This is a genomic window from Thiomonas bhubaneswarensis, from assembly GCF_001418255.1.
In the GTDB taxonomy this organism is placed as follows: domain Bacteria; phylum Pseudomonadota; class Gammaproteobacteria; order Burkholderiales; family Burkholderiaceae_C; genus Thiomonas; species Thiomonas bhubaneswarensis.
This window is the reverse complement of the sequence record NZ_LIPV01000004.1, coordinates 57,672-168,920: the sequence shown is the minus strand read 5'-3', so window position 1 is coordinate 168,920 and position 111,249 is coordinate 57,672. Positions and strand designations below refer to the sequence as shown.

Below are 111,249 nucleotides of genomic sequence, written 5' to 3'. Positions count from 1 at the left end.
CCGACTGTTCATCAGCTCGGTGTCGTCGTTGCTGACGTTGAACACCGCCGGCGCGTCGGTGTACTTCATCCCTTCGGGCATCTGCAGGTAGGTGTGACCGCCGCCGGCGAACACCCGCACCGGCATCAGGTCACTGCTCTCTTGGTCAGCATGCCCGTCACCGAGCTGGCAGGTGTAGTTGAAGTCCAGGGTCGAGGGATCAACCTGCCCGAGTGGGGCAACCAACGCGTCCTTCTTCGCCGCATCCGCGGCGCGTTGTCGCCTGGCTTGGTTCTGCATGTTGATGACGAGCTGCTGCGGGTCGTAGAACCCGATCTGCGGCACGTAGGTGTGCGCGTCGCTGACCAGGGTCATGTAGTAGATGCGCCCCGCGTCAGTGGTCACGGCCAGATTGGTGGTCAGCCCATCGGCCGTCGGCTTGATGACCACAACCGGTGTCTGTCCTGCGTCGGCGGTCTGCACCAGCCAGCGCACGCTGTCGCCAATGCTCAGATTGGTGACGTGCTCACCGGGCAACAGGTTGATGAGACAAATGTGCAGCGGGGCGCAGGTGATGGTCGGTTGGCTCTGACCGTAGGCGTACATCACCTCCCCATTCGTGCCCACCATGCTCGGCGCATTGCCGGTCTGCAGCCAGGTCTGCGCGGCAGCCGACGTCGCCCGCCAGGACAGAGGAATCGGCTCCTTCAGATCGTAGATCTGGCGACTCGTCTGCTGGGAGACAGGCGGCTGGGCTCCCGCCTCGGGTTGCGAGCCGCCGGTGGCCGGCGTGCCTGCGCAGGCGCTGCCCGCAGCCACGGAGATGGCCAGGGCGATGATGGTCTTGGCGAAGCGCATGTCATTGCTCCTCATGGGATCTGATGGAATGGACGAGATCCGGCTGTAGCGACCACGAGCGAACGCTCAGGCCCGCCATAAGCAGGGGTCGGTCGGCGCCATGGGCGCGCCGCCGCATCACGAGGCGCCGCCCACGATCGGCGTCCAGGTGACGTTCCTGATGAACAGTCCCAGAGGGTTGTCGAGCATGACCTGTGGACTCTCGGCGAGTTTTGGATCGACACCCGTGGTGATGTTGGCCCGCCAGTGCTCGACGGGCTTGGGCTGCCCACCCACAAAGCGCCGCTCGTCCCATCCGACCTGCCAGGTGTCCTGGCTGATTGGCAGCACGCTGGTGATCGTGACGTTGATCGTGAAGTCGCCGAACGGCGGGTGTGCGGCGTAGTAGCCGTTGAGGTAGCTTGCTGCGCCCACCGCCGCCATGGCGTAGACCTTGGCGATCAAGGCCTTCTGCGCCACTGCGTCCGGCACGACGGTCCGCGCCGTCCAGACCCAGTTCGCCACCTGCGCTTCGATGATCCGCTGACTGACCGCGCTGCCTCCCGCGGGCCGGGCCATGGCGACTGGATTCCCCATCTTGTCGAGGCCCACGACGAAGGGCTCGATCTTGCTCTGCCCGCCGACGTAGGCGATGCCGGCCACGGCAAGCGCCGCCACGCCGAGACTGCCGAACGCGGCCAGGCGCCAGTTCCTCGCCCGGGACAGCGCGTCGCCATAGCGCTCATCCCATTCGCGCCGGGCGTTCAGGTAGGGGTTGGCATCCGCCATTCGGGTCTCCAGGGGGAGGCGCCTCTGATCGGCGCCCTACCCTGTCTCTGCGGAGCGGGCCCATGCGGCGACGGCCCGGTCGCGACGCGGCTCAGCGCCGTCGCTCGATCGCGACGGCGCCCACGGCCGACAGCGCGAAGCACGCACCCCAGACCAAAGTTGCCTCCGCTGGAAAATCCTTCACCCACAGGGCGGCGAACCACACGGCGTAGACGACCTGCAGGGCCATGATCACCAGACCCCCGCGATCGTTGCGCGCGGCCCAACGCAGCTGCTTGGAGACGGCGTCGATCACTTCCTCGCGCAGGCGGTTGCGAGTCCCCACCTCAGTGACCCTCGTGGTGGCTCAGGCGGATCTGGATGCCGCCACCTCCGCCCTCATGGCGCGCGATGTCGTCCTTCTTGTCAATCAGGTTCTTGGTCTGATCCTTGAGGACGTCGAGAGGATTGCGACCCTTGTCCTGCTCAGACGATGCGCCTGCAGTACCCGGCGCTCCTCGCGCCAGCGCGGACGGGTCACCCAGTGCGTCGATCGGCCCCTTGGGTGCGACTGTTGGTCCCGCCGCTGAATCGGGCGCTGGCGAGGAAGACGCACCACCGCCCGAGCCCGAGGGCGCGCTGGACGCTTCGGCGGCACCCCCGCCTTGCGCCACGGCTTGCGCGGCCTGTTCCGCACGGGCGGTTGAGGGCGCTGACGGAACACCCGCGGACGGCCTCGTCACGGATCCCGCTGCACCGGGGATCACCCCACTGATGCCGCCCGCGACGCCGGGCCGGGATGCAGCGCCGGTCGTGGCCCCCAGCGCGGCGAGCCGCTCCACACCGGAGACCCCGCCGGCGGCAGCACCGCCCCCGGGCGCGCCGGCCGCGCCTGCGCCGACACGATCAGCGAGTCTTTGCAGGCCGCCAACACCGGCCGCGTAGCCCGCCAGGCCCGCGACCCCGGCCGCGGCAACGCCACCGGCGACGGCCGCAGCCCCGCCGGCGACGTTGCCCAGGCTCATGTTGGGAGAGCCGTTCATCAGGCTGCCTGCCAGCCCCGGCGCCTGCATCCCGATCACACCGTAGATCAGCATGCTGACACCGACCGTGAGCAGATCGGTCGGCGGGATCCCGCTGTTCGAGGCGATGTAGTTGTTGATGTAGGCCAGTTCGTTGTTGATTAGACTCTGCCCGAGTCCGATGATGGCGTAAATCATCAGCAGCTTGATCCCGACGTTCACCAGATAGCCGATGTACTTCTCCCCGAAACTACTGGTGAGCCCGGACCCGGTGAACCCAAGCATCACCAGCCCTGCCCCGCCCACGAGATAGGTCTCGACCAAGGTCATCAGCAGCTGCAGGGCGACCAGGCCGAAGCCGATCAGGGCCAGCAGCGACGTGATCGCAATGACGATGGCCAGAAAGAAGTTCGTGCCGATGTGGATCATTCCGCCCGGCGCGCTGTCATAGACCTGATAGAGCTGCTGCACCACCGAGAACGCCATCGCCATCACACCGGACGGGGTCGAGGAGGCGGCCGCGGAGCCCCCGATCGCCTGCCCCATGTCCATGAAACTCGATGTGATCATCGGCATCCAGGTCGGCGCGTACTTCACGATGGTGTAGAAAAACGCGATCGACGCGATCTTCAGGGTTGCCCCCGCGGTGAAGTCGGCGAGATCATTCTTTTTCAGGACCTGTTTGATCCCCCACCACGACAAATCCATGGCCGCGAGCGCCGTGAAAATCTTGAAGGCATAGCCCTGCGCCGTCGTCATCCATCCGGACGTCGCCGTCTGGAAGTTCGAGCTGATCGAATCGAGGTAGCCGTTTCCTCCTGGGCCACCCGTGGGGGCAGGAGACGCCGCATGGGCCACCGCGACCAGCCCCAGCAACATCGCCACCGCCAGGCCGCCCCACTTCATCGCGTTGCGCATGCTCGTTCCTTCAGAATGCGCCGGGACCGGTCGGCGCGGCCAGAATCGGGGTCACGCTGTTCGACTGGTCCACGCGCGTGTGCGCCTGCATCGCAACGTAGTTCAGCATGGCTTGATTGCCGACCTGGATGTCCGATTGCAGGTCCTGCATCTGGTTGACCATCAGACCTGCGATCTGGTTGCCGGCCTGCAGGACGGCCTTGCGTCCACTGGCGGACTGGCTCTGGGCCTGGATCGCCGCCAGCGCCGACTGCGTGCTCTGGAAGTTGCTGGCGTTAAGCCCGAACTGCTGGAGCACGCCCGCGATCTGGCCGTCCAGGTTCGAGGTCCAGGTTTGCAGGCTGGCGTTGTAGTTGCTCAGCACCCCGCTGGGTTGGCCGAACTGCGCCTGCACCGCCGAGACGGTGTTCGCTGAGGCATAGGACAGCCCCTTGGCATTGCCAACCAGGGTGACCAAGCCCTGCAGTTGGCTGCTGATGTTCGGCCAGAGCTGGACCGGGATGGTCTGCATGTTGACCACCTGGTTCGCAAGCTGCTGAATTTGTGTCTCCAGTTGCTGGGCCTGCGTTGCGTATTGCTCAACCAGGGTCACCTCCTGAACGATCTGTTCCGGGAAGGTCGCCCCGGCGATCACCCCGGTGGCGTGCGCCGGAGCGCTGACAATCAAAGCGGGCGCCGCGAAGAGCGCCACGAATTTCTGGATGCGCATGGTGTTCCTCTCCTGATGGATGACGGGCCCAAGAGCCCGTCGGGCCGCAGGGCAAACGTGCCGCCGCGGCCGCACGCGTTGCGAATCAGGCTTGACAGGCCTTCATTGGTACTTCTCCCACCTCGCCGCGGCCTCGCTCTGTCCGCGCTCGCGCAGCCACTGGGCCGGCCACCCGGCGCCGAGGCTAGCGCGCAGCATGCGGATGCGCGCGATGTCACCTTTGCCGCTGGCGCCGACGAAGGCGAGCTCTGCTTCGGACAGCCCAAGTTCAAACAGTCGGCGACCTTCCGGATGCATGACGTAGTACTGGCGCTTCGGGGTCGCCAAGGCCAGGATCTCGATCTGCCGGGCATTGAGGCCGACCGCCTCGTACAGCGGCCGGATGTTCTCGGTCTGCGCCTCGGGGTTCGGCAGGAAGATCTTGGTCGGGCAGGACTCGAAGATCACGTCGGCGATGCCGGATCGGCTCAGATCGGTCAGCGACTGGGTGGCGAACACCACCGCCACGTTGGCCTTGCGCAGCACCTTGAGCCACTCGCGAATCTTGGCCTTGAAGGCCGGGTGGCCGAGCATGATCCACGCTTCATCCAGGATCAGCAGCGTCGGCTCGCCTCTGAACCTCTGCTCGATACGATGGAACAGGTAGGCGAGGACTGGCAGCACCAGCTTGTCGCCCTTGTTCATCAGGTGTTCCATCTCGAACACCTGGAAGCAGTCTTCGCCCAGACTGTCGGTTTCGGCGTCGAGCAGGTGCCCGGCCATGCCGCGCAGGGTGTACGCCTGCAGCGCCTCGCGCAGGGCCTGATCCTGCAGCAGCACGAGGAAGTTGGTCATCGTGCGCTGCGACATGCAATCGGTCGACGCGCCAAGCTGGCTCACGGTGCGGAAAATCTCCTGCCGGTGCCGCGGCAGGATGCTCATGCCCTGCAGTTCACAGAGCTGCTCGAGCCATTCCGCCGCCCAGACGCGCTCGGCGGCTTCGCTCACGCGTCCCAAGGGGCAGAACGCCAGGTCCCCGGAATCCCCTGCGATGTCGTAGTGCTCGCCGCCAGCAGCCCACACCAAGGGCAACAACGAGTAGCCCTTGTCAAAGGCGAAGACCTGTGCGCCCGAATACCGGAACTGCTGCGCCGCCAGGGTGGCGAGCAAGGTCGACTTTCCGGCCCCTGTGGGCCCGAGAATCGCGGTGTGCCCCACGTCGCCAGCATGGAGCGACAGCTTGAACGGCGTTGCGCCGTCGGTCTTGGCGTGCAGCAGCGGCGGACTGTCCGACGGGTAGAAGGGACAGGGATTGCACTCCTGCCCGCCCCACACGGCCGTGAATGGCAGCAGGTGCGCCAAATTTAAGGTATGGACCAGCGGACGGCGGACGTTGGCAGCCGTGTTGCCGGGCAGCGACCCGAGGTAGGCCTCGACGGCGTTCACGTCCTCCACCCGGGCAACGAAGCCATGGCTCTCGATGAGCTTGACCATCTCCCGCGTGGTCTCGGCGAGGATTTCCGGATCCTCGTGCGAGAGCAGCAGCACACTGGTGTAGTAGCCATAGAGCACCATGCCGCTGGAGGCCTCGGCCAGCGCCTCGACGGCATCGTGCGCCATACGATCGGCGTCGGCGTTGATGTGCGTGGCCTGGCCGCCCGCATTCTCGCGCAGCAGGTTCATCATGCTCTTGCGCTTTTGCGCCCACTTGCTGCGGTACTTGTTCAGCGTCTTCTCGGCCTGCCCGGGATCCAGGTAGATGAAGCGCGAACTCCAGCGGTATGACACCGGCAGGCGCGAGAGCACGTCGAGGATTCCGGGAAAGCTGTCCGGCGGCAGGCCAGTCAGGCCGATGCAGGCGACGTTGCGCCGGCCGATGCGCGGCACGAAGCCGGTCGCGAAATCATGCTGACCAAGCACGCAGTCCAGGTACATCGGCACGTCGGCCATCCGAAAGGCGCGGCGCTGTGGCGTCAGGCTGACGCATTGCTCCAGGTGCGCCAGCAGCGGGCTGTCCACAATGCCGGCGCGCGCATCGACCACGTCGACCAGACGCCTGATCTGCATCAGGGTGGACAGGCGCGACTCCAGTGCGCGAATCTGCTGGCTGAAACGCTCCAGATTGCGGCTGGCCGTGGCCTTGACCCGCCCCTCGACGAACAGGTCGGCCGTCTTGCTGGCAATGTCAGGCATCGGAAACCAGGTCGCGGTGAGCACGAACCGGCTGCCGAACCCCAAGTCTCGCGATTCGTGGGCATGGCGCCGGACGTCATCGATCAGCCGCGTCGTGCGGTCGGGAAAGGCACCAGCCGGCGCATAACCAGGGGCCGGGGAGCGCACGGCGTCCACGTGCAGCGCCCAACCGTCGCCAAGCTTGAGCGCCGCGTTGAGCCGTGCCGCCATCGCGCCAAGCTCCTCGGGCGTCGACGAGTCAAGGTCGGGGCCGCGGTACTCCCAGCCGGCCATCAGCCCACCTGCCTTGGTCAGCACGATGCCATTCCCAACCAGGGCGGCCCACGGCAGCAGGTCGGGCAACCCGTAGGCCGCGTCGCGGAATTCCTTTAGCGCCCTCATGAACGCACCTCCCGCGACCTCGCGAAAGGAGTTGCCCGCGCGGGGTAATCGCGGCGGTACTTGAGCAGCCGTGTCCCAGTCTTGCTCAGCATTGGGTCGAAGGTCGCAGCGCGTGTCAGCGCCCAGTGCCCGAGCAACCAGAGGGCGACGCCGATCACCGCCGCCCAGATCTTGGCCAGCGAAAAAATGAAAATCCCGGCAACGATGATGAGCATTAGTACAAGCGGACGCTCGCCTCCCATCATCAGAATGGGCCTGTTCAACGCGTCGTGGATCGGGGTCTTGATGTCGTTCACTGGGGCACTCCACGGTTACAGCGGATCAACGCGCTCAGGTCGGCGGCGGATCGCATGACCACGGCGATGTCCGCCAGGGCACAGCCCTGCTTCATCAGGGCCCGGACGCCGGTCAGGATTTCCAGCAGCGCGGGATGCGGAGCATCGCCATGGCCCTGCCGCCGCTCCCCGAGCTGCCAGCGCATGGCTCAGGACACCAGGGTGCCAGTCAGTCCGAGCGCCGAGAGAAATTTGTTCCCCAGGACGATGAAGGCCACTCCCAGGACGACGTACAGCGCCTTCTTCGCGATGCCACCGAGTTCTTCGCCAAACACCAGCGCTGCACCCGCGGCCAGGAAGGCGATGACGCTGATGCCGGTGGCAACCGGGCCGGTCAGGTCGTTCTGCAGGGTGCTGATGGCGCTGTCCCAGGGCAGGCCGCCGGCGCCAGTGGCGAAAGCCTCGACCGTGGTGGCAGCAAACACGGCCCCGGCCAGCAACATGCGGCGGACCACCGCGGAGCGCGGCTGACGATGGATGCATGGCAGTTTGAAACGCTTCATTTCCGGCCTTTCGATGGGTTGGTTCGGAGGCCTGACATCGGCTCCCTACCCAGACTCCGCGCGTTGGGCCCCGACCGGTACCCTGCCGCAGGCTCGCGCCAGTGGCCGTACCCCTCAGCATTCGCAGACGGGGATTCGTCAAGCCAGGCCTGAACGTCGCGCGCAGCCACGGCGCGGCGTGCTGCAAGACGAGTCAAGGAGCGACGAGCGCCGACAACCCGGCCGCGATCGCACAGACGGCAAAGCCTTCCAACGCATCCCGCATGCCAAATGCCGCGCTGGCAAGCGGCCCCAGGAAGCTGGCCAATGCGAAGGCGCCGAACAACAGGCCGAACGCCGTCTCGGCATGACCATCTTTGACGATATGTGCCGCCAGCGCCGGCAATTTGCCGGCCATGCCGCCGAAGGCCAGGCCCATGAGCAGCGGATACAGGACGAACGCCTTCGCGTCTAGACCATGCAACGCGGCCAGCAGGATGGCTGCCGCCAGGGCGTTGACGGCCAGAACTGCGTTCCGGCTGAAGCGTCCGCCCCGAAAATCGGCGACCGCACCGAAACCCAGGCGGCCCAGACCGTTGCCGATTGCCATGGCAGAGACCGCAACGAGGGCGAATTCGGAGCCGAAGCCAAGTTCACGGGTGAGATTCCCGACCGTGGCGAACGAGGCCGACCCCAGCGGAGCGGCGATCAAAACCAGAGCGAGCGCCCAGCGCATGGAGCGATGGCCCAGCATGGTTCGCAGTCCGACACGGGTGGTGCCGTGCCCATCCTGGACCGGGAGGTCTGGCAGCCCGGCCCAGGCCAGCCAGCCCACTGTGGCATACAAGCCGAGCAGCAAAGCCAGCGCGCCGCAGCGAGCACGACCGCCATGCCGATCTCTGGCAGGCACTGACCATCACCTTTGGCGCACTGGCGGGTGGCCAGCCGGCCCTGGGCCTGCCCGCTCTTGGTGGCCTGTTCGAAGTCGACCAGTGCCCGCGCCTGGACGCAGCCCAGATCGACAACCGCCACCTGCTGGCCGCCGTGTTCCAGCTTGGCTGGTTCCGCGCTGAAGGCGGCCTCTCACGCGTCAACTACCGCGACATGGGCCCGGAGGAGCTGGGAAGCGTCTACGAGAGCCTGCTGGAGCTGGTGCCCGATCTGCAGGGGCTGGCAACACCCACGACCGCCCGCCTGGCCTTTGTCGGCGACGATGGGACGGATGCCAGCACCAAGGGCAACAACCGCAAGCTCACGGGCAGCTACTACACGCCCGACAGCCTGGTGCAGGAGCTCATCAAGAGCGCGCTGGAGCCCGTCATCGCGCAGACGGTGAAGGCCAACCCCGAACGCCCGGTGGAAGCGCTGCTTGCGCTCACCGTATGCGACCCCGCCTGCGGCAGCGGCCACTTCCTGCTCTCCGCCGGTCGGCGCCTGGCCGACGAGGTGGCGCTAAACCGCGCCGCGGCCGAACGTGAAGGCGGCGCCCCCACACCCGCAGACTACCGGCACGCGCTGCGCGACGTCGTGAGCCACTGCCTGTACGGCGTGGACAAGAACCCCATGGCCATCCAGCTGGCCAAGACGGCGCTGTGGCTAGAGGCCTACTCGCCTGACCGACCGCTGAGCTTTGTCGACCACCACCTCCGCGTGGGCGATGCGCTGCTGGGGGCAGGATCTCGCTGCCTACGACCCACGCCCTGCCGCCGAGCGGGGCCAGCCCTTCGCGTGGAACCCTGAGCGGCGCGCCCAGCTGCGCGCCGAACTCGACGCCTACTACGCCAGCCTCTACGGCCTCAGCCGCGACGAGTTGCGCTACATCCTCGACCCCAAGGACGTGATGGGTCCCGACTACCCCAGCGAGACCTTCCGGGTGCTGAAGGATGGCGAAATGCGGGCCTACGGGGAGTACCGGACTCGCCGTTTGGTCCTGGACGCGTGGGACCAACAAACCAACATATCGCCTGCGGCGCAACCAGCACCCACTTCGTATTCCGAGCACGGGATGATTCGCAATGCCGAGGAAGGCCGTCTGGCGGGCCTGGTAACGGCACTGGTCGCCGAGCGAACGGAGGGCAGCTCGCTGGTCGAGATTCAGTCAGCCGTGGCTGCCTTGGCGACAGCAGCGCATTATCTTGGCGCTGTCGACGGACAGCGCTTCGATGTCGTGCGGGGCTCGCTTGGGATACCAGACGTGACGCCTCTACTGAGCCGCATACTGCCCGTCGTGCAGCGCCTAGTTAGCGTTGACGTGCTTGTGCGTTCAACACGGGGTGGCGTGGCCTTCTACGCGCGCGGCGCCGATGCGCTGCCCGGTGATGTCATCCAGCTGCCCGAGTATCCCGAAACTGCTCGGCTTCTGTGGTTGGCCGAGAGCCGGCGCATGGCGTCTGAGGCCGAGAAGAACGCGGTAGCTCCCGCAACAGAGACCGAGCGGGTTGTCGTCCAACGGGTAGGCCAAGACCTATTCCGGGCTGCGCTGCTCGACTACTGGCAGGGTCGCTGTTGTGTGACTGGACTTAATATCACTGAGTTGCTTCGCGCCTCGCACATCAAACCCTGGGCTGCCTGTGAGAGCGATAACGAGCGACTGGACGTGTTCAATGGTTTGCTGTTGGCGCCGCACATTGATGCCTTGTTCGACGGCGGATGGATTTCGTTTTCTGACGATGGCCGCGTCCTGGCTTCAGAGGCGCTTCCATCCGACGCTGCGGCACGCTTGGGCGTCAGGACCGACTGGGGGGTTGAAGGGCTCCAGGCCGCCCACAGACGGTACCTTGCGTTCCATAGGCGGCACGAACTGCGAAGGGTGGCTTGAATCGTGATGCACATTATCGAACTGTCCCCAAGTAGCAGATCGAAGCCCTCGCGCGTCGCGTGTTTATGTCAGGACCAATGACGTCGATCAGCAAGCCTTGACCTACAGCCGCCACGTTCGCTACATTCGCACACATGAACTCCGCCCTGCGAGCTGCCCGAATCATCCGTACCACCATTGAGGTGGCGGGATAGTTCGCGCGCAACACAGGCCGACAAACCCGCCCTCGAGGCGGGTTTCTTTTTTCCCGCCAGGGGGCTTCCGATGAGCGAAGCCCCATGCGCATTGCCCTGTATCAGATCGACGCCTTCGCCGAGCGCCTGTTCGAGGGCAATCCGGCGGCCGTCTGCCCCATGGGCGCCTGGCTCGACGACACGGTAATGCAGGCCATCGCCGCCGAGAACAATCTCGCCGAGACGGCGTTCTTCGTCCAGACCGCGCCCGACTCAGCGGATCTGCGCTGGTTCACACCGCGCGCGGAGGTCGACCTCTGTGGCCATGCCACCCTCGCCAGCGCCCATGTCTGGTTCGAGCATCTCGGACACACGGGACCGGACGTGACCTTCCACACCCGCAGCGGCGCCCTGCGCGTCCAGCGCGCCGAGCACGGTCTGCGCATGGATTTTCCGGCGGTCGCTACGGTTCCCTGCGAGGCGCCAGCCGCACTGGCCGCTGGGCTTGGGGGCCATCCCGAGCAGGTGCTGCGGGGCATGGACCTGATCGCCGTCTTCGCCGATGCGCGACAAGTGCTCGCGCTGGACCCCGATTTCCGGGCCATCGCGGCCCTGGACACGCGCGGCGTCGTCGCCACCGCGCCGGGCGACGACTGCGACTTCGTCAGCCGCTGCTTTTACCCCGGGCTTGGCATCGACGAGGATCCCGTGACCGGCTCGGCGCACTGCGCCCTGGCGCCGTACTGGGCGCACCGGCTCGGCCGCGACCGGCTGCACGCGCGCCAGCTCTCGCGCCGCGGCGGCGCGCTGCACTGCGAGGTCCACACCGGGCGCGTGCTGCTCGAAGGCCGCGCGGTCGACTATCTGGTCGGCGAGATCGCCCTCTGACACGGAGAATTCCATGTACATCCCCGAAGCGTTCCGCGTCGACGACCCCGAGGTGCTGCACGCGCTGATCCGATCCCACCCCCTCGGCACGGTGATCACCAGCGGCAGCGGTGGCCTGCAGGCTTCGCCAGCACCCTTTCTGTTCGATGCCGCCGAAGGGCTGCACGGAACCCTGCGCGCCCATCTGGCGCGCGCCAACCCGCTGATCGACGCCCTGCGCGGCGGCGCCGAGTGTCTGGTGCTGTTCCATGGGCCGCAGGGCTATGTGAGCCCATCCTGGTATCCGGCGAAGCAGCAGCACCACAAGGTCGTTCCGACCTGGAACTATGCGATGGTCCAGGCGCGCGGCCGCGCCACGGTCATCGACGATGCGGCATGGCTGCGCGAGCAGATCGCCGCGCTGACGGCGGAACACGAAGCGCACCGCGATGCACCCTGGAGCCCCGACGACTCCCCCGCCGAATTCATCGCCGGCATGATCGCCGGAATCGCCGGGGTCGAGATCGCGATCGAGGCCCTGGACGGGAAATTCAATCTCAGCCAGAACCGAGGGCGCGCCGATCGCGACGGGGTGATCGATGCCCTGGGCTCGCCCGACGATCCGCACCGCCACCCCGAGCTCGCGGCCTTGATGCAGGGGTTGACCAGATGACGGCGCCCGATGTGCGCATTCGGCAAGCCACTGCGGTCGATGCCGTGGCGGTTGCTGGCCTGATCGGAGCGCTGCTCGCCGAGATCATCGAGGCGATCGGCGCGAAGGTCTTCGACTTCGATGTCGAGGCATCGGCGCTGTCGCTGAGCAAGCTCATCGGCTCCGGGCGCTACACGGCATTCGTGGCCGCGAATGTCGACGGCAAAGCAGTCGGGGTGATCACGCTGAGCGAGAGCTGCGCGCTGTACGCCGGCGGCTTGTTCGGCACCATCCCGGAGTTCTACGTCGAACCCGGGTGGCGCTCGCGCGGGGTCGGCGCGGCCTTGGCGGATGCAGCCCGCGCCCACGCGCGATCGCTTGGCTGGCCGCGGCTCGAGGTCACCACGCCGCCCTTGCCGGAATTCGACCGCACGCTGGCTTTCTACGAACGCTGCGGCTTTGCCGTGACCGGCGGGCGCAAGTTGAAAATCGACGTCCAGCCATGAGTGCGAGACCGACGCATCCGCATCGCGTGGTGTTTCTTCCCGGGGCCAGCGGCGACCCATCGTTCTGGCACGGGGTCGGGATGCTCCTGCCATGCACCTGGGAGCAACGCTTTCTGGCCTGGCCGGGATTGGGCAGACAGACCCCATGCCCGCATGTTCGCGGCTTTTCCGATCTCGTCGACCTGGCCTGCGCCGAGCTCACAGCGCCTTCGGTCCTCGTCGCGCAGTCGATGGGCGGTGTCGTGGCCATCGAACTGGCGCTTCGGATGCCAGCCCTGGTCACCCATCTGGTCTTGACCGCAACATCAGGGGGCGTCGACGTCGCCGCGTTCGGCGCCCAGGACTGGCGCGCCGAGTACCTGGAGGCCTTTCCGAACACGGCGCGCTGGATTCTGCAGGCGAAACCGGACCTTCAGGCACGGCTGCACGCGATCGACATCCCAACCCTTCTGCTCTGGGGTTCCGACGACCGGATCAGCCCGCCGGCCGTCGGCCAGCATCTCGAACGCGCGATCCGCGGCGCGCAGCTCGTGATCATCGCCGGCGGCGACCACGCCCTCGGCACCAACCAGCCGGACCTCGTCGCGGCACATGTTCGCCGCTTCCTCGCGCCGGACCGGGCGCCTGACGCGCCCCTTCCGACCTGATCTCCTCAATCAACGCTCCGACCCATGCCAACCCAGCCCATCGGCACCCCGCTCCCCCAGTGGATCGCGCCGCCGCATCCGCAAGCGCGCATCATCCACGGGCCACGCTGTCGGCTCGAGCCGCTCGCCGCCGAGTCGCACGCCGCCGCCCTCTACGAGGCCTACGCCGACGACCCAAGCGGACGAGGGTGGACCTATCTGCCCTATGGTCCCTTCGCCGATGCCGGGCAGTACGCGAAGTGGATCGATGACCTGGCGCAACGCAAGGATACGATGCTGTTCGCGATCGTCGATTCGGCCAGTGGTCTGCCGACCGGCGTCGCCGGCTATCTGCGCATCACGCCGGAGGCCGGCTCGATCGAGATCGGCCACCTGCACTTCTCGCCCCGTCTGCAGCGCACGCCGATGGCCACCGAAGCGCTGTTCCTGCTCATGCGCGAGGCTTTCGCGCTGGGCTACCGGAGGCTGGAGTGGAAATGCGACAGCCTGAACCAGCCATCGCGGCGCGCCGCGGTTCGTCTGGGCTTCAGCTACGAGGGCACGTTCCGCCAGGCCACCGTGGTCAAGGGCCGCAACCGCGACACCGCCTGGTTCAGCATCATCGACGGCGAATGGCCAGCCCTGCAAGGGGCCATCGAGGACTGGCTCGATCCCGGGAACTTCACCCCGGATGGGCGCCAGCGCAGCGCCCTCGCCGGGAGGATCGCGACGAACGCCTGCACGACGGAGGCCGTCGCCGGCAGCCCGGGCTGAGCCGTAACGCCGCCTGCTCCGCAGACGTCCGCTACGGCTGTTCGGCAAGAAACGCCAGTTCGGGGCTCGACGTCGTCGCGGCGACGTCGATCACCTCGTAGTCGGCCACGCCGGCCATCTTGAACGCATCGCCGGCCAGGATCGCGTCGAGCTTCGCGCGCGCCATCGCCGCGGCCAGGATGAGGCCGCCGACACGCGGGCGCTGCGCCCCCGAGAGCAGGAAGTGCCCGGCCGCATAGTGCTCGCGCAGCCAGGCACGGTGCGCGTCGACATGCCTGTCGACCTCGTGCAGCGGAACCTTGTAGCGAAGAATGATGGCGTACATGAATGCATCGTCCTGTTGAAAACAGGACAAGCTTATCCGGTGCCAGCCATGGCGGCACGGTTCTCGTGGATGAGGTCCGTCAGCAGATCCGCGACCACGCGCACCCGGGGTGAATCCCGCAGACCCTGCTGGATCACCAGCCAGATGTCCTGAGACACGCACTGCGATGGCGCCAGGCAGCGCTCCAGCAGCGGGCTGGTGTCCGCGATGTAGCAAGGCAGGACGGCCAGGCCCAGGCCCCGCTCCGCAGCGTGCAACTGGCTGAAGAGGCTGTTGGCGGTCAGCGCAATCGTGGCTTGCGGGAAGCGTTCGCGCTGCCAGCGGGCCTGCACGAGATGCTGCACCGAGAGGTCCCATCCGATCCACGGCAGCCTGGCAAGATCCTCCCGTCCTTGCTTGCCCGCGGCCGGCGCCAGGCCTTGGCGCGCGTAGACAGCGTAGGCCTGCGTGCCCAGGCGGCGCACGACGAGTCCACCCGACTCGGGACGAACCAGGCGCAGGGCAAGATCGGCATCGCGGCGGTAGAGGTCCTGCACCGCGGAGCCGGTGATCAGTTCCAGCACGAGATCGGGGTAGCGTGGCGCCATCTCGGCCCAGCGCGGCAGGATCAGCAGGTTCGCCAGCGCCTCGTTGGTGGCCAGCCGGACATGGCCGCGCGGCGTCGAGCCCAGGTCCGCGGCGTGCCCGCGCAGTTGCACGACCGCATCCTCGACGCGACGCGCCTCGTCCAGCAGACCGGAGCCGTCTTCGGTCAGCCGGTAGCCGCTGGCATGGCGCACGAACAGCGACACGCCGAGCGCATGTTCCAGCTGCGCCACGCGCCGGCCGACCGTAGACGGACTCACGCCCAGTTGCACGGCGGCGCCCGACAGGCTGTGGGTGCGTGCGACCAGCAGAAACAGGCGCAGGTCGTCCCAGCTCAGGTTTTCCATGGATGCAAAACCACCTTGCATGGATTTCTCTTCACGAGCATAGCAGCGCTGCGAATAATCATCGGTGTTGCGGCGGCGCCTTGCCGCCCTCCTCACGAGACCTTTCATGAATACACGACGCCTGGGCCGTGACGGCCCCGAAGTCTCTGCCCTTGGGCTTGGCTGCATGGGTATGAGCGACTTCTACGGAAGCCATGACGACGCGACATCCGAGGCGCTGATCGGCGCTGCGCTGGACCGAGGCGTGAACTTCCTCGACACCGCCGACGCGTATGGACCGTTCAGCAACGAGGAACTGGTCGGCCGAGCGATCCGTGGGCGCCGTGGCGAGGTCTTTCTGGCCACCAAGTTCGGCATCGAGCGCGACCCCGCCGACCCGAAGGGGCGGCGCATCAACGGCAGGCCCGACTACGTGCGCCGGGCCTGCGACGCCAGCCTGCGACGGCTTGGCGTCGATCACATCGATCTGTACTACCAGCACCGGGTCGATCGCAACGTGCCGATCGAAGAGACCGTGGGCACGATGGCCGACCTGGTGCGCGCCGGCAAGGTGCGCCACCTGGGCTTGTCCGAGGTCGCTCCGGGGACGTTGCGGCGAGCGCATGCGGTCCACCCGATCACAGCGGTGCAGAGCGAATACTCGCTGTGGACCCGCGATCCCGAAGATGACGTGCTCGACACCTGCGCCGAGCTGGGCGTGGGCTTCGTCGCCTACAGCCCCTTGGGGCGCGGATTCCTCACCGGCGCCATCCGCAGTCCCGCGGACTTCGAACCCGACGACTATCGCCGCAGCAGCCCGCGCTTCCAGGGCGAGCACTTCGAAAAAAACCTCGCGCTGGTCGCAACGGTGCGCGAGCTCGCGACGGCGAAGGGGTGCACGCCCGCGCAGCTGGCGCTGGCCTGGGTTCTCGGGCGCGACCCGCACATCGTGCCGATTCCGGGAACGCGCCGGCTGGCGCGACTGGAGGAAAACCTGGGCGCCCTGCAGGTGACTCTCGCCGTCGAGGAACGCAAACACATCGACGCGCTGTTCCCGCCGGACGCGGCCAGCGGCACGCGGTATGCCGAGAACATGATGGGCCTGGTGCGCGGCTGATCCGACGCGAACGATCGCCAGCTTCCTCCTGCCCCACAATCATGGAACACCGTGCCACACAGCGTGACGCCGACGCGCGCTTCACCGTGCTGATGGCGGCGGCCTGCGGCGTTTCGGTGGCGAATCTCTACTACGCGCAACCGCTGTTGCAGCAGTTTGCCGGAACCTTCCACGTCACGATCGCCAGGATCGGTATCGTGCCTTCGGCCGTGCAAATCGGCTACGCGGCCGGGCTGATCCTCATCGGTCCGCTGGGCGATCGCCACGCCCGCCATCGCATCATCCTCTGGCTGTCCGCGCTGCTTGTTCCGGTGACCCTGTCGGCAGCGCTGGCCCCTTCGGTGGCCTGGCTGGCCACGGCAGCATTCGCCATTGGGGTGTTGTCATCGATCGCGCAGCAGATCATTCCACTGGTCGCGCACCTTGCACGGCCGGAGGAACGCGGCCGATCGATCGGGACCGTGATGAGCGGACTGATGATCGGCATTCTCGGCGGACGCGTGCTCGCCGGCGCGGTGGCGCAGTGGAGCAGCTGGCGCGTGGTGTTCGACGTCGGCGCAGCACTCAACGCGGCCATGTTCGCGATGCTCTGGAGGGAACTGCCTCGGCAGCCAGCGCCGGCACACGCTGGGCAACGCTATCTCGCGCTCATCACGTCCACGTTCGCCCAGTTCGGAAAATTCCCCGAATTGCGCACGGCAGCATTGACCGGCGCGCTGTTCTTCGGCAGCTTCAGCGTGTTCTGGGTCGGCTTGACTCCACTGCTGCAGAGCACGGACTACGACTACGGTCCTGCAGTCGTGGGCTCCTTCGGGCTGCTGGGAATCGCCGGCGCGAGCGCAGCGGCGCTCTCCGGTCGCTGGTCGGACCGTGCCCGGGGCCCTGGGCGCATTCGCGGCGCGGCCCTGCTTGTCGTCCTGGCGTCGTGGGGCGCGGCAAGCTTCGGCGAGCACTCCCTCTGGGGGCTCGTGGTCGGTATCGTCGCCGTGGACGCTGGCTGTCAGGCGGCGCATATCGCCAACCAGGCGTCGATCCACGCGCTGCCGAGCGAGGTACGCAACCGCGTCAACGCCCTGTACATGACCTACTACTTCGGCGGCGGCGCGCTTGGGTCCCTGCTGGCGAGCCACGCCTGGAGCCTGGGCGGGTGGCCCGCCGTGGTCTCAGTGGGTGCCGGTTTCGCCGTGCTATCGCTGGTCGTGCACGCGCTGGGTTGAAGTCCTACAACTGTGGGGGTGCTGGCTAACGTGCGAGCGATGCCAGCACCGCGGGCGCGATTCGCCTGTGCAACGGTCTGACCGGGATCATGTACAGGTGCCCGAGCAGGTTGTGGACCCGGACCACCGTCGTGACGGTCACGAGAACACGGCCAGTGCCGCATGCCCGCCGATGCACGGAAAGGACGACGTCCAGGTGCTTGTCCCTGTCGCCCAGCAGGGTCTCGGCGAATGTGTTCTGAACCAAGGTGAAGATGCCAACGCGGTCGCCGGGCCGATAGGCTGATTCGGCTCCGGCCGGGTCGACGGCGCTCAAGGGGCCAAGATCCTTCAGCCCGACGAGAACCGCTGCGCGGTTGCGCAATGCCATGCATCGCTCGACCCATGCCGGCGTCGTGGCGAGCGACTGCATGAACAGGCGGAGCGCTGACCGTCCATCATCGACCAAGTCGATGCTCCATGCGTCGAAAAAGTTCGCGCCAGGCAGATGGTCTGCGATCAAGCTGCCTGACGGTACCTGGGTCGCCTTCGGTCTTTCCATGGCATGCGGGGCGAAGAAAGGTCTCGAGAACGCCCGCGGCGAAGGGCCGGACGTTCAGACGCCAAAGTAGAAGAATGCCGCGGCTAAGGTCGCCTCGGTCGCGATGGCCAGCCAGATCCAGGGACCAGCGCGTCTGCACTGAAACTCCAGGGCACCTAGTCCGGCCAGCGTTGCACAGGCCAAGCCGACGCCCTGGCCGACCATGGCTCGAACATCCGCATCGGGCGTGGACGATGCACGCCAGAGCAGCAGCGCAATGCCCAGGAACAGCGCCGCATTGCGCCGCGCGACTAGGCCAGCGACCGGTGCATACCCTGCGCCAAACAGAGCCAGCAGATGGCGATTGAAAAGCGGCCAGGCTGCGGCGAGGGCAGCGCAGAGCATGGCGCTGCCTGCGGCCAGCCGGGCGAATACTTCCGCTTCACTCATGCGCAGTCCCTTCCATTCGGGCAACGCCATGCAGGAACAGGTCAAGCATCTGCTCGAAATAGGGCGCGATGGAGACATCGCCGCTGCCGAGCCACCGCATCAACGTCCCGATCCGTAGGAAGACAAAGTGCTCCGTCAGGGCGGCGATCGATGGATAGGTGCGGATCTCCCCATCCATGCACCCCTGCTCCAGCAAGCCACGGACGATCTCCTCGAAGACCGTCCGCTCCACTGCTGCCTTGTTCGATCCCACCGTCGCCAGGCGATGCTGGAGATAGGGTCCGACGTAGACCCGCATGCACTCTGCATACTCGCCGTCGAGACGCAACAGCTCCCGCAAACGCGCGGCCGTGCTGCGGCGTCGCCGGCAGTGTGCAAGGCTGGACTCGCGCCGCTCGACGGCATCGCGGTAGAAGCGTTCCTGGATGAACGCCTCCTTGGTCGCGAAGTGCTTGTAAAGGGTTCCCCTGGCCACGTCCGCCGCCGATGCGATCGAGTCCATGGTGACGGCCTCGTAGCTGCCGGCATCGAACAGCGACCATGCCGCGGCGTAGATCTGCTCTCGAAGCGCGTGCTCCTTGCGAACTCGTCGCCCCTCACGCAATGGAGCGCGATGCGGGTCACCTGATGCATGCACAGTGTTCATTTTTAGACACTGTACATGAATCCGAGACCACCCCAAATATGGTCGGCGCTACAAGGTGAAACTCGCCAGGATTCCAACCGAGAACGCAAGAGAAATGATCTTCGCCAGCGTCATGATGCCTGCAGATCGCGCCACGCGCGGCCTTCGAGAAGGGTAGGAGCCCAGGACGCTGAGCAGCAAGAGGTTTTCGAGCTCATCGAATCCTGCCGCTGCGAAGCCCGTGACCTGGGCGATCACGGCCGCCTGTCTATGCATTGCGCCGTGCTCGGCTGCGAGCATCCAGATGGTCGCGGTGTAAAGCATCGGAAACACCAGATCCACTTGCAGCATGCGCCCGAACCAGCGTCGACCGCGGATTCCATACGCATCGAGCAAAGCATAGAGAGTTCGGCTCCCATAGGCGGGCCGCAGGTCAGCCTGCAAGGACCCGCCAGCGAGCCGACTCAGGTCCAACACGCCTCCTGGCAGCAGCCAGAACCCCGCCAATGCCAATCCGGTCAACGTGAGCAGCAGTGTGCCGATGGAGATCGCCATCAATGTTCCCCTGGCGCCGGGAAGATAGCGAGCGTGGCGCGTATCGCCTCGGCCAGTGGTGTCGACGGGACGATGCCGACGATCCGTTCCATCCCCGCGCCGTCGATGCGGTGTGGAATCTGCCACAGGTATCGCATGCGCCAGATCTCGCGCAGCATCGGGTTGACGAAACGTGCCACACCGATCGCGCCCCAGGGCAATGCGCGCACGCGGGTCGGCGCTGAGGAGTCGATGACGCCGACTGCCCGCGCCGCCTCGGTGATCGCAGCCGCCAGCTGTGCGCCGGTCAGCGTGTTCCCAGAAAACAGGACCGTCGCATGACCGGGCAACCGCTCTTGGCCTTGCGCCAGAAGCACGAAGGCGCGGGCGAGATCGGGGAGGTAGGCCCAGGCGTGGTCCCGGTCGAGCGGACCGGGATAAGTGATACGGCCACGGCGGATGTCCTTCGCAATGACCTGATCCATCCACGATCCGCTACCGGGGCCGCCGAAGAAGTCCCCGGCGCGCACGACGATGCTGCGTGCACAGCCGGCCCGCATGCGCGCCTCCATCCGGCAGCGGATCTCGCCCTTGCGCGTGCTGGGCCGCTCCGGCGTCGTGTCGGTGATGACGGGCGGCATCTCGCGGCCGTAGTTATAGACGTTGCCCGGCAGCATCAGCGTCGCGCCGAGGTCGCGCGCCACCGTCACCGCCGTCTCGTTCAGCGCCAGCGCCTCCTGCTCCCACCGCGTGTAGATCGGATTGAGCGCGTTGACCACGATCGCAGCACCGCGGGCCGCGTCGACGATCGCGGCCGGCTGTTTCGCGTCGAGTGCGACATGCCGGACGCGCGCATCACCCGGGTCGCGTAGCGGCCCGCGCGACTGGGCGATGACGCTCCAGCCTGCATGTGCGAAGGCTCGCCAGGCGACGCGGCCGAAGCGGCCGTTGGCGCCGAGGATCAGGACGGTCTTCGAGGTGGGCATCGTGATGGCTCCGTTGCGGAATCACTGCATTGTTGCCGTAGCAGCGATCATCCACAATTGCACAAAGATGTCTTGGAGATATACACGAATGAATGAATCCAACCCGCCGACTGCCTTCGACTGGACGCTGGTACGGTCCTTCCTCGCCGTGCTCGATGCCGGCAGCCTGAGCGGTGCGGCGCGCCAGCTCGGCGGCAGCCAGCCGACGATCGGACGGCACGTCGCCCAGCTCGAGCAACAGCTCGGCGCGACTCTGTTCGAGCGCGGTGGGCGCGGGTTGGTCCCGACGGCAGCGGCACTGTCGATCGCCGATCAGGCGCGGTCCATGGACGACAGCGCGCAGGCGATCGCGCGCAAGCTGACCGGGCTGGGCAGCGACATGCAGGGATCGGTGCGTGTCAGCGCCAGCCAGATCGTCGCGGTGCACCTGCTGCCGGGGTTGCTCGGCGCGCTGCGCCAGCAACTGCCCGGCGTGACGGTGGACATCGTCGCGTCCAACCGCATGAGCAACCTGCTGCGACGCGAGGCCGACATCGCGATCCGCATGGCGCGGCCGCAGCAAGCCTCGCTACTCGCCAGGCGCATCGGCCGTGTCGACATTGGCGTCTACGCCAGCGCTGAGTACCTGCGCCGCCACCCCGCGCCGCGGACGGCGCCGGATCTTCTGCGTCACGCGCTGATCGGCTTCGACCAGGACGAGCAGATCATCCGGGGCCTGCATGCCGTCGGCGTGCCGGCGACGCGGGAATCGTTCCAAGTGCGCAGCGACGACCATCTGGTGCACTGGCAATGCCTGGTCGCGGGACTGGGCGTCGGCTTCGCGGCGACTTGGCTGGCCGAGCGCGAGCCGGGGCTGCGCCGGCTGCTGCCCGACCTGCCGATCCCGCCGCTGCCGGTGTGGCTGGCCGTGCACCGGGAAATTCGCAGCAGCGCGCGCGTCAGGGCGGTGTTCGACTTTCTTGCCTCGGCAGTTGCCCAGGCGCTGTGATGCCCATATCGCACCACCGGGTTCCACCGCCACGGATGTGCCGATGTCCCGCCGGAACAATCAACCAAAGCCATTGGACGCGCGCCGTGCCCTGCTATCTGCCCGGCAAGTCCTTCACAACCCTAGATCGGACAACCCCGGGTGGTCGTCCGGGCGACGCCCGAGAGGCCAGAAATACTTGCGCTCAGCGTCCTTGATTGGTAGGTCGTTGATGCTCGCGAAGCGCGACGTCATCAAGCCTTGGGCGTTGAATTCCCAGTTCTCGTTGCCGTAGCTGCGATACCACTGGCGGGCGTCGTCATGCCATTCATAAGCAAACCGCACCGCGATCCGCTCGGCGCCGAAGAGCCAGAGTTCCTTGATGAGACGGTAGTCGAGCTCCCGAGCCCACTTGCGCACAAGAAAGGCCTGTGCCTGCTCGCGGCCCACTGGGAATTCGGCGCGGTTGCGCCACCTGGTGTCGGGGCTATAGGCGAGAACCACGCGCGAAGGGTCGCGCGAGTTCCATGCATCTTCCGCCAGACGGACTTTCTGGATCGCTGTTTCCAGCGTGAACGGTGGAAGCGGTGGACGACTTTCCATGATGGTTTCCCCAAAGGTCATCAGCGTAGACAGAGTTGTCTACATGCAGGCAGCCTAAACGAAGTAGACAGATCTGTCTACAATGTCGGCATGCAAACCTCCGCATCTCCATCGAAGGAATCTTCGGCACGGGACCGCATTCTTCTGACCGCGCATGCGCTGTTCTACCGCGATGGTGTGCGGGCAACCGGCATTGACCGCGTGATCGCTCAGGCCAAGGTCACCAAGGTCACCTTCTATCGGCATTACCCGAGCAAGGATGACCTCGTCCGTGCCTATCTGGCGTACCGGCACGACCAATGGATGGCCTGGCTGCGCACGACGCTGGCGCGGCAGGTCGCCTCGCAGCCAACGCCATTGGCGGCACTCCTGGCGACCTTCGAGGACTGGTGGAGCAGTCCCGACTATCGCGGTTGCGCGTTCATCAACGCGGCGACCGAATTGGGAAGCGCCTCTCCGGATATCCTCGAAGCCGTCAGAAGGCACAAGGTCGACATGACATCAGCCTTGGAATCCCTTCTGCCCAGCGGCCCTGGCCGTGCCGGCAGGGCCCGTGCTCTCGCTCTGGCCATCGATGGAGCCATCGTCCACGCACAACTCGGCATGTCCCTCGAGCCGCTGTTGCAGTCGCTCAAAATGATCCTGCAGCCTCTGTTTGCGCCTGACATGGTTTGATGGAACTGTGGTTTGCCGCAGATATTCACCCTCCAGCCAGATCGCGCAGGTGGGTCGAGGGCCCTCCCGAGTCGTACCGCCGGCCCCACCAACGTCGTTACCGCTGGCGCCCACGCACCTCCTGTTTCATCAAGGCGTCGTAGCTGCTGCCTAGCTAGCCGCCTGCGCGTGCACTGGCTGACCCTTGCGATGGTTTCGCCACCCCTGCGCCCATCCTCGACCGCGCCCATGTAGTCAGAGCCCATTCGCCATCTGGGAACGCGAGTTACGCTCCAATTGATCTGCCTTCGCCACAGGCAACCCAGAGGCCACATGGGGTTTCAAGGGCTTACCCGCCCCCCGCCCTGATTCGCCCACAGATTCTGTGGATAACCTCGTCTGATCTGCGCGCATACTCGCCTGTTCATCCGCCACGATGGCCGCCAGGTCAGCATCGACTACCCGGATGCCCAAGCGCACGGCCTGGCGGGTCGCCCTCTCCCGAAACGCGGCGCTTCCGGTGATTTCCACCCGGCCGCCGAACTTCTGGGCCGCGATGCGAAGCGCGGCCTCCACGCTGTCCGCACTCTTGTCGTGCAACTCGATGCGCCGGCCGGTGTCGGTGAACATCTCCCGACCGCCGGAGTCTCGGTAGCGCACCTGCTGCCGCCGCTGGTCGATCTGGGCATCCAGTCCTGCCAACACCAGCTTGCGCAGCGGCTCGACTTCATCGCCCTCAATGCCATCGCGTTGGTGCCTGGCTTCCCCACGTTCACGGTAGCGAATGCCGCGCAGCGCGGCCTGCGCCGCTTCGTCGCCCTGCTCGGCCTGACGCTCAAGCCACTTGCGCCAGACCTCGCTGCGCGGCTGGCTGACAGAAAGCGCCTTGCGCTCTTCGGCCTGGCGCTCTTGCAGTGCTTCGCGCTCCCGCGCCGACATCCAGGCCCAGAGGGACTGTGCGACGACAATCGGCTGGCCATCTCGGCGCGCGGCGGCGTAGGCCAGCGCCCTCGCCTCGCGCTGCTCGGCCTGCAGTGCGGCCCGCTCGCTCCGGTGTCGCTCGCGCATCTCGGCACGCTGCCGAGGTTTGTCTCGGCGCAGAACGTCCTGTTCGATCTTGAACCGATCGGCCAGCGCTGCGCGCGCTTCGGCGCGCTGTTGCCTGCGCAACGCGCGTTCATCGGGATCGCGACGGGTGCCTGAGAAGGAAGAAGCGTTCTCCCGGTCTCCCAGGCGTCCCCATGACGGCTGCGTAGGCTGAACCTGCCGGCGTGCAGCCTCGATGTGCAGGGCATAGACAGCGGGCAGATCGGGAGTGCATCCTATCGGGACGAACGCGCCCAGCCGCTTCTCCAGCTCGGCCTTGCTTGCCCAGCGGCCGAGCTGCGAAGCCTTCCCGGCGAGGACCCGGCCATCGGGAAGGCGTGTGGTCACGACCAGCCCGGAGCCCTTGGCCTGCATGGTGACGCCATGTCTGGCCAACGCCTTGTGAACGTCGGCCCAGGTAGGTGCCGGGGAGCCAAGAGCCTGGCGCAGGTCCCGGGCAGGAGCACCGGCGACCCAGGCTTGAAAGGACGCGTATCCAAGTCGATGTTCTGCTGCAGCCGCGCCACGCGTGAGCCGGGGCTTTCCATGTTCCTTCAGCAACCCGCGTTCGCGTCGCTCCGCACGGCTCATGCGCACGATCTGCGGACCGGCGTCTGAGTCCAGCGTGATGAAAGGACCGTTCGCACGTTGGTGGCCGAACTCGAGCTCCAACTCCCGCATGCAGCGGTCGAGGATCAAATAATCCTTCTTGAACGGCGGGCTGACGGCCCGGAACCTTTCCGGGTGCACCCGGTTGATGACCAGATGCACGTGGTCATTGTCGGTGTCGCGATGGATGGCCCACGCGGCCTGGTGATCGCCGTAGCCCAGTGACTGCATCACATGGCGACACGCGCGCTCGGCCTGGCTGGCCGTGGGGCGTTCGGCCTCCTGCCAGTTGATGGCGACGTGGTAGACCGGGTTGCCGTGGAACCGCCCCCTGAGGCGGCAAGCGTCGGCCGTGCGATCGAGGACACTGGCGACGTCTTCGGCATAGGCGAGGCGGTTTTCATGGAGTGCCCAGAACAGCGCCTCGTCAGGGATGTTGATGTGTCCGCCTTCGAGCATGTGACCGTCGGGCAACGCGCTGTCGGGGGCGGCGCGCATGATGTAGCGCATGACCGGCGCGAACCCGTTGCCGGCTGCAGAGTGCTTCAGGGTGATGACTTTGGCGAGCATGGCGCCCTCCGGCGCAAAGCCTGGGCGGTACGCTGCAAGTCTTCAAGAACGCGCCAGAATTTCCGGCGCTCCTCGGGACTGGCCCAGCCTTTGTCCTTCGGGTAGAGGTGCTTGATCAAGCGGCCGAGCTGATCAATGCGCCCGGCGGTGTTCGCGTCGGCGCGGCTGATGACGGGCCGATGAAGAACGCGTCGCCGGATCAGTTCCGAGCGCGACATGCCGGCCTGGCTGGCCTGCGCCGACAAATCCTGCAAATCCGTCTCGGTGAAGCGGACGGACACCCAGTGGGTCCGGGAAGCGTTCTGTTTCATACCCTGGCTCTGCGGGCCGGGCCCCACATCGTTCCGTTGACGGCCTGTTCCGAATCGCTGCCATCCGGTTCGAAGCCGATGCCGGTGGTGTGCATGAAACGCGTGCAAGGTAAGGCGACGTGTCACGTTTTCCGCTGCGCTCCCAAACGCGCCCCGTCGCCACTTGGTCAGGCTCCGCCCGACACCCGGAAAGCACAGCCGCGCGGCATGGCAACACCACGTCGCCACGGCCTTGCCGGCGGCGATGCTCCGCGGTTCCCTTGTCGCACCCGCCAGATCTGAGGGCCCACCCCGCAGAGTCCGGCCATCGGCCCAGCCCTGCGGGCCGCAACTGAGAGAGTCTATGGACGGCAATGACGACAAGGTCGACTCGCCATTCGATGCCCAGGCGGCAGCCGCGCAGGTTCCCGCCGCAGCGGCTGCGCTGCTTGCTGCGCTCAAGGCCAAGCGAGCCGCCAACGCGGCGGCGACGGCCCGCGAATTTGCGCTCAAGAGCGTTCGCGGACTGGAACCCGTGATCGTCGATCTCTTCGACTCCGGCGCCACGCTGGGCGAGGTGTTCAACATCCTGCAGCAGGCCCTGCCCGCGGTGGCGCCAGCGGAAATGCGCTACGCACTTGCCCAGACGCGAGAGCGTTATCGGCTGAACGCCCAGCCTGCGAGGCTGCCGTCCAGCGACAAGGCTTCCGCACCAGCAACGAGTCGCCGCGCTCCACGCCCGGCCCCTGCAGCACGATCTGCTACTCAGGACGCTCCGGCGATTCGTGCGTCGTGCGCACCCGGTATTGCGGACCTCCCCAATTGGGCCGACGGCTCGGATCGCCGCCCGGACGAATCCGATGCCGATTACGCCTTGCGCAAGAACCTTGAGGGCCCACCTGAGGCCAGGCGCAAGTTCATTGACGACCACAACATCTGAACCCCCTCACGGCAAAGGATTCAATCATGCTCAAGACCTTCATCATCGACGGTGACAAAGGCGGTGTCGGCAAAAGCCTCGCCGCACGCGCCCTGGTGCACCACTACCTGTCTCTCCCTGACAGCCAGCGTCCACGCCTGGTGGTCTATGACGCCGACATGTCCAATCCGGATGTCTGCGGCGACGGCGGACTGAAGGCTGGTAGCGGAATCATCGGCACCGCAATGCTCGACCTTTCCACCGAGAGCGGATGGATCGACCTGGGCACCCGGGTCGCGATGACGGCCACTGCCGCGGCCGACACGGAGTACCGCATCATCGTCAACATGCCCGCGCAGATCGGCACGCGCGCCTTCGACGGCTCGATCCATATCGTCAGCGAAGTGCTGCGCGAGGCCAACGCGGTCCCGGTCTGGATGCTCAGCCGCACCCAAGAGAGCATCCGCGCGCTGCAGTACCGGCTGCGCCACATGCCGGCACAGTATGAGATCGGCCTGATCGTGAAGAACCTGTTCTTTGGCGCTTCGGAAAAGTTCGCCCTGTGGGATGGCGACGACCTGTGCAAACTGCTGATCGAGGAACGAACCTGGGCCGAGACCGAGCTGCCCGAACTCAACGATCAGCTCATGGTGATGATCGGGCGACGGCCGTTCCACGAGGTACTCGCCACCGGCATCGACGGCAAGCCCCTGCAATTCGGCTACCGGCTGGCCCTGACCTCCTGGCTGCAGCGTGCCGGAGCGGCAATGGCGCAGGTCGAGTCACTCGATTCCCTGGGCGTCGCGTGATGGCCTACAGCAACTCGGAGCAAATTTTCATCGACGCCATAGGCGCCCTGCCGACTGAGGATCAATGGAAGGACATCCGGTCCCTGCTCGGCATCCTCAGCAAGGCTGGCTTCGAGGTCGACGATCCCTCGAATGCGCCGCACGTCACCTTGTTCGCCTGGGGCTGGGCGCGGTCGACCGGCCGGGCCGATGTGCTCGCCGCGGTCAAGGCCGCAGTCCTGGAGAGCGCAGGTAGCCAGGCGCCCTCAACGCTGCCCGCCGACTTCGGGCCTGTGTTGGAGGCACTGACCGCCTTGCGCGCGGCGCCGGTCAGGATCGATCTTGGCGTGCTGCGTGACGCATTGCGCGAGTCGATCAGCACGATCTGGCTGCTGGCCGGAGGGCTGCTTCTGGCTTTCGCCTTCTGGGCCGGCATGCTGTGTGGCCAACGCGAGATGCTCCCCCTGCTCGCAGCCAAGCAGCAGACCATCGACCAGTTGAGCGCCCGGTGGCATGCGCGCTGAGGACGCTCGAAGGGCCAGCCTGATCAGCGCAGCGGCATTCTCGGGGAGCGCCTGGCTATGGGGTGGCGCCAGCCTCGCCGGCCCGGCGTTGTCGATCACCCTGCTGCTGTGGATCGCGCTGGGTCAGTCGGCACCTGAGCGTCTTCTGGTCGCAGCGGCCTACTACCTGAGCGGCAGTTGGCCGATCGTCGGGGCCGTGCTCGGTTACTGGGGTCCCCACCACATTGCCGCCGCGGTCGGCGCCTGGTTCGGGACATCGCTCCTGCTCGCCTCTCCGTGGGGGACTCCACCGCGTCGGGGAGGACTGCTCGCCGCACTGGTGTCGACGGCGTTGCCGCCGCTGGGCGTGATCGGGTGGTTGTCGCCCCTGACCGCCGCCGGCGCCCTGTTCCCGGCGACGGGATGGCTCGGCATCATCTACCTGATGATGATGACCGTGGCCCTTCCGAGCGCATTGCACGGCAACACTGCAGCGAGATGGCTGCTGGCGAGTTTGATCGGCCTGGCGCTGGGTGCCAACTGCGCAGCCCGTCTGGCACCCGAGCCGCACCTTCCTTCTGGGTAGGTCGGAGTGCAGACTCGGATCACCCCAAGCGACGGCAATGTGCTCGCCTCGATCCAGAACAATCAGGCAGTGATCAGCGCAGGCATCGAGCAAGGACTCGGCGCACGAGTGGTGGTGTTCCCGGAGGCCATCGTGCCGAACTGGTACGACGGCACACGTGCCCAACTCAGCGCAGCCGTGCCACTGGGGCAGATATGGCTGCTCGGCGTGCAGGTCGAAAAACGCGATGCCATTGTTCTTGCGAAAGCAAGCAACAGCAAGATGGACCCGCTCGTCGCAGCCGCTGGGTTACTGCTTGGTGGCGACTGGCAACCGTGGAGCTCCCGCTCACTGCGTCCTGCCTGGTGGCAACCGGTGTTTGACGTCGATGGCCGGCGCGTGTGGGCCGCCGTCTGCGTCGAGCAGGTGCTGCCCTGGACATGGCTCGAGGCAATGGCACAGCGGCCTGATGTGATCCTGGCGCAGACAAATGCTTGGTGGGCTGGCCAGGACCGGGAAGCGCCGGAGATTCAAGAAGCCAGTACCAACGCATGGGCCCGGCTCATGAGCGAGCCGGTCCTATCGGCTGTGAACTGGTAATTGGCGGCTGAGTTCATGTCGACGTTGCGCGGGCCGGTCCGCTCGATGGGAGACCGGTCGTCGGCCTGAGTGGTCCCGTGTCAACGGGATGAGAGCCGGAAAGCTGTCACTGTCACTCAACGTCAGCGCTCGGCGGGCCGTGAAGGCGCCCCCCATATGGGACCCCTGGCAACAAATTGGTGCGATGCAAGATGCGGCGGCCGCGGCCACCCCGGTCAGTCGCAGCTTCAAGCAACTCCTCACGCAGGTGGGCCATCCGGCTGCCAAGACCGATATCGAGCCGCTGATGTCTCGATGCCGTCTGGCCGAGTCGTTCCTGACCGGCGCCCAGAAGGACGAGGTGACGAGCCTGGGTATTTCGCGATCGCTCGCGAAATACCCAGGCTCGTGTTCGGACGGACCCATGCTTGCGGCGGATCGGGCCGCCGCGCCGGCAGACTCAAACCATGATATGGGCTGCGTCCCCCTCCATGGGCACCGCGGCGCGCAGCACCTGCGCGAGCAGCGGCACCACCTCGTCGATCAATGCCGACTGTCCCGCCTGCGGCACCAGCAGCGCGAACTCTACTTGCGGCAGACTCGGCAGGCGGATGCCCGAGAAGGAGCGCAGCGGCCGCAGCCCGGCCGGCAGCGCGCTGGCATTCAGGCAGGAAACACCCAGGCCCGCGCTGATCGCCAGCTGAAGCCCGGCGACGCCTGAAGCGCAATGCGCCACATAGTGTTCGATGTTCCGCGCGGCTAGCGCGCGCGCGACGAAGCGATGCACGGCGCAGGATGCAGGAAGCACGACCAGCGGCAGCGCCCCGCCCGCGGCAGCCTGCAGCGATGGATCGGCGACCCAGGCCATGGGTTCGCGAAACAGCGGCACGCGCAGCACGCCGGACGGCGTACCTCTCGTGGCTCCGCGCTCCAAGATGCGCATGGACAGTCCGAGGTCGTAGGGCTCCTCATCGGCCTCCTGCTCGATGCTGGCGCTCTTGCGCACGGTCACGTGCAGTTGCAGGCGCGGATGGCTTGCGCGCAGCCGCCGCAGCAGCGCGGCGATCCCCGAGGGGTGGAAATAGTCCGTCACGGCGACGCGCAGGCTGCCCGCCAGATCCACGCCCTGCATTGCCAGCACGGCTCGTTCATGGGCATCCAGGATCTCCTGCGCATGGCCCAGCAGCGTGCGCCCGGCCGGGGTGAGTTCGGCGCCGCGCTTGCTGCGCAGCAACAGCGTGGCCGAGCAGGCCAGTTCGAGCTTGCGGATCTGCTCGCTCACCGCAGACTGCGAACGGTACAGACGCTGCGCCGCAGCGCTGAGGCTTCCACTGTGCGCCACGGCAACCAGGGCGCGCAGGCATTCGGGGTCGAAGGTACGCATCGGTCATCCAACGGGTTTCACGATGGATTACACCATCATTTCCCGCTTTACCGATGCTTTCCAAGCGCCTAGTCTTCAAGCGTCACCCACGGAGCACGAAGCACCATGCCCTTCATCACACTGCAATACACGGCCGCGGTCGATGCGGCCAAGGCCGCGCGCCTTGCCAGCGAAATCGCGGATCTCGCATGCACTGTGCTGCGCAAGGATCCGCGGCGCACCTCGGTGCTGCTGCGGCCGGTGGATGCGTCGCATTGGTTCATCGCCGGGCAATGCCTGGCGGACACTGGGCGCAACGCCTTTCGCCTGGAGGTCACGGTCACCGACGAGTCCAACACGCGAGCCGACAAGCAGCGCTTCCAGCGAGAGGCTTTCGCCTTGCTTTCGGGCCTTTTCGAGAACCTTCACCCACACTCGAACGTGCACGTGATCGACTGTCGCGCGTCGGCCTACGGCTACGGCGGCATCAGCCAGGAAGAACATGGGTACCGCGCCACGGCGCCCAGTGCGCCGGATCGCACCTGAACCAGGAGACAACGATGCCTTTGCTCACCGTGACGCTGTACCGCAAGACCCGCCCCGCGGGATTCAAGTCCGGATTGCTCGATGCACTGCATGCGGCCCTCGTGGCGAGCGGTGTGCCTGAGGCCGACCGATTCCAGCGTGTACTGGAACTCGACGCCGAGAACCTGCGCATCGATCCGCGCTATCCGGATGCACGGATCCCGCGCGACGACGACGCCATCCTGGTCGAGGTGCTGTGGTCGGTGGGGCGCAGCGTTCGCGTCAAGCGCGCGCTGCTGGCGGACCTGATGCAGCGCCTGCAGGGGCTGGGCATCGAACCCGAGAAGGTCATGGTGTGCTTCAAGGAGACCCAGTGGGAGAACTGGTCCTTTGCGGGCGGGCGTCTGCTGCACGCCTGACACTGCGGGCGTGGCGACCCGGCGGTACTCCCGCGTGGCGTGTGAAGGCCACGCGGAAGGTTCCGACCGAGGCGTAGCCGACGCGCCCGGCGATCTCGACGATGCTCAGGCGTCCCTGGCCCGGCATCTGCCTAGCTGCCGCCATGAGGCACCCCGCTCCTGTACACGGGTCGCAGTATGTGGGCTCTACAGATCCACGGCCAGCGGAAACGCCATGCGCAGCCGCCGATTCGAGATCCTTTCCTGCGGGCTGGTGGTCCTGCTGCTGGCCGCCGCCAGCGATGTTGCCGGTCAATGCAGCAAACCGGTCGCCGTCAGAGCGCGTCGACAGTGCCCGCTTCGGCCGAGGACCAGTCCTCCGGAGTCTTGGGTGCGAATCAGGCTTGCCTCCCTACCGCCGACAGAGGGACGAGAGTCCGCGCAGCGGGCCCACCGAACTGAGTCCGAGCATGGCACCGACCTCGCTGATCCTGATGCTCGAGCAGTGCGCGCCAGCCATCGCTCCCGTCACGATGGCTGCCATCGTGCAGCAAGAGAGCGCTGGAAACCCGCTGGCCTTGCATGACAACACGACCGGTCGGGGCTACCGCCCGGCAAGCGTGGCGGGCGCGGCCCGAATTGCGCGTGAACTCATCGCGCAGGGTCACTCGGTGGACGTCGGGTTGGCGCAGCTCAACAGCAGGAACCTATCCACACTTGGGCTCGACGTGGAACGAGCGCTCGATCCTTGCGAGAACCTCCGTGCGGCTCAGACCATGCTTCTGGACGGCTGGGGCCGAGCCGGCACGCTTATGGGCATGCTATCCGCGTACAACACCGGGCAGGTCGCGAGCACCAGGGGCGCGGACTACGGCGCCGGCGTTTTCGCGCAGGCCGGGGTCATCGTGCCGTCGATTCCCGATGGACGGATGGCTCGCTGGGCGCTGGCCTCGACCTCTTTGCCTCCGGTGCAACCCACCATCACCTGGGCCCCACAGACCAGCCCCCTCGCACCGAAATCGGGAGATCTGCACCCGCGGTGGTGAGGTCCGTTCACCAAGCGACACGCGCGCGACGGCGCGTCGCTCAATGCATGTCGCTCGGTCCTGACGGCTTGCCGGAGAACTCCATCGGATCCCGCTCGAGCTCGCTGATCGCCTCGTCCAGCGCCTCCTGGTCGGTGGCGAAGCGATCGTCCCAGACATAGGACGTACCCTGACCGTCGACCACTTCAAGGATCCAAGCGTCCTCGCCATCGCCGTAAATCTCCACCGCGACGGTAACCCCCTGCCGCGTGATGCGCTGACTCAACGGCGATTTCACGAAGGGCGACTCGTCCTCCATCGACGTCGGCCACCTTCTTGCAGGGCTCATGGACATCGCCTCGAGATGCCCCGCCCTCGCCCGCTTGCACGCCTGGATGATCTTGTTGATCAGGTCATCGGCGATGCGCGTCATTTCCCGCGTGTTGCGGGCAAACTCGGCCAGTGCCTGGGCCGAGGCAGGCTTGGTGTCATCGATCAGCATGGCGGCGGCAGCGTCGAACATCTGCCGGACCTCCTCCAGGCGCGTGAGCGCCCGGTGCGCCTTCTCCGGGAAATTCAACTGTTCGGCACCGCCAAACAGGCCGTCCATGAATCCGTCGAGTTCCTGGGCCCGCATCGCTGCCAGCGCGGCCAGGCCTGCGCGCGTGGCCGCAACCGACTCACGGGTAAGCCGGAATGGCTCGCGACTGTCCTGGTGCCGTGCCAGTCGATTCCATAGCCCGGACATGAGCGTGTTGACCAGGACCTCGACGTCGTCAGCGGAGTCGAACTGCGGCAGCTCGCCGTGCCAAAGAGCTGCAACCACGCCCATCGGCGAAACGTCGATCGCCGGCGACGCAATCGCGCCCATGAACAGCGTCCTGGCCGCGACAAAGGGCGTCGGGCAATGGTGTCGGTCCAGCAGAGCCCGAACGGACCGCTCGCTGACGTCGGAAGTGCGTGGGATTTTCATCGGAGCAGCAGGAAACCGAATCGGTCGTAGCGCGCATGGCGGTTCATGCACAGGGATTATCCGTCTGCGCCGCCAGCCCTTGCTTGCGCAGCGCCCTCCATCGCTGCCGCATGCGTCCACTGTCACAGCCGCACAGGCGCGTGGCTTCGCGCTCCGAGACGGCGCCCACGCAGATCAATGCGACCACGGACGGCAGGTGGCGCATCGCGTCGCTCTCCTGCCGGTCACTTTCCAGGCGGACTGCCTCCATGACACGCCGCTGCTCCACCTCGATGAGCTCATCCTCGACAGACAAGCTGTGCAGAGCGGACGGAACGGGGCTGCGAACGCCCTCGTCCGGCTCTTCCTCGTCCTGCAAGGAAACCTCGCGGCCGCGCCACCGCTCAACCGTCCCCCACATGCGGCCCAACACATAGGTGCGCGGGTCTCCGAGCAGTGGGTCGTATTTGTCCACGCCGGCGGCGCGCTCCAGGCACATGGTGTAGAGACTCTGGCGCGCGTCCTCGAGAGTCAGCGTGCTGACCGCCGCGAATCGACACGCCTCTGCCTCGACGCTGCGATACAGCAGCTCAGCCCGCTCCAAGACCTCGGTGTCATCCATGGTGAGCCTCCAGGAGGGCGCGCACGCGCGCCAGCAGTGCGTGTTGCAGGTCGGCCTCCGCGTCGTGCAGCGCCTCGCCAAGATGTCCGTGGGGGTTGCTCCGTGCCATGCAGCGATCCAGCGTTGCGGCATGCTCAGGGACAAGGCGCCGGCACAGTTCTTCAGAGATCCGCAAGGAAAAGAAGGTTCCTGCGGATCCCCCCGGGGCCTGCGATGTCGAGGAGTCTCTGGAAATCATCGCCGACAATCCCTGCACGTCGCTCCGTTCCCGCTGGGCGGGCGCGGCAACCGTATGCCTGCGTCGCCTTGCTGCAGGGGCTTGGGCGGCCTGCTCCTGCGCAAGCGCGCAGCGGTCGCCCGTGATGGGCTCCGTGGATTCGAGCACGATCCTGCGCGCGGCGGCATCGAGTGCACAGAATCGGTTCCAGGCGTCGACGCTGTGAAGGCGTCCGGCGTCGATCAGCCCGCGGGCCACCGGATCTCGGGCGATGCGCAGCATCATGCCAGCCCAGGCCTCCTGCTGCCCAAGGGTGCGGGCGACCGCTGCCGTTGGCATGCCGGCATCAATCAAGCGCAGCACCGTCGTGGCGTATTCGCCCAGGGTCAGCTCGTCACGGTGCATGTTCTCGGTCGCCTGCAGGACCAGAGTCGCGGCGCCGAGAGGCGGGTAGACCTTGGCCCGCAGGCTGGACCAGCCTAGCAGCTTCGCTGCGCGCCAGCGGCGTTCCCCGTACACGATGACCCATTGCGCGCCGGCTTCACACACGCCGATGGGCTGGAGCTGACCCACCACCGCCATGCTCCGGGCCAGGGCATCGAGTGATACGGGGTCAAAGTGCCGCCGCGGCTGATCGACGTCTGGACGCAGGCGGCTCAGCGGAACATCCATGAGACGCTGAAGTTGAAGCGCGTCGGCGTCGAGATCAAAGGGTTGCGTGTGCGAACTGGACATGGACGAATTCCCGTGAAGTGCAATTGATCAAGGCGTCAACCGCCCGCGGCGCGAGGTGGCGTGACGCGCAACTTCTGCGCAAGACTCTCCAGGGCGGCTTGCACCGCCTCGCTCGGACGAGCCGGCGGCGCTCCGGATCTGAACTCGGGCGGGCAAACAGGAGCCGCACGCTGTCCGGCTCGCTTCTGCGTGGCCATCCATTCGGCGCGCAGCTTCTGGACGTCACCCAGCAGGGTGCCGACGTCATGCCCCTTGCGCACGTACCAGTCGTGGTTGCTGCGGACGTAGTGGGTCGCGACGTCAGGCGCCTGCACACCCAGACGGCGCACCAACTCGGCAACCTGATGACGCGCCCGGCTGTCACGCAGCGGCGGGGCGTCATAGCGACTCTGGTAGGCGGCGCCGTACTGGGCCCACACCGCGTCACACAGTTGCTGCTCATCTGGCGTGAGGCGCAGCTTGCCGGCTTTGGGTTGGCATATGCCTGAAGAACCGGGGGGCGGCAAAGGCGCGTCAGCGCCTGCAGGAGCGGGCATCGCGGCGAGCACGGGTAGGTGACGCTGTGACGGCGCGGCGAGCGTCACAGGCTGTGCGCCATATCCCCCTTCTCCTTCTTCTTCTCCTTTGGCAGGGTGCTGGGGAGGAGGCGTCACATGTGACGTGGCATCCGTCACCAAAGTGGCGTCACCGCGCGTCACGTCCGGCGTCACGTCCGGCGTCACATGTGCGGCGTCACCAGCCGCCACCGCCGGCGGCGCCGCCGGATCTGGCGCGACCGGTCCGCCCGGCTCCATCGCCTTGCGCCGTGCGCGCAGCCGGCGCATGCGCTCGGCACTACTGCTCGCGCGCCGAGTGGGTTGCTCATCGCGCTGCAGGTGCTGAACACGATCCCAGGCATCCAGCGCGAGTTCGGCAATCAGTGGGTGGTACATGCGCCCGTCGCTGCAGGTGATCCAGCCACGCAGGGCCACGTCCCTGACCTTGCGCCAGCGCATCAGCGTCAGGCCTCCGGCGAGAAACGCCAGCACGCGATCATCGTCGGGAAGGCTGGCTGCGGGCACCTGGAGCCAGGATTTCGCCCACAGCGCCACCGCAGCCTTGAACTCCACCGGGGTGGATAAGGCGAAGAAGTCGGAGTCCATCAGCCGCGTCACGTCGAGTGGCATGAACGGCATGCTGCGCAGGTCGCACGCGGGCGGGGTCAGCGGCGCGGTGTCCGGGCGCATCGGGTAATTTCTTGGGAGGCGGCGCCGAGGCGCTCACAGTGCAGCCGAGCCAGAACAAGCGCGGCGCTTCCGTTCGGAGCCTTGGTGCGCCCGTGTTTGATGTCGCTCACGGCCGACAGCGACAGGCCGATCCGGCGCGCGATCTGCGTCAGGCTCATGCCCGATCGCTCGATGTTGGAGATGCATCTTGCCCAGTCCATACGCAAAGTCTACGGTAAGCCGTATAACTGCGCAACGGCACACCGTCACGGTATTCCGTAATAATTCAACCCATGACAACGCCCGGCGACATCATCAAGAAGCGCAGGGATGCGCTTGGCCTGACCCAGACGGCTCTATCGAAGCAGGCCAAGGTGCATCTCAACACCCTTCGCGACATCGAAGCGAAGGGCGGAGCGAAGTCGAGCTTTCTTCCGCAGCTCGCACGCGCGCTCGGCATCGACATCTACGCGCTGGTCAATGGCGAGCTGTCCACGATCGACGATCGGCCATCGAACGCTGAATCTGGCGCCGCCAGTCCCGGCGGGAAACTGGAGGCGGCGCGTGCCATGTCTCTGGTCGACGAGATCATCGGCCAGATCGCGCCCGTTTTGCAGAGCGCGGCACGCGAGGAGTTCCAGCGCTGGCTCAGCGGCGAGCACACCAGGGAACAGGCCAGCGCCATCCTGGACGCGCTGCTCAACGCCTCGAAATCTCTGCCCGCCTCTCCAGCGGGCCTACTCGAGTCGCCACGGGCACCGGCCAAGGCCACGAAAAAGAACGTCACATGAGATTGCGCACTGGCACGCTCATTCCAGGAACCGAAACCCCGGTCGGCACCGGCCTGAATGCCCCGGTGCGCGCAACCATCCGCGTCGAAAGTGCCCTGCACCTCGCCATCGTCAAGCGCCTGCCGCGGGAGAAGGTCCTGGCGGAATGCTTCTGCGCGATGCTGTTTCGGGGCTGGGGCCTTCCCACGCCCGAGCCCATCATCATCCACGAGCATGGAAGCCTGATCTTCGGCAGCCTGGACACCGGTTACCCGAACCTGGCGCAGCGTCTGGGGTTCTCGGAGGAACTTCCGATCGAGCACAAGAAGCAACTCGAACTCGCTGGGTCGCACATCGTTTGCTCCTGGGACGACGCGCCCAAGGCGACGGCGGTGGATGAAGCCATCGCAAACGCCGACCGCAATCTCGGCAACGTCCTGTGGGACGGCACCGACCATGCCTACATCGATCATGACCGCACGCTTGGGCTGATCGCCCAGCAATACAACCTCTTGGCGGAGATGGCCAAGATCGTCGGGAAGGCCCGCGAGATCGAACAGGGCGCGGTCGCGGCAGCCCTCTCCCTGGACTCGACCCTTCCGTCCCGATTCGACGTGCCGGACGGTGTGGATTTTTCGCAGTTCGTACACTACACCCAGCAGCGATTGAGTGGATTGGGTGTGCGCCTCCTGAATCGTTTTCCCAAGCCTGATGACCTCCTGACCGACCTCGAGCCCGCTCCATGATCGCCGAAGCACCCGAACCCAACGCCCACTGGCGGCCCGTTTTCTGGGAGCCGGTGGCAGGCACCGGCGAGCGGCTCATGGTCGGCGTCCTCGTGCAATGGAACGACCAGTTCACGGCGCACCGGTTCATTCGCGACGACGTGCTCGATTGCCTGTACGGGAAGGCCGCCAAGGGGGCACGGACCCTGATCGACACCGCCCTCCAGAATCTGCGGGACATCGCGGCCGGCGGGGCCCTTTACGTCGACACCATGCCCGCGTTGTATGGCGTGCACCCAGGTCAGTTGCGACATACCCATGCCGAGAGTCTGGCGGAGGTGTTGCGCACTGCGGCGCTGCTGTACTCCAGTCTCACCAACCTGGACAAGCTCGACGAACTCGAGGAAGTCGACGCTCCCTCGCAGGAGGAAGGCAACAGGCGGTTCACCACGGAGGTTCGCGACCGGGTGATCGCGGCACGCCCGCAGTTGACCCAGTACTTCGGACGCACGGCTCCCCTCATCGACGGCGGCGAGCTCACCAGATTCGGGTTCGTGAGCCCGCGCGTCATCCTTCATTTCGGCGTGCTCTCGGCGGTCAGGCAACCGACCGGCCTGCGTGACGCCAGAGCCCGATTGTGGGAACTGTTCCGCGCCCGCGAGCTCTCGGGCATTAATCTCGCCGCCCTGATCTTCGGCACACCGAGCGCCGAGGATCCGACCCTGTCACCGCGCCAGATCGATGCCATGCGACGCAACCTGGACGAGATCGAGCGCGAAGCTGACAGCTACGAGATGCGGTTTTTCGCGGTCGCGTCCGTGCAGGCCGGCGCCGACCGCGTGCTCGAGCTGGCCTAGTCTCCGCCGCCCCGCGCGAGCCGCCATACGGCGGTTTTTTTGCGTCTTGCAGGAAGCGGTAGGCACAGGGGACATCCCCTTCGCAAATGAAATACGGCATACCGTTGTTTTTATGTGCGGTATGCCGTATATTCTGGGTTCATCGCAACCTGGAACCGCTCCCCATCCATGCTCTTCCTCCGCTCCTCCGTGAACTATGCCTTGGTCGGCGAGCGCGATGGCTGCGCGGGCCGGGAGCCTGCGCCACGCCTGTGGCGCAGGACGGACTATCGATCGGGTTATGCCTGTGGCCTGCTCGAACGCGCGCAGCGCATCGCCGGCGCCGAACGCCAAGCGGATTGCGCGCTCGGGCAGCCACCGGAGGACGATCATGCTGACGTCAGCTGAAACCTGGGAAGTCGGCAGCCATCGCTGCGTCGATCGGGGGTTACCCGATGGCCAGCGATTCACTCTCTGCGAGATCTATAGCGGCGCGCTCGACAGCCTGGAGCAGGCAGACGCCGCGCAGCACCTGGTCGCGGCAGCACCCGAGCTGATGCGTGCCCTGCGCCTGATGCTTGCGCAGGGCGCATCGGACAGAGCCCGGGCGATAGCCACCAACGCCCTGAACATGGCCCTGGGAGTGCGTCAATGACCGCACTCCTGACGAACAGCGGCATCGACGTGTGCCCCGGCGAGCTCGATCCCTCGACCGTACGCATCGACGACATCGCGCACGCGCTGTCTCTGCGCTGCAGACTCCTCGGGCACACGAGAATCCACTACTCGGTCGCGCAGCACAGCCTGCTCGTGACCCGCATCCTCGAGGGCATGGGCGCACCCCGGGACGCGATCCTCTGCGGCTTGATGCACGACGCGCACGAGGCCTACGTCGGAAACGTACCGACATCGATCAAGACATTACTCGGCGCCGCTTGGGCGGACGTGGAGCGGCAGGCTGAGGCGGCCGTTCTCGTGGCAACCGGTCTGACCCACGCCATGATGGACTGGCGGGACTTGATCCGCCACGTCGACCGGATCGCACTGGCCACGGAACGGCGCGACCTGATGCGCTTCAATGCCGACTCGAATCGCAGCTGGCCGGCGCTTGCCGGCGTCGAGCCATATCCCCACCCCGCCACGGAAGGCGGATGGTCTCCGCGCTGGTGGGAAGAGCTGTTCCTCGACCGATTCAAGAAACTCGGCGGTGTACAGATCCACCCCGTGCACGCCGCGATGTTCCGGCCCACACGCAGCGGCGTGACGGTTCTCTAACGACATCCGAAGGAGTCGCTCATGAAGCGTTCAATTCTCACTGTTGGCATGCTCCTCGCGGTTGGCCTGGCCGGGTGCGGCAGGCATGGCTCCGCGTCCGCGCCCGGTCCGAGCCCCTACGCTGGACACGACAAGGCGTGGTTCGATGCGCACATCAAGGAGCGCGCAGCTGAGGTCAAGTGGTGCAACGGCAACAGCGGCTACGTCAACCCGCTTCAGCCACCCCAGCGTGCCGACCAGGCCACGACCTGGGATCCGTCTTGCGACGCAGCCTCAGATTCGTGGAATGCCGGGCTGCGCAACGCCAGGACCGGCCCCGGAGCATTCTGAATCGGGCTATTCGCACTCATCAGCTGGACACCGGCGACGGTATGGACCGTCCTCGGGGTCAGCCAGACAAGACCAACAGAAAGAACGTTAAGGAGGCGCTCGCGACGCGCGACGCTGACTGATCTCGGAAGACCGACCTCCATGTACAACGACCTCCTCGAGCTTCCCCAACGCGTGATCGCAACGGCCCGCATCGGCGTGCGCCCCGAATTGCGTGACATCGAGACCGCAAGCCGCCAACTGATCGCCGCGCGTACGGAGCTGCAGCGGCGTGGCCGAAGCGCACTGGACCTGGAACCGGCGCGGGTCGCCATCGCAGTGCTGCGCCTCGGCCACATGCCGCATCGCAATGCCTGCATCGGCGCCGTGGCGGCGCTCGCCGACGTGATGACGGATCCGGAGCCCCTCGACGGGGATGTGTGATGGCTTTGGACGTGGGGCACGTCGCAAACTCTGACGATCCTGGTGCTCGCTGCGGCACCGCCCTCGACACCCCTGCCGCCATGCTCCTGCGCGCGGATCTTGCGGAGCATCGTCGCCTGGCCCGCGGCTTCGGCCTGAACCGGAACTAACCCATGGCTGACAAGATCCTTGTGACTGCCCTCGAGGGCGCCCGCATGCTCTCTATGGGTCGCTCGACATTTTGGCGCGCCGTCAGCGCCGGCATGCTGCCGCAACCCGTGCGGATTGGCGGCGTCACGCGGTGGCGAGTGAGCGATCTGCTTCGCGCTGTCGATCCAGCCAGTCCGCCCACCACTGCATCAGCTCCCGGCGCTGTTCAAGATACTGCGCCCGGTTGTACGCCGCCCGAACCGCATCAGTCTCCCGGTGCGCGAGCTGGCGCTCGATGACGTCGTGCGCGAAGCCTGATTGCTCATTGAGCACCGTGGAGGCCAGCGCCCGGAACCCGTGCGCGGTCATCCGACCCCGATAGCCCAGCCGGTAGAGCGCGAACAGAAAGGTGTTCTCGGACAGCGCATGTCCAGAGCGCAGCGGCGAGTCCAGCACGAGATCGCGATCGCCGGTGAGCAGCCGAAGCTGTTCGAGCACCGCCTGCGCCTGTCGTGACAGCGGCACGACGTGCGGCAAACCCGCCTTCATCCTGTTTTCAGGAACGACCCAGACCGCGTCGTCCTCGCGCAGCTCATCCCAGCGCATGCTGCGCAACTCGCCGACGCGCACGAAGGTCAATGCCAGCAGCTGCAGACCCAGTCGTGTAACCCGCTCGTCATAGCTGGCAATCGCCGCGAGCAAGGCACCTGTCTCGCCGGGCGGGATGCTGGCCATCGGCTTCTTCACCTTGCGCGGCTGGAGAACCCGCACAAGACCGGCGGCACCGTGACTCTCGATGTAACCGACGTCCTGGGCGTAGTCGAACACGGCAGTGATGCGTCCGGCCACGCGATGCGCAGTCTCAATGCGCCCACCCGTCTGGACCGCCTGCACTACCTCGACAAGCGTCGTGCGCCGGATCTGGTCGATCGGCAAGGCTCCAATGACGGGGTAGGCGAAGCGCTCCAGCGTGCCGGCGACCTGGCCCTGATGTTTACCGTTGGAGAGGCCGGGAAGCTTGATCTTGAGCCATTGCTCGGCGACATCCTTGAACGTCGGCACCACCTTCGGCGCCGGCGTGGCGGCCTCTGCCTCGTTCGGAGCGCCCTTGGCCTGCACGTGGGCCACCCTGGCCTGCGCCAGACTCATGACCGGGTAGCGGCCATAGGTCCGTGTGCGCTGCTTGCCATCCTGCGCATAATTCGCCCGCCAGCTCTTCAATCCGGTCGGCGCCACGAAGAGATACAGCCCGCCGCCGTCGGTGAGCTTATAGGGCCGCTCCTGCGGCCTGGCCGCCTCAACAGCCTTCACGGTGAGACCCATGGTATCGCCCCTCTCGATGCCATGAACGATACCACATTTGGAGGCTGGCTGGCGTGGTACCGCCGAGGACGCAAAGGGACGGCGAGGGGCGCGTTCCCCTATGAAAAAGCCCCGTCGCAGAGACTGCGCGGGGCTTCCGGGGATCGCTTTGGATCAATTCTGGCGGAAAGGGAGGGATTCGAACCCTCGGTAGGCTTGCGCCTACGCCTGATTTCGAGTCAGGTACATTCGACCACTCTGCCACCTTTCCTGGGTTTTGAGTTGTGGTGATCGGGAAAACTGAAAATTATATCAGGCACCCGGCAGCAGGCTGGCTTGTCCACCCAGGTACGGGCGTAGGGCTTCGGGGATGTCGATGCCACCATCGGCGCGCTGGTGGTTTTCGAGCATGGCCACAAGGGTGCGGCCTACTGCCAAGCCCGAGCCGTTGAGGGTGTGCACCAATTCCGTCTTGCCGTTGTCGGCGCGGTAGCGCGCCTGCATGCGGCGCGCTTGGAACGCCTCCATGTTGGAACAGGACGAGATCTCGCGATAGGTGTTCTGCGCCGGCAGCCAGACTTCGATGTCGTGCGTGCGCGCACTGCCGAATCCCATGTCGCCGGTGCAGAGCACGATGGTTCGATAGGGCAGTTGCAGTCGTTGCAAGATGCTCTCGGCATGGGCGGTGAGCTTGTCGAGCGCCGCGGCCGATTCTTCGGGGCGGGTGATCCAGACCAGTTCGACTTTGTCGAACTGGTGTTGGCGGATGAGGCCACGCACATCCCGGCCTCCCGAACCCGCTTCCGAGCGAAAGCAAGGCGTGTGGGCCACGTAGCGCAGCGGCAGTTGCGATGCTTCGACAATCTGGTCTCGCACCAGATTGGTCAACGGGACTTCGGCCGTGGGAATGAGATAGTGGCTCTCGCCGTCGCCATGTTTGACGGGGAAGAGGTCTTCCTCGAACTTGGGAAGCTGCCCGGTACCGCGCAGCGCCTGGGCCGAAACGATGTAGGGCACATAGGCCTCGGTGTAGCCATGTTCGGTGGTGTGCACGTCGAGCATGAACTGGGCCAGTGCGCGGTGCAGCCGCGCAACCTGTCCGCGCAGGACGGCAAAGCGCGAGCCGGAAATCCGCGCGGCGGATTCGAAGTCGAGACCCAGCAGGGCACCGACGTCGACGTGGTCACGAATCGGGAAGTCAAAGTCGCGCGGCGTGCCCCATCGGCGCAGCTCGACGTTCTGGGCCTCGTCGGTGCCGACGGGCACCTCGGGCGCGGGCAGATTCGGCACGGCCATGAGGAGATCGAGAAGCTCTGCCTGAAGCGCGTCGAGGCGGCTTGCATCGGTCTCCAGTGTGAGCTTGATCTGGCCGACCTCCTCCATGATGGCGGTCACATCCTCACCTTTGGCCTTGGCCTGCCCGATCTGCTTGGAGAGTTGATTGCGCCTGGCCTGCAGATCTTCGGTACGCTTTTGCAGCGTCTTGCGCTCGGATTCGAGGGCTTCGAAGCGGGCGACGTCAAGGTAAGTCTGGGGCTTGACCCGAGTTTCAAGCCGTGCGACGACGTTGGGCAGGTCTTTGCGCAATAGAGTGATGTCGAGCATGATGTCTGGGGGTTCTCAAGTGGGGAGGCCGCCGCGTCCGGGCAGCCGGGCAAGCGGGGATCAGGTCTCGGCTCTGACCAGAAGTCCGCGCGGCAGGGGAAACTGCACCGACTCGGTCACGCCATCGAGTTGGCGCACGGCCACCGCGCCGAAACTCTTCAGTCTGGCGATCACCTGTTCGACCAGGGCTTCAGGGGCCGATGCACCGGCGGTCAGGCCGATCTGGCTGGCGCCCTGCAGCCATTCCGCCCGCACGTCTTCGGCGCTGTCGACCATATAGGCGGGCTTGCCCATGCGCTGCGCAACCTCGCGCAGCCGGTTGGAATTTGAACTGGTCGGGCTGCCGACCACGATGACGACATCGACCTGCGAGGTGAGCAGCTTGACGGCGTCCTGACGGTTCTGGGTGGCGTAGCAGATGTCTTGCTTTTTCGGCTCACGCACCTGCGGAAACCGGGCGCGCAGGGCCGCAACGATGTCGACGGCGTCGTCCACCGAAAGCGTGGTCTGGGTGACATAGGCCAGAGGCGCGTCGGGCGCAATGGCCAGTCGGGCGACGTCTTGGACGGTCTGCACCAGATGGATGCCGTCGGCCTGCCCCATCGTGCCCTCGACTTCGGGATGCCCGGCATGGCCGATCATCACGATCTCCAGACCTTCGCGGCGCATCTTGGCCACTTCGACGTGCACCTTGGTCACCAGCGGGCAGGTCGCATCGAACACCTGCAGGCCCAGCGCCTGCGCCTGGTCACGCACCGCCTGTGAGACCCCGTGCGCCGAAAACACCACCGTGCCGCCCCGGGGAACATCCTCCAGATCCTCCACGAAGACCGCGCCCTTGGCCTTCAGGTCGTTGACGACATAAGTGTTGTGCACGATTTCATGGCGCACATAGATGGGTGCGCCAAACCGCGTCAAGGCGTGTTCGACGATGTCGATGGCCCGGTCCACGCCGGCGCAGAAACCGCGCGGATTGGCCAGCAAGACTTCTGGAGAGGCGGCTGAATCGGTCTGTTGCGACATAGGTGAGTTTTGCGGCCTCAAAGCACGGCCAGAATCTGAACCTCGAAGGTCGTGGGACAATCGGCCAGGGGATGGTTGAAATCGAGCAGGATCGCATCGCCCTCGACATCGATTTCGCGCACCAGTGCGCTCAGCAGGCCGACTTCACCATCGGCCTGGATGGGCAGGCGAAGACGCATCACGTCGCCAACCTGCGGCTCAGGGCCGGGATACTCCCGCGCTCGCTCCACGCCCTCGCGCGAAACCCAGCGCAACAGGCCCGGGATGCGAGCCCCGAAGGCCGCGCCTGCGGGCAGGTCGAAGGTGCGGTGGGCATCTTCGTCGAGCCCGACGAGCAATGCTTCGAGCGCCGGGCTGAGCTGCCCCTGGCCGAGTGTCAGGGTTGCCGGCGTGCCGCCGAAGGTGTTGACCGCATCGACGCCGCCGGGGTCGCTCAGACGGTAATGCAGGGTGAGATAGGAATCGGGTTGAACGCAAGGCACGATGATGGGCGGGCAGGCAAAATAGTGCACTGACGCAGCGTAAACATCCATTCTAGGTGGAACCCCCATGGCCACGCGCATCGCCGATCTCCCCGCTGACGCCCGCCCCCGCGAAAAATTGCTGGCGCGTGGCCCGCACGCCCTGGCCGACGCTGAACTGGTTGCCATCGTGCTGCGCACCGGGGTACGCGGACAAAGTGCGATCGACCTTGCCGCCGCCCTGCTCGACCGCTTTGGCGGCCTGCACGGTCTGCTCAACGCCCCGGCCGATGATCTGCGCAAGGTGAAGGGTCTGGGTGCCGCCAAGTTTGCCGAAATCGCCGCCGTGCTGGAACTGGCCCGGCGTACCTTGAGCGAGCAGATGACCCAGCAACCGCTGCTCGACTCACCCGCCGCCGTGCGCGACTATCTGCGGCTGTGGCTGGGCGCTCAGCCCATGGAGATTTTTGCCGCGCTGTTTCTCGACGCTCAGCACCAACTGATCGCCGCTGAGGAACTCTCCCGCGGCACGCTGGCCTACACCAGCGTCTATCCGCGCGAAGTCGTGAAGGCCGCACTGCGCAGAAACGCGGGCGCGCTCATCCTGGCGCACAACCATCCCAGCGGTGTGGCCGAGCCGTCCGCCGCAGACCGCACGCTGACTCAAGCGCTGCAATCCGCGCTGGCCCTGGTCGATGTGAGGGTGCTCGACCATCTGGTGGTCACCCGCCACAGTGTGGTGTCGTTTGCCGAAAGGGGGCTGCTGTGAAGTCGTCCCGTCCTGTAGCGGACCCGCAATGCCTCGAAATGTTGAAAGACTTGCGCAAACGGCTGCGCGAGCCGCAGGCGCCACACAAACAAGCCCAGGCCGCCACCTCGACCGCCGTTGCGCCGCAAGCCGAAGCCGTGCCCACGTCCGCCGATCGCGCGCTGTTTCGCTCGGCGGCTGCCGGGGTGCGGCCCTTGGCGCAATCGCCTCACGCCGTACCGCCTGGATTGCTGCCGCGCCCGCCTCGCGCCATTCCCCGCCAATCACTGCGGGACGAACAAGCCGTGCTGACCGAAGCCATGTCGGACGAGCTCGACCTGGATCATCTGCTGGAAACCGACGACACCCTGTCATGGCGGCGGGCAGGCGTCGGCTCGGACACCTTGCGCAAGCTGCGGCGCGGTCACTGGACCATTCAGAGCGAAATCGACCTGCATGGCCTCAGACGAGACGAGGCTCGCGAGGCGCTTGGGCAGTTCCTTCGATCTGCCTTGCAGCGCGAATGGCGCTGCGTGCGGGTGATTCACGGCAAGGGTTTGAGTTCTCCGCTGCGTGAGCCGGTGCTCAAACACAAGGTCAGGAGCTGGCTGATGCAGCGCGATGAGGTCATGGCCTATGTGCAGGCCCGCCCCAGCGATGGCGGCGCCGGGGCGCTGGTGCTGCTGCTGCGCTCGGCACGCCGCACCGAGCACGGCTGACAGTTACTGCTGAGCCATGCCCTCAGGACTTCAGTGCATCAGGCATGCACCACGTTGCCCGCGGGCATGTTGCCTGATTCGGCCTTGTTGCGCATCCAGTCTGCGGTACCGGCGAAGGCCTCGTGCAGTTGGCAGCGCAACACGGGGTCTTGCACCACTTCGTTGAGGGTCTGCACCATGCATTCCATCCAGTCGTCGCGCTCCTTGGTGCCGATGGCATACGGAAAATGCCGCATGCGCAAGCGAGGGTGGCCATACTTGGGCGAATACAGATCGGGCCCGCCCAGCCAGCCGCTGAGGAAAAGGTAGAGCTTCTCCCGAGTGTGCTCCGAAGTCGTGGGATGCATGGCACGCAGCTCGGTGTACTTGGGCTCCAGTTCCATCAGGTCGTAGAAGTGATCGACCAACTGGCGCACGCCCTCCTCGCCCCCAAGACGTTGATAGGGCGTATCGACCCGCGTTTCTGGTGTGGTGGATTCGGGCATGATGGCAATGGTTTCTGACATGAGAACGGGACCTCGATCGGTCGGATCAACAAAAACAGCCGCGATTATGGGAGAAGCTCCCCCCTGGCGCTTGTCTCAAATCAATCTGGGAGCCTGTCGTGCTTGGGGCGCGGAGAGAGAAAAAGGGGCATGCGGATGCCATGTGGCGGCGGATTTGCAGCCCGCAAGCCTGCGCTATGGGGCAAAAAGCCGCAGCTGCAGGGCTTTGCTGTGCCCTTTTGCAGCCCGCGATCCTCAAGTCCGACAGGCTCCCTGAATCAGTTCAACGCCCTTAGGCTCTGCCCTGGCGCTGTGCGCAAGACACCGCGCAGACTCCACCAGCCGGCCAGCATCGCCAGCAGCGCGGCCGCCAGCATGGCAGCAGGCCACAACAGCCAGGGCGGCTGCCAGGGGAACCGAAACACCCAGTGCGCCAGCGCCGCGCTGATGCCCGCAGCTCCTGCAGCGCCTAGCAGTCCCGCCAGCGCACCGACCCACACCATTTCGATCAGGGCCATGCGCCGCAGTAAGCGCGAGGAAGCCCCGAGCGCACGCCATACGGCCATTTCGCGTACCCGTTCCTGGCGCGACAACGCCAGCGAGGCCGCAAGCACGGCAAGTCCTGCGGCCAAGGCGAACAGAAAGAGGAACTGCACCGCGGTGATGACCTGCTCGATCAGATGGCGTAAATGCGCCAGCAAGCTGCCCACATCGACCACGGTGAGGTTGGGAAACTGCCGCACCAGTTCATCATCCATGCGCTGCGCATCGCCGGGAGCGCGGTAGGCAGCGAGGTAAGTCACCGGCTGATCCTTGAGCATGGACGGCGGCAAGAGCACGAAAAAATTGGCGTGCATCGAACTCCAATCCACATGCCGCACGCTGGTGATGGGCGCGGTCACCCGCTGACCGGCAATATCGAACGTCAGACTGTCCCCCAGCTTGAACCCCAGAGTCTTGGCGATGCCCTGCTCCACCGACAGGCCCTTGGCGTGAGGTCCGGCAGTGGCGAGCCAGTTGCCGGCAACCAGGGTGTTGGCCTTGGGAAGCACGGTACTGGCCGAGAGGTTGAACTCGCGATCAATCAGTTCTCGCGCGCGCGTGTCGTCGTAATCCCGGCCGAACACTGGCCGCCCATTGATGGCGACCAGGCGACCCCGCAACATCGGATACCAGTCCTCCCGCGTCACACCATCATGTCGCAAAGCCGCCAGAAACCCCGCGGCCTGCTCCGGCTGGATGTTGATGACGAACCGATCGGGCGCATTCGGCGGAATCGAGGCCCGCCACGCATCGATCAGACTGGTGCGCATCAACACCAGCAACATCAGCGCGAGCAGGCCAAGGCTCAGGGCAGTGATCTGGACCACCGCGCCCCAAGGCCTCGTCGACAGTTGCCGCGCCGCCATGTGCACCAACCCTCCCGCCGTCTGAGCCGAGGCGCCACGACCGCGAATCCAGCGCTTCAGCCCCTGCAACATCAGCCACGCCATCAGCGCGAAAAAGCTGGTCAGCCCGATGAAGCCCCCGGCAGCAATGGCGCCCAGACGCAGATCACCGGCCTGCAGCCACAACAACACGCCAAACGCCGCAACGCCCACCAGGACGGTGATAACCGGCGCCGACTGCAGACGTCCCAAGTGCCGGCGCAGCACCGCAATGGGCGCCACCCGCGCCAGCTGCAACACCGAGGGAAGCCCGAATGCCAACAACAGCACCATGCCTGTCGCCGCAGCAAACAGCGCCGGAGCCCAGCCCGGGGCGGGCAACTCCCGCACCTGCGCCGAGATCAACCCGTGCAGCAGCCCGATCATCGCCGCCTGCGCCAGAAGGCCCAGCAGCACGCCGATGATGACGGCGAAAGCACCGAGCCAGAGAAACTCGCCCGCATGACGGCGCAACAACACGCTCTGACGCATGCCGAGCGCCTTGAGCACCGCGCACGATTGCAGACGCCGCCGGGCGAAGTCCCGCGCCGACTGCGCGACCGCCACGGCAGCCATCAGCGCCGTGATGAGCGCCACCAGATGCAGAAAATCGGAAGCGCGCTTGAGCGTCTGCTCCTGAGCCGGGCCACTGTCGGCCACGGTCTCCACCCGCATGCCGCGAGCCTTTGTCGCCCGGATCTGCGACTCAGCCCAATCCGCGTAAGCCGCCACCATCCGAGCAGGCCCCGACACCGCAAGTCGGTAGGTCACCCGACTTGCCGGCTGGATGAGCCCGGTAGATGGCAAGTCGGCCTTGTTCATCATCACGCGCGGTGCGAAGTTGATGAAACCCGAGCCTGTATCAGGCTCCCGCACCAGCACGGCCGCAATGCGAAAACGGGCATTACCCAGCTGCAACAGATCGCCCACCTTGAGCCTCAGCGCGCCCAGCACGCTGGCATTCACCCACACCGTCCCCGCCGCTGGCGGCCCGGATCGGGACGACTCCTGTCCCTGCATCCCCGAGCGCAGCGCCACCTGCGAAATCAGCGGGTAATGCGCGCCGACCGCCTTCACCGACACCAGACGCGTGTGATCGCCCTTCACGTCCAAAGCCATGCTGGGAAAAACCGCCGTCTGCATGTGCCGCAGCCCCTGCGCTTCGGCCTGTTGCAAGTAGATCGGATCGAGCGGATGGTCACTCACGACCACGACATCGCCCCCGATCAACTGCGCCGCATCTCGCACCAAAGCCCCTTGCAGCCGCTGCGCAACGAAGCCCACAGCCGACAAGGCTGCAACCGCCAAAACAAGCGAGAGCAACAAAAGACGCAGTTCGCCGCTGCGCCAATCACGCCAAAGCTGCCGCAAAGAATCCATCGGAAAAAGTCGAGTGAAGCGAAAACCGTTCTCGCATTGTCACCGTCGGCGAGCGCCTGCGCAGATGGATGGCTTTGGCCAGCCCCTCTGGAGGCTGAAGCATCGTGTTAGAGACGGCGGGTAGATCAGTCCTGCCATACCACCGGGCTTGCGGTTCCGCATCCGGCGGTTCATGTTGACCACTGGTAGCGCAGGAGGGTGTCCATCAGCTACACCAACTGCCGGTGCTAGTGTCGATGTCGCGCTTGCTGATGTACTGAGGTGGCGGAGCCAGAGGGACACTTCGCTGGCGTCGACCAATGCCGACATCGACTTCGCCGCGGCGAGGAGAATCGTCATCGCCGTCTCAGCGGACGCCAGCATCACCCTCGCTGGCGCCATCAACGCAAAGTTTCCAAGGCAGATCACCGTGCCTGCCGGTGCCAAAAGCTTCTCGGGGCCGACGAGCTTGAGCCGCGAATCGGCACGCCTGGCAGGCTGCGTAGCCAAGCATTCTGGGGTCAGGCCGCAGCGTCCTCCGCTTCTTTTTTCTTCGGCCTTGGATCGGGCGGGGTGATGTCGAGCTTGATTTTGTCTTTCTCGGCGGTCTCGTCGATGTCCACCGACACGCGCCCACCATCGACCAGGCGGCCGAACAGCAGTTCGTCGGCCAGGGCTCGCCGCAGGGTGTCCTGGATGAGGCGCTGCATGGGGCGGGCGCCCATGAGGGGGTCGAAACCGGCCTTGGCCAGGTGCTTGCGCAGGGCGTCGGAGAAGGTGATGTCCACTTTCTTTTCGGCCAGCTGGGCTTCGAGCTGGAGCAGGAATTTGTCGACCACGCGCAGGATGATGGCCTCGTCCAGTGGCTTGAAGCTGATGGTCGCGTCGAGCCGGTTGCGGAACTCCGGGGTGAACAGGCGCTTGATGTCGGCCATTTCATCGCCCTGCTCGCGCTTGGTGGTGAAGCCTATGGTCGATTTCTGCATGGCCTCCGCGCCGGCATTCGTGGTCATGATCAGAATGATGTTGCGGAAATCGGCCTTGCGCCCGTTGTTGTCGGTGAGGGTGCCGTTGTCCATGACCTGCAGCAGCACGTTGAACACGTCGGGGTGAGCCTTCTCGATCTCGTCGAGCAGCAGCACGGCATGGGGCTTCTTGGTCACGGCCTCGGTCAGCAGGCCGCCCTGGTCGAAGCCCACATAGCCGGGCGGCGCGCCGATGAGGCGCGACACGGTGTGGCGCTCCATGTACTCCGACATGTCGAAGCGGATAAGTTCGACGCCCAGGGTAAAGGCTAGTTGCTTGGCCACTTCGGTCTTGCCGACACCCGTGGGGCCGCTGAACAGGAAGGCGCCGATGGGCTTGTCGGGCTTGCCCAGACCGGAGCGGGCCATCTTGATGGCGGCGGCCAGCGCGTCGATGGCGGCTTCTTGCCCGAAGACCACGTTCTTCAGGTCGCGGTCGAGGTTTTTGAGCTTGGAGCGGTCGTCGGTGGTGACGCTGTGCACCGGCACGCGAGCGATCTTGGAGATGATTTCCTCGATCTCGATCTTGCCGATGGTTTTTTTCTGCTTGCTCTTGGGCAGGATGCGCTGCGCCGCACCGGCCTCGTCGATCACGTCGATGGCCTTGTCGGGCAGGTGGCGGTCGTTGATGTACTTGGCCGAAAGCTCGGCTGCGGCCGACAGCGCACCCGGCGAATACTTCACGCCGTGATGCTCCTCGAACCGCGACTTGAGGCCGCGCAGGATTTCCACGGTCTGCTGCACGCTGGGCTCGACCACGTCGATTTTCTGGAAACGGCGCGAGAGCGCGGCGTCTTTCTCGAAAATGCCGCGATATTCGGTAAAGGTCGTGGCGCCGATGCAGCGCAACTGGCCCGACGACAGCGCGGGCTTGAGCAGATTGCTGGCATCGAGCGTGCCCCCCGACGCCGAACCGGCGCCAATGAGCGTGTGAATCTCGTCGATGAACAGCACGGCGTGCGGCTTGTCCTTGAGCTGCTTGAGCACAGCCTTGAGGCGCTGCTCGAAGTCGCCGCGATACTTGGTGCCCGCCAGCAGCGCGCCCATGTCGAGCGAATAGACCACGGCATCTTCAAGAATGGCCGGCACTTGGCCTTCGGTGATGCGCCAGGCCAGGCCCTCGGCAATGGCCGTCTTGCCCACGCCGGCTTCGCCCACCAGCAGCGGGTTGTTCTTGCGGCGGCGACACAGTACCTGAATGACGCGCTCGACTTCATGCTCGCGGCCGATGAGCGGATCGATCTTGCCCTGCTGCGCCAACGCGTTGAGGTTGAGGGTGAACTGATCGAGTGGCGACTCCTTGCCCTCTTTCTCATCACCGCCCTCCTCGCTTGCGGCGGAGGCCGACTTGGCCGGTTCGACAGGCTCGGACTTGCGGATGCCGTGCGAGAGGAAATTCACCACATCGAGCCGAGTGACGCCCTGCTGGTGCAGGTAATAGACGGCGTGGGAGTCTTTCTCGCTGAAAATGGCCACCAGCACATTGGCGCCCGTCACCTCTTTCTTGCCGTTGGAGGTGGACTGCACATGCATGATGGCGCGCTGGATCACCCGCTGGAAACCCAGCGTCGGCTGAGTGTCGACATCGTCGGTGCCCGGGACGATGGGGGTGTTTTCCTTGATGAAGGCCGTCAGGCTCTTGCGCAGGTCGTCCAGATTGGCCGAACACGCGCGCAGCACCTCGGCAGCTGAGGGATTGTCGAGCAGGGCCAGCAGCAGATGCTCGACGGTGATGAATTCGTGGCGCTGCTGGCGCGCCTCGACAAAAGCCATATGCAGGCTGACTTCCAGTTCTTGCGCAATCATCACGAGCCTCCTAGATGGCTTCCATCACACACTGCAAAGGGTGACCGGCCTGACGGGCCGCTCCGATCACCTGTTCCACCTTGGTGGCCGCGATATCGCGGGTGTAAACCCCGCATACGCCGCGACCATCCTGATGCACTTTTAACATGATTTGCGTCGCCGTTTCGCGGTCTTTATTGAAATAGTGCTGAATGACGACAACCACGAATTCCATCGGCGTGAAGTTGTCATTCAGAAGGATGACCTGATACATCGCCGGCGGCTTGAGCCGCAGCGTCTGACGCTCCACGACGACGGCGCCACCGTCGGCGGGATGGGGAGATTGGGGTGCTGCCATAGTGCATTCGATTGTAGGGAGCGACGTCCATCACCGTCGGCTGCCGATTGATTTCCTCCCCAGCCTCTGCAGGGGTGTTTCGAAGTTACGACATTCGAGTACGGACACGCTCGTCACCTGCGGCGTTTTTGCTCGAAATCAAGAGTTTCCGCAAAGCTTCTCCGGCGTCGTCAGCCTTCGAAGGCAGAGCGGCAAAGCTTGACCGAGGGGTCTGGCGGGCTTGGGTAGCGAAAGTTCTGCAATGCAGCTGAGGATGCCATGTGGCGGATCGGCTGCGGCAGGTCACCCCAAGGCTGTTTGCAGCCCGTGATCCTCGGGTCCGACGGACATCCTGGTGTCATGTCAATGTCGCGCTGTGCGAGGTCAAGTATTCTCCAGCCGTACCCCCCCAATATTGGGGGTTCGAATGCGCCAACCCATTCAGACCGATTCCACGCCTCCATGTACGAAACCGCAGAGTTACCGCCCAGACGCGAAGCGCGTGTCCCTCGTCGGCTGGGGCCGCTGAGCACCTGGAACGCTCTGCTCCTCGCCCTGGTTCTGTTGGTCGTGGTGATCGCGGCGCTGGAGTGGCGTGAATACCGGCGAGCGCAGGACGATCTGCACATACGTGCTCGCACGGCGGCCGCGCTCTACGCCGGCCGTCTGGTCAGCCGCCTCGATGCCCACTTCGCCGCGCTGCGCTTTCTGGCCAGCACCCTTCGTGACGGCGGCAACGACCACACTGCCGAGTCGACCGCCCGGTTGTCACAGTCTCTGAATGAATTCCTTCGTCTCGATCCAGGCTTGATGTCGGTGGCCGTGCTCTCGCCCGCCGGTGATGCGGTCATCGCATCGGCGGGCACGGTAAGCCAGACGCCATCTTCTACCGCGACGAGTTTCAGCCCGCTTGCGGGTCAGCCGAATGAGGCGTTGGATATCGCGAGCCAGGATGCTCCCGAGTTCGTGGGTCTTCGGTTCCGCAAGACCGATGCTGATGGCCAGGCGCTGTTCGTGCTCAGTGCCCAGTACCGCACCGCAGCCCTGCTGGCCTCGACCAATGATTTCTCACCCCCCTGGACGTTGACCACGGTCAATGCGCAGAATGACCGAAGCCTGGGCGACTGGAGGGCGGGCAAGGTCTACGTAGGTGGCCCATCTGCCAGCCCACCAGGCGAAACGATCATGCGTGAGGATGTGCCCGGCTACCCGCTGCGGGTGCTGGCTGCGCTGCCCTCGGGTTATGCCACGTCGAGCTGGGTGAACGCCAGCCTCAAGCGCTGGGCCCTCGAAGCCTTGTTGCTGCTCAGCTTTGCTGTCTTGGTTTTACTGGTAAGGCACAACCGCAGGCAAAACGAACAACGGCGTCAGGAGCTTCATGCGGCGGCGGAACGCGATGGGCTCACCGGCTTGCTCAATCGCGAGGGCCTGAAGGCACAACTGGTGCCTCTGTCCACAAACCTGGCGCCGTCACACCAGCTCGCCGTCATCGTGATCGACCTGTATCGGTTTGCCGAAATCAACGATCGCTGGGGGCGTGACGCGGGCGACAGCGTGTTGCTGCAGGTGGCCGAGCGCCTGCGCAGCTTGCCTGAGGTGAAGGCACTCGCGCGCGTCGGCGCGGACAGCTTCGCCCTGATCTATCGCGACCTGGAGATCGACGAGGCGCAGGCGCGCATGGAGTCCGTCATCCGGTCGGTGACGCCCTCCTTTCTGTTGCAGCACGATTTCAGGCGCAAGATCACGGCTTCGGTGGGCTGTGCCCTGTATCCAGAAGACACCTCCCAGCCTCAAGCGCTGCTCGGGCTTGCGGAGGCTGCTCTATTCACCCGCACCGAGCGCGAAAACTCGGCCCGAGTCACAAATATTGATCTCTATGGACCGGCCAGTGCTGCGCAACTGGTCTGGGCCGAACGCTTTCTGGCGCGACGCTTCGTGTCGATGGCCGAGGGCTTTTACAAGCAGCTCGAAATCGACCCGGAGAACGCCCGCATTCTCGGCCTACTCTCACCGGATGCGTTAGCCGTGCTCAAGAGCCGCCAGGCCCAATATCTGCGCCTACTCATAAGTCCTTCGCTGACGGCGGAGACTCACCGCAAGAGCGCCTTGCATCTTGGCGAGGTGCATGCCCTGATCGGCGTTTCGAACCGCGCCCTGATCGGTGCCAACGGCGCCCACTATCGCACGCTCGTCGATCTTTCCAAGCGCATTCCGGGTCGCCTGAGCCAGCAGCAGTTTCTCAACCGCGTGCTTTATCTGCGACTGCAGAACGATCTGTCACTTCAAGCCGAGGCGGCACTTGCGCTGCAGCTTCGCCTGCAAAAGCAAGTGCGCGAGTTGTCGCAGGCCCTGCAAGACAGGCGACAGTGGGCCGACATGGTGGATCGCATTCTTGAACACCTCGCAGAGTGGCCTTTCATCGCCGGATGCGCGATCCATGCGCAGAATGTTGGCGGCGAGTTCGTGATCGAGGCGCAGAGTGCCAGTCATGCCCATCTGAGCACGGAATGGACGAGTCATGGCTCCGGCGTCGCGCCCATGCCCGCGGCGGCCCTCATCGCAGAGTCCTGGCTGCAAGGCACGGTGGCCAGCCTGCCAACATTGCCCGGCGGCGGCACGGCCCGGAGCGCGGCCGCCGTGCCCCTGCTAGACAGGCAATCGCACGCTCAGGCCGTTCTGGCGCTCTACGGCCGTCTTCCCAACCAGTTCGAGACACCCTGGGTGCGCGACGTACTGGGCAATCTTTGCAGCGTCTTCACCGAAGCTCTGCAGCGCCTTCGCACCGAGCCATCACGACGCCTCAGCGCCGACGAGCGCGCCCACTGGCGCACCCGGTTGTTTTCTGGCGGGCTGCAAATGTATATGCAGCCCATCGTCAACCTCAGGCATGGCCGCTGCACGAAGGTCGAGGCGCTGGCACGTCTGCAACTCGAAGACGGCCGTGTGATCGGACCAGGCGACTTTCTGCCCGCGCTCAGCGAGCAGGAGCTCAACCGGCTGTTCGTCGAGGGCTTGCAACAGTCGGTAGCGGCCCTTGCGAGGTGGGATGCCATGGGCTTCGAGCTGGAGCTGTCCTTCAACCTGCCCCCCAGCAGCTTGCGCCATCCCGACTGCATGCAGTGGATTCGCTCAGCGCTTGCGCCCTATTCGCTGTCGCCCAGACGGCTGACCTTCGAATTGCTGGAGAACGAAGAGATCGGCGACATCAGCCGCTACACCGATGCGATCTTCAATCTGCATGCGCTGGGCGTGCGGCTCGCGATGGACGATCTGGGTTCGGGTTACAGCAGTCTGCTGCGTTTGCGCAATCTGCCCTTCGACCTGATCAAGATCGATCAGGGCTTGCTGCACGAGGCCGACAAGGCGCCGCACCGCACCATCTCGCTGGTGGGCTCCATCATCAAAATGGCGCACAGCATGGATCTGCAGATCGCCATGGAAGGCCTGCAAAGCCAGGAACTGGTCGAAACGGCACGCATGCTCGACGCCGATCTGGCGCAGGGCTATGCCCTGGCTCAGCCCATGCCGGCCGCCGATATTCCGGGCTGGATCGCGCGTTTCCTTCGGCTCGATCTGCCCGGGACGCCCCAATCCCTCATGGGTGTGATGGCATCGCACTGGCTTTGGGAACAAGGCGCGCAGGATCGGTTTTCGTCCGATCCGGCCAACGCCCATCTGCATTGCCGCGTCGGGCAATTTCTAGCCACACAGGGGCTCGCCCATTCCGAGGCGGCTGCCCTGCACCGGCAGATGCACCATCTGGCGCAGACCCAGGGCACGCGACATCCCGACTACCAGCAGGTCAGAAACCAGTTTTACGAGCGCTTTGGCACATTAGCGCAGTCGCAACGCGCGGCCGCGTCCTGACTCCGGTGAACCAAGGGTCGGCGGGCCGACCCTGCAAGGCTCACATGTGTTCGATCATCACCTGGCCGAAGCCGGAGCAGCTCACTTGCGTTGCGCCGGGCAGCAGACGGGCGAAGTCGTAGGTCACCTGCTTGGACAGGATGGCCTTTTCCATGCTGGCAATGATGAGGTCGGCGGCCTCGACCCAGCCCAGATGACGCAGCATCATTTCGGCGGAGAGAATTTCCGAGCCCGGGTTCACATAGTCCTTGCCCGCGTATTTCGGCGCGGTGCCGTGGGTGGCCTCGAACATCGCCACGCTGTCGGAGAGGTTGGCACCCGGCGCAATGCCGATGCCACCCACCTGGGCGGCGAGTGCGTCGGAGATGTAGTCGCCATTGAGGTTGAGCGTGGCGATGACGTCATACTCGTCGGGCCGCAGCAGGATCTGCTGCAGGAAGGCGTCGGCGATCATGTCCTTGACCACGATGTCGCGGCCGGTGCGCGGATTCTTGAAGCTCATCCACGGGCCGCCGTCGAGCAGCTGGGCGCCGAACTCCTTGCCCGCCAGGGCGTAGCCCCAGTCGCGGAAAGCACCCTCGGTGAACTTCATGATGTTGCCCTTGTGCACCAGGGTGACCGACTTGCGGTCATTGTCGATGGCGTACTGCATGGCCTTGCGCACCAGACGCTCGGTGCCCTCGCGTGACACCGGCTTGATGCCGATGCCAGAGGTCTGGGGAAAGCGGATTTTTTTCACCCCCATCTCGCCGACGAGGAACTGGATGACTTTCTTCGCGCCCTCCGACTCGGCGGCCCACTCGATGCCGGCATAAATATCTTCCGAGTTCTCGCGGAAGATCACCATATCGGTCTTCTCCGGGTGTTTGACCGGCGAGGGCACGCCCTGGAAATAGCGCACCGGGCGCAGGCAGACATAAAGGTCGAGTTCCTGACGCAACGCCACATTGAGCGAGCGGATGCCGCCGCCCACCGGCGTGGTCAGCGGGCCCTTGATGGAGACGACATAGTCGCGCAGGATCTGCAGGGTGATTTCGGGCAGCCAGACGTCGGGGCCGTACACCCGGGTTGCCTTCTCACCGGCGAAGATTTCCATCCAGGCGATCTTGCGCTTGCCCCCATACGCCTTTTGCACCGCCGCATCCACCACCTTGATCATCACCGGGGTGATGTCGAAGCCCGTACCGTCGCCCTCGATGTAGGGAATGATGGGATGGTCGGGAACGTTGAGCGAAAAGTCCGGGTTGACCGTGATCTTTTCGCCTGCCGGAACGCGGATGTGCTGATCCATGAGGGTCTCCTTCGGTAGTAACCCGAGCATTCTATGCCGCACGCGGGCCAGATGGATAAGGTCTTGTATATGACATAAGAGTGATGCTTTCGGCGTCAGGCTTTGGGGGCAAGTGCGGCCGCGTGTTGCGCCCAGGCGGCTCGCAGGGCCTGGGCAGTGTGGCCAGACGCCGAGGGTGCGAGGAAGGCGGTCACCGGCCCCTGCAGCACCAGCCGCCCGCCGCCCTTGCCCCCTTCGGGGCCGAGGTCGATCAGCCAGTCGGCATTGGCCATCATGTCGAGATCGTGCTCGATCACCACCACGGTATGCCCGCTGTCAGTCAGGCGGTGCAGCACGCGGATGAGTTTTTCGGTGTCGGTCTTGTGCAGGCCAACGGTGGGCTCGTCGAGCACGTACACGGTGGGGCGAGTACCCGCGGTGGCCAGCTCGGTGACGAGCTTGATGCGCTGCGCCTCACCGCCTGACAGAAACGGACTGGGTTGGCCCAGTTGCAAATAGCCCAGCCCCACGTCCTGCAGCAGTTGCAGGGCATGATGGATTTTGCGGTGCGCGGCGAAAAACTCCACCGCTTCATCCACCTCCATCTGCAGCACCTCGCCGGCGTTGCGTCCGCGCAGCCGCACCGCGAGCGTTTCGGGGTTGAAGCGCAGGCCGTTGCAATCGGTGCAGGGCACGGTGACATCGGGCAGGAAGTTCATCGCCACCTTCACCGCGCCCTGCCCTTCGCAGGTCGGGCAGCGGCCCGGGCCGGTGTTGAAGGAAAAGCGGCTGGCGGAGTAACCGCGGATGCGGGCCTCTTCGGTGTCGGCGAACAACTGGCGAATGCCGTCCCAGATGCCCAGATAGGTGGCTGCGCAGGAGCGAGGCGTCTTGCCGATCGGGGCCTGATCGACCTCGAGCACGCGTTCCAGACCTTCCCAGCCGGTAAGGTCGCCCGCGCCCTCAAGTTCGCCCTGGTCTCCCGCGAGCCGCTGGCGCAGCGCGGGTACCAGCACTTCGCGGGCCAGCGTGGATTTGCCCGAACCCGACACGCCGGTGACCACGGTGAGCCGCCCACGCGGAAACTGCGCGCTCAGGCCCTGCAGGTTGTGCAGATGCGCGCTATGCAGATGCAGCGCGGGCTGGTCGGCGGTGGTGAGCGGCCGAGGCTGCAAGGGCCAGGGCATGGGGTCACGCAGGCTGCGTGCGGTGGCCGTGTCGGCATGAGCCAAGACTTCCGCCAGTACGCCGCTGGCCACGACTTGCCCGCCGCGCCGCCCAGCACCCGGGCCGATGTCGATGAGATGATCGGCGCGACGCATGGTGTCCTCGTCGTGCTCCACCACCACCAGGGTGTTGCCCTTGGCCTTGAGCAGGGCCAGCGCGTCGAGCAGGATGCGGTTGTCTCGGGGATGCAGGCCGATGGTCGGCTCGTCGAGCACATAGCAAACACCACGCAGATTGCTGCCAAGCTGTGCCGCCAGCCGAATGCGCTGCGCCTCGCCGCCGGAGAGCGTCGGCGCACCGCGGTCCAGACCCAGATAGCCCAGACCCACCTGCTGCATGAACGCCAATCGCGCGCGGATTTCGCTCAGCGCATCGCGGACGATCTCGGCCTCGCGCGGCGTCAGCGCCAGGGCGCCGAACCAGTCGGCGGCAGCATCCACATCGAGCGCGGCGAGCTGGGCGATGGAACGATCGCGCAGCCGCACCGCCAGACTGTCGCGGTTCAGCCGCGCGCCGTGGCAGCTCGGGCAGGCCCCCTGCCCGCCGTCCTGCGCCACGGGTGCAGCCTTGCGTCCCCGGGCGGAAGAACCTCGCTGCGTGGGCTTGTCGCCGTCCGCCTCGACCCAGGCGGCCTCCTCGCCGGTCTGCTCGGCATCGAAGCCCGCGATCAGTTCTCCGGTGCCGAAGCAAGTCGGACACCATCCGGTGGGCGAGTTGTAGGAAAACTGGCGCGGATCGAGCTCACGGAAGCTGCGCCCGCAGCCGGGGCATGCCCGCTTGGTGGACAGCAGCAGGCTCTTCATCTGGGCAGTCGCCTGCCCCGAGGCCATCGCTTCCTTCAAACCATCGAGCGGCGCCAGCACCAGCACCACGCCCTTGCCCAGCGCCAGCGCGCGGCGCAGCAGCTCGCGCAGCGCCTCCTCGTTGTCGGCGCGCACCACGATGTCGCCGACCGGCAGTTCGATGTTGTGTTCCTTGAAGCGATCAAGACGCGGCCAGGCATCGGTCGGCACGAATGCGCCGTCCACCCGCAGGTGGGTATAGCCCATGGTTCGGGCCCACACTGCCAGATCGGTGTAGTAACCCTTGCGCTGCACCACCAGCGGCGCCAGCAGGCCGATGTGCTGGCCACGCCAGTCGCGCAGAAGCTGCGCGGCTATGGCCTCGGGGCTTTGCGGCTCGATGGGGATGTTGCAGTCGGGGCAGTATTGCGTGCCGCACTTGGCGTAGATCAGTCGCAGAAAGTGGTAAGCCTCGGTGAGCGTGCCCACGGTGCTCTTGCGCCCGCCGCGGCTGGTGCGCTGCTCGATGGCCACCGTGGGCGGAATGCCGACGATGGCCTCCACATCCGGCCGTGCTGCGGGTTGCACGAACTGCCGGGCGTAGGCATTGATCGACTCCAGATAGCGCCGCTGGCCCTCGGTGAACAGCACATCGAAGGCCAGGGTCGATTTGCCCGACCCCGAAACCCCGGTGATGACCGTCATCTCGCCGCGCGGAATGTCCACATCGACCGCGCGCAGATTGTGTTCACGCGCCTGACGGATGGCGATGAACCCGGCTTTGCCCGCCCGCAGCGCGCTGGCGAGATGGGGGCCGATGGCTTCGTCGGCGGCCTCAGTACTGGCGGCGGCGTAGGTTGCAGTGGGTTCGGCGACTCGCAGCAGCGATGGGTCATTGGCGGCCTCCGTCGAATTTCCCCCGCGAAGTGAAAAGGGGCCTCGTCCCGCGCCGCGCTGCGCCAGGTCGTGTGCCAGCGCCTGGCCGGTGTACGAGGACGCGCAGGCGGCCAGTTCGTCGGGCGGCCCGGCAAACACCAGACGCCCCCCAGCGTCGCCGCCCTCCGGGCCGAGGTCGATGACCCAGTCCGACGAGGCGATGACATCGAGGTTGTGCTCGATCACCAGCACGGTGTGTCCGGCGTCGAGCAGTTTGCGCAGCGCCCGCAGCAGTTTGGCCACGTCGTCGAAGTGCAGGCCAGTGGTCGGCTCGTCGAACAGGAACAGCGTGCCCTTGCGCGTCAGCCCAGCCCGGGTTTTGGCGGCCTCGGCCAGAAAGCCCGCGAGCTTGAGCCGTTGAGCTTCGCCGCCCGAGAGCGTCGGCGTGGGCTGGCCCAGGCGCAGATAGTCCAGCCCCACATCGACCAGGGCCTGCAACGACCGGGTGATGTCGGACTGTCCGCGAAAGCGCTGCAGCGCCTCAGCCACGGTGAGGTCGAGCACCTCGGCCATGTTCAGCGGGGCGAACCCGTCTTGCGCCGACAGTTGCACTTCGAGCACTTCGGCGCGGTAGCGTTTGCCGTCGCAGTCGGGACAGCGCAGATAGACGTCGGAGAGAAACTGCATCTCCACATGCTCGAAGCCCGAGCCTCCGCAGGTGGGGCAACGGCCATCGCCGCTGTTGAAGCTGAAGGTGCCCGCGGTGTAACCGCGCTCGCGCGCCGTGGGCAGCGCAGCGAAAAGCGCGCGGATGCCGTCGAACGCGCCGACGAAGCTCACCGGGTTGGACCGCGCCGTCTTGCCGATGGGCGACTGATCGACCATCACCACATCGCCCACCTGATCGGCACCGAGCAGGCGGTCGAAAGCGCCGGGCACAGGTGCGGCCTTGCCCAGCGCACGGGCCACCGCCGGATACAGCACGTCGCCGATGAGGGTGGATTTGCCGCAGCCCGACACGCCGGTGAGCGCCGTCATGGCGCCCAGCGGAATCTCGACGGTCAGCGCCTTGAGGTTGTGCTCGCGCGCGCCTTCCAGGATGAGTCGCGGTGCCAGCAGGCCGCCCTGCTCGTCGCGGCGCGGAGTGCGGCGGCGCGGCAGGGCGTCGCTCACCTGCAGCGCACCGCCGAGGTAGCGTCCAGTGAGCGTGTTTGCGCGCTGCGCCTGATCGACCGTGCCCTGGAACACAAGATGTCCGCCGCGCTCGCCCGGCCCGGGGCCGATCTCCAGCATCCAATCGGCGGCGCGCATGAGCTGGGGGTCGTGCTCGACGAGCAGCAGCGAATTGCCCGCATCTTTGAGGCGCTGCAACACCCCGCCCAACCGGTCGAGGTCGCGCGGATGCAGGCCGATGGACGGTTCGTCGAGCACGAACAGGGTCTGCGTCAGCGCCGTGCCCAACGCGGTGGTCAGATTGATGCGCTGCACCTCCCCGCCCGAAAGCGTGCGCGACTGGCGGTCGAGCGTGAGATAGCCCAGCCCGACATCGCGCAGAAAGCGCAGGCGCGAACGGATGTTGTCGAGCAGCATGCTGCTGGCCGCCTGCGCCATGTCCGGCAGCGCCAGATCGGCGAACAGGCGCTGCAGACGCTCGATCGGCAGCGAATTGACGTCATGCAGATTCAGCCCCGGCAGGCTGGCGAGCACCGCGTCGCTCCACGACGCGCCTACCGGCCGGAAGCGCTTGTAGCCGCCCGCGAGCGCCTGCTCGGCCTGCTCATGCGAGCCGATACGCCACAGCAGCGCCTCGGTCTTGAGCCGCGCGCCCTGACAGGCGGGGCAGGCGGTGTAACTGCGGTATTTGGACAGTAGCACGCGCACATGCATCTTGTACGCCCGGCTCTCCAGCCAGTCGAAATAGCGCCGCACGCCGTAAAACTGTTTCTGCCAGTTGCCGCGCCAGTCGGGATCGCCTTCGATCACCCAGGTGCGCTCGCGTTCGCTCAGTTCCGCCCAGGGTACGTCGAGCCGCACCTCGGCCTGCGCGGCGTAGCGCTCCAGATCGGTCTGACACTCGGCAAAGCTCTGCGTCTGCCAGGGCTTGACCGCCCCGGCCCGCAGGGTCTTGCTGGGGTCGGGGATCACCAGATCGAGATCGACGCCGATCACCCGGCCGAAACCACGGCAGGTGTCGCAAGCGCCGACGGGCGAATTGAAGCTGAACAGGCCGGGGCTGGGGTCGCGGTAATGGAGGTCACAATCGGGGCAGTGCAAATCCGACGAATACCGCCAGACCGCCCCGCCTGCGGCGTCATCGGTCGGCAGCTCGCGCACTTCCATGCGCCCCTGGCCGAGCCGCAGCGCCGCCTCGATGGCCTCGGAAAGGCGCGCCGTATCGTCGGCGGGCAGGCGCAATCGGTCCTGCACCACGTCGAGCACCTTGCCCTGCGGCGTCTCGCGCTCGCCCAGCAGGCGGGTGTAGCCCTGCGCGGCAAGTTGCTGAGTGATGTGCTCCACACTCATGCCGTGCGGCACCTTCACCGCGAACACGATCGCGGCGCGCAGCCCCTGGGGCAGCAGCCCGGCGCGGCGCTGCACGTCGTCGGCGATGCTCTGCGCCGAATCGCGCCGCACCTCGGCGCCACAGCCGCGGCAGTGCAGTGTGGCCGCGCGGGCGAACAGCAGCTTGAGGTGATCGGCCAGCTCGGTCATGGTGCCCACGGTGGAACGCGAAGTACGCACCGGGTTGGTCTGATCGATGGCGATGGCCGGTGGAATGCCCTCGATGCGGTCGACCTGCGGCCGGTCCATGCGGTCGAGAAACTGCCGCGCATAGGGCGAAAAAGTTTCGACATAGCGCCGCTGGCCCTCGGCATACACCGTGTCGAACACCAGCGAGCTCTTGCCCGACCCCGACACCCCGGTGACCACGACGATCTGCCCCAGCGGAATGTCCAGGTCGAGATTCTTCAGGTTGTTCTGCCGCGCGCCGTGAATGCGGATCGCGCCGTCGCTCGCAGTTGCAGTCGGCGCCGGGCTGGGGAAATGTGCAGTCATCCAATCACTATACCGACAGCTCTTTGCGGCCGTGAACCACGGGGAATGGCGCCGCGCGCCCTTCAGCAGCACGCGGATGTGCCGTTCCAGTCCGTGTTACCCCACCCGTATTTGCGGGGGTCGCCACCCCGCGCTGGATAGAATTTGTCAACGATTCGACCGCAGACTCACGCCATGCGATTGCCCAAGCGCCCCGCCCTGCTCTCTGCCTTGTTCGGCAGACCAGCCAACGCCCGCGCCGCCGCCAGCTCGAGGCATCTGGAAATCATCATCACCCGTCCCGGGCATCCGGCGCATACGCTGCGGATCGACCTCGACGCGCTGCGCCGTGGGGCGCTCTGGATCGCCACCGCAGCCCTGCTGTGGCTCATCGTGACGCTCTACATGACCTGGTCTCAGGTCAGCAGCGCCGATGCGCAGCAGCGCGCCGAGCGCCTGGCCGCGCAGGCGCAGGCGGCACAAGCCGCCAACGCTCACTTGCAGGCCGAAAACGGCGCCATGGCCGACTCCCTGCTTGCGCTGAAACAACGAGTGGACACCCTGGCCTCGACCATGCGCGGTTTTGTGCAAACGCGTGAAAAGCAATTCCCGGTAGAAGACAAAAGCCTTCATCAGGGCGGCCTTGCCGAACCGATGACCCCTGGCAACGCTGCGGGCATGGTGCATGACGAGGCCGCGCTGATCGCCGAACGGCTGAGCCTGCTCATGCCGCAGGCGCAACACCTCGCCGCGTTCGAGGCCGCGCGGCCGATGGGTGAGCCAGTCGCGGGCAACGCCGAAATCACCTCCGACTACGGCCTGCGCCCGAACCCGATGGGCGGGGGCATCGAGTTTCACAACGGCATCGACTTCGGCGTCAACATCGGCACCCCTGTGCACGCCACCGGCAATGGCGTCGTGGAGAGCGCCGGGTGGAAGGCGGGCTACGGCAACTGCGTGGTGATCGATCATCCCTTCGGCTATCGCAGCCTGTTCGGGCACCTGAGCAAAATCATGGTCAAGCCGGGTGAGGCCGTGCAGCGTGGTCAGGTCGTTGCGCTGTCGGGCAACTCGGGCCGTTCCACCGGCCCGCACCTGCACTACACCCTGTTCTACGGCGACAAGACCCTCGACCCCGCCACCTACCTCCTCGCGCAACGATAGGACAAGCCATGTTCAAACCCAAGACCCCGAAGACCACCGACGTGTGGGCGAAGGACGCCGCCGCCATCTCCACCTCCTCCGCTGCCGTCACGCCCTCGGCCCTGACCTTCATCGGAGCCGGCAGCGAGGTTCGCGGCGATCTGCGCGCGGCTGGCAATCTGCGCATCGACGGCGCCATCTTCGGCACCGTGCAGGTCGATGGCGATCTGGAAGTCTCGTCCACCGGCGTCATCGAGGGCGAGAAGGTCACCGCCCGCAGCGTGCTGGTGCATGGCCGCATCAAGGCTCGGGTGCAAGCCGTCGAGCATCTGCGCATTCACGGACAGGGAAGGGTCGAAGGCGATGTGACGGCGCAGTCGCTCGACATCGAGGCCGGGGCGCATTTCGTCGGCTACAGCCGCACCGGGGTGGAGCCGCAGGCCGAAATGCTGCAGATCGATCATGCCGAACCTCTTGCCGGCCGTGACGAGGACACCCCCATTCAGCCTGATGCGTAATCTCGGCGTTTGACATTCGTCCAGCAGGGTGCAACAGCGGCATGCTGTAATGCCGCATGTCTGCCGAATACGCCGCTTCCCGTTCTCTCCCCCACACCGAAAAACGCCCGCGCAGCCGGTCGATGCGCTCGCTGAGCGGCCTGCTGCCCTTTCTGCGGCCCTACCGTGGCCGTATCGCGCTGGCGCTGCTGTTTCTGCTGCTGGCTGCAAGCAGTACCCTGGCGTTCCCGATGGCGCTGCGCTGGCTGATCGACGCCGGTCTGCTGCATGCGCAGGCCAGCCGCGCCACGCTTGCCTGGCACTTCGCCGGGCTGTTCGGCCTCGCGGTGGCGCTTGGGGTGTTCTCTGCGGCTCGTTTCTACATGGTGAGCTGGCTGGGCGAGCGCATCACCGCCGATGTGCGCAGCGCCGTCTATGCGCATGTGCTGCGCCAGAGCCCGCAGTTCTTCGAGCACACGCAGACCGGGGAGGTTCTTTCGCGCCTGACGACCGACACCACCCTGGTGCAGACCGTGGTGGGCACCAGCTTTTCGATGGGGCTGCGCAACGGCGTCGTTCTGCTCGGTGGCATGACCATGCTCATCATCACCAATCCCGGTCTGATGCTGGGCGTGCTGGTGGTCATTGCCCTGGTGGTCGCACCCGCGGTGCTCATCGGGCGCAGGGTGCGCCGTCTTTCTCGCGCCAGCCAGGATCGCATCGCCGACGCCAGTGCGCTGGCCTCCGAGGTGCTGGCCGCCATGCCCGTGGTGCAGAGCTACGCGCGGGAAGACGACGAGGCACGGCGCTTTGCCGACTCGGCCGAAACCGCCTTCCGCACCGCGGTCAGCCGCAACAAGGTGCGCTCGCTGCTCACGGCCTTCATCATCGTCGCCATGTTTGGCGCCCTGCTCTACGGTCTGTATCTGGGCACGGTCTCGGTCATGGAAGGCCGCATGAGCGCCGGCGTGCTGGGACAGACGGTGCTCTACATCGGGCTGGTGGCGGGCTCGGCCGCCGCGCTGGCCGAGGTCTTTGGCGATCTTTTGCGCGCAGCTGGCGCGACTGAACGGCTGATGGAACTCCTGGCCGAACAGTCGCCCGTGCGTAATCCGGCGCAGCCCGTGGGCCTCCCGGTGGCGCGGGGCGGCTCTGCCGTGACCCTCGACCATGTGCGCTTTTTCTACCCCTCGCGGCCCGACAAGCCGGCGCTGGATGATTTTTCGCTCAGCATCGAGTCCGGCGAGACCGTGGCCTTGGTCGGCCCCAGCGGCGCCGGCAAGACCACGGTGCTGCAACTGCTGCTGCGCTTTTACGACGCGCAGCAAGGCAGCATCCGCATCGACGGTGTGGACGTGCAGCAGACCGACTTCAAGGCGCTGCGCCAGCGCATCGGCCTGGTGCCGCAAGACGCCATGATCTTCTCCGCCAGCGCGGCCGACAACATCCGCTACGGCCGCCCCGACGCGACCGACGCCGAGGTCAAGGCCGCTGCACGCGCGGCGCAGGCCGAGGCATTCATTCTGGAATTGCCGCAGGGCTATGACACCTACCTCGGCGAGCGCGGGGTGCGTCTGTCGGGCGGGCAGCGCCAGCGCATCAGCATCGCCCGCGCCATTCTCAAAAACGCCCCCCTGCTCCTGCTCGACGAAGCCACCAGCGCCCTGGACGCCGCCAGCGAGCGCGACGTGCAGACCGCGCTCGAACACGCCATGCGCGACCGCACCACCCTGGTCATCGCCCACCGTCTGGCCACCGTGCAACGCGCCGGCCGCATCGTGGTCATGGATCAGGGCCGCATCGTCGACATCGGCACCCACGCCGAACTCATGGCGCGAGGCGGCCTCTACGCCAGCCTCGCAGCGCTGCAGTTCATGCAGTGATCCATCACAGCCCCAGCTTTTCCGCGACGAAATCCGCGTCCTTGTCGCCTCGGCCTGACAGGTTGACCAGAATGTCAGCGTCCTTGCCGAGGGATGGCGCCGTCGCCATCGCCCAGGCCACGGCATGCGCGGACTCCAACGCCGGAATCAGACCTTCAAGGCGCGACAGGGTCATGAAGGCATCCAGGCAAGCCGCGTCGTCGACGGCGTAGTACTCGGCGCGGCCGATGTCCTTCAGATAGGCATGCTGCGGGCCGACGCCGGGGTAGTCGAGCCCGGAGGCGATGGAATACACCGGATCGGGCTCGCCCTCTTTCACCTCCTGCAGCAGATAGGAGTGGAAGCCATGCAGCGTGCCGGGCTTGCCGTAGGAGAGCGTGGCCGCGTGTTTGCCGGTTTCACGCCCCACGCCGGAAGGCTCCACGCCCACCAGCCGCACGCCGGGGTCGTTGAGAAAGCCGGAGAAAAGACCCATCGCGTTCGAGCCGCCGCCCACGCAGGCCGCGACCACATCGGGCAGCTTGCCCGCCTGTTTCGGAAACTGCTCGCGCGCCTCTCGGCCGACGATGGACTGGAACTCCGCCACCATCATCGGGAAGGGGTGCGGACCCACGACCGAGCCGATGGCATAGAAAAAGTGCTCCGGGTCGCGGAGATATTCGTCGAAGGCGCTGTCCACCGCGTCCTTCAGCGTTTTGGTGCCGCGATCGACACTCACCACCTTGGCGCCGAGAATCTTCATCTTGGTGACGTTGGGGTGCTCCTTGGCGACATCGATCTCGCCCATGTGGATTTCGCACGGCAGGCCCACCAGCGCGCAGGCCGTGGCCAGGGCCACACCGTGCTGCCCGGCGCCGGTTTCGGCCAGCACCTTGGTCTTGCCCATATGCTTGGCCAGCAGTGCCTCGCCCAGGCAATGGTTGATTTTGTGCGCACCGGTATGGTTGAGGTCTTCGCGCTTGAACCAGATGCGCGCGCCGCCGCAATGCGCGCTCAGCCGTTTGGCGAGATAGATGGGACTGGGGCGGCCGACGTAATGCGTGTACAGATCGTTCAGCTCGCTGCGATAGGCCTCGGTGTCGCGGATGGACAGATAGGCGCGGCCGATGTCGTCCATGATGGCCTTGAGATGCGGGGGCAGATACTGACCGCCGTAGGGGCCGTAGTTGCCGTGGGCGTCGGGTTGCAGATCGATGGCTTGCTGCATGCAAAATCTCCTTGATCGGTTGTGTGCCGATAGTATGCCTGCCCAAACTCACCGTTTTGACCCGACTCATGCCTTCCATCCCCACCCCCTACGAAGACCTGATGCGTCACGTCTTCAACCACGGCCAGGACAAGACCGACCGCACGGGCACGGGCACGCGCAGCGTGTTCGGCCACCAGATGCGCTTCGATCTGTCGGCCGGTTTTCCGCTCATTACCACCAAGCGGGTGCATTTCAAGAGCATCGCCTACGAGCTGTTGTGGTTTCTGCGCGGCGAGTCGAACGTGCGCTGGCTACAGGAACATGGGGTGACGATCTGGGACGAGTGGGCGCGTGAAGACGGCGAACTGGGCCCGATCTACGGCGTGCAATGGCGCTCGTGGCCGGCGCCGACGCCCGACGACCCGCATCGCACCATCGATCAGATCAGCGAAGTGCTGCGGCAACTGCGTACCCAGCCGGATTCGCGCCGCATCATCGTCAGCGCCTGGAACGTCAGCCAGATCGCGGAGATGGCGCTGCCGCCCTGCCATGCGTTTTTCCAGTTTTTTGTGGCCCCACCGCGCCAGCCTGGCGAGCCGGGGCGACTGAGCTGCCAGCTCTACCAGCGCAGCGCCGATATTTTTCTGGGCGTGCCGTTCAACATCGCCAGCTACGCGCTGCTCACCCTGATGATCGCGCAACAGACCGACCTCCTGCCCGGCGATTTCGTCTGGACCGGCGGCGACTGTCATCTCTACAGCAACCATTTCGCCCAGGTTCAGGAACAACTCAGCCGCACGCCCTACCCCTATCCCACGCTGGAGTTCGCGCGCAAGCCCGACAGCCTGTTCGATTACACCTTCGACGACTTCGTGCTGAAGAACTACCAGCATCACCCGGCGATCAAGGCCCCCGTTGCGGTATGACAGAGCTGGTTCTCATCGCCGCCGTGGCACGCAACGGCATCATCGGCAAGAACGGCGGCATGCCCTGGCATCTGCCTGCCGACCTGCAACATTTCAAGCGTCTGACCCTGGGGCACCCGATCCTGATGGGGCGCCGCACCTGGGATTCGCTGGGGCGCCCCCTGCCCGGTCGGCGCAACATCGTCATCAGCCGCCAGACCGGCTGGCAGGCGACCGGAGCCGAGCATGCCGAGTCGCTGGAAGCCGCCCTGCAAATGGTGGCGAGTGATGCGCTGGCTTTCGTGATTGGAGGGGCGCAGCTCTACGCCCAGGCGCTGCCTCTGGCTGACCGGCTGGAGCTGACCGAGATCGACCAACATTTCGATGGCGACACGCGCTTTCCCGATTGGGACCGCAGCCGCTTCGTCGAAACCGCCCGCGAGTCTCATGTGGCGCCGCAAGGCTGGGCCTTTCACTTCGTCACCTACACCGCCAAGGTCGAACCCTCCGTCTGACTCATGGCTCTGTGCGCCACGTTGTTTCAAGGCATTGCCATCTGGGCCGGATTGCCAGCCACCCTGTTCGCGCTCATGCTGCTGCTGGGCTATCGCCTGAACACCCGTTTCACCTGGACGATGTTGCTTCTGGGCATTGCCGGCCTGTCCACGCGGGCGATCGCGAAAGCCTGCACGGTTTGGAGCCAGAGTGCAGCGCAGGCAAGCCTCTGGCTCGGCCTTGCCTGGCTTGCTCTGGCTCTGGTCGTCATTGCTGCATGTGCCGTTGCCCTATGGCGGATCGCACTGCCCCGCGACCACAGAAGCTGATCCCGATTCTCCTCGTGGCTTGTCGGGCCGCGCCATTGTCATCCTCGATCCGTCGCGCCATCCTCCCGTTCTTTTGCGCAATCCGGATTGATGCTGTCACGTCGTTTGCATTCCGAAACAAGCCCACTTTCGGCCTTCCGCTAGATTCCTCGCCCACAACGAGGAGACCCTATGCAAGCCACGCCGACAAACGCGATGCCCAACCGGACATCGCACATCGCCATCGCCAGCTTCATTGGCACGGCCATCGAGTTCTACGACTTCTACGTTTACGCCATAGCGGCCGCGCTGGTCATCGGGCCGGTGTTCTTTCCCAGTTCCTCGCCTACGGCCCAGACGTTGAACGCCTTCGCCACTTTTGGCATCGCGTTTCTCGCCCGACCGGTCGGCTCCTTCCTGTTTGGCCATTTTGGCGATCGGTTCGGGCGCAAATCCACTCTGGTCGCCACACTGCTGACCATGGGCGTCTGCACCACGTTCATCGGGCTGTTGCCGGGCCATGCCCGAATCGGCGACCTGGCTCCCTGGCTGCTGGTCATCCTGCGCATCGGCCAGGGACTAGGGCTGGGCGGAGAATGGGGCGGTGCGGCGCTGCTGGCCACGGAAAATGCCCCCAGGCATCGACGCGGCCTGTTCGGCATGTTTCCGCAACTCGGCCCCTCCATCGGTTTTCTCGTAGCCAACGGTCTGTTCCTTCTGCTGGGTCTGCTGTTGACCCACGAGCAGTTCATGGCCTGGGGCTGGCGCATTCCTTTCCTGATCAGCGCCGTGTTGGTGCTCATCGGCTTGTATGCACGCCTCAAACTGACCGAGACGCCGCTGTTCAAGGCTGCCGAGAGCCATGTCCCACGTGTTCCGTTGACCGAGTTGCTGGGCAGCCATCTCAAGCCACTGATTCTGGGCTCGCTGTCCATCGTGGTCTGTTACGCACTGTTTTACATCAGCGCGGTCTTTGTGCTGAGCTATGGCATCGGCACCCTGCATCTGCCCAAACCCACGCTGCAGGCCTGGCTGATGTTGGCCATCGTGTGCATGGCACTGGCCACCGTGCTGGCGGCCTGGGCCAGCGACATCCTCGGACGCCGCGCCGTGCTGGTCGCGTCAGCCGTGGCTGCGGTGATCTGGGGATTTGCCCTTGCACCCCTTCTCGGCTCCGCCACCACTACAGGGGTCGGGATTTTCCTCTGCGGGGCGCTCTTTCTCATGGGCATGACCTATGCGCCGCTGGGCGCCATGCTGCCAGAGATCTTCCCCACGACGGTACGCTACACGGGCTCGGGCGCGGCCTACAACCTCGGTGGCATTCTCGGGGCTTCGCTTGCGCCGTATGTGGCCCAGGTGCTGGTCACGCACGGAGGTCTGAGTTGGGTGGGCGGCTATATTTCCGTGGCTGCGCTGATCAGCCTGCTGGCCGTATGGGGCCTGGGCGAAACCCGTCATCGCGATCTGGCCCAGATCACGACGGCTTCTCATTCTTGATCTTTAGCGATACAAAGCGGGCTCCGTGCCCCTATTGATCCGGCACGCTGAAGTTTTCAAGCTGCGTACCTGACGAAGGGGTCTTGGAAGTAGGAGCGCACTTTTTGTTTTACTCCCGATGCGTCATGCCACTCTCGGATTCATGCTCTTCCTTGCCGGACTGAGCGCCCAAGCCAGCGCCGAGGATGCGCCGATGCAGCCAGGGCTGTGGAGTATGGACATTCGGGGCAAGACCCAGATTTCGGCGAGTCAGACTGTACCGGTCGAACGCAGTATGAAAATCTGTGTCAAGCCGGGGCAGAAGCCTGAGACCGTGGTGGTCCCGATGGACGGCGATCAGTGCACGCGCGAGCAAAGCCCGGCGGCCGACGGTGGCACCCGCTGGACCTTCCACTGCGACCTGCCGCAAGCCAAGGTCACGCAGACCGGCACCCTGCGCTACGGCCCGACAACCTTCGAGTCGAGCTGGACGATCGACAGCGTGACGCCTTCCGGGGCGACGACACATACGGACGTACAGGTGAACGGCAAGCGTCTGGGCAGCGATTGCGGCAGTCTGAAGTAATTTTTCTTCCCTATCTACGCGACCCGAAAAAAAAACCGCCTCGAGTCACCTCGAGGCGGCAGCGTCTCCTCGGTGAGTGCGGATGGTCGCGATCCGCCTCCCTGTTGATGTTGATCAGGCCACCTTGCGGTCGAAGAACTGTTCGTCCTCGGTCGAGCCCTTGAGCGCAGCGGTCGAAGCCTCGTTCTCGATCGTCGTCGTGACCGCGTCGAAATAGCCCGTGCCGACTTCGCGTTGATGCTTGACTGCGGTGAACCCCTTGGTGGCTGCGGCGAACTCGGCTTCCTGCAGCTCGACAAAGGCGCTCATCTGGTTGCGGGCGTAGCCATAAGCCAAGTTGAACATCGAGTAGTTCAGCGCGTGGAAGCCGGCCAGGGTGATGAACTGGAACTTGTAGCCCATGGCGCCCAGCTCTTTCTGGAACTTGGCGATGGTGGCATCGTCGAGGTTTTTCTTCCAGTTGAACGACGGCGAGCAGTTATAGGCCAGCATCTTGCCGGGGAATTTGGCATGGATGGCCTCGGCGAAAGCCTTGGCATAGGCCAGATCGGGCTTGCCGGTTTCGCACCACACCAGATCGGCATAGGGCGCATAGGCCAGGCCGCGGGAAATCGCCTGCTCCAGGCCGGGTTTGGTGCGATAAAAGCCTTCAACGGTGCGCTCGCCGGTACAGAACGGCTTGTCGTTGTCGTCGACATCGGAGGTGATGAGGTCTGCTGCCTCGGCATCGGTGCGCGCCACCAGCACGGTGGGCACGCCCATGACGTCGGCCGCCAGACGGGCTGCAACGAGCTTGGAAACCGCCTCGCGGGTGGGCACCAGCACCTTGCCGCCCATGTGGCCGCATTTCTTCACCGAGGCCAGTTGGTCTTCGAAATGCACGCCAGCGGCACCAGCCTCGATCATGGCCTTCATCAGCTCGAAGGCGTTGAGCACGCCGCCGAAACCGGCTTCGGCATCCGCCACGATGGGGGCGAAATAGTCGATGAAGCCCTCGTCACCCGGCTGCTTGCCTTCCATCCACTGAATCTGGTCGGCGCGGGTGAGGGTGTTGTTGATGCGCTTGACCACGCTGGGCACCGAGTTGGCGGGGTACAACGACTGGTCGGGGTACATCTCGCCGGCCAGGTTGGCGTCGCCCGCGACCTGCCAACCCGACAGATAGATGGCCTGCAGGCCGGCCTTGACCTGCTGCATGGCCTGGTTGCCGGTCAGGGCGCCCAAGGCATTGACGAAAGGCATGTCGTGCATCTGCTTCCACAGACGATCCGCGCCCCGGCTGGCCAGCGTATGCTCGACCATGACCGAGCCACGCAGGCGCACCACGTCTTCCGCGGTATAGCCCCGCTTGATGCCTTTCCAACGGGCGTCTTGCGACCACTCCTGTTCCAACTGCGCCACTTGCTGCTTGCGATCTGCCATCTGCTTCTCCGGTGAGTGAACAATCGATGCCTCAGCGTAGTTGACTTTTGCGCCGCAGCATAGTCTTATGTCTTATATAAGAGATAAATTTATGTCATTTACTTTCAATGACTTGTGCGATGTGTTTTGCGATGCGGAATATTTTTTTGCGCCATGAAAGAGCCACGAACTGCATTGCAGCAGGTGTTTTTCATATTTCGAGTCCTTCATTTTGCATTGTGAAATAACGAGACCGAGAACCCCGATGTCTCCACAGCGCCCCACTTCACCGCCGCTCGAGCGAACCAGCGGCAACGTCCCGTCCGCTCCGCCCTTGCAGGCTCCGCAGCACCTCAGCGAGCTGTTCTGGGTGTTCAACCATCTCACCCTTCTGGGCGTTGGTGGCGTGCTGCCGTTCGCGCAGCGCATCCTGGTGGAAGACAAGCGCTGGCTGACCACCGCGCAGTTCGTGGAGATGCTCAGCCTTAGTCAGGTTCTTCCAGGGCCTAACCTGATCAACCTCGCCCTGATGGTCGGGCAGCATTTCCATGGCTGGCGCGGTGCCGTGGTCGCACTGGCGGGCATGCTCGCCGCGCCGTTGGTGCTGATCTTCATCGTCGCCATCGCCTACGCGCAATACGCCGCCACGCCCGCCGTTGCCCATGCCTTGCAGGGCATGTCCACGGTCGTGGCCGGGCTGGTGATCGCCATGGCGATCAAGCTCTTCCCGGCCATCCGCCACGACCCGCGCAACTGGGGATGGGCCGGACTGGCGTTCGGCGGCGTGGGCCTGCTGCGTCTGAATCTGCTGTGGGTTCTGGTCGTGCTCGGACCGCTCGCCGTGGCCTTGGCCTGGTGGCGCCTGCGGAGAGCCTGATGCACGCAATCTCGACGGGCCTCGCGTTGTTCGGCCACTTTTTGCTGTGGTCCTTGCTGTCGGTGGGAGGGGCCATCGGCCTGCTGCCCGACATGCATCGCTATCTGGTCGTCGAGCAGCATTGGCTGACCGATGCGGCCTTCACCTCGGCGCTGGTGCTGGGCCAGGCCTCGCCCGGCCCCAACATGATCCTGTTTTCAACGCTCCTGGGCTGGCAAATCCTTGGACTGCCGGGGGCGCTGTTGGCAGCCATCGGGCTGATCCTGCCGTCATCGCTCATCACGGTGGCTTACTTCCGCTACAGCCGCATCCACAAAGACCGCCACTGGGTGCGGGCCATGCATGACGGCATGGCACCGATCACCGTCGGCCTGCTGCTGTCCTCGGGCTGGCTGCTGGCGCGGCAGGAGGCGAGTAGCTGGCAGCGCATCGCCGTCATCGTGGTGACCGTCGTTCTGACCGTGCGCACGCGGATCAATCCGCTCTGGATGCTTCTCGCCGGCGCAGGTCTGGGGCTGATCGGCATCGTCTGACCTTGGGGGGCTCGCCATGCTCACGCGCATTGGGAGTCTGCACGCTGTGCCCGTCTATGGCGTGGAGGCGTTGCGGCAAATCGAAACGGCGGCGGCTCAGCGACTGCCCGCGCACACGCTCATGCAACGGGCGGGAGCGGCGGTGGCGCGGCTCGCGCAGGCTCGATTCCCGCACGCCCGGCGCATCGTGGTGCTCGCCGGCGCGGGCAACAACGGCGGCGACGGCCTGGTGGCTGCAATCGCGCTGCAACGAGCCGGGCGCGACGTGCGCGTTTTCGCCTGCGGCGGCGAGACATTGGGCGAATGGGCTTGCCGCCTGCCACCGGACGCCGCATGGGCCTGGACTGAGGCGCTGGCTGAACAACTGCCGTGCAGCGTAGCCAATCCTGACGACCTGCCCGACGCCGATCTGTATCTCGACGCACTGCTGGGCATCGGGCTGCGCGGCGCCGTGCGCGATCAGACGGCGCGCCTGATTCAGAAGCTCAACGCGCGTACCGATGCCGCAGTGCTGAGCGTCGATCTACCCTCGGGGCTCGATGCCGACACCGGCATCGCCCACCAAGCCTGCGTGAGGGCCACGGCGACGCTGTCTCTGATCGGTCTCAAGCCCGGGCTGTGCACCGGCCCGGCGTCCCACCTCTGCGGCGAACTGTGGCTGGACGACCTCGACATTCACTCCGGCGCCGAACGGGCGCTACCGGCGCCGGACGCCACCCGGCTCGGCGCCGACCTCATTCGCCCCCTGCTGCCCGATCTCGCGCTGGCCGCCCACAAGGGCAAGCGCGGCGATGTGCGGGTGATCGGAGGCGCGGCGGGCATGACGGGCGCGGCCCTGCTCGCTGGCCGCGCGGCAGCGCTGCTAGGCGCGGGAAAAGTCTTCGTCTGCCTGCTCGATACCCGCGCGCCCGCTGTGGACATGCAGGCGCCCGAGCTGATGCTGCGCCCCGCGGACGCGTTGCTCGAAGCCATCGGCGACAAGACCTGCCTGCTGGTGGGCCCAGGCGCCGGGCTCGATGAAGCGTCCCGCGCCTGTCTCGCGCGGGCACTGGCCTCGACGGCCCCGCTGGTTCTCGATGCGGATGCGCTCAACCTCCTGGCCGCGAACGACCATGCGTCGACATTGCAGGCCGCACTGCGGCAGCGCCGGGCGATCACCGTGCTGACGCCGCACCCGCTGGAAGCCGCCCGGCTGCTCGAATCCACGGTGCAGGCGGTAGAAATGGACCGCCTGCGCGCCGCGCGCGATCTGGCCGCACGCTTCGCCTGCTGGGTCGTGCTCAAGGGGCGCGGCACCGTCATCGCCTCGCCCGAGCAAAACGTCTGGATCAATGCCACAGGCAACGGTCTGCTGGCCACTGCCGGCAGCGGCGACGTGCTCGCGGGCAGCGTGGCCGCCCTGATCGCCGCTACCGGACAGGCTTCGGCGGTGCTTGCCGCAGTCTGGCTGCACGGTCAGGCCGCCGAGCGTTACGCCGCGAAGCTGGGGCCCAGCGGAATGACGGCGGCTCACCTCCCCAAGTGGATGGCGCTGAGCTGGGCCGATCTAATGGCTGCGCATTCAGCCCCAGCTCAAGCCTGATCGTCACAACGTCAGCAAAACCCTTCGCATTGACGCGAACACCGATTTTTGCTACCTTGCGCCCATGTTTCGTGCCGACTCGTGCTCCGTTTTCAAGTTCCAGCCCGTGCCTTCGCTTGGCACAGGTTTGAGCGCGTGCACAAATGAAGCCATTGGAATGGTCGACGATGAAGGGCTATTCGGTGGCCTACTTGGCCTACGCTCGGCCTTGCCCAGCGAACCCGTGCGCGACTGAAGAACCCTTTGCCCCAAATACCAAGCGCCCGCGGCTTCGCCACCGGGCGCTTTTTCATATGCGCTATGCCATGACACCTTACAGCCCAGAGCCGAAACGACTACCCATCGGTGGCAGGGCCATGCACCGGCGACAGCCCAGCCGCCCCATCGTCGCAAGCTGCTGAACACACTCATTCGCTCTTGGAGATTCACTCATGTTGAAGCAACCGAACACCAAATACCGCGCCTTCCCGCCTGTTGACCTCAAAGACCGCACGTGGCCGGACAAGACCATCACCCATCCGCCGATCTGGATGAGCACCGACCTGCGCGACGGCAACCAGGCGCTGTTCGAGCCCATGGACGCGCAACGCAAGATGCGCATGTTCAAGATGCTGTGCGCAGTGGGCGTCAAGCAGATCGAAGTGGCGTTTCCCTCGGCCTCGCAGACCGATTTCGACTTCGTGCGCGAGCTCATCGAAGGCGGCCACATTCCCGACGACGTGACCATCGAGGTGCTGACCCAGGCGCGCGAAGACCTCATCCGCCGCACCTTCGAATCGCTGCGTGGGGCCAAGCAGGCCATCGTGCACGTCTACAACGCCACAGCGCCCAACTTCCGCCGCATCGTGTTCAACGTCGATGAAGCCGGCTGCACCCAGATCGCCGTCAACGCCGCCCGGCTCATCAAGCAACTCGCCGCCGAACGGCCCGAAACGCGCTGGACCTTCCAATACAGCCCGGAAGTGTTCAGCGGCACCGAGCTTCCCTTCGCCGTCTCGGTATGCAATGCCGTCACCGAAGTCTGGCAGCCCACCCCCGAGAACAAGATCATTTTCAACCTGCCGGCCACGGTGGAAATGAGCACGCCCAACATCTATGCCGACCAGATCGAGTGGATGCACCGCCACCTGAACAAGCGCGACAGCATCATCCTGTCGCTGCATCCGCACAACGACCGCGGCTGCGCCGTGGCCGCCGCCGAACTCGGCGTGATGGCCGGGGCCGACCGGGTCGAGGGCTGCCTGTTCGGCAACGGCGAGCGCACCGGCAACGTCGATCTGGTCACCCTGGCGCTCAACCTCTATTCGCAGGGCGTGAACCCCGGTCTCGACTTCTCCAACATCAACGCCGTGGCGCGCACCGTGGAGGAATGCACCCAGTTGCCCGTGCACCCGCGTCATCCCTACGCCGGTGACCTGGTGTTCACCGCCTTCTCCGGCTCCCACCAGGACGCCATCAAGAAAGGCCTGGCCGCTCAGCGCCACGACGCCCTTTGGGAAGTGCCCTATCTGCCCGTCGATCCGGCTGACCTCGGCCGCGCCTACGACTCGGTCATCCGCGTCAACAGCCAGTCGGGCAAAGGCGGCATCGCCTACCTGCTCGAAGCCACCTACGGGCTGGTCATGCCCCGGCGTCTGCAAGTCGAATTCAGCGGGGTGGTGCAAAAACACACCGACGCCACCGGCACCGAAGTCACGGCGCAGCAACTCTGGAAAATGTTCAACGAAGAGTACGTCCAGAGCGCTCAACCCTTGCACCTGCACAGCTACCACCTCAGCGACCATGGCGACCGTCAGGGCATCCGCCTCGAACTGGACGTGGACGGCAAGCGACTGAGCCTCACCGGTGAGGGCAACGGCCCGATCGACGCCGCGATTCACGCGCTGCGTCTGCCCCTGGCCGTGCACAGCTACGAAGAGCGCGCGCTCGGCCTCGGCGCCGATGCTAAAGCTTCGGCCATCGTTGAAATGGCTATCGAGGGACTGCCGACCAGCACCTACGGCGTAGGCATGGACGCCAACATCGTCACCGCATCGATCCGCGCACTCATCTCTGGCGCAAACCGCCTGCTGCAACGCTTGCCAGACGACGCAGCGCGGCAGCACTTGCAAGCGCTGCACGCGCCCTTGCGAGCCGTGGCCTGACAGACGAAGCCCCAAGCCTGGGGAGGGAGTTTGGGGTCAAGCCGCGCTTCGTAGCATGTGCTATCGAACCAGACCTGACCCTAAGCCCAGACGATACGCCTTCAACAACGTCGGTGCTTCCTGCGGTGACACGGGCGCCAACGCAGTGGCTACCGCGACGCCGGAGTCGTTCCACCCTGCACGCCGAGGTTTCCTCCGGTGCCGAGGCCACCCTTTACTTCCTGCTCCTTGTAGTTCCTGACAGCATGCACAATGCCTATGTAGGAATCCACGAAGGCGGCGACGATCACCTTACCCTGTGCAGTATTGGAGTAGCCACCACCAACGCCGCCGAGGCCGCCGCCAAACATGCTCCCGACGGCGCCGAGATCCCAGCTTTTCGCGCTGCCTTCAGCCGCGGCCAGTTGCACGCCTGACCTGTTGTCCACAAGCGTCAGCACGGTACTTGCTTCCTTGGAACTCAGGTTGCCGCCGATGGCCGAACCGATCGAGCCGAAAAGACCGCCCACCACGCCGCCAAGCCCGCCCGCATTGTTATTCGAGAAGGTGATTGTGGGGCTAAGGCTGTAGTCGGCGGAAACCATCTGCCCCTTCCCGAAATTCGAGTTGTTGCGCAGTTCACCGGACTGCTCCAACTGGCGCTCGCGCATCATGCTGTTCATCACGCGGCCTCGCGATACGACGACGAAGCAGTTCGATTGCTGGACAATCAACTTGAGCACCGGGGTCGTCGGACCAAGCCCATACTGTCCTGTGAGCACGCCATACCAAGGGGCGCTCGTGTCCTCGAGGATGGCCATCGTGCCGAGGGGCGCATTGCAGTGAGGCAATGCCTTGTTCGCGTTTTGGCTATTGGCTCCACCAGCGGACCCTGTGGCCTCGGTCTTTGCCGACATATCTCCCATGTTCATGGACGAGCAAGACGCAAGAAAAAGGGCAGCCACGGCGGCGACTGCTTTGGGGGTGTGTGCTTTCATTTTTTGAACCTCCGTTCATCAGTGTGGAACTCCAGGCAAAGGTTTGGAGTTTGAGCTTTGAGGCGGCACGTTTCTTATGGTGAATGAGCACGTCATCATCGACCGGCCGCAAGTCGAACCCATGAAATCGAGTTTCAAAAACTGCTCGCAAGAATGTCCTCGCATTCCTGCGTGGTTGGCCTAAAGCGCTGCCCCTGGGGTTTGGCAGGATCGTTCTGATAGTCAAACGAGCAGGGGACGTTGTGCAGGTCCACGGGCTTGTTGTGAATCGCGGTCTTTCCGCTGAAGCCAAGGGTGATCGTCGGAAAGCCCTGGCCGTCCATCGCCGCGCTCAGGAACTTGCCCTTGAAGGAGATCACTGGTTTCATGCCCGAACCGGTGTTGTCGGCACCGCTTGGGACATTGCCCAAGGACCGTAAACCGGTCGCGGTGAATTCATAGATCGGAAACCAACTGTTGGCATTCCCTTGGTTCATGTAGCCACCCTCGTCGGCCACGAGAACTGCGGCGTGCTGCAGCAACGCGACCCTCGGAAAGGGCGTCCAGGGTTTGCCCACGGCCTCACCGAATGAGCCATCCGACGTCAGGTTCATGTCCTTGCCGGCCATCGTCCAGTGGCCAGCCTTCCATGCGAACCAGATGGCGGAGATATAAGCTGCCTGCACGTGTGCAGCTTCACTGGGATGCTGGGGGTTCTCGACGGCATGGCCTTGACCGGTGGCGATGAAATAGGGCGTTCCGTCCAGGGTGACGCTCGCCGTCTTCCAGGGGGTCACGTATTCGGTGATGGTGTGGTGATATCCCGGCGGCTTGTTGAAGCGGACGCCGTGCGGATCTGGCACTTCCACCACTGAACCCCGCCGCGTGTAGGCAGGACCATAGAGCAGGCGCATGGCGTGCAATTCAGTGGGCGCCACAGGTGCGGCATTTGCATGGGTGGCGACAACAAGGGACACGACGCCCAGAATCAGGCCGATGCGCTTGGGGGAGAGGTCAGTGCCTTGGCGAGCGCGGCCACCGTACGTGCCTCTGCTCCGTCGACATGCCTGGGTTGTTGGCGCGCAGTAGAGCCGCCCGTTGGATGCGGTTTGCACCGAGGTGGGCGCCAACGCAGGTAGCTCACTCGCGTCAATTTGCGCTGAATCGAGGTGATCGATCTCAGTGGAAGACTGCTTGTGCCGGCAGCACATGCGCCTGCAGTTCCCAAATTTCATCATGCCCTCCCCAGGCGACGAGTCGCCCATCTATGGTGGCAGTACCGCAATACGATCCAGCAGCGGCACCTCGGAGTACAGATAAAAATGTGTAAGTGGACATGACGTTAGGTGAGAGATTCATACAGCACAACCCCATGGTTGCCCATGCTGACGGTCTTTACGTCTTGTTTCTCGAGCTACACGATCGATCGGAGAACTATTCGTCATGAATGGCATCACGCATCGCCGCAAAAATGCCTCTCGCCGGAAGAGCCATGCTGATCTTGTTCATCTGTTGTCACCGAGCGTGGACGAGGCGATGTCATGCAGCGTGCGCCTGAGATGGGCGCGGCGGCGGTAGAAGTGTTTCTCACCATGCTGGCCAGGGGCGCGCTATGTCAGCATCTACTCACTATCAGGCTCTCAAGTGCCTTGTCGTTGCGCCCCCCACAGGCGCGATCCTCCAGGCCGACAGGCTCCTAGAATCATCCTGTTGCCTCTCAGCGAACCCGCCATGCAGAACCGTCAGTCCAGTACCAAACTCGCCCCGCGCACCCTGGAAGGCTGGCGGGGCTATTGGTATCGGGTCATGTACTTTCATGACAAGCGGGATGAAAAGCTGTTCGATCTGGTGCTGATCGGGTTCATTCTGTTCAGCGTGCTGATCACCGTGCTCGACTCGGTGCAGGCGGTTCATGCCCACGCGCATGGCGCCCTGTACGTGCTGGAATGGATTTTCACCTTGGCCTTCACGGTGGAGTATGTGCTGCGGCTGTCGGTGGTGCAAAACCCCTGGCGCTATGCGCGCAGTTTTTTCGGCATCATCGATCTGCTGTCGTTCCTGCCGGCGTATCTGGAGTTGCTGTTCCTCGGCTCGGGACATCTGACTGTCATCCGCACCCTGCGGGTGCTGAGGATTTTCCGGATTCTCAAGCTGATGGAATACACCAGCGCGTCCAACCAGATGCTGGACGCACTGTCGCGGAGCAAGAGCAAGATTTTCGTGTTCGTGCTCAGTGTGCTCACCCTGACGACCATTTTCGGCTCGATCATGTATCTGGTCGAAGGGCCGCAGAACGGTTTCACCAGCATTCCGCGCGGCATCTACTGGGCCATCGTCACCATGGCCACGGTCGGTTTCGGCGATATCACGCCGAAAACGGCGCTCGGGCAGATCATCACCTCGGGCATCATCATCGTCGGTTACGGCATCATCGCCGTGCCCACGGGCATCTACTCTGCCGAGCTGGTGAACTCTTACCGCAACCAGCGCCGCCTGGAAGAGCACCGCGAGGCTCAGACGAAAAACAGCGTCACCTGTGTGCGCTGCGGTCTGGTCGGGCACACATCGGACGCCCGCTACTGTCGGCGGTGCGGCGAGGCGCTGCCGGGCGTCAGTGCGGCGGTTCACCCGGAAGCAGCTTTCCCGGATTCATCAGACCACGCGGATCGAGCGCGCGTTTGATCGCCCGCATCTGCGCTACGGCTACCGGGTTGCCGTAGCGCTGCAACTCGTCGCGCTTGAGCTGCCCGACGCCGTGCTCGGCGGAAAACGTCCCGCCGCAAGCCACGGCCGCATCGTGCACGATGCGGTTGCACAAGGTCTGATGATCGGCGAGAAAACGCGCCGCATCCGCACCTTGCGGCGCCTGGACGTTGTAGTGCAGATTGCCATCGCCCAGATGCCCGAAGACGACAAGGCGCGCGCCGGGAAGCGCCTGCGTCACCAGTTCGGCGGTCGATTCGACAAAAGCGACCATGCGCGAAAGGGGCACACCGATGTCGTGCTTGATGTTCAGCCCCTCCTGCGCCTGCGCCAGGGGAATCGATTCGCGCAGGTGCCACAGCGCCCGGCTTTGCGCCAGGCTCTGCGCCACCGTGGCAGTGACGATCTGGCCATCCTCCATGGCGGCTTCGAGCAGGGCTTCCAGACGCGCCCTACCCTGCGATTCACCCTCGACTTCGCTCGATTCCAGCAGCACGCACCACGCGCTCGGCAAATCGAAAGGCAGGGACATCTGCGGAAAATGATGCTGCACCAGTTGCAGACTGTGCGCGCTCATCAGCTCGAAGCCGGTCAGACTGCAGCCGAGGCGGCTCTGCGCCCGCCCGAGCAGGGCGATGGCAGCGGCGACATCCTGCACGGCGGCCAGGGCGGTGATCTGCGCCGTCGGCCTGGGAAACAGCTTGAGCGCCGCGGCGGTGATGATGCCCAGCGTGCCTTCGGCGCCAACGTAGAGATCGCGCAGGCTGTAGCCGGTGTTGTTCTTGCGCAGCAGGTTGAGCGCGTCGAGCACCTCGCCCTGCGCGGTGACCACTTCCAGACCGAGGCACAGATCGCGGGCATTGCCATAGCGCAGCACGGCGGTGCCGCCGGCATTGGTCGAGAGGTTGCCGCCTATGGTGCAACTGCCTTCAGCCGCCAGAGAAAGCGGGAACAACATGCCCTGCGCGTCGGCGGCCTGCTGCACGTCGGCAAGCACGCAGCCGGCCTCGGCGACGAGCACGCCGGCTGCGGGATCGATGGACCGAATGCGGTTGAGGCGTCGCGTGCTCAGCACGATCTGCTCGCCCCGGTCATCGGGGGTGGCGCCACCGACCAGCCCTGTGTTTCCACCTTGCGGCACCACGCCCACGCCGTGCAGAGCGCACAGTTGCACCACGGCAGCCACCTGGGCCGTCTCGCCCGGCAACACCACGGCCAGCGCCTGTCCGGTGTAGCGTTTGCGCCAGTCGGTCAGGTAGGGCGCCAAGTCCTGCGGCTGATGCAGCACATGCGCCACCCCCAGAACGGCGCGAAGCGCATCGAGAAAGCGCTCTCGTTCAAGGGGCAACATGGCGAGCCGCCCCCGTGCGCAAAAAGCCTGCAATGCAGACGAACAACAGCAAGGCGAGCAGAAGCTCGATCCAGCCCAGACCGCGAGAAGCGGCGCTGGGATCGGTCAATGCGCGGGTGATGCCCTCGGCCGCGTAAAACCACAGCAGAAGGCTGAGCCAGCGAAAGGTCGAGGGCCGCCCGCGCAACACGCCGGGCACGGCGGGCAGCAGGGGCAAGACCTTGAGCACCAGCAGCGAACCCCCTGGATGAAGCGGCGCGACCCACATCTCCCAAAGCACGCTGAGCAGAATGAGCGCGAGCAGACAGAGCACCGCGCCACGATGCCAGAGATGCTGCCAGGCAGCCGATGAAAAAGGAGTGGGGCCGCTCATCGTGGGCACGTTTCAGTTCGCAGCGAGTTTGAGGGCTGCACTCGCGAGCCGCTGCCCAAGCGCTATGGCAAGACGCCTTTCCTCCTCGGTGACGGGCAGACTGCCATCTGGCGCGGCATGATGGCTGGCGCCGTAGGGCGTGCCGCCGCTGCGCGTGGTCATCAGATCGGTCTGCCCGGCAAAGGGTAGCCCGACAATTAGCATGCCGTGGTGCAACAGCGGCAACATCATCGACAGCAAGGTGCTTTCCTGCCCGCCATGCAACGTGCCCGTGGAGGTGAACACGGCTGCAGGCTTGCCCGCCAGCGCGCCCGAGAGCCAGAGGGCCGAGGTCTGATCGAGAAAGTATTTGAGCGGCGCGGCCATATTGCCGAAGCGCGTGGGTGAGCCCAGCGCCAGCCCGGCGCATTCCTCCAGATCGCACAGTTCGACATAAGGCGGGCCGTCGTCGGGGATGGGCGGCTCGCTCTGCTCCACCACGGGGCTCACCCTGGGCACAGTGCGCACCCGGGGCAGCATGCCGGGAACCTGGGCCACGCCCTGAGCCACACATTCTGCCAGTGTGCGGGTGCCACCGTGTACGCTGTAATAAAGAACCAAGACCTCTTTCATACCGCTATCGTATTGCCATGTCCCGCCTTCGCCCTTCTGAAACCCTGATGGACAGCCTGCGCACCCTGGCCAGGCGGTTCGGACAGGACAATCTGGCGCAGACGGCCGGCAGCCTCACCTTCACCACCGTGATCTCTCTGGTTCCCCTGCTTACGGTGATGCTGGCGGTGTTCACCGCCTTTCCGGCCTTCGAGCGCATGCAGGGACAGATTCAGGCGCATCTGGCGCAGTCGATGTTGCCCGATGGCATTTCTGACAAGGCTTACCGCTACCTGAGCGACTTCGCCTCCAAGGCCAAGAGTCTGGGCACCGTCAGCGTGGTCTTTCTCATCGTCACCGCGACCTCGATGATGCTCACCGTCGATCGGGCACTCAATGCCATCTGGCGCACACCAAGGCCGCGCCCGCTGGCACAGCGAGTGCTGCTCTACTGGGCTGGCTTCACCCTCGGGCCCATCGTGATCGGTGCCAGCGTGGGCCTGATGAGCTATGTCGCCGGAGCGCACCGCGGGCTGCTGCACCAGTTGCCGGGCGGCGCCAGCGTCGCGCTCAGCTTGGCCTCGTGGGCGGTCATGGCCGTCGCGCTGGCGGCCATGTTCCGCTTCATTCCCAACACCGAGGTGCGCTGGCGCGACGCGCTGATCGGCGGCTTCATGGCCGCGCTGGCCTTCAGTCTGACCGGGCGAGGGCTGGCCTGGTACTTCGCCAGCGTGACCACCTACACCGCCGTGTACGGCACTTTCGCCACCCTGCCCTTGCTGCTGCTGTGGATTTACTTCAGCTGGATTGCGGTGCTGGTCGGCGCCATGATTGCCGCCTACCTGCCCTCGCTGCGCGTGCGGGCCGTGCGGCTCGACGGCTATGCCGGCGCCCAGTTCCTCACGGCGGTCAGGGTGCTCAAACAGATGCACGGTGCCCGCGAGGCGCCCGATTGCGGCCTGCCTGCTGCCGAGCTTTCCAGGCGGCTGCGTATCGACCCCCTGCAATTGCAGGAATTGCTCACCGTTCTGGAACGACTGGGATGGGTGGGCAAAGTGGCGGCGCGCCCCCGCAGCCCCGCGCGCTGGGCGCTGCTGTGCGATCCTCTGACCACCCCCGTCGGGCCGCTGATCGACGCCCTGTTGCTGGACAAGCATCGGGCCTCTCTCACGTCGGCCTTGCTCGGCCACATGCTCAGCGACGAAGAACGCGACTGGAGCCTGGCGCAGTTGCTGGGCGATGTGCCGCTCAAAGGCGATGGGTCAGCGTCTGCCACCACATCACCCAGTCCCCCATCAGGCTGAACAGCGGGCGCTTGAAGGTGGCGGGCCGGTTGCGTTCGACGAAAAAATGCCCGACCCAGGCGAAGGCGTAACCGCACACGACGGCCGCAGGCAACCACCAGAGGTTGCCCGTGAACACCAGGAAAAACAGGCAGATCAGCGCCAGCGTCGAGCCTATGAAATGCAGCCTGCGGTTGCGCGGATCGCGGTGCTCGGCGAGATAGAGCGGATAGAACTCGGCAAAGGTCTTCGCCGCAGCCAGCCGCATGGCGTTGGCGGGCTTCGTGGCTGCGGGCAGGTCTTGATGATGGTGGTGGCGACGTGCGCGCATGCTGCCTCTCCCGTTGTGGTGCCGATCCAACTATAGGCGTCTTTCAGCCGCCGCACAGGCGCGCGCGTGCGGCGTGGTATTCGTCGGCCAACTGCGCCACCAGCGCCGCCGCACCCTGCACCTTGCGCACCGCACCGATGCCCTGGCCGCAGCCCCAGATGTCCTTCCACGCCTTGGCCCCGCCGATGGCCGCGGCGAAATCCATCTTGGTCGGATCGCCCTCGGGGAGATGGTCGGGGTCCATGCCCGATGCCGCTATGGAACCACGCAGGTAGTTGCCATGCACGCCCGTGAACAGGCTGGAATAGACGATGTCCTGCGCGCTGCTGGACACGACCATCTGCTTGTAGGCATCGACCGCGCGCGCTTCGTCGGTGGCGATGAAGGCGCTGCCGATGTAGGCCAGATCGGCCCCCATGGCCTGCGCCGCAAGCACGGAGTCGCCGCGGGCGATGGCCCCCGAGAGCACGAGAGGCCCGTCGAACCACTGCCGCGTCTCCTGCACCAGTGCGAAAGGAGACTGCGTGCCCGCATGCCCGCCCGCACCTGCGGCAACGAGGATGAGGCCGTCCGCGCCCTTTTCCACCGCCTTGTGCGCGAAGGTCTGGTTGATCACGTCGTGCAACACGATGCCGCCCCAACCGTGCACGCCCTGATTCACCTCGGGCCGGGCGCCGAGCGAGGTGATGACGATGGGCACCTTGTATTTGGCGCAGAGCATCATGTCCTGCTCCAGCCGGTCGTTGCTGCGGTGGACGATCTGATTCACCGCGAACGGCGCCGCAGGTTGATCGGGGTGAGCCGCGTTCCAGGCCGCCAGCGCCTCGGTGATTTCCGCGAGCCATTCGTCGAGCTGCGAAGCCGGACGCGCGTTCAGTGCCGGAAAACTGCCGACGATGCCTGCGGTGCACTGGGCGATGACCAGTTTGGGGTTGGAGATGATGAACAGCGGTGAACCAATGACCGGCAGCCGGAGCTTGGAAAGGATGGAGGGCAGAGCCATCTCAGAAAGCCTCCACCGGCAAGGCCATCACGCTGTCGGCACCGCCCAGCACCGCATCGCGCAGCGCGCCGCAGCGCGGCAGGATGTGGGCGCAATAGAACGCTGCCGTCGCCCGCTTGGCGCTGGCGAAGGCGGCATCGTCGGCGGGTAGCTCGGCCGTTGCCAGCCAGCTCTGCCCCATCTGCCATCCGGCCAGCAGGTTGCCCGCCAGCATCAGGTAGGGCACGCTGCCCGCGAAGGCGGCGTTGGGGTTGGCCTTGCCGTTTTCCACCACGAAGCGCACCACCGCCTCGAAGGCCGCGCGAGCCGCCGCGAGTTGTCCTGCCATGGTCTGCGCCTGCGCGTCGCCCGTGGCCAGCAGCGCGGCTTCGGTCTTGGCCACGCGAGCCGCGAACTGCAGCGCCAACTGGCCGCCGTCCCGTAGGGTCTTGCGTCCCACCAGATCGTTGGCCTGGATCGCCGTCGTGCCTTCGTAAATGGTGAGAATGCGGGCGTCGCGGTAATACTGAGCAGCCCCCGTTTCCTCGATGAAACCCATGCCGCCATGCACCTGCACGCCCAGGCTGGCCACCTCGATGCTCATCTCGGTGGAGTAGCCCTTGACCAGCGGAACCAGAAACTCGTAAGCCGCCTGGTGCGCGGCACGCTGGCCTGCATCCGGATGAGCGTGGCCCACGTCGTGCAGGCTGGCCGCCACCAGCGCCAGGGCGCGGCTGCCTTCGGTGAGCGCGCGCATGGTCATGAGCATGCGGCGCACATCGGGGTGGTGGACGATGGTCACGGCCTGAGCGGCGCTGCCATCCACCGGGCGCGACTGCACCCGGTCTTTCGCGTAGGCAGCGGCCTGCTGGTAGGCGCGCTCGGCCACCGCGATGCCCTGCAGTCCCACGGCGAAGCGGGCAGCGTTCATCATGATGAACATGTACTCGAGGCCGCGATTGGCCTCGCCGATCAGCTCGCCGATGGCGCCCGGCCCAACCTCGCCTTTGCCGTCGCCATAGACCAGCACCGCGGTCGGGCTGGCCTTGATGCCCAGCTTGTGTTCGATGGAGGCGCACCACACGTCGTTGCGCCGCCCGTCCTCAAGCACCTTGGGCACGATGAACAGCGAAATGCCCTTCACCCCTGGCGGCGCGTCGGGCAGGCGGGCGAGCACCAGATGGACGATGTTGTCCGCCATGTCATGCTCGCCGTAGGTGATGTAAATCTTCTGCCCGAAGATGCGGTAGGTGCCGTCGCCCTGCGGTTCGGCGCGGCTTCGCACCAGCGCCAGATCCGAGCCCGCCTGCGGCTCGGTGAGATTCATGGTGCCGGTCCACTCGCCGGAGATCAGTCTGGGAATGAAGCGCTGCTTCTGGTCATCCGTGCCTGCAGTGAGCAGCGCCTCGATGGCGCCGTCGGACAGCAAGGGGCACAGGGCGAAACTCAGGTTCGCGCTGTTGAGCATTTCGGTACAGGCCGCAGAAAGACTCTTGGGCAGACCCTGGCCGCCAAAATCGGCCGGATGCGACAGCCCCTGCCACCCGGCTTCGGCAAACTGGCGGAATGCCTGCCTGAATCCCGGCGTGGTCGTCACCTTGCCATCGGCCCAGGTGCTCGGCCTGAGGTCGCCCTCGCGGTTGAGCGGGGCGACCACATCGCGGTTGAACTTGCCGCACTCTTCGAGCACCGCTGCCGCCGTGTCGGGGGTGGCGTCCTCGAAGCCCGGAAGTCTGGAGATGGACTCCAGTCCTGCGAGATGTTCGAGGTCGAACATCATGTCGCGAATCGGGGCGGTGTAGCTCATGCGAGTCTCCGGTTGAGGCTTTGGAATACGGGCTGCTAGAGCAGCCTCTGTAAAACGTGAACGGGCCAGGGGCGCTCGTCAGATTTGCTTGACCATCTCGGGCACGGCGGTGAACAGGTCGGCCACCAGCCCGTAATCGGCCACGCCGAAAATCGGCGCTTCTTCATCCTTGTTGATGGCGACAATGACCTTGCTGTCCTTCATACCGGCCAGATGCTGGATGGCGCCGGAAATGCCCACGGCCACATAGAGCTGCGGCGCGACGATCTTGCCGGTCTGGCCGACCTGCCAGTCGTTCGGCGCGTAGCCCGCGTCCACTGCGGCACGGCTGGCGCCCATCGCCGCGCCGAGCTTGTCGGCCAGCGGGGTCATCACCGCCTCGAAGTTTTCCTTGCTGCCCAGACCGCGCCCGCCGGAGACGACGATCTTGGCCGCAGTGAGCTCCGGCCGCTCGCTCTTGGTGGTTTCGCGCCCGACCAGGCTGGACAGGCCGGCGTCGCCGACGGCATCGACCTTGACGATCTCCGCGCTTCCACCGCTCGCGGCCACGGGGTCGAAGCCCGTGGTGCGCACCGTGATGACCAGCGTCTTGTCGCTGCTCTGCACCGTGGCAATGGCATTGCCAGCGTAGATGGGGCGGTCGAAGGTGTCGGGTCCGTGCACATGAATGATGTCGGACACCTGGGCCACATCGAGCAGAGCCGCCACGCGTGGCGCGATGTTCTTGCCGAAGGCCGTTGCCGGCGCCAGGATGTGGGTGTACGACGGCGCCAGCGCCAACACCTGTGCCGCCGTGGTTTCGGCCAGCCCGTCGGCCAGTTGCGGCGCGTCGGCGTAGAGCACCTTGCTCACGCCGAAGGCCTGGGCCGCAGCCTGCGCCGCGCCGTCGCAGTTGTGGCCCGCGACGAGCACATGCACCTGCGGGTTGCACATCAGAGCTGCGGCAACGGTGTTGAGGGTGGAGGGCTTGAGCCCGTTTTGATCGTGTTCAGCGACGACGAGAGCGGTCATGGCATTGTCCTTGAATGTTAGGGTCTGCGGTTCAGATGACCTTGGCTTCGGTTTTCAGGCGGGCGACCAGCGTGGCCACGTCGGGCACCTTCACGCCAGCACCGCGCTTGGGCGGCTCGGCGACTTTCAGCGTCTTGAGCCGCGGGCTTACGTCCACACCCAGTTCCTCGGGCTTGAGGGTATCGAGCGGCTTTTTCTTCGCCTTCATGATGTTGGGCAGGGTGACGTAGCGGGGCTCGTTCAGGCGCAGATCGGTGGTGATGACCGCGGGCAGCTTGACCGCAATCGTCTCCAGCCCGCCGTCCACCTCGCGCGTGACCTTGGCCTGGGTGTCGTCGATCTCGACCTTGGAGGCAAAGGTGGCCTGCGACCAGCCCAGCAGTGCGGCCAGCATCTGCCCGGTCTGATTGGCGTCGTCATCGATGGCCTGCTTGCCCATGATGACCAGTTGAACGCCCTCTTTCTCGACCACGGCCTTGAGTAGCTTGGCCACCGCCAAGGGTTGAAGCTCGGCCTCGGTCTCGACCAGCACGGCACGGTCTGCGCCAATCGCCATGGCGGTGCGCAGCGTCTCGCCGCAGGCCGCGACACCGCAGCTCACCGCAACGATTTCTGCGACCTTGCCGTGCTCCTTGAGGCGCACAGCCTCTTCCACCGCGATTTCGTCAAAAGGGTTCATGCTCATTTTCACGCCAGCGTTATCGACCCCGCTGCCGTCGGACTTGACCCGAATCTTGACGTTGTAATCGACCACGCGCTTGACCGCGACCAATACCTTCATGCTGTGCTCCTGTGATGGATGTTCGGGCCCATATGGCCTGGGCGCTGCACCTGCCCGGCCAGCGCCGTCAAAAATTCGAACGACCGTTCTTTTTTGCAGTGTAGCGACTTGGGGTCGGGGCGATCAAGCCCAAACCCCGTATCGCCGCGGGGTGCCAAATCAGCGATCGATCGCCTCGCGGGAGCGCGCCTGCTGACGTAGTGCGAACTTCTGGATTTTGCCAGTGGATGTCTTCGGCAACTCGACGAACACCACCTTCCGTGGCACCTTGAATCCGGCAAGATGCTGTTTACAAAACGCGGTGATGTCCTCGGCAGTCGTCGTGGCGCCTGCCTTGAGCTCGATGAAGGCGCAAGGTGTCTCGCCCCATTTGGGGTCGGGCATGGCCACCACGGCGGCCAGCATGACGGCCGGATGGCGGTACAGCACGTCCTCCACCTCGATGCTGGAGATGTTCTCCCCGCCGGAGATGATGATGTCCTTGCTGCGATCCTTGATCTTGATGTAGCCGTCCGGGTCCACCACGGCCAAATCGCCGGTGTGGAACCAGCCACCGGCGAAGGCTTGAGCGGTGGCCTCGGCGTCGCCCAGGTAACCTTTCATCATGATGTTGCCGCGGAACATGATCTCGCCCATGGTCTCGCCGTCGTGCGGCACCTCCTCCAGCGTCGCCCGATCACGTACGGTCGCAGCGTTTTGCAGGTGGTAACGCACGCCCTGGCGGGCGTTGAGCCTGGCGCGTTCGGGCAGCGGCAGTGTCTCCCAGTCGGCCTGCTTGGCGCAGGCCGTGGCCGGACCGTAGACCTCGGTGAGGCCGTAGACGTGCGTCAGGTCAAAACCCATCGCCTCCAGACCTTCGATCAGCGCCGCAGGGGGCGCCGCGCCGGCCACCATGGCACGCACGGTGTGGCCGATGCCTGTCTTCAGTTCCGCCGGTGCGTTGACCAGCAGCCCGTGGACGATGGGTGCGCCGCAGTAGTGGGTGACGCTGGCGCCGCGAATCCGGTCGAAGATGGCCGCCGCCTCCACCTTGCGCAGGCAGACGTTCACACCCGCACGCGCCGCGACCGTCCAGGGAAAGCACCAGCCATTGCAGTGAAACATCGGCAGTGTCCACAAATAAACCGGATGCTTGGGCATATCCCATTCGAGAATGTTGGACACGGCGTTCGCATAGGCACCGCGGTGGGAATACACCACGCCCTTGGGCCGGCCCGTGGTGCCCGAGGTGTAGTTCAGCGCAATCGAGTCCCACTCGTCGGACACGTCGGGCAGTGCATCGGTCGCGTCACCTTCGGCAAGCAGGGTCTCGTAGTCCATACTGCCGATGCCCTGGCCGTGCGGCACGAACTCGGGATCGGGCACATCCACGACCAAGGGATGCGGCAGCCCCTGGTCCACGGCGATGGCGATCGCCTCGCGCATTACCGCGCCCACCTCCGGGTCGACCAGCACCGCCCTAGCGCCGCCGTAGGACAACATGTAGCCCAGCGACTCCGCGTCCAGGCGGGTGTTGAGCGTATTGAGCACCAGCCCGGCCATGGGCACGCCGAAGTGAGCTTCCACCATCGCGGGCACGTTGGGCAACATCACGGCCACCACTTCGCCCCGCTGCAGCCCGCGGCGTGTCAGAGCGCTGGCCAATTGGCGGCACCGGATGCGAGTGTCACGCCAGTTGCGGCGCAGACTGCCGTGATGCACGGCGAGGCGCTCGGGGTACACATCCGCCGCCCGATCGAGAAACAGCAACGGCGTGAGCGGGGCATGATTGGCCGCGTTGGGAACCAGATCGGCGTCTTGCATGGGGTGTCTCCTGTGGTCCTGTCCGCATGGTGCCGTCCCCGGCTTACGACGCACTTGCGCTCAGTCGCCGCTGTCGGGCGCGGCAGATGCTTCGCTCGGCGCGCGCGAACGAGGCGGACTCGTCGTCTTGCCCTGTTGATCAACGGCCCTCTCCTGGCGGTCCTGATCCGGAAGCGCGATCTGCGGTTTGTGCCCCTCGGCCCATTGCACCACACGCTGCGGGAAGGGAATGTCGATGCCGTGCTGCTTGAGGGTGTGCCAGATCGCCAGATTGACCTGGCCGCGCACGCCCAGCGTGCCGTTTTCGGGGTCGGCGATCCAGAAGCCTGCGGTGATGTTGAGCGCGCTGTCGCCGAAGCTGTCGAGCACGGCGCTCGGCCCCGGGCTGTGCAGCACGCGGGGCACCGACAGTACCGCTTCCTTGATCAGCGCCAGCGCCTGTTCGATATCGGTGTCGTACGACACCCCGACGGTGGTCGAAAGCCAGACATTGGGGTCGTTGTAGGAGAGGTTTTCGATGCGGTTGGCGATCAGCATCTCGTTGGGAACGATGGAATCCGTCCCCCCCGCGCTGCGCACAAGCGTGTAGCGGGTCTTGATGTCGATGATCTGGCCCTGAAACGTCTCCACTCGCACGTTGTCGCCCACGCGCAGACTGCGCTCGAGAAGGATGACAAAGCCCGATACGTAGTTCGCGGCAATTTTCTGCAGACCCAGCCCCAAGCCCACGCCGAGAGCGCCACCGAAGACGCTCAACACGGTCAGATCGATGCCGACCAGTTGCAGCGCCGTGAGAATGGCGATCAGTAGCACCACCGAGCGAATCAGCCGGGTGAAGACCAGGCGCAGGCTGGCATCCAGCGGCGAACGCATCAGCCGCGCTTCCAGAATGGAGGAAATCCACAGCGCCAGCAGCAGCGTCACGGCGATGGAGGCCACGCCCTTGAGCAGGGTCCAGCCCGACAGTCGCTGCTTGCCCAGCGTGATCGAAAGGGCGTCGAGCGCTTCACGGATTTCCGGCAACACGCCGGCCAGATGCAGGGCCAGTGTCACCCAGAGGCCGATGCTGACAAGGCGCACCAGATAGCGGATACCGCCATCACCCGAAAACCGATGCCGCGACACGGAGTTGGCCAGCCGCACGAGCAGCAGCACCGCCAGTACCGGCAAGGCCAGCTTGAGCAAGGGCAGTTTGAGCAGCACCGGCGAGCCATGCCGCACCAGAACCAAAGCGACCAGCGCCACGAACGGGAACCCCAGCCCGTAACGCCAACTCGCGCGAAACGCTTCCTTCCAGGTCGGCAGATTGCGGATCTGCTTTTCGAGCGCCGTGCCGAACAAGGCGCCAAACGCCACGATGCCGAGCAGCAGGCCCAGTTGCAGTCGCAACTGTTCCGGTGTCTGACGCTGGAACGCTTCGATGAGGGGAGATTCGATCAACATGTGCTTGTGGGGATGAACAGGCGGGCATGGTAGCCCGCCGCTACCCCGCTAGGAGCCTGTCGGGCTTGGGGCGCGGAAAGCGAAAAATGGGCATGCGGATGCCATGTGGCGGCGGATTTGCAGCCCCATAGCCGTAGCTGTGGGGCAAAAAGCCGCTGCCGCAGGGCGCCGAAGGACCATTTTGCAGCCCGCGATCCTCAAGTCCGACAGGCTCCTTGGCACCGGCTGCCGCGCTTCAGCGCGAAGTCGGTGAAGCGCTTGCCGGCGGAACCGGCAAAGGCGGCGCCGCAGGCTTTTCGGCCAGCTGCCGCGCCTGTTCGGCCTGCTTTTGCACATAGGCCTTTTGCTTGGCCTCGAACTCGGCTCGGGCGCGCGCGGCTTCGGCTGCGCTCTGCGCCGGATTGGCCGCCTGGGGCGAAGCCGGAGCAGGAAACAGGCGGGTTGGCGGGGAAGGCTCCGGCGACGGCGGCTTTGCAGGTCTGGCAACAGGCGACTGCGCTGCGGCTTGGGCCGCATGCTCGGCTGCCTGCCGTTCTCGCTGTGCGAGATCGGCCTCGCGCTGCGCGCTCTGGCGCTCCAGGGTCGCGCGATCGGGCTGCCCGGCCTGCGCATCGGCGATGTTGGCCTGCACCCGACGGAGCTCCTCTTCGGCGGCGCGAAGACGGCCACGCATGGCGATGTCCTGCAGTTCCTGGTCGATGGGCGCGAGTGCGGCGCGCTCCTGCTTGCGCGCTGCGTCGAGGCAGTCGTTGACGAAGAATCGCTTCAGACATTCGCCGCGTTTCTCGGTGTATTGCGCCAGTACACGGGCCCGCTGGTCTTGCAGCGCTGCGCGCCGGGCTGCATCCTGCTCGGGCGTCGGTTGCGCGGTGGCGGCGTTGGCCGACGTTGTGCCCAGGTTGGCCAATGCCATCCACAGCACTGCGCAGCCCGCGGCTGCCGCGATTCTGCGGTGCATGCGCATGTTCATACCAGCGAGACCTCGCCTTGCCTGCGTCCCTCGCGCAAGTATTCGGCACTCTGCATTTCGTTCAGCCGCGACACGGTGCGCGTGAATTCATAGTCCAGCGGGCCATGCACGTAGAGCTGCTCGGGCGGCACGGCCGCCGAGAGAATGAGCTTGATGCGCCGGTCGTACAGCACGTCCACCAAGAGGGTGAAGCGGCGTGCGGCGCTGGCCATGTCCTCGGTCATCTGCGGCACGTCGGAAACCAGCACGGTATGAAAGCGGCTGGCGATTTCGAGGTAGTCGTTCTGCGAGCGCGGGGTTTCGCAGATCTCGTGAAAACTGAACCAGACCACGCCACCCGCGCGCTGCAGCGCCTGGATTTCGCGGCCCTCGATGGTCAGCACCGGGTCTTCCTCGGCGCTCGAGGCCATGCGCTCGAACGCCTGCGCCATGCGACTCTGGGCCTCGTCTCCGAGAGGGGTGATGTAGAGATCGATCTCCCGAAGGGCCTTGTGGCGGTAGTCCACACCGGCATCGATCTTGATCACGTCCATTTTCTGCTTGATGAGTTCGATGGCGGGAAGAATGCGGTCGCGGTGCAGGCCATCGGGATACAAGTCGTCGGGATGGAAGTTGGAGGTCGCCACCAGTTGCACGCCATTGTCGAACAGACCTTCGAGCAGGCGATGCAGAATCATCGCATCGGTCACATCGCTGATGTGGAACTCGTCGAAGCAGATGAGCCGAAAACGCCGCGCGATGCGGCGCGAAAGCTCGGTCAGCGGGTCCACCGTGCCTTGCAGCGCCGCCATCTCGCGCTGCACCTCGCGCATGAACTCATGGAAGTGCAGTCGCGTCTTGCGCAGCAGCGGCAGGGTGACGAAGAAGGCGTCCATCAACATCGACTTGCCGCGGCCCACGCCGCCATACAGATAGACGCCGCGCGGCAGTTCCGGGTGGATGAGCGCGCGTCGAATGGCGTTGGAACGTCGCGATTTGTAGGCCACCCACTCGTCGTAGCACTGCTGCAGCCGGGCGACTCCGGCGCGCTGCGCCTCGTCGGCAATAAAGCCGCGTTCGGCCAGGGATTGCTCGAAATACTCGGTGACGTTCATGCTGGACGGGGGCGGACTCACTCAGAAATTCAGCGTGCGACCGGCAACGCCCAGCGCAGCCTCCTTGAGACTCTCCGACAGCGTGGGGTGGGCGTGGCAGATGCGCGCAATGTCTTCGCTTGCAGCCTTGAATTCCATCGCCACGGCGGCCTCGGCGATCAGTTCCGAGGCCATCGGGCCGATGATATGCACCCCGAGGATTTCATCGGTCTGTGCATCGGCGAGCATTTTGACAAAGCCGGTGGTGTCGCCGAGCGCGCGGGCGCGGCCATTGGCCATGAAGGGAAAGCTGCCGACCTTGCAGGCGCGCCCGGCGGCCTTGAGTTGCGCTTCAGTCTGCCCGACCCAGGCGATTTCGGGTGAGGTGTAAATGACCCAGGGCACCGTGTTGAAATCGACATGCGGTTTCTGCCCGGCGATGCGTTCGGCCACGGCGACGCCCTCTTCCTCGGCCTTGTGCGCCAGCATGGGGCCGCGCACCACGTCGCCCACGGCCCAGATGCCCGGCAGATTGGTGCGACAGTCGCCATCGACCTCGATGAAACCACGCTCGTCCAGCTTCAGCCCCACGGCTTCGGCGCCGAGACTCTCGGTGTTCGGCTTGCGACCCACCGAAACGATGAGCCGATCGACCTTGAGCGTCTGCGCCACGCCCTTGGCGTCGGTCCAGTCGATAGAAACGCCGTTTTTCAGCACCTTGGTCGCGGTGATCCTGGCCCCCAGATGGATGGCCAGACCCTGTCTAGTGAATTGCTTGAGCGCCTCCTTGGCCACCTGCGCATCGGCCGCGGCGAGAAAATCGGGCATAGCCTCCAGCAGCGTGACCTGGGCACCGAGCCTGCGCCATACGCTGCCCATCTCCAGACCGATCACCCCGGCACCGATCACGCCCAGGGTCTTGGGCACGGCGTCGATGGACAGCGCGCCATCGTTGGAGAGCACGCGCTGCTCGTCGAACTCCAGCCCAGGCAGACTGCGCGGCACCGAGCCGGTGGCGATGATGATCTGCCGACTAGCGATCGCCTGCCCGGCTTCACCGCCGCTGACGTTGACCTGCCAGCCGGCATCGGCATCGCCGCCGGTGAGCGTGGCGGTGCCATGGAAGAAGGTGACCTTGTTCTTCTTGAAGAGGTAGAGGATGCCCTCGTTGTTCTGCTTGACGACCAGGGCCTTGCGCTGCTGCATGGTGGGGACGTCGATCGACAGGCCCTCGACGCCGATGCCGTGCGCGGCGAAGTCGTGCCCCGCCTGCTCGAAATGCTCACTGGACTGCAACAGCGCCTTGGACGGAATGCAGCCCACGTTGGTGCAGGTGCCGCCGGGGGCCGGGCCGCCCTGAGCGTTGCGCCAGGCGTCGACACAGGCCACCTTCATACCCAGTTGGGCCGCACGGATGGCGGCCACATAACCCCCGGGGCCTGCGCCGATGACGATGAGATCAAAAACCGAAGCCATGATGAAGTCCTCGCTGCGCGTGGTGCCATGCGCCCGCGCGAAAAAGTCGGATGAAATCTTGAGTGTTGACCGCCAGACGCTGGGTCACAGGTCGAGCAGCAGGCGCGCCGGGTCTTCCAGCGCCTCCTTCATCGCCACCAGGCCCAGCACCGCCTCGCGGCCGTCGATCAGCCGGTGGTCGTAGCTCAGCGCCAGGTAGTTCATCGGACGAATCACGATCTCGCCGTTTTCGACCACCGGTCGGTCCTTGGTCGCATGAATGCCCAGAATGGCCGATTGCGGCGGGTTGATGATGGGCGTGGACAGCATGGAGCCGAACACCCCGCCGTTGCTGATGGAGAAGGTGCCACCGGTCAGCTCCTCGATGCTGAGCTTGCCGTCACGCGCCTTGACGCCGAAATCGGCAATGGCCTTCTCGATGTCGGCAAAACTCATCTGATCGGCATTGCGCAGAATCGGCACGACCAGTCCGCGCGGGCTGCCCACGGCGATGCCGATGTCAAAGTAGCCGTGATAGACGATGTCGTTGCCGTCGATCGAGGCATTGAGCAGCGGGAATTTGCGCAGGGCATGCACCGCTGCGCGGACGAAAAAGCTCATGAAGCCGAGTTTGACGCCGTGCTGCTTCTCGAACCTGTCCTTGTAGAGGTTGCGCAGGTCGATCACCGGCTTCATGTTCACTTCGTTGAAGGTGGTGAGAATGGCATTGGTCGCCTGCGACTGCAGCAACCTCTCGGCGATGCGCGCGCGCAGTCGGCTCATCGGCACGCGCTGCTCGGGCCGGTCGGTGTAGGCGGCCAAGTCGAGATCGGCGTCCACGGACTGCAGCGCAGGAATGGTGAGCGAGGGCATCGATGCCGAAGCGGCTGGCTTGGTGGTCGGGGTGGCCGATGCTGCGGGCACGGCAGGCGCCGCGGGCGGGGCGGGTGACTTGGGCGCAGCCGCGGCCGCGAGCGCATCGGCCTTGGTGATGCGGCCACCGCGCCCGGTGCCTTCCACATCGGCCGGGTTCACGCCCTGCTCGGCCATGATCTTCGCCGCGGCCGGCATGGCGGCGGCACCAGCAGAGCCAGAGGTCGCCGCTGCGGGCGCAGCGCTTGGCGGGGTCGCAGCAGCGACGGGCAGCGGGCTGGTCTGGGGTTTGGCTTCGGTATCGATCTTGGCGATCACCTCGTCGCTGGTCACGGCTTCGCCGTCGTTCTTCACGATCTGGGCCATCACCCCGGCGGCCGGTGCCGGCACTTCGAGCACGACCTTGTCGGTCTCGATTTCAATGACGATTTCATCCTGCGCCACGGCCTCGCCGGGCTTTTTCTTCCAGGACAGCAAGGTGGCTTCAGCCACAGATTCGGAGAGTTGGGGAACTTTGATGTCGATCAGCGCCATGATGGAGTCCGATGAGATTTGCAGCGCGGTCGCTTGCCGTCGCTGCCTGTGAACGGTAGTTGGAAGGTGTCGATGAAGTGCCGGGTGACCCGAGATGGCGGCACCCCTTCGTTGGTCAGCGGGTCAGCACATAGCCCTTGAGCTTGCCGAACGCGGCCGAGAGCAGATCCTTGAGCTGCTCGGCATGTTTGGCGTAGTAGCCCACGGCCGTCGAAGCCGAGGCGGGACGACCGGCGTAGCCGAGCTTCTGCCCCTCGATCATGTTTTCGTGAATATGGTGCTGCACGAAGAACCAGGCGCCCTGGTTCTGAGGCTCGTCCTGGCACCACACGATGTCGCGTGCATGGGGATAGCGCTTGACCTCGGCCGCAAACGCCTTGTGCGGGAAGGGGTAGAGCTGCTCGAGCCTGACGATGGCCACATCGTCGATCTTGCGCTCGGTACGCGCGGCCAGCAGGTCGTAATACACCCGCCCCGAACAGGCGACGATGCGCTTGACCTTGCTGGCGTCGAGCGCTTCGGCCTCGGGCAGCACCACCTCGAAGCGACCATTGGCCAGATCGGACAGCGGCGACTTGGCATGCGGATGCCGCAGCAGGCTCTTGGGCGTCATGATGACCAGGGGCTTGCGGAACGGCCGCAGCATCTGGCGACGCAGCAGGTGGAAGATCTGCGACGGATTGGTCGGCTGACACACCTGCATATTGGTCTCGGCGCAAAGCTGCAGGTAACGCTCCAGGCGCGCGGAAGAGTGCTCGGGCCCCTGCCCTTCGTATCCGTGCGGCAGCATCAGCGTGAGGCCGCAGGCACGGCCCCACTTCACTTCACCGGCCGAGATGAACTGGTCGATGAGCACCTGCGCGCCGTTGGCGAAGTCACCGAACTGGGCTTCCCAGATCACCAGGGTGCGAGGGTCGGCGGTGGCGTAGCCGTACTCGAAACCGAGCACCGCTTCCTCCGACAGGATGGAGTCGATGACGGTGAAAGGTGCCTGGCCCTCTGCCACGTTCTGCAGCGGAATGTAGGTGCCGACATCCCACTTCTCACGGCTCTGGTCGTGCAGCACGGCGTGGCGATGGCTGAACGTGCCACGGCCGCTGTCTTCGCCCGACAGCCGCACCGGAAAGCCGTTGGCCACCAGCGAAGCGAAGGCCATGTGCTCGCCCATGCCCCAGTCCAGCGGCAGCTCGCCGCGACCCATCTTGGCGCGGTCGGCGATGACCTTCTCCACCAGGGGATGCAGCTTGAAGTTCTCGGGCACCGTGGTGATGCGCTCGGCCAGCCGCTTGAGCTCGGTCATCGGCAGGGCGGTGTCGGCACTGTCGGTCCAGCGGCGGTTGAGGTAGGGCGTCCAGTCGACCGCGTACTTGCTCTTGTAATTCGTGAGCACCGGCTCCAGGCTGATGCCCGACTCCATCTCGGCGCGGAAGGCATGCACCATCTGCTCGGCATCTTCAGCGGCGATCACGCCCTGGCTGACCAGGCGGTCGGCATAGACCTTGCGCGTGCCGGGGTGGGCGGCGATCTTCTTGTACATCAGAGGCTGGGTGACGGCCGGGGTGTCCTGCTCGTTGTGGCCCAACTTGCGGAAACACACGATGTCCACCACCACGTCGTGATGAAACTGCTTGCGGTAGTCGAGCGCCAGACTGGTGGCGAAGGCCACGCTCTCCGGGTCGTCGCCGTTGACGTGCAGGATGGGCGCCTCGATCATTTTCGCCACATCGGTGCAGTACAGGGTTGAGCGCGCATCGCGCGGGTCGGAGGTGGTGAAGCCGATCTGATTGTTGATGACGATGTGCACCGTGCCCCCGGTGGTGTAGCCGCGGGTTTGCGCCAGCGCCAGGGTTTCCATCACCACACCCTGCCCCGCGAACGACGCATCGCCGTGAACCAGCACGGGAACGACGGTTTCACCCAGAGCGTCGCCACGGCGGTCGAGCCGCGCTCGGGTGGAGCCTTCGATCACCGGATTGACGATTTCCAGATGCGAGGGGTTGAACGCCAGGCTGAGGTGAACCGGGCCGCCCGGCGTGGACACGTCGCTCGAAAAGCCTTGGTGATACTTCACATCGCCCGACGGAAGGTCATCGGCATGCTTGCCCTCGAACTCGTCGAACAGGTCCTGGGGACGCTTGCCCAGGGTATTGACCAGCACATTGAGCCGACCGCGGTGCGCCATGCCGATCACGACTTCCTGCACGCCGAGTTGACCAGCCCGCTGCACCAGGGTGTCCATGGCGACGATGAAGCTCTCTCCGCCTTCGAGCGAAAACCGCTTCTGGCCGACGTACTTGGTCGCCAGATAACGCTCCAGCCCTTCGGCAGCGGTCAGGCGTTCGAGCAGTTGCTTCTTGGCCTCGGCATCGACATCGGGCCGGGTGCGCGTGGACTCCAGCCGCTGCTGCCACCAGCGCTTCTGATCCTGATCGCTGATGTACATGAACTCGGCGCCGATATAACCGCAGTAGGTTTCGCGCAGGTTGTTGAGCAACTCGCGCAGCGACAGGTTCTCGCGGTCGAAAAAGGTATTGCTGACGTTGAACACCGTTTCCAGATCGGCGTCGGTGAAGCCGTAGAAAGACGGCTCCAGATCGGGGATGTTGGGACGTTCGGTGCGCTTGAGGGGATCGAGATCCGCCCAGCGCACTCCCACATTTCGGTAGGCGGCGATGAGTTGTTGCGCGGCGACGCGCTTGCGTGCCAGTTCACCATCGGCGACGGCCTGCAGGGTGCGAATGGGGCCTGATTTGGCGCGCTCGGCAAAGGCCGACACCACCGGGGCATGCGGCACATCGCGGGCATTGCTGCCATCGAGCGCGGGCACATGCTGGAGAGCGTCGAAGTACTCGCGCCAGTGGTCGGGAACCGAGCCAGGATTGGCGAGATAGCTCTCGTACATCTCTTCGACATAGGGGGCATTGCCGCCAAAGAGATAGGAATTGGCTTTGAATTTCTGCATCAACATACGCGCTCACAGTCTGCCGGGTACCCCGGCGCTCAGTGGGAAAACATCCTTCCGCGGCTCGGGCTGCCCGATTGGCGGATTGCGGCTTTAGAAGGGCCTGACAACACTCTAGCAGCGGATTTGATGCAACGCAAAACCATGGCGTCAAGACGTTACATCCCCGAAGCAGGTGGCTCAGCGCTATCACAACCGTTTACAACATCATCGAGAACAGGTCATCATTCGGGGATCGCAGCGCCCCTTCGAAAAGGAAACAAGTCATGACAGCCCCATCCCTTCCCATGGCCGTTCGCCGCCTGCTGACCGCCATGCTGATTTGCCCCATGGCGCTGACTGGCTGCGGTGGCGGCTCCAGCGGAACGACGCCGCCTGCGCAGACGGCTCCAACCGTATCTTCGATTTCGCCCACGACCTCGCCCACGACTTCGACCGCACCTTCGACCTCCACTACGACCTCGACCTCGACCTCGACCTCGACCTCGACCTCGCCCACGACATCGCCGACGACCTCCACTACGACATCGACCTCGACATCTCCGACGACGTCGACCGCACCTTCGACCTCAACCACTTCACCGACCACCCCGACAACGACGCCTACGGTCGGCGTCGTCACCGTTGCGGCTCATACGCTGAAAGTGGACGTTGCCGGATTGGGTTCATCTCCGATGACCACGCCAGCGGTCAACACACCGGCGTCGGGCTCGATCATTCTGGTGCAGGTGCTCACGCAAAACACCGGCACTCTCTCCGGTCTCACCGACAACATGGGCAACACCTACACCCGCATCGGCGGCGCACAAACCTATGCCGGCGTGGGCGCTGGTAGCTATCTCTATGCCTGCATCAACTGCAAGGGAGGCGCCGGACAGACCTGGAGCCTGATCAAGACTCCGACGTACGAGACCAATGAAGCCACCCTGTTCGTCGTCGTGCTCTCGGGCGCAAGTTCGCTGGGCAGTGTGACCTACAGCAATACCAAAGCCAACGACAGCGCATCCCCGCTGACAACGACGGGGCCCAACAGTCTGGTGGTGTCGTTCTGGGGTCCGGCCGATTTCACCGGGTCGCAGGCCGATCCGACCAACGACTATTACGCGCCTGGAGGATGGACCCGTCTGGACATCGGCAACAACTCACTGAACTCCAACAGCGGCGCGGATGCGTGGCAGACCGTGCCGAACGCCGGCACCACGGTCAATCCGATGTGGTCGGCTCAGACCGCCATCAACAACCCGACGAGTTCGATGTGGCTGGTCGAGGTCAAGCCCTGATGACCGGAACGCACGCCGCAGTCCGTGTGCCTGTCGGACGGACCAGCGGTGTGCGAGGCCTTTTGCCAACGCGACAACTTCAAAGACCTCGCCCCAATTGACATCACCCGCGGCTGCTCGGAGGTTCAATGGCGTTTGCAGGGCGAATCTGTGCAGCCTGCCCGCCCAATTCCACCCGCGACAGGCGCATCACCTTCCAACCGGCGCTAATGCCGAGTGCGGCCATAAATACAGCGACAGCCAGATCGGGCCAGCGCGTGCCGGTGCCGAACACGCCCACGGCGGCGAGCAGCACGGCGACGTTGCCGAGCACGTCGTTGCGGGTGCAGAGCCAGACCGAGTGCATATTGGCGTCTCCATCGCGCCACGCGTAAAGCAACGCTGCGACGAGGCCGTTGGCCAGCATCGCAGCCACGGCAATGGCGCCCATGGTCATGGCCTGCGGCTGCTGCCCCGCCCACACAGCCCACAGCGCGCGCGCCAGCACGAACACGCCAAACGCCAGCAGCGAAGCGCCTTTGAACCACGCCGCACGCGAGCGCCAGTGCAGCGCCATGCCCAGCACCGCCAGCGACAGGCCGTAGTTGGCGGCGTCGGCGGCGAAGTCGAGCGCATCGGCCAGCAGTGACGCCGAATGCGCCTGCAGCCCGCCCCACACCTCGACGCCAAACATGGCGGCATTGACGCACAGCGCCATCCACAGCACCCGCCGCCAGGCCGGGTGGGAGGAACGATCCTGCGTCCCGCTGGCGGTGGAGCCGCAGTGATCGTCATGACAGCAGCCGGGCATTGCGTTTTCCTTGTCGTGAGCAAGACCACATGACAAACCCTGGAGCCGCTCCAGGGTCAAGACCTACATACACTGATTACGGTTATCTCCCCAGCACAGCCATGCAGATCAGTGAATTGGCCCGACAGGCCCAGACCGCGGTCGATACCGTGCGTCATTATGAAAAGGTCGGGTTGCTGCCAGCCCCCGCGCGCTTGAACAACGGCTACCGCAATTACGGACCCTCGCAGCTGCAGCGTCTGCGCTTCATTCGGCGGTGTCGGCTTTTGGGCATCGGCCTGTCAGACATCGCCCGCCTGCTGAATTGCGCGGCCCAACCCCAAGCCGATTGTGGTGAGGTTGACCGACTGATCGAGTCTCAGATCGCCATGGTGCGCCAACGCATCGATCATCTGCTGGCACTTGAGCAGCAACTGCGCGCGCTCAGGCAGCAGTGCATCTCCCAGCCCGGCCGTGGTCGTACCGTCTCGGCATGCGGCATTCTGGACGATCTTCGGAATCCATAGGTATCGACTGTGACCGATGGTGAACCGACCTTGCACCACCAGGTCGAGCGCCTATGTTGAATGCATAAGTCCGTGCGAATGCACAGATTCTTCAACGAGGTTCATTCATCATGGGAACGAAACTCTATATCGCAGGCCTCGGGGCACTGCTTGCCATCTGTCTGGCCATCGGTTTTGACATCGGTTACAGCCATGTCTTCGCAGCCGGGGCCTATCAGGTGCCGCATCAAAGCGTGGCGCAGGTTCCGCCGAGCACGGCGAGCGCACCGGCGCATTCGGGATGAACCACGATCAGGCCGGAAAGACGCCCGTGCTGAGGTAGCGATCGCCGCGGTCGCACACCACGAACACGATGGTGGCGTTCTCTACCTCGCGGGCGATGCGCAACGCCACTTCGCAGGCACCCGCGGCGCTGATGCCGCAGAACAGGCCCTCTTCGCGGGCGAGTCTGCGCGCCATATTTTCCGCGGCAGTCTGGCTTACATATTCGAGTCGGTCGACCCGCTCGGGCTCGTAGATTTTGGGCAGGTATTCCTGCGGCCATTTGCGTATGCCGGGGATGCGCGAGCCCTCCTCCGGCTGGGCGCCGACGATCTGAATTGCCGCGTTCTGCTCCTTGAGAAAACTCGACACCCCGGTGATGGTGCCGGTGGTGCCCATGGCGCTGACGAAATGGGTGATGCGCCCCTCGGTATCGCGCCAGATTTCCGGGCCCGTGGTCTCGAAATGGATGCGCGGGTTGTCGGGGTTGGCGAACTGGTCGAGCACCAGCCCCTTGCCGTCGCGCTGCATCTGTTCGGCCAGATCGCGGGCGTACTCCATGCCGCCGCTCTTGGGAGTGAGCAGCAGTTCGGCGCCGAACGCCTTCATGGTCTGCGCACGCTCGATGCTGAGGTCTTCGGGCATGATGAGCACCATGCGGTAGCCCAGAATGGCTGCGGCCATCGCCAGGGCGATGCCGGTATTGCCCGAGGTGGCTTCGATCAGGGTGTCGCCGGGCTTGATGGTGCCGCGCTCCTGTGCGCGGCGGATCATGGACATCGCCGCGCGGTCTTTCACCGACCCCGCGGGATTGTTGCCTTCGAGCTTGCCGAGGATCACGTTGCCGCGCCGGGCCAGGTCGGCGCCGGGCACACGCTGCAACTTCACCAAGGGCGTGTTGCCGATCACCTCGTCAATGGTGAGGTAGTGCATGAAACTCTCCTGATGAATGGGCGACCCCGCTGCAGCGGAGCTTACTCGCGGTCGGCAGATCGGCCTGGCATGTCGAGCGCGGAGAGGTCGAGTGCCGCCTCGCGCCAATGGCGCTGTGCCTGGTCTTCGCGCTCGATGCCTTCGAGCAAGTGGGCGAGCGCGGCATGAATCTGGCCGCGCAGCCGGTGCTCGTCATCGCCGCAAGCCTGAATGGCCTTTTGCAGATGCTGCTGCGCCTTGCCCCAGAGCTGAAGTTCTGCGCAGGCCGCTCCAGCCAGAAAATACGCCTGTGCCTCCTGTGGCCAGCGGCCCAGCCATTGTTCGGTCTGGGAAACAAAGCCTGCATCGATGCCCGACAGCATGCCCCGCAGCGTCGGCATGAACAGCCCGGGCTCGGCCTGGGGCCGATTCAGCGCCACGATGAGCAGGGCCCGCGCCTCGGCGGGCTCACCGGAAGCCGCAAAGCCGCGCGCGGCAGCCACTACCAGAGCCGGGTCGTTGCGCTCCTGTGCGCTGAGCTGATTCCAGGTGCTGCGCAAGACCTCGGGGTCATCGCCGGCCTGACGTAGCAGGCCGGTAGCCGCGGTATGCAGCATGGCCTGCGCCGCCGCGGGATGCAGCGCGCCATGTTTGAGCAGGGTGCGCGCAAGCCGCAACACGGCCTTGTGATCGGAGATCTTGCGCGCGGCCTGGAGTTCGATACGCAGTGCATGCGTACGCCTTTGCACCCCGGCGGGCAAGGCGCGCAACTGCGCCATCGCCTCGCGTGGCTGCTTGGCGTCGAGCAGCCATTGCGCCCGTAGCAGGGCCGCCGCATCCTGCGCCTGCGGTGGCAACTGGGCCAGGTAGGCATCGCGCCGATCGTAGGCCTGAAGCTGCTGGGCCGACTGCGCTGCGGTCATCAGGGCCGCCCCGGCAAAATCCTCGAACTCGGCGGCGCGTTGCGCGGCGCGCTCGGCGCGACGGAACCTGCCGCCGAAATAATCGAACATGCCGTTGTGCAGAGCTTGCGCCGCCAGCCGCAACCGTCTGCGGGCACGGAACTCGGCTGCCGCGCGGGGCATGCCCAGCAACAGCGCCAGTCCGCGCAAAATGAGATGGAAGACGATGAATCCGAGCAGCAGCAGCAGGACGGCGAAGTTCAGCGAAATGTCCAGTCGCCAAGGCGGCAGCAGCACCGCCACATTGCCGGTGTTGAGCGTGGTGCCCAAGGCCAGCAGCACCGCGGCCGCGGCCAGGATCAAGACCCAGAAGAGCCAGCGCATCAGGGTGTCCCGCTGTCCAGCGTGGAAAGCACGGCCAGGGACTCGAGGTTGGCCGCAGGATTGACCGCAAGATCGAGTTGCGAAGCCTGACGGGCCAGCGACAGGGCCTGCACCATGCGTGGCTGACGCCGGTCGAAATAGGTCTTCAACGCCTCGTCGATGCCCCGCATGTCGCTGCGATAGGCCACGGCGTTGCGCGAAAGCAGATCGAGCCTGGCGTTGAGGATGCGCAGCTTGAGGTTCTCGCGCAGAAATTCGCCCTGCTCCGGAGACGCTAGCAGCGCATCGCGCGAATCGACGCGGGTGATGCCGAACAACTGCACCAGCGAGGCGCGGAAGCGCTCGAACCACGCACCCAGCCAGGGCGCCCAGCTCGGCCCCGCTGCCGACGCTGTGTCCGCAGGCGGCTGGTGCGGCTGACCCGTCTGACCCACGGGCGCCGCCGAGGACACGAGGCGCAGATCATCGACCAGCGCGGCCAGATCGTTGAGCTTGTGCGCCGCGGCGGCGATGTCCGGGGTGACGGCGCTGCGCAGCCTCGTCAGATCGGCCTGCACCGCACGCCGCAGGATCTGGGCCTTGGGATTGGGTGAACGCGCCAACCGCACGTCGGCGCTTTGCAGCGTGGCGATCAAGGGCTGGACGTTGCCGACCAGCTGCGCCTGCTGCTGCGCCAGGGCGATGAGCTGACCGGTTTCGGACAGACGCGCCTGATCGCGGCTCTTGGCGAAATCTTCGTACAGCGTTTCCAGGGCCTGGCGCTGCGCGGCGAAATCCTGCTGGCGCGATTCGAGAACCGCGATCCGCGCGGTCAGATCGCGCACCGTATCGCTGGCCTGCTTGGTGAGCGTCTTGGCCTCGATGGCATCGGTCGTTGCCGCACGCAGGCGCTGCGCGATCTCGGACTGGGTGGCGTACAGCCGACTGTTCAACCACCACGCCATGGCGACGAGCGCCACCGCGATAAGCACGAGCACCGGCCACACCCAGCGCGCGCCGGGCAGGCCTGAAGCCGAAGTTGAAACCGGATCGGCCGGGCGAGCCGACGCGGGCGTCGCATGCTCGACGAGCGCCGTGTGCGCCGCCGAGGAAGGCTCGGCCTCGGGAGGGGGGGTGGACTCGATCATGTTGGCATTCTAGGAGGGCTTGGGGCCTCCAGCCGCTGCAGCGCGTAGATGAGAGCCTCGGGCGTTGCTCGGGTCAGTTCCACGCGGCCGAAGCCAGCATCTCTGAGCGCCTGGGCGATGCGGGCATGAATCGCCAGCGCCCGTTGTTGACGCAGAACGGCCGCGTCGAGCCCGGCCTGCCGGAGCAAACCTTGCAGATTGCCCACGGCCTCGGACGACGAGAACAGCCACCAGCCGCCACTGCCCAGTGCCTTGCGCAGGAGTTCGGCAGTGTGGTCGTCGTACTCGGGCGCCAGACGGCTGTAGGCCTCGACCACCTTGACCTTGGCGCCCGCCGCTTCGAGCTTGTACTGCAGCAGGTCGCGCCCGTTTCCACCGCGGAAGATGATGACGTGTCGCCCAGCCCAGGGAAAGGTGGTCACCTGGCCCGGCGGAAACGCCAGTTGGAGCGCTTCCCACAACGCCTCCGAATCGCTCTCCGTACCGGCCGATTCGACCAGCTGTGGCGCAATCAGCCGAGGCCAGGGTGCGTCATCGGGCTGCGCGGCCAGCGCCCGCCTTGCGGCGCCCAGACTGCCCTCGCCGACCAGGCCGATGGCGCAGCGCGCGGGCCAGACGCCCGGCAGCGCCGCAAATACGGCCGCCACCGCGGTGGGGCTGACCGGAATGGCCAGATCGGCTTGCGGCAACGCCGCCAGCGCGGCATGAAATCGCGCCAGATCCGCGGGCGGGCCGATGTGCTGCAGGGGAAAGTGCAGCACCTGCACCCCCGCTGCGGCCAGGTCTTGCGTCGCCGACCCCGAGTGCGAAGGCACGCGGGTGTAGATCAGCGTGGTGTCGAGCATGGGCGATGTGCCAGCTAAAAGTCAGTGCCCGCCGAGTTGAGCCAGCAAGGCGTCCGCGCCCTGATCGCGCAATTGCTGGGCCACTTGCAGGCCCAGCGCTTCGGCCTGCGACGGTTCGATGACGCGAGCACGCGACGTCGCGTGCAACGCCCTGCTGCCATCGGGCAGACCGAGCACGGCGCGCAGCAGCATGTCGTCGCCTTCGAGCGTGGCATAGGCCCCGATGGGCGTGGTGCAACTGCCACCCAGGCCACGCGAGACGGCGCGCTCGGCCTGCACGCACAGCGCAGTCGGCAGGTGATTCAGGGGGCTCAGCGCCTGCAGCAGATCAGGCCGGTCGGCACGAATCTCGATGCCCAGCGCGGCCTGACCGACGGCGGGGAGCATGTCGCCGGTGGAAATGACGGCACGCACGCGCTCGCCCAGGCCCAGGCGCTTCAGCCCGGCTGCGGCCAGCAGAATGCCGGCGTACTGGCCTTCATCGAGCTTGCGCAGGCGGGTATCGAGATTGCCGCGCAGGGCCTGAACCCGAAGATGCGGATAGCGCGCGCGCAACTGCGATTCGCGCCGCAGGCTGGAGGTGCCGACCACGGCCCCGTGCGGCAACTCGTCGAGACTCGCATGGCGTGGGCTCACCCAGGCATCGCGCGGATCTTCGCGCTCCATCACCGCCGCGAGCGCAAAGCCCGGTGGCAGCTCCATCGGCACGTCCTTGAGCGAATGCACGGCGAGATCGGCGTGTCCCTGCTCCATGGCGATTTCGAGTTCCTTCACGAACAGCCCCTTGCCGCCGATCTTGGCCAGGGACTTGTCGAGAATCTGATCGCCTTGCGTGGTCATGCCGAAGATGCGCACATCGCACTGGGGATACAGACTGCGCAGCCAGTCGCGCACATGCTCGGCCTGCCACAGCGCCAGGCGACTTTCGCGCGTGGCAATGACAAGCGATTGGGGAGGGGTGAAGGTCGTGGAAGTCATGCGCGGATTCTAAGAGCCCGTGCGCAGAACTCTGGCCACACCATGCCGACGACGAGACCCATTGCGCATCGCGAAATATCATTTCACCAACCCTGCGGCAACGCAAATCCCGGGGCGATGCGGGCGCGCATCTTGCTTTGTTTTGGCGATGCGCTGATAGCATCGGTCCGCCCCGATTTTGTGCTCATTCAAGCCCCACGCCATGTCGACACGCTCCCCTGCCGCACGCAACACCTCCGATCCCGACGCCGCGCTGTTCGACGACATCCGTCTGCTTGGTCGCCTGTTGGGCGACCTGATCCGCGAGCAGGAGGGGCAGGAGATGTTCGACATCGTCGAGACGGTGCGGCAGCTCTCGGTCAAGTTTCACCGCGATGGTGATGCCAAGGATCGCCGCGCGCTCGACAAGCTGCTCAGCAGCCTCACGCGCGATCAAGCCGTGAGCGTGATTCGCGCCTTCAGCTACTTCTCCATCCTGGCCAATATCGCCGAAGACCACCATGTGCTGCGGCGGGCGGAGCAGGACGCCGAGCGCAACGCCCCGCCCCAGCGCGACAGCGTGCGCGCCGCGCTCGAAACACTGAAAGCCTCGGGCATTGAGCGCCACCAGCTCACGCAGTTTTTCGATCAGGCGCTGATTTCGCCGGTGCTCACCGCCCACCCCACCGAAGTGCAGCGCAAGAGCGTGCTCGATGCCGAGCGGGCGCTGGCGCGGCTGCTGGTCGAGCGCGACGCCACCCGGCTGCCGCGCAAGCGTGCCGACATCGAAGACGCGATGCGCGCACGCATCGTGCAGCTCTGGCAGACGCGGCTGCTGCGCTACGTCAAGCTCAAGGTGTCCGACGAAATCAAGAACGCGCTGTCGTTTTACGGCGCCACGTTTTTCCGCCAGTTTCCCCGCCTGTACCGCGACCTGCAACGCGACATCGATGCGCTTTACCCGCCAGGCAAGAACGATAGCGCCAAGACCGACCTGCCCGCCTTCTTCCGCATGGGCCACTGGATCGGCGGCGACCGCGACGGCAACCCCTTCGTCACCGCCGACACCCTGAGTTATGCCCTGCGCATGCAGTCGCGCACCGCCATCGAGTTCTACATGGCCGAGGTCCACGCCATCGGTGGCGAGCTGTCGATCTCGGCGCTGCTGGCCAGCGCCAGCCCGGAGCTGATGGCCCTGGCCGAGCATTCGCCCGATCTGTCGGAACATCGCAGCGACGAACCCTATCGCCGCGCGCTGATCGGCATGTACGCCCGCCTCG

At 65.4% G+C, this 111,249-nt stretch carries 111 protein-coding genes and 1 tRNA gene (2 of these 112 running past the window's edge); 49 read left to right on the top strand and 63 right to left on the bottom strand.

From position 1 onward, the window contains the following. The 10 genes from ASC45_RS06880 to ASC45_RS06835 form a co-directional block, all read right to left on the bottom strand. On the bottom strand, positions 1-837 hold the 5' portion of the coding sequence (locus tag ASC45_RS06880) for a TrbG/VirB9 family P-type conjugative transfer protein (protein WP_055450304.1). Its footprint begins 129 nt before the window's first position; 837 of the gene's 966 nt are visible here — the first part of the coding sequence; its start codon is at positions 835-837; its stop codon lies off the left edge, out of view. A 117-nt stretch (positions 838-954) separates the two neighbouring features. Beyond that, entirely contained in the window at positions 955-1,605 is a 651-nt protein-coding gene (locus tag ASC45_RS06875; RefSeq protein ID WP_055450303.1) for a VirB8/TrbF family protein, read from the bottom strand. 91 nt (positions 1,606-1,696) lie between these two features. Next, the gene (locus tag ASC45_RS06870) at positions 1,697-1,930 is read right to left on the bottom strand and encodes a hypothetical protein (RefSeq protein ID WP_055450302.1); all 234 of its coding nucleotides are present in this window, start codon (positions 1,928-1,930) and stop codon (positions 1,697-1,699) included. Position 1,931: 1 nt separating this feature from the next. Next, a complete protein-coding gene (gene trbL / locus ASC45_RS06865; protein ID WP_055450301.1) occupies positions 1,932-3,524 on the bottom strand; it encodes a P-type conjugative transfer protein TrbL in 1,593 nt (530 codons plus the stop codon). A 10-nt stretch (positions 3,525-3,534) separates the two neighbouring features. Further along, a complete protein-coding gene (trbJ, locus tag ASC45_RS06860; protein ID WP_055450300.1) occupies positions 3,535-4,233 on the bottom strand; it encodes a P-type conjugative transfer protein TrbJ in 699 nt (232 codons plus the stop codon). A gap of 102 nt (positions 4,234-4,335) precedes the next feature. Then, positions 4,336-6,747, bottom strand: a complete 2,412-nt coding sequence (locus ASC45_RS06855; RefSeq protein WP_245609978.1) for a VirB4 family type IV secretion/conjugal transfer ATPase — start codon at positions 6,745-6,747, stop codon at positions 4,336-4,338. Positions 6,748-6,782: 35 nt separating this feature from the next. Beyond that, on the bottom strand, positions 6,783-7,082 hold the full coding sequence (gene trbD / locus ASC45_RS06850) for a conjugal transfer protein TrbD (protein WP_055450298.1): 300 nt from the start codon (positions 7,080-7,082) through the stop codon (positions 6,783-6,785). Beyond that, entirely contained in the window at positions 7,079-7,267 is a 189-nt protein-coding gene (locus tag ASC45_RS06845; RefSeq protein ID WP_055450297.1) for a hypothetical protein, read from the bottom strand. Before ASC45_RS06845 ends, trbD begins: the two co-directional genes overlap by 4 nt. A gap of 3 nt (positions 7,268-7,270) precedes the next feature. Next, entirely contained in the window at positions 7,271-7,624 is a 354-nt protein-coding gene (locus ASC45_RS06840) for a TrbC/VirB2 family type IV secretion system protein (RefSeq protein WP_055450296.1), read from the bottom strand. A 193-nt stretch (positions 7,625-7,817) separates the two neighbouring features. Continuing rightward, positions 7,818-8,438 carry an MFS transporter gene (locus tag ASC45_RS06835; RefSeq protein WP_342665690.1) on the bottom strand — a complete coding sequence of 207 codons (621 nt, stop codon included), beginning with the start codon at positions 8,436-8,438 and terminating at the stop codon, positions 7,818-7,820. A gap of 209 nt (positions 8,439-8,647) precedes the next feature. Here ASC45_RS06835 and ASC45_RS06830 point away from each other — a divergent pair, with 209 nt between their 5' ends. The 7 genes from ASC45_RS06830 to ASC45_RS06800 all read left to right on the top strand — a co-directional run bounded on the left by ASC45_RS06830 (position 8,648) and on the right by ASC45_RS06800 (position 14,019). Continuing rightward, positions 8,648-9,343, top strand: coding sequence for a DNA methyltransferase (locus ASC45_RS06830; protein ID WP_055450295.1), 696 nt, complete (start codon positions 8,648-8,650; stop codon positions 9,341-9,343). Beyond that, positions 9,234-10,421: an HNH endonuclease gene (locus tag ASC45_RS15930; RefSeq protein WP_211263353.1), complete on the top strand. Its 1,188-nt coding sequence runs from the start codon at positions 9,234-9,236 to the stop codon at positions 10,419-10,421. The genes ASC45_RS06830 and ASC45_RS15930 overlap by 110 nt, the downstream gene beginning before the upstream one ends. Before the next feature lie 278 nt (positions 10,422-10,699). Continuing rightward, on the top strand, positions 10,700-11,482 hold the full coding sequence (locus tag ASC45_RS06820) for a PhzF family phenazine biosynthesis protein (RefSeq protein ID WP_055450293.1): 783 nt from the start codon (positions 10,700-10,702) through the stop codon (positions 11,480-11,482). A 13-nt stretch (positions 11,483-11,495) separates the two neighbouring features. Continuing rightward, positions 11,496-12,134 carry an FMN-binding negative transcriptional regulator gene (locus ASC45_RS06815; RefSeq protein WP_055450292.1) on the top strand — a complete coding sequence of 213 codons (639 nt, stop codon included), beginning with the start codon at positions 11,496-11,498 and terminating at the stop codon, positions 12,132-12,134. Beyond that, entirely contained in the window at positions 12,131-12,619 is a 489-nt protein-coding gene (locus ASC45_RS06810) for a GNAT family N-acetyltransferase (RefSeq protein WP_055450291.1), read from the top strand. The genes ASC45_RS06815 and ASC45_RS06810 overlap by 4 nt, the downstream gene beginning before the upstream one ends. Further along, on the top strand, positions 12,616-13,266 hold the full coding sequence (locus tag ASC45_RS06805; RefSeq protein WP_055450290.1) for an alpha/beta fold hydrolase: 651 nt from the start codon (positions 12,616-12,618) through the stop codon (positions 13,264-13,266). Before ASC45_RS06810 ends, ASC45_RS06805 begins: the two co-directional genes overlap by 4 nt. A 24-nt stretch (positions 13,267-13,290) precedes the next feature. After that, positions 13,291-14,019 (top strand): GNAT family N-acetyltransferase, encoded by a 729-nt coding sequence (locus tag ASC45_RS06800; RefSeq protein ID WP_055450289.1) that lies wholly within the window; start codon positions 13,291-13,293, stop codon positions 14,017-14,019. A gap of 31 nt (positions 14,020-14,050) precedes the next feature. Here the strand turns inward: ASC45_RS06800 and ASC45_RS06795 are convergent, their stop codons facing one another. Beyond that, on the bottom strand, positions 14,051-14,344 hold the full coding sequence (locus ASC45_RS06795) for a YciI family protein (protein WP_055450409.1): 294 nt from the start codon (positions 14,342-14,344) through the stop codon (positions 14,051-14,053). Positions 14,345-14,376: 32 nt separating this feature from the next. Continuing rightward, on the bottom strand, positions 14,377-15,297 hold the full coding sequence (locus tag ASC45_RS06790) for a LysR family transcriptional regulator (protein WP_167344842.1): 921 nt from the start codon (positions 15,295-15,297) through the stop codon (positions 14,377-14,379). A gap of 85 nt (positions 15,298-15,382) precedes the next feature. Between ASC45_RS06790 and ASC45_RS06785 the strand changes: the two genes are divergently transcribed. Both ASC45_RS06785 and ASC45_RS06780 read left to right on the top strand, forming a co-directional pair. After that, complete coding sequence (locus tag ASC45_RS06785; RefSeq protein WP_055450287.1) at positions 15,383-16,372, top strand: aldo/keto reductase; 990 nt, start codon at positions 15,383-15,385, stop codon at positions 16,370-16,372. A 41-nt stretch (positions 16,373-16,413) separates the two neighbouring features. Further along, positions 16,414-17,589, top strand: coding sequence for an MFS transporter (locus tag ASC45_RS06780; protein ID WP_055450286.1), 1,176 nt, complete (start codon positions 16,414-16,416; stop codon positions 17,587-17,589). 25 nt (positions 17,590-17,614) lie between these two features. On the opposite strand, the gene ASC45_RS06775 is transcribed toward ASC45_RS06780, so the two are convergent. From ASC45_RS06775 to ASC45_RS06755, 5 genes are read right to left on the bottom strand one after another with little or no spacing between them, the layout of a single operon-like run. Further along, positions 17,615-18,130, bottom strand: coding sequence for a DUF2867 domain-containing protein (locus ASC45_RS06775; RefSeq protein ID WP_055450285.1), 516 nt, complete (start codon positions 18,128-18,130; stop codon positions 17,615-17,617). Between the two features lie 54 nt (positions 18,131-18,184). Next, positions 18,185-18,559, bottom strand: a complete 375-nt coding sequence (locus tag ASC45_RS06770; protein WP_055450284.1) for a hypothetical protein — start codon at positions 18,557-18,559, stop codon at positions 18,185-18,187. After that, positions 18,552-19,205: a TetR/AcrR family transcriptional regulator gene (locus ASC45_RS06765; RefSeq protein WP_082454295.1), complete on the bottom strand. Its 654-nt coding sequence runs from the start codon at positions 19,203-19,205 to the stop codon at positions 18,552-18,554. The genes ASC45_RS06770 and ASC45_RS06765 overlap by 8 nt, the downstream gene beginning before the upstream one ends. A gap of 48 nt (positions 19,206-19,253) precedes the next feature. After that, complete coding sequence (locus ASC45_RS06760; RefSeq protein ID WP_055450282.1) at positions 19,254-19,739, bottom strand: hypothetical protein; 486 nt, start codon at positions 19,737-19,739, stop codon at positions 19,254-19,256. Continuing rightward, positions 19,739-20,704: an NAD-dependent epimerase/dehydratase family protein gene (locus ASC45_RS06755; RefSeq protein WP_055450281.1), complete on the bottom strand. Its 966-nt coding sequence runs from the start codon at positions 20,702-20,704 to the stop codon at positions 19,739-19,741. The genes ASC45_RS06760 and ASC45_RS06755 overlap by 1 nt, the downstream gene beginning before the upstream one ends. Before the next feature lie 88 nt (positions 20,705-20,792). On the opposite strand from ASC45_RS06755, the gene ASC45_RS06750 reads away from it, so the two are divergent. Further along, positions 20,793-21,692 carry a LysR family transcriptional regulator gene (locus tag ASC45_RS06750; protein WP_055450280.1) on the top strand — a complete coding sequence of 300 codons (900 nt, stop codon included), beginning with the start codon at positions 20,793-20,795 and terminating at the stop codon, positions 21,690-21,692. A gap of 114 nt (positions 21,693-21,806) precedes the next feature. Here the strand turns inward: ASC45_RS06750 and ASC45_RS06745 are convergent, their stop codons facing one another. After that, on the bottom strand, positions 21,807-22,274 hold the full coding sequence (locus tag ASC45_RS06745) for a nuclear transport factor 2 family protein (protein WP_055450408.1): 468 nt from the start codon (positions 22,272-22,274) through the stop codon (positions 21,807-21,809). Between the two features lie 90 nt (positions 22,275-22,364). On the opposite strand from ASC45_RS06745, the gene ASC45_RS06740 reads away from it, so the two are divergent. Continuing rightward, positions 22,365-22,949 (top strand): TetR/AcrR family transcriptional regulator, encoded by a 585-nt coding sequence (locus ASC45_RS06740; protein WP_055450279.1) that lies wholly within the window; start codon positions 22,365-22,367, stop codon positions 22,947-22,949. Between the two features lie 234 nt (positions 22,950-23,183). Here the strand turns inward: ASC45_RS06740 and traI are convergent, their stop codons facing one another. After that, positions 23,184-25,193: a TraI/MobA(P) family conjugative relaxase gene (gene traI, locus ASC45_RS06735; protein ID WP_055450278.1), complete on the bottom strand. Its 2,010-nt coding sequence runs from the start codon at positions 25,191-25,193 to the stop codon at positions 23,184-23,186. After that, complete coding sequence (locus ASC45_RS06730; RefSeq protein ID WP_055450277.1) at positions 25,169-25,504, bottom strand: plasmid mobilization protein; 336 nt, start codon at positions 25,502-25,504, stop codon at positions 25,169-25,171. The genes traI and ASC45_RS06730 overlap by 25 nt, the downstream gene beginning before the upstream one ends. Before the next feature lie 343 nt (positions 25,505-25,847). On the opposite strand from ASC45_RS06730, the gene ASC45_RS06725 reads away from it, so the two are divergent. The 5 genes from ASC45_RS06725 to ASC45_RS06705 all read left to right on the top strand — a co-directional run bounded on the left by ASC45_RS06725 (position 25,848) and on the right by ASC45_RS06705 (position 28,858). After that, a complete protein-coding gene (locus ASC45_RS06725; protein ID WP_055450276.1) occupies positions 25,848-26,423 on the top strand; it encodes a hypothetical protein in 576 nt (191 codons plus the stop codon). Between the two features lie 26 nt (positions 26,424-26,449). Next, the gene (locus ASC45_RS06720) at positions 26,450-27,211 is read left to right on the top strand and encodes a hypothetical protein (protein ID WP_055450275.1); all 762 of its coding nucleotides are present in this window, start codon (positions 26,450-26,452) and stop codon (positions 27,209-27,211) included. Then, positions 27,211-27,714, top strand: coding sequence for a hypothetical protein (locus ASC45_RS06715; protein WP_055450274.1), 504 nt, complete (start codon positions 27,211-27,213; stop codon positions 27,712-27,714). Before ASC45_RS06720 ends, ASC45_RS06715 begins: the two co-directional genes overlap by 1 nt. A gap of 88 nt (positions 27,715-27,802) precedes the next feature. Further along, the gene (locus tag ASC45_RS06710) at positions 27,803-28,279 is read left to right on the top strand and encodes a carbon-nitrogen hydrolase family protein (protein ID WP_141655743.1); all 477 of its coding nucleotides are present in this window, start codon (positions 27,803-27,805) and stop codon (positions 28,277-28,279) included. 39 nt (positions 28,280-28,318) lie between these two features. Beyond that, complete coding sequence (locus tag ASC45_RS06705) at positions 28,319-28,858, top strand: carbon-nitrogen hydrolase family protein (RefSeq protein ID WP_055450272.1); 540 nt, start codon at positions 28,319-28,321, stop codon at positions 28,856-28,858. A 439-nt stretch (positions 28,859-29,297) separates the two neighbouring features. On the opposite strand, the gene ASC45_RS06700 is transcribed toward ASC45_RS06705, so the two are convergent. After that, positions 29,298-30,221, bottom strand: coding sequence for a LysR family transcriptional regulator (locus tag ASC45_RS06700; RefSeq protein WP_055450271.1), 924 nt, complete (start codon positions 30,219-30,221; stop codon positions 29,298-29,300). Positions 30,222-30,326: 105 nt separating this feature from the next. Here ASC45_RS06700 and ASC45_RS06695 point away from each other — a divergent pair, with 105 nt between their 5' ends. From ASC45_RS06695 to ASC45_RS06685, 3 genes are all read left to right on the top strand, one after another. After that, a complete protein-coding gene (locus tag ASC45_RS06695) occupies positions 30,327-30,746 on the top strand; it encodes a tautomerase family protein (RefSeq protein ID WP_055450270.1) in 420 nt (139 codons plus the stop codon). A 14-nt stretch (positions 30,747-30,760) separates the two neighbouring features. After that, positions 30,761-31,144 carry a tautomerase family protein gene (locus ASC45_RS06690; RefSeq protein WP_055450269.1) on the top strand — a complete coding sequence of 128 codons (384 nt, stop codon included), beginning with the start codon at positions 30,761-30,763 and terminating at the stop codon, positions 31,142-31,144. 449 nt (positions 31,145-31,593) lie between these two features. Next, complete coding sequence (locus ASC45_RS06685; protein WP_055450268.1) at positions 31,594-32,169, top strand: lytic transglycosylase domain-containing protein; 576 nt, start codon at positions 31,594-31,596, stop codon at positions 32,167-32,169. A gap of 40 nt (positions 32,170-32,209) precedes the next feature. On the opposite strand, the gene ASC45_RS16005 is transcribed toward ASC45_RS06685, so the two are convergent. The 5 genes from ASC45_RS16005 to ASC45_RS06660 are packed head-to-tail and all read right to left on the bottom strand — an operon-like array spanning position 32,210 to position 36,058. Then, the gene (locus ASC45_RS16005; RefSeq protein WP_245609977.1) at positions 32,210-33,121 is read right to left on the bottom strand and encodes a hypothetical protein; all 912 of its coding nucleotides are present in this window, start codon (positions 33,119-33,121) and stop codon (positions 32,210-32,212) included. 43 nt (positions 33,122-33,164) lie between these two features. Continuing rightward, complete coding sequence (locus ASC45_RS06675; RefSeq protein ID WP_055450267.1) at positions 33,165-33,722, bottom strand: hypothetical protein; 558 nt, start codon at positions 33,720-33,722, stop codon at positions 33,165-33,167. Then, positions 33,715-34,674 (bottom strand): ParB/RepB/Spo0J family partition protein, encoded by a 960-nt coding sequence (locus ASC45_RS06670; protein WP_055450266.1) that lies wholly within the window; start codon positions 34,672-34,674, stop codon positions 33,715-33,717. The genes ASC45_RS06675 and ASC45_RS06670 overlap by 8 nt, the downstream gene beginning before the upstream one ends. 35 nt (positions 34,675-34,709) lie before the next feature. Further along, complete coding sequence (locus ASC45_RS06665; RefSeq protein ID WP_055450265.1) at positions 34,710-35,900, bottom strand: DUF1376 domain-containing protein; 1,191 nt, start codon at positions 35,898-35,900, stop codon at positions 34,710-34,712. Further along, a complete protein-coding gene (locus ASC45_RS06660) occupies positions 35,876-36,058 on the bottom strand; it encodes a helix-turn-helix domain-containing protein (protein WP_211263352.1) in 183 nt (60 codons plus the stop codon). The genes ASC45_RS06665 and ASC45_RS06660 overlap by 25 nt, the downstream gene beginning before the upstream one ends. A 114-nt stretch (positions 36,059-36,172) precedes the next feature. Here ASC45_RS06660 and ASC45_RS06655 point away from each other — a divergent pair, with 114 nt between their 5' ends. From ASC45_RS06655 to ASC45_RS06620, 8 genes are all read left to right on the top strand, one after another. Next, positions 36,173-36,670 (top strand): helix-turn-helix domain-containing protein, encoded by a 498-nt coding sequence (locus ASC45_RS06655; RefSeq protein ID WP_055450263.1) that lies wholly within the window; start codon positions 36,173-36,175, stop codon positions 36,668-36,670. 65 nt (positions 36,671-36,735) lie between these two features. Further along, positions 36,736-37,395, top strand: a complete 660-nt coding sequence (locus tag ASC45_RS06650) for a hypothetical protein (RefSeq protein ID WP_211263351.1) — start codon at positions 36,736-36,738, stop codon at positions 37,393-37,395. Continuing rightward, positions 37,392-38,231 (top strand): hypothetical protein, encoded by an 840-nt coding sequence (locus ASC45_RS06645; protein WP_055450261.1) that lies wholly within the window; start codon positions 37,392-37,394, stop codon positions 38,229-38,231. The genes ASC45_RS06650 and ASC45_RS06645 overlap by 4 nt, the downstream gene beginning before the upstream one ends. A 168-nt stretch (positions 38,232-38,399) precedes the next feature. Beyond that, positions 38,400-38,618, top strand: a complete 219-nt coding sequence (locus ASC45_RS06640; protein ID WP_055450260.1) for a hypothetical protein — start codon at positions 38,400-38,402, stop codon at positions 38,616-38,618. Continuing rightward, on the top strand, positions 38,602-38,865 hold the full coding sequence (locus ASC45_RS06635; protein WP_055450259.1) for a hypothetical protein: 264 nt from the start codon (positions 38,602-38,604) through the stop codon (positions 38,863-38,865). Before ASC45_RS06640 ends, ASC45_RS06635 begins: the two co-directional genes overlap by 17 nt. Further along, complete coding sequence (locus ASC45_RS06630) at positions 38,862-39,485, top strand: hypothetical protein (protein WP_055450258.1); 624 nt, start codon at positions 38,862-38,864, stop codon at positions 39,483-39,485. The genes ASC45_RS06635 and ASC45_RS06630 overlap by 4 nt, the downstream gene beginning before the upstream one ends. Positions 39,486-39,506: 21 nt before the next feature. Continuing rightward, positions 39,507-39,815 (top strand): hypothetical protein, encoded by a 309-nt coding sequence (locus tag ASC45_RS06625; RefSeq protein WP_055450257.1) that lies wholly within the window; start codon positions 39,507-39,509, stop codon positions 39,813-39,815. Positions 39,816-39,956: 141 nt separating this feature from the next. Then, positions 39,957-40,238, top strand: coding sequence for a hypothetical protein (locus ASC45_RS06620; RefSeq protein ID WP_055450256.1), 282 nt, complete (start codon positions 39,957-39,959; stop codon positions 40,236-40,238). Between the two features lie 273 nt (positions 40,239-40,511). On the opposite strand, the gene ASC45_RS06615 is transcribed toward ASC45_RS06620, so the two are convergent. From ASC45_RS06615 to ASC45_RS06595, 5 genes are all read right to left on the bottom strand, one after another. Then, positions 40,512-41,690 carry a tyrosine-type recombinase/integrase gene (locus ASC45_RS06615; RefSeq protein WP_055450255.1) on the bottom strand — a complete coding sequence of 393 codons (1,179 nt, stop codon included), beginning with the start codon at positions 41,688-41,690 and terminating at the stop codon, positions 40,512-40,514. Between the two features lie 160 nt (positions 41,691-41,850). After that, a tRNA-Ser gene (locus ASC45_RS06610) sits at positions 41,851-41,940 on the bottom strand. A 41-nt stretch (positions 41,941-41,981) separates the two neighbouring features. After that, positions 41,982-43,274, bottom strand: a complete 1,293-nt coding sequence (gene serS / locus ASC45_RS06605; protein ID WP_055450254.1) for a serine--tRNA ligase — start codon at positions 43,272-43,274, stop codon at positions 41,982-41,984. A 60-nt stretch (positions 43,275-43,334) separates the two neighbouring features. Next, on the bottom strand, positions 43,335-44,297 hold the full coding sequence (ispH, locus tag ASC45_RS06600) for a 4-hydroxy-3-methylbut-2-enyl diphosphate reductase (RefSeq protein WP_055450253.1): 963 nt from the start codon (positions 44,295-44,297) through the stop codon (positions 43,335-43,337). 17 nt (positions 44,298-44,314) lie between these two features. Continuing rightward, entirely contained in the window at positions 44,315-44,809 is a 495-nt protein-coding gene (locus ASC45_RS06595) for an FKBP-type peptidyl-prolyl cis-trans isomerase (protein WP_245609976.1), read from the bottom strand. Positions 44,810-44,846: 37 nt separating this feature from the next. Between ASC45_RS06595 and radC the strand changes: the two genes are divergently transcribed. Together radC and ASC45_RS06585 are read left to right on the top strand one after the other, a co-directional pair. Next, a complete protein-coding gene (gene radC / locus ASC45_RS06590) occupies positions 44,847-45,527 on the top strand; it encodes a RadC family protein (RefSeq protein WP_055450251.1) in 681 nt (226 codons plus the stop codon). Positions 45,528-45,565: 38 nt separating this feature from the next. Next, complete coding sequence (locus ASC45_RS06585) at positions 45,566-46,225, top strand: Smr/MutS family protein (RefSeq protein ID WP_055450250.1); 660 nt, start codon at positions 45,566-45,568, stop codon at positions 46,223-46,225. Positions 46,226-46,263: 38 nt separating this feature from the next. Here ASC45_RS06585 and ASC45_RS06580 read toward each other — a convergent pair whose 3' ends face one another. Both ASC45_RS06580 and ASC45_RS06575 read right to left on the bottom strand, forming a co-directional pair. Next, positions 46,264-46,731: a group II truncated hemoglobin gene (locus tag ASC45_RS06580; protein WP_055450249.1), complete on the bottom strand. Its 468-nt coding sequence runs from the start codon at positions 46,729-46,731 to the stop codon at positions 46,264-46,266. Between the two features lie 257 nt (positions 46,732-46,988). Continuing rightward, a complete protein-coding gene (locus tag ASC45_RS06575; protein WP_055450248.1) occupies positions 46,989-49,517 on the bottom strand; it encodes an ABC transporter permease in 2,529 nt (842 codons plus the stop codon). Between the two features lie 172 nt (positions 49,518-49,689). Between ASC45_RS06575 and ASC45_RS16220 the strand changes: the two genes are divergently transcribed. Continuing rightward, the gene (locus ASC45_RS16220; protein WP_141655742.1) at positions 49,690-50,073 is read left to right on the top strand and encodes a DUF2345 domain-containing protein; all 384 of its coding nucleotides are present in this window, start codon (positions 49,690-49,692) and stop codon (positions 50,071-50,073) included. On the opposite strand, the gene clpA is transcribed toward ASC45_RS16220, so the two are convergent. Then, positions 50,018-52,327 carry an ATP-dependent Clp protease ATP-binding subunit ClpA gene (gene clpA / locus ASC45_RS06570; RefSeq protein ID WP_055450247.1) on the bottom strand — a complete coding sequence of 770 codons (2,310 nt, stop codon included), beginning with the start codon at positions 52,325-52,327 and terminating at the stop codon, positions 50,018-50,020. The two genes, ASC45_RS16220 and clpA, sit on opposite strands and share 56 nt — an antisense overlap. Before the next feature lie 10 nt (positions 52,328-52,337). Next, entirely contained in the window at positions 52,338-52,664 is a 327-nt protein-coding gene (clpS, locus tag ASC45_RS06565) for an ATP-dependent Clp protease adapter ClpS (protein WP_055450246.1), read from the bottom strand. A gap of 441 nt (positions 52,665-53,105) precedes the next feature. On the opposite strand from clpS, the gene ASC45_RS06560 reads away from it, so the two are divergent. Next, positions 53,106-56,510 carry an EAL domain-containing protein gene (locus ASC45_RS06560; RefSeq protein WP_055450245.1) on the top strand — a complete coding sequence of 1,135 codons (3,405 nt, stop codon included), beginning with the start codon at positions 53,106-53,108 and terminating at the stop codon, positions 56,508-56,510. A 40-nt stretch (positions 56,511-56,550) separates the two neighbouring features. Here the strand turns inward: ASC45_RS06560 and icd are convergent, their stop codons facing one another. Continuing rightward, the gene (gene icd / locus ASC45_RS06555; RefSeq protein ID WP_055450244.1) at positions 56,551-57,801 is read right to left on the bottom strand and encodes an NADP-dependent isocitrate dehydrogenase; all 1,251 of its coding nucleotides are present in this window, start codon (positions 57,799-57,801) and stop codon (positions 56,551-56,553) included. Positions 57,802-57,896: 95 nt separating this feature from the next. Then, entirely contained in the window at positions 57,897-63,722 is a 5,826-nt protein-coding gene (gene uvrA / locus ASC45_RS06550) for an excinuclease ABC subunit UvrA (RefSeq protein ID WP_055450243.1), read from the bottom strand. 174 nt (positions 63,723-63,896) lie between these two features. Between uvrA and ASC45_RS06545 the strand changes: the two genes are divergently transcribed. The 3 genes from ASC45_RS06545 (at position 63,897) to ASC45_RS06535 (ending at position 67,224) form a co-directional block, all read left to right on the top strand. Further along, positions 63,897-64,865 (top strand): M23 family metallopeptidase, encoded by a 969-nt coding sequence (locus ASC45_RS06545; protein ID WP_055450242.1) that lies wholly within the window; start codon positions 63,897-63,899, stop codon positions 64,863-64,865. Positions 64,866-64,873: 8 nt separating this feature from the next. After that, positions 64,874-65,362: a bactofilin family protein gene (locus ASC45_RS06540; protein ID WP_055450241.1), complete on the top strand. Its 489-nt coding sequence runs from the start codon at positions 64,874-64,876 to the stop codon at positions 65,360-65,362. Between the two features lie 122 nt (positions 65,363-65,484). Then, the gene (locus tag ASC45_RS06535) at positions 65,485-67,224 is read left to right on the top strand and encodes an ABC transporter transmembrane domain-containing protein (protein ID WP_245609975.1); all 1,740 of its coding nucleotides are present in this window, start codon (positions 65,485-65,487) and stop codon (positions 67,222-67,224) included. 4 nt (positions 67,225-67,228) lie between these two features. On the opposite strand, the gene trpB is transcribed toward ASC45_RS06535, so the two are convergent. Further along, positions 67,229-68,431 carry a tryptophan synthase subunit beta gene (gene trpB / locus ASC45_RS06530; RefSeq protein WP_055450239.1) on the bottom strand — a complete coding sequence of 401 codons (1,203 nt, stop codon included), beginning with the start codon at positions 68,429-68,431 and terminating at the stop codon, positions 67,229-67,231. Between the two features lie 68 nt (positions 68,432-68,499). On the opposite strand from trpB, the gene ASC45_RS06525 reads away from it, so the two are divergent. The 5 genes from ASC45_RS06525 to ASC45_RS06505 all read left to right on the top strand — a co-directional run bounded on the left by ASC45_RS06525 (position 68,500) and on the right by ASC45_RS06505 (position 72,186). Then, positions 68,500-69,339, top strand: a complete 840-nt coding sequence (locus ASC45_RS06525) for a thymidylate synthase (protein WP_055450238.1) — start codon at positions 68,500-68,502, stop codon at positions 69,337-69,339. After that, positions 69,336-69,833, top strand: a complete 498-nt coding sequence (locus ASC45_RS06520; RefSeq protein WP_055450237.1) for a dihydrofolate reductase — start codon at positions 69,336-69,338, stop codon at positions 69,831-69,833. Before ASC45_RS06525 ends, ASC45_RS06520 begins: the two co-directional genes overlap by 4 nt. 3 nt (positions 69,834-69,836) lie before the next feature. Next, positions 69,837-70,142, top strand: a complete 306-nt coding sequence (locus ASC45_RS06515; RefSeq protein WP_055450236.1) for a hypothetical protein — start codon at positions 69,837-69,839, stop codon at positions 70,140-70,142. A 171-nt stretch (positions 70,143-70,313) separates the two neighbouring features. Further along, a complete protein-coding gene (locus tag ASC45_RS06510) occupies positions 70,314-71,621 on the top strand; it encodes an MFS transporter (RefSeq protein WP_055450235.1) in 1,308 nt (435 codons plus the stop codon). Positions 71,622-71,763: 142 nt separating this feature from the next. Continuing rightward, positions 71,764-72,186 carry a DUF3617 domain-containing protein gene (locus ASC45_RS06505; RefSeq protein WP_245609974.1) on the top strand — a complete coding sequence of 141 codons (423 nt, stop codon included), beginning with the start codon at positions 71,764-71,766 and terminating at the stop codon, positions 72,184-72,186. A 114-nt stretch (positions 72,187-72,300) separates the two neighbouring features. Here ASC45_RS06505 and aceA read toward each other — a convergent pair whose 3' ends face one another. Next, entirely contained in the window at positions 72,301-73,608 is a 1,308-nt protein-coding gene (gene aceA, locus ASC45_RS06500) for an isocitrate lyase (RefSeq protein ID WP_055450233.1), read from the bottom strand. Positions 73,609-73,852: 244 nt separating this feature from the next. Here aceA and ASC45_RS06495 point away from each other — a divergent pair, with 244 nt between their 5' ends. The 4 genes from ASC45_RS06495 to leuA all read left to right on the top strand — a co-directional run bounded on the left by ASC45_RS06495 (position 73,853) and on the right by leuA (position 78,723). Then, a complete protein-coding gene (locus ASC45_RS06495; protein WP_072242993.1) occupies positions 73,853-74,464 on the top strand; it encodes a chromate transporter in 612 nt (203 codons plus the stop codon). Continuing rightward, entirely contained in the window at positions 74,464-74,997 is a 534-nt protein-coding gene (locus ASC45_RS06490) for a chromate transporter (protein WP_055450231.1), read from the top strand. The genes ASC45_RS06495 and ASC45_RS06490 overlap by 1 nt, the downstream gene beginning before the upstream one ends. 16 nt (positions 74,998-75,013) lie before the next feature. Then, entirely contained in the window at positions 75,014-76,579 is a 1,566-nt protein-coding gene (locus tag ASC45_RS06485) for an NAD(P)H-hydrate dehydratase (RefSeq protein ID WP_055450230.1), read from the top strand. Between the two features lie 431 nt (positions 76,580-77,010). Next, positions 77,011-78,723, top strand: a complete 1,713-nt coding sequence (leuA, locus tag ASC45_RS06480; RefSeq protein WP_055450229.1) for a 2-isopropylmalate synthase — start codon at positions 77,011-77,013, stop codon at positions 78,721-78,723. Between the two features lie 149 nt (positions 78,724-78,872). On the opposite strand, the gene ASC45_RS06475 is transcribed toward leuA, so the two are convergent. After that, on the bottom strand, positions 78,873-79,700 hold the full coding sequence (locus tag ASC45_RS06475) for a CsgG/HfaB family protein (RefSeq protein ID WP_055450228.1): 828 nt from the start codon (positions 79,698-79,700) through the stop codon (positions 78,873-78,875). 134 nt (positions 79,701-79,834) lie between these two features. Continuing rightward, entirely contained in the window at positions 79,835-80,593 is a 759-nt protein-coding gene (locus ASC45_RS06470) for a hypothetical protein (RefSeq protein ID WP_055450227.1), read from the bottom strand. A gap of 796 nt (positions 80,594-81,389) precedes the next feature. Here ASC45_RS06470 and ASC45_RS06465 point away from each other — a divergent pair. Beyond that, positions 81,390-82,361 (top strand): ion transporter, encoded by a 972-nt coding sequence (locus tag ASC45_RS06465; RefSeq protein WP_245609973.1) that lies wholly within the window; start codon positions 81,390-81,392, stop codon positions 82,359-82,361. On the opposite strand, the gene ASC45_RS06460 is transcribed toward ASC45_RS06465, so the two are convergent. The 3 genes from ASC45_RS06460 to wrbA are packed head-to-tail and all read right to left on the bottom strand — an operon-like array spanning position 82,291 to position 84,718. Then, complete coding sequence (locus tag ASC45_RS06460; protein ID WP_055450225.1) at positions 82,291-83,733, bottom strand: FAD-binding oxidoreductase; 1,443 nt, start codon at positions 83,731-83,733, stop codon at positions 82,291-82,293. The genes ASC45_RS06465 and ASC45_RS06460 overlap by 71 nt on opposite strands. Further along, the gene (locus ASC45_RS06455) at positions 83,720-84,106 is read right to left on the bottom strand and encodes a DUF2069 domain-containing protein (protein WP_055450224.1); all 387 of its coding nucleotides are present in this window, start codon (positions 84,104-84,106) and stop codon (positions 83,720-83,722) included. The genes ASC45_RS06460 and ASC45_RS06455 overlap by 14 nt, the downstream gene beginning before the upstream one ends. 12 nt (positions 84,107-84,118) lie before the next feature. Next, positions 84,119-84,718: an NAD(P)H:quinone oxidoreductase gene (gene wrbA, locus ASC45_RS06450; protein WP_055450223.1), complete on the bottom strand. Its 600-nt coding sequence runs from the start codon at positions 84,716-84,718 to the stop codon at positions 84,119-84,121. A gap of 17 nt (positions 84,719-84,735) precedes the next feature. Between wrbA and ASC45_RS06445 the strand changes: the two genes are divergently transcribed. Beyond that, complete coding sequence (locus ASC45_RS06445; RefSeq protein ID WP_055450222.1) at positions 84,736-86,001, top strand: YihY family inner membrane protein; 1,266 nt, start codon at positions 84,736-84,738, stop codon at positions 85,999-86,001. On the opposite strand, the gene ASC45_RS06440 is transcribed toward ASC45_RS06445, so the two are convergent. The 13 genes from ASC45_RS06440 to ASC45_RS15470 all read right to left on the bottom strand — a co-directional run bounded on the left by ASC45_RS06440 (position 85,946) and on the right by ASC45_RS15470 (position 102,627). Beyond that, positions 85,946-86,248, bottom strand: a complete 303-nt coding sequence (locus ASC45_RS06440) for an Mpo1-like protein (protein WP_245609991.1) — start codon at positions 86,246-86,248, stop codon at positions 85,946-85,948. The two genes, ASC45_RS06445 and ASC45_RS06440, sit on opposite strands and share 56 nt — an antisense overlap. Before the next feature lie 106 nt (positions 86,249-86,354). Then, the gene (locus ASC45_RS06435) at positions 86,355-87,314 is read right to left on the bottom strand and encodes an NAD(P)H-dependent flavin oxidoreductase (RefSeq protein WP_055450220.1); all 960 of its coding nucleotides are present in this window, start codon (positions 87,312-87,314) and stop codon (positions 86,355-86,357) included. A 1-nt stretch (position 87,315) separates the two neighbouring features. Next, on the bottom strand, positions 87,316-89,100 hold the full coding sequence (locus tag ASC45_RS06430) for an acyl-CoA dehydrogenase (RefSeq protein WP_055450219.1): 1,785 nt from the start codon (positions 89,098-89,100) through the stop codon (positions 87,316-87,318). Positions 89,101-89,178: 78 nt separating this feature from the next. Next, positions 89,179-90,111 (bottom strand): electron transfer flavoprotein subunit alpha/FixB family protein, encoded by a 933-nt coding sequence (locus ASC45_RS06425; RefSeq protein ID WP_055450218.1) that lies wholly within the window; start codon positions 90,109-90,111, stop codon positions 89,179-89,181. Positions 90,112-90,142: 31 nt separating this feature from the next. Further along, positions 90,143-90,892 carry an electron transfer flavoprotein subunit beta/FixA family protein gene (locus tag ASC45_RS06420; protein ID WP_055450217.1) on the bottom strand — a complete coding sequence of 250 codons (750 nt, stop codon included), beginning with the start codon at positions 90,890-90,892 and terminating at the stop codon, positions 90,143-90,145. A gap of 159 nt (positions 90,893-91,051) precedes the next feature. Then, positions 91,052-92,695 carry an acyl-CoA synthetase gene (locus ASC45_RS06415; RefSeq protein ID WP_055450216.1) on the bottom strand — a complete coding sequence of 548 codons (1,644 nt, stop codon included), beginning with the start codon at positions 92,693-92,695 and terminating at the stop codon, positions 91,052-91,054. Between the two features lie 60 nt (positions 92,696-92,755). Beyond that, positions 92,756-94,138 carry a mechanosensitive ion channel family protein gene (locus ASC45_RS06410; protein WP_082454289.1) on the bottom strand — a complete coding sequence of 461 codons (1,383 nt, stop codon included), beginning with the start codon at positions 94,136-94,138 and terminating at the stop codon, positions 92,756-92,758. A gap of 235 nt (positions 94,139-94,373) precedes the next feature. Beyond that, entirely contained in the window at positions 94,374-95,096 is a 723-nt protein-coding gene (locus ASC45_RS06405; RefSeq protein ID WP_245609972.1) for a hypothetical protein, read from the bottom strand. Positions 95,097-95,104: 8 nt separating this feature from the next. After that, a complete protein-coding gene (gene zapE, locus ASC45_RS06400) occupies positions 95,105-96,202 on the bottom strand; it encodes a cell division protein ZapE (RefSeq protein ID WP_055450215.1) in 1,098 nt (365 codons plus the stop codon). Between the two features lie 21 nt (positions 96,203-96,223). Beyond that, a complete protein-coding gene (gene lpdA, locus ASC45_RS06395; protein ID WP_055450214.1) occupies positions 96,224-97,657 on the bottom strand; it encodes a dihydrolipoyl dehydrogenase in 1,434 nt (477 codons plus the stop codon). 84 nt (positions 97,658-97,741) lie between these two features. Further along, complete coding sequence (odhB, locus tag ASC45_RS06390; protein ID WP_055450213.1) at positions 97,742-99,043, bottom strand: 2-oxoglutarate dehydrogenase complex dihydrolipoyllysine-residue succinyltransferase; 1,302 nt, start codon at positions 99,041-99,043, stop codon at positions 97,742-97,744. 115 nt (positions 99,044-99,158) lie between these two features. Then, complete coding sequence (locus tag ASC45_RS06385; protein WP_055450212.1) at positions 99,159-102,011, bottom strand: 2-oxoglutarate dehydrogenase E1 component; 2,853 nt, start codon at positions 102,009-102,011, stop codon at positions 99,159-99,161. 193 nt (positions 102,012-102,204) lie between these two features. Then, a complete protein-coding gene (locus ASC45_RS15470) occupies positions 102,205-102,627 on the bottom strand; it encodes a hypothetical protein (RefSeq protein ID WP_082454287.1) in 423 nt (140 codons plus the stop codon). A 52-nt stretch (positions 102,628-102,679) separates the two neighbouring features. Between ASC45_RS15470 and ASC45_RS06375 the strand changes: the two genes are divergently transcribed. After that, complete coding sequence (locus tag ASC45_RS06375) at positions 102,680-103,285, top strand: hypothetical protein (RefSeq protein ID WP_055450211.1); 606 nt, start codon at positions 102,680-102,682, stop codon at positions 103,283-103,285. 103 nt (positions 103,286-103,388) lie between these two features. Here the strand turns inward: ASC45_RS06375 and ASC45_RS06370 are convergent, their stop codons facing one another. Further along, complete coding sequence (locus tag ASC45_RS06370) at positions 103,389-104,075, bottom strand: cation efflux transmembrane domain-containing protein (protein WP_055450210.1); 687 nt, start codon at positions 104,073-104,075, stop codon at positions 103,389-103,391. Positions 104,076-104,176: 101 nt separating this feature from the next. Between ASC45_RS06370 and ASC45_RS06365 the strand changes: the two genes are divergently transcribed. Further along, positions 104,177-104,581, top strand: coding sequence for a MerR family transcriptional regulator (locus tag ASC45_RS06365; protein ID WP_055450209.1), 405 nt, complete (start codon positions 104,177-104,179; stop codon positions 104,579-104,581). A 110-nt stretch (positions 104,582-104,691) separates the two neighbouring features. Further along, positions 104,692-104,865, top strand: a complete 174-nt coding sequence (locus ASC45_RS15685; protein ID WP_156346979.1) for a hypothetical protein — start codon at positions 104,692-104,694, stop codon at positions 104,863-104,865. Between the two features lie 7 nt (positions 104,866-104,872). Here the strand turns inward: ASC45_RS15685 and cysM are convergent, their stop codons facing one another. The 5 genes from cysM to hemC are packed head-to-tail and all read right to left on the bottom strand — an operon-like array spanning position 104,873 to position 109,990. After that, complete coding sequence (gene cysM / locus ASC45_RS06360; protein ID WP_055450208.1) at positions 104,873-105,775, bottom strand: cysteine synthase CysM; 903 nt, start codon at positions 105,773-105,775, stop codon at positions 104,873-104,875. Positions 105,776-105,816: 41 nt separating this feature from the next. Further along, on the bottom strand, positions 105,817-107,040 hold the full coding sequence (locus ASC45_RS06355; RefSeq protein ID WP_055450207.1) for a heme biosynthesis protein HemY: 1,224 nt from the start codon (positions 107,038-107,040) through the stop codon (positions 105,817-105,819). Continuing rightward, positions 107,040-108,167, bottom strand: a complete 1,128-nt coding sequence (locus ASC45_RS06350) for a uroporphyrinogen-III C-methyltransferase (RefSeq protein ID WP_055450206.1) — start codon at positions 108,165-108,167, stop codon at positions 107,040-107,042. The genes ASC45_RS06355 and ASC45_RS06350 overlap by 1 nt, the downstream gene beginning before the upstream one ends. Continuing rightward, the gene (locus tag ASC45_RS06345; protein ID WP_055450205.1) at positions 108,164-109,012 is read right to left on the bottom strand and encodes a uroporphyrinogen-III synthase; all 849 of its coding nucleotides are present in this window, start codon (positions 109,010-109,012) and stop codon (positions 108,164-108,166) included. The genes ASC45_RS06350 and ASC45_RS06345 overlap by 4 nt, the downstream gene beginning before the upstream one ends. Before the next feature lie 21 nt (positions 109,013-109,033). Next, a complete protein-coding gene (gene hemC / locus ASC45_RS06340) occupies positions 109,034-109,990 on the bottom strand; it encodes a hydroxymethylbilane synthase (protein ID WP_055450204.1) in 957 nt (318 codons plus the stop codon). Between the two features lie 202 nt (positions 109,991-110,192). On the opposite strand from hemC, the gene ppc reads away from it, so the two are divergent. Further along, a protein-coding gene (ppc, locus tag ASC45_RS06335; protein WP_055450203.1) for a phosphoenolpyruvate carboxylase crosses the window boundary here: on the top strand, positions 110,193-111,249 show its 5' portion. 1,754 nt of this gene lie beyond the right edge of the window; the window shows 1,057 of its 2,811 coding nt (coding positions 1-1,057); the start codon lies at positions 110,193-110,195; the stop codon falls past the right edge of the window.

Bases quoted from the DNA above. Each gene is read 5' to 3' on its own strand.
- ASC45_RS06875 (WP_055450303.1), bottom strand. From the start codon at position 1,605: ATGGCGGATGCCAACCCCTACCTGAACGCCCGGCGCGAATGGGATGAG.
- trbL (WP_055450301.1), bottom strand. From the start codon at position 3,524: ATGCGCAACGCGATGAAGTGGGGCGGCCTGGCGGTGGCGATGTTGCTG.
- trbJ (WP_055450300.1), bottom strand. From the start codon at position 4,233: ATGCGCATCCAGAAATTCGTGGCGCTCTTCGCGGCGCCCGCTTTGATT.
- ASC45_RS06845 (WP_055450297.1), bottom strand. From the start codon at position 7,267: ATGCGCTGGCAGCTCGGGGAGCGGCGGCAGGGCCATGGCGATGCTCCG.
- ASC45_RS06840 (WP_055450296.1), bottom strand. From the start codon at position 7,624: ATGAAGCGTTTCAAACTGCCATGCATCCATCGTCAGCCGCGCTCCGCG.
- ASC45_RS06820 (WP_055450293.1), top strand. From the start codon at position 10,700: ATGCGCATTGCCCTGTATCAGATCGACGCCTTCGCCGAGCGCCTGTTC.
- ASC45_RS06815 (WP_055450292.1), top strand. From the start codon at position 11,496: ATGTACATCCCCGAAGCGTTCCGCGTCGACGACCCCGAGGTGCTGCAC.
- ASC45_RS06810 (WP_055450291.1), top strand. From the start codon at position 12,131: ATGACGGCGCCCGATGTGCGCATTCGGCAAGCCACTGCGGTCGATGCC.
- ASC45_RS06805 (WP_055450290.1), top strand. From the start codon at position 12,616: ATGAGTGCGAGACCGACGCATCCGCATCGCGTGGTGTTTCTTCCCGGG.
- ASC45_RS06800 (WP_055450289.1), top strand. From the start codon at position 13,291: ATGCCAACCCAGCCCATCGGCACCCCGCTCCCCCAGTGGATCGCGCCG.
- ASC45_RS06795 (WP_055450409.1), bottom strand. From the start codon at position 14,344: ATGTACGCCATCATTCTTCGCTACAAGGTTCCGCTGCACGAGGTCGAC.
- ASC45_RS06790 (WP_167344842.1), bottom strand. From the start codon at position 15,297: ATGCAAGGTGGTTTTGCATCCATGGAAAACCTGAGCTGGGACGACCTG.
- ASC45_RS06785 (WP_055450287.1), top strand. From the start codon at position 15,383: ATGAATACACGACGCCTGGGCCGTGACGGCCCCGAAGTCTCTGCCCTT.
- ASC45_RS06780 (WP_055450286.1), top strand. From the start codon at position 16,414: ATGGAACACCGTGCCACACAGCGTGACGCCGACGCGCGCTTCACCGTG.
- ASC45_RS06775 (WP_055450285.1), bottom strand. From the start codon at position 18,130: ATGGAAAGACCGAAGGCGACCCAGGTACCGTCAGGCAGCTTGATCGCA.
- ASC45_RS06770 (WP_055450284.1), bottom strand. From the start codon at position 18,559: ATGAGTGAAGCGGAAGTATTCGCCCGGCTGGCCGCAGGCAGCGCCATG.
- ASC45_RS06765 (WP_082454295.1), bottom strand. From the start codon at position 19,205: ATGAACACTGTGCATGCATCAGGTGACCCGCATCGCGCTCCATTGCGT.
- ASC45_RS06760 (WP_055450282.1), bottom strand. From the start codon at position 19,739: ATGGCGATCTCCATCGGCACACTGCTGCTCACGTTGACCGGATTGGCA.
- ASC45_RS06755 (WP_055450281.1), bottom strand. From the start codon at position 20,704: ATGCCCACCTCGAAGACCGTCCTGATCCTCGGCGCCAACGGCCGCTTC.
- ASC45_RS06750 (WP_055450280.1), top strand. From the start codon at position 20,793: ATGAATGAATCCAACCCGCCGACTGCCTTCGACTGGACGCTGGTACGG.
- ASC45_RS06745 (WP_055450408.1), bottom strand. From the start codon at position 22,274: ATGGAAAGTCGTCCACCGCTTCCACCGTTCACGCTGGAAACAGCGATC.
- ASC45_RS06740 (WP_055450279.1), top strand. From the start codon at position 22,365: ATGCAAACCTCCGCATCTCCATCGAAGGAATCTTCGGCACGGGACCGC.
- traI (WP_055450278.1), bottom strand. From the start codon at position 25,193: ATGCTCGCCAAAGTCATCACCCTGAAGCACTCTGCAGCCGGCAACGGG.
- ASC45_RS06730 (WP_055450277.1), bottom strand. From the start codon at position 25,504: ATGAAACAGAACGCTTCCCGGACCCACTGGGTGTCCGTCCGCTTCACC.
- ASC45_RS06725 (WP_055450276.1), top strand. From the start codon at position 25,848: ATGGACGGCAATGACGACAAGGTCGACTCGCCATTCGATGCCCAGGCG.
- ASC45_RS06720 (WP_055450275.1), top strand. From the start codon at position 26,450: ATGCTCAAGACCTTCATCATCGACGGTGACAAAGGCGGTGTCGGCAAA.
- ASC45_RS06715 (WP_055450274.1), top strand. From the start codon at position 27,211: ATGGCCTACAGCAACTCGGAGCAAATTTTCATCGACGCCATAGGCGCC.
- ASC45_RS06700 (WP_055450271.1), bottom strand. From the start codon at position 30,221: ATGCGTACCTTCGACCCCGAATGCCTGCGCGCCCTGGTTGCCGTGGCG.
- ASC45_RS06695 (WP_055450270.1), top strand. From the start codon at position 30,327: ATGCCCTTCATCACACTGCAATACACGGCCGCGGTCGATGCGGCCAAG.
- ASC45_RS06690 (WP_055450269.1), top strand. From the start codon at position 30,761: ATGCCTTTGCTCACCGTGACGCTGTACCGCAAGACCCGCCCCGCGGGA.
- ASC45_RS06685 (WP_055450268.1), top strand. From the start codon at position 31,594: ATGGCACCGACCTCGCTGATCCTGATGCTCGAGCAGTGCGCGCCAGCC.
- ASC45_RS16005 (WP_245609977.1), bottom strand. From the start codon at position 33,121: ATGAAAATCCCACGCACTTCCGACGTCAGCGAGCGGTCCGTTCGGGCT.
- ASC45_RS06675 (WP_055450267.1), bottom strand. From the start codon at position 33,722: ATGGATGACACCGAGGTCTTGGAGCGGGCTGAGCTGCTGTATCGCAGC.
- ASC45_RS06670 (WP_055450266.1), bottom strand. From the start codon at position 34,674: ATGTCCAGTTCGCACACGCAACCCTTTGATCTCGACGCCGACGCGCTT.
- ASC45_RS06665 (WP_055450265.1), bottom strand. From the start codon at position 35,900: ATGCGCCCGGACACCGCGCCGCTGACCCCGCCCGCGTGCGACCTGCGC.
- ASC45_RS06660 (WP_211263352.1), bottom strand. From the start codon at position 36,058: ATGAGCCTGACGCAGATCGCGCGCCGGATCGGCCTGTCGCTGTCGGCC.
- ASC45_RS06655 (WP_055450263.1), top strand. From the start codon at position 36,173: ATGACAACGCCCGGCGACATCATCAAGAAGCGCAGGGATGCGCTTGGC.
- ASC45_RS06645 (WP_055450261.1), top strand. From the start codon at position 37,392: ATGATCGCCGAAGCACCCGAACCCAACGCCCACTGGCGGCCCGTTTTC.
- ASC45_RS06640 (WP_055450260.1), top strand. From the start codon at position 38,400: ATGCTCTTCCTCCGCTCCTCCGTGAACTATGCCTTGGTCGGCGAGCGC.
- ASC45_RS06635 (WP_055450259.1), top strand. From the start codon at position 38,602: ATGCTGACGTCAGCTGAAACCTGGGAAGTCGGCAGCCATCGCTGCGTC.
- ASC45_RS06630 (WP_055450258.1), top strand. From the start codon at position 38,862: ATGACCGCACTCCTGACGAACAGCGGCATCGACGTGTGCCCCGGCGAG.
- ASC45_RS06625 (WP_055450257.1), top strand. From the start codon at position 39,507: ATGAAGCGTTCAATTCTCACTGTTGGCATGCTCCTCGCGGTTGGCCTG.
- ASC45_RS06620 (WP_055450256.1), top strand. From the start codon at position 39,957: ATGTACAACGACCTCCTCGAGCTTCCCCAACGCGTGATCGCAACGGCC.
- ASC45_RS06615 (WP_055450255.1), bottom strand. From the start codon at position 41,690: ATGGGTCTCACCGTGAAGGCTGTTGAGGCGGCCAGGCCGCAGGAGCGG.
- serS (WP_055450254.1), bottom strand. From the start codon at position 43,274: ATGCTCGACATCACTCTATTGCGCAAAGACCTGCCCAACGTCGTCGCA.
- ispH (WP_055450253.1), bottom strand. From the start codon at position 44,297: ATGTCGCAACAGACCGATTCAGCCGCCTCTCCAGAAGTCTTGCTGGCC.
- radC (WP_055450251.1), top strand. From the start codon at position 44,847: ATGGCCACGCGCATCGCCGATCTCCCCGCTGACGCCCGCCCCCGCGAA.
- ASC45_RS06585 (WP_055450250.1), top strand. From the start codon at position 45,566: ATGTTGAAAGACTTGCGCAAACGGCTGCGCGAGCCGCAGGCGCCACAC.
- ASC45_RS06580 (WP_055450249.1), bottom strand. From the start codon at position 46,731: ATGTCAGAAACCATTGCCATCATGCCCGAATCCACCACACCAGAAACG.
- ASC45_RS06575 (WP_055450248.1), bottom strand. From the start codon at position 49,517: ATGGATTCTTTGCGGCAGCTTTGGCGTGATTGGCGCAGCGGCGAACTG.
- ASC45_RS16220 (WP_141655742.1), top strand. From the start codon at position 49,690: ATGTTGACCACTGGTAGCGCAGGAGGGTGTCCATCAGCTACACCAACT.
- clpA (WP_055450247.1), bottom strand. From the start codon at position 52,327: ATGATTGCGCAAGAACTGGAAGTCAGCCTGCATATGGCTTTTGTCGAG.
- clpS (WP_055450246.1), bottom strand. From the start codon at position 52,664: ATGGCAGCACCCCAATCTCCCCATCCCGCCGACGGTGGCGCCGTCGTC.
- ASC45_RS06560 (WP_055450245.1), top strand. From the start codon at position 53,106: ATGTACGAAACCGCAGAGTTACCGCCCAGACGCGAAGCGCGTGTCCCT.
- icd (WP_055450244.1), bottom strand. From the start codon at position 57,801: ATGGATCAGCACATCCGCGTTCCGGCAGGCGAAAAGATCACGGTCAAC.
- uvrA (WP_055450243.1), bottom strand. From the start codon at position 63,722: ATGACTGCACATTTCCCCAGCCCGGCGCCGACTGCAACTGCGAGCGAC.
- ASC45_RS06545 (WP_055450242.1), top strand. From the start codon at position 63,897: ATGCGATTGCCCAAGCGCCCCGCCCTGCTCTCTGCCTTGTTCGGCAGA.
- ASC45_RS06540 (WP_055450241.1), top strand. From the start codon at position 64,874: ATGTTCAAACCCAAGACCCCGAAGACCACCGACGTGTGGGCGAAGGAC.
- ASC45_RS06535 (WP_245609975.1), top strand. From the start codon at position 65,485: ATGCGCTCGCTGAGCGGCCTGCTGCCCTTTCTGCGGCCCTACCGTGGC.
- trpB (WP_055450239.1), bottom strand. From the start codon at position 68,431: ATGCAGCAAGCCATCGATCTGCAACCCGACGCCCACGGCAACTACGGC.
- ASC45_RS06525 (WP_055450238.1), top strand. From the start codon at position 68,500: ATGCCTTCCATCCCCACCCCCTACGAAGACCTGATGCGTCACGTCTTC.
- ASC45_RS06520 (WP_055450237.1), top strand. From the start codon at position 69,336: ATGACAGAGCTGGTTCTCATCGCCGCCGTGGCACGCAACGGCATCATC.
- ASC45_RS06515 (WP_055450236.1), top strand. From the start codon at position 69,837: ATGGCTCTGTGCGCCACGTTGTTTCAAGGCATTGCCATCTGGGCCGGA.
- ASC45_RS06510 (WP_055450235.1), top strand. From the start codon at position 70,314: ATGCAAGCCACGCCGACAAACGCGATGCCCAACCGGACATCGCACATC.
- ASC45_RS06505 (WP_245609974.1), top strand. From the start codon at position 71,764: ATGCTCTTCCTTGCCGGACTGAGCGCCCAAGCCAGCGCCGAGGATGCG.
- aceA (WP_055450233.1), bottom strand. From the start codon at position 73,608: ATGGCAGATCGCAAGCAGCAAGTGGCGCAGTTGGAACAGGAGTGGTCG.
- ASC45_RS06495 (WP_072242993.1), top strand. From the start codon at position 73,853: ATGTCTCCACAGCGCCCCACTTCACCGCCGCTCGAGCGAACCAGCGGC.
- ASC45_RS06490 (WP_055450231.1), top strand. From the start codon at position 74,464: ATGCACGCAATCTCGACGGGCCTCGCGTTGTTCGGCCACTTTTTGCTG.
- ASC45_RS06485 (WP_055450230.1), top strand. From the start codon at position 75,014: ATGCTCACGCGCATTGGGAGTCTGCACGCTGTGCCCGTCTATGGCGTG.
- leuA (WP_055450229.1), top strand. From the start codon at position 77,011: ATGTTGAAGCAACCGAACACCAAATACCGCGCCTTCCCGCCTGTTGAC.
- ASC45_RS06475 (WP_055450228.1), bottom strand. From the start codon at position 79,700: ATGAAAGCACACACCCCCAAAGCAGTCGCCGCCGTGGCTGCCCTTTTT.
- ASC45_RS06470 (WP_055450227.1), bottom strand. From the start codon at position 80,593: ATGCGCCTGCTCTATGGTCCTGCCTACACGCGGCGGGGTTCAGTGGTG.
- ASC45_RS06460 (WP_055450225.1), bottom strand. From the start codon at position 83,733: ATGTTGCCCCTTGAACGAGAGCGCTTTCTCGATGCGCTTCGCGCCGTT.
- ASC45_RS06455 (WP_055450224.1), bottom strand. From the start codon at position 84,106: ATGAGCGGCCCCACTCCTTTTTCATCGGCTGCCTGGCAGCATCTCTGG.
- wrbA (WP_055450223.1), bottom strand. From the start codon at position 84,718: ATGAAAGAGGTCTTGGTTCTTTATTACAGCGTACACGGTGGCACCCGC.
- ASC45_RS06445 (WP_055450222.1), top strand. From the start codon at position 84,736: ATGTCCCGCCTTCGCCCTTCTGAAACCCTGATGGACAGCCTGCGCACC.
- ASC45_RS06440 (WP_245609991.1), bottom strand. From the start codon at position 86,248: ATGCGGCTGGCTGCGGCGAAGACCTTTGCCGAGTTCTATCCGCTCTAT.
- ASC45_RS06435 (WP_055450220.1), bottom strand. From the start codon at position 87,314: ATGGCTCTGCCCTCCATCCTTTCCAAGCTCCGGCTGCCGGTCATTGGT.
- ASC45_RS06430 (WP_055450219.1), bottom strand. From the start codon at position 89,100: ATGAGCTACACCGCCCCGATTCGCGACATGATGTTCGACCTCGAACAT.
- ASC45_RS06425 (WP_055450218.1), bottom strand. From the start codon at position 90,111: ATGACCGCTCTCGTCGTCGCTGAACACGATCAAAACGGGCTCAAGCCC.
- ASC45_RS06420 (WP_055450217.1), bottom strand. From the start codon at position 90,892: ATGAAGGTATTGGTCGCGGTCAAGCGCGTGGTCGATTACAACGTCAAG.
- ASC45_RS06415 (WP_055450216.1), bottom strand. From the start codon at position 92,695: ATGCAAGACGCCGATCTGGTTCCCAACGCGGCCAATCATGCCCCGCTC.
- ASC45_RS06410 (WP_082454289.1), bottom strand. From the start codon at position 94,138: ATGTTGATCGAATCTCCCCTCATCGAAGCGTTCCAGCGTCAGACACCG.
- ASC45_RS06405 (WP_245609972.1), bottom strand. From the start codon at position 95,096: ATGCACCGCAGAATCGCGGCAGCCGCGGGCTGCGCAGTGCTGTGGATG.
- zapE (WP_055450215.1), bottom strand. From the start codon at position 96,202: ATGAACGTCACCGAGTATTTCGAGCAATCCCTGGCCGAACGCGGCTTT.
- lpdA (WP_055450214.1), bottom strand. From the start codon at position 97,657: ATGGCTTCGGTTTTTGATCTCATCGTCATCGGCGCAGGCCCCGGGGGT.
- odhB (WP_055450213.1), bottom strand. From the start codon at position 99,043: ATGGCGCTGATCGACATCAAAGTTCCCCAACTCTCCGAATCTGTGGCT.
- ASC45_RS06385 (WP_055450212.1), bottom strand. From the start codon at position 102,011: ATGTTGATGCAGAAATTCAAAGCCAATTCCTATCTCTTTGGCGGCAAT.
- ASC45_RS06375 (WP_055450211.1), top strand. From the start codon at position 102,680: ATGACCACGCCAGCGGTCAACACACCGGCGTCGGGCTCGATCATTCTG.
- ASC45_RS06370 (WP_055450210.1), bottom strand. From the start codon at position 104,075: ATGCCCGGCTGCTGTCATGACGATCACTGCGGCTCCACCGCCAGCGGG.
- ASC45_RS06365 (WP_055450209.1), top strand. From the start codon at position 104,177: ATGCAGATCAGTGAATTGGCCCGACAGGCCCAGACCGCGGTCGATACC.
- ASC45_RS15685 (WP_156346979.1), top strand. From the start codon at position 104,692: ATGGGAACGAAACTCTATATCGCAGGCCTCGGGGCACTGCTTGCCATC.
- cysM (WP_055450208.1), bottom strand. From the start codon at position 105,775: ATGCACTACCTCACCATTGACGAGGTGATCGGCAACACGCCCTTGGTG.
- ASC45_RS06355 (WP_055450207.1), bottom strand. From the start codon at position 107,040: ATGCGCTGGCTCTTCTGGGTCTTGATCCTGGCCGCGGCCGCGGTGCTG.
- ASC45_RS06350 (WP_055450206.1), bottom strand. From the start codon at position 108,167: ATGATCGAGTCCACCCCCCCTCCCGAGGCCGAGCCTTCCTCGGCGGCG.
- ASC45_RS06345 (WP_055450205.1), bottom strand. From the start codon at position 109,012: ATGCTCGACACCACGCTGATCTACACCCGCGTGCCTTCGCACTCGGGG.
- hemC (WP_055450204.1), bottom strand. From the start codon at position 109,990: ATGACTTCCACGACCTTCACCCCTCCCCAATCGCTTGTCATTGCCACG.